The organism is Bacillota bacterium (assembly GCA_040755295.1).
GTDB lineage: Bacteria > Bacillota > Desulfotomaculia > Desulfotomaculales > Ammonificaceae > SURF-55.
Map to the genome: position 1 here is coordinate 1 of JBFMBK010000010.1, position 106,312 is coordinate 106,312.

The window sequence follows — 106,312 nt, forward strand, 5'->3', positions numbered from 1 at the left end:
TTCCCGTTCCCAAGACCCGATTCTCTTCAATAAAGGGCCTTCCTACTTCATACGTGTGTCTGGCTTTACTCTAAGAAATCTCGTGAGCCTTGCTCCTTCACTTACCACTGTTCAGTTTTCAAAGACCCGCTTCGGAGTTTAATCTTAGCATACGCCTTCAACCGTTGTCAAGCGCCTTTCGTATCCTTAAAAAGCCAGGTCGACGCCTGCCGGGGGGCCAGATTATATCGTTTTCGACGGATCAGATTTAAACGTCCAAAGGCCTTCCCACTATCTGTATTATTACAATAAAAACCTGTGGATAATGTGGATATATCTGTGCATAACTTGAGTTCTAAGGGGTTCGCCTGTGGAAATGATAAAATATTGTCTTTTCTTTTGTCGAACACGACCGGTAGCGACATGATTCGCCAAGCTTCTATTATGACTCCGGCCCCTTCCGGATTTACAGGCACCATCCGATATTACGTCCTTAAAGCTCACCATAAAAAGTCCGATAAGAAAATGGGGGGATACAAAATGGACAAGATCCTGAGCCATGAAAAACAGGCCGCAGAAAAGCTCGTAGAAGGGATGCTGCCTGCCGCGTCGGGCGTTCCCCATTTGGGCGACAATGTTGACCGGCACGCTTGAGACAAGAGGTTCCGACGGTTATAAAGAATCGGTCCGAAGCGACTCGTGCTGAAACCTCGCCACAGCGGCATCATCATAACTCTTACAGCGTTCCTCGGCCTGAACCTGCGCGCCTGGACACCCGCAAGTCTGTCATTTGTTGCTCAACGGTTCCCGCAAATTATCCAGACGGCCAGTCAAATATAGATATACCGCTATTCCCGAATGCACACCCAGAGAAACAAGGAAAGTCGCCGGCAAGGTCCAGTGATGGTAACCCAGCATGTTATTCTTAAGCATCAAGAAATGGGTCAGGGTCGACCCAAGCGGAAAAGCAAGCCCTACGACTCCCGCAGTCAGTACGCGCTCTACCGAGGTTATAGCGTGAAAACATTTCGATTGCCCGGCTGAAGGAGCAAGCCTAAAAAAGGGCGCACTTATCCCTTGGCGGAAAATGAAGCTTTTAGGCAGGTTGTAATGATATTGCTGAAATGTCTGAGGCTTGAATAATGCCCTGTGCGATCAACAGTTTAGCAGCCCGTTTTAAAGCCTTCTCCTTCTGCTTGTCGCGGAGTTCCTGCGGCATATCGATTTGATAAAGGTCACATGGATTGAAAATCTCGCCGGTAGAAAGCATGTGGTAAATGGCGGTAAGAATCATCCTTGCGATAGCGATAATGGCTCGTTTCTTTCCTCTTCTTTTGGCGATACGCTCAAACTTGATTCTGTAGTAAGGATTATCTTTCGATTTGACGGCAGCATGAGCGATCTGCACAAGAGCAGGTTTGAGGTAAACACCGGCTCTTGTGATGCGAACAGACTTTTTCTTGCCTGCAGATTCATTGCTGCCGGGCGTTAGTCCTCCCCAGCAGCAGAGTCGCTTTGAAGATGAGAAATGAGACATATCGGTACCAATCTCAGAGATGATCGTGATGGCGGAAGTGCGGTCAACTCCCGGAATGGTACAAAGAAGCAGAATGGCGCTCTCATAAGGAGCGGCAAGCACATTCAGCATTTCGTCCAGTTCCTTGATAGAGTTTTCAACAAACTCCAAATGGTTGCGGATCATAGCGGCACGGTATTTTTGCTCGGGGGCCATTTGGTATCCCTTGATAGACTGGATTACGGCATCAGCCTTCTTTTTGATAGAACCTCTGAGCAGGCTGATACAATGCTTGGGGTCAAAGGAATCGGATCTTACAAGGTAGTCCGTGATGGAAGCGGCGGATTTGCCAAACATGTCGGAAACGACAGCATCAAGGGCTACATTGCAGACGGTAAAAACATTTTGGAATCGATTCTTCTCGCTGGATTTGCAGGAAACAAGCTTAAAACGATAACGGGTATACTCCCGTAGGATTCGGATCGGTTTGCTGGGGATAAAACTGCCGGGAACAAGACCGAGGCGAAACAGGTCGCCGATCCATTTGGAATCTTTCGTATCATCCTTGTTGCCTTTTACTGCCTTAACCCACTTGGGATTGGCAATGGTGACGTTGATGGAATCCTCAAGCAAATTGAATAATGGTACCCAATATTTCCCGGTAGACTCCATGCAGACATCAAGGCAATTGTTGTCAAGCAGCCATTGCTTAAATTGCAGGATGGAATTGTTGAAGGTGGAAAACCGCTTCTTCTGGTAGCGGGGCGTAATTCCCTCAGAAGTAATAATTGTGGCGACGAGAAATTTCTTATGGACATCAACGCCGCAGCAAATGGGATAAACGACTTTCAAGCTACTGCCTCCTCGCAAGAAAATGATGAGGAGAAGACAGTGACTGAACCGCCACACATTCAACGAAGAGCTAAAACAATGATTAGCGTACGGTCTCGGGGAACCACTTATTTGTGCTTGAAGGGCAGTCCTTACACTGGTTTATATACTGTTTTAAGTTTAAGAAGAGCAGTCTACTACTCACCTCATCGTGCTTTGTAGTGTGTCTTCTCCTCAGACCGATTGTACTGCAATCCAAGGTGAGTGCGCATCCCGTTTTCATTACTATTTGTGTCGCCCGCACTGGCGGTGCGAGATGGAGGTTTATATGACAGAATATTATCACGATGGGCAACCATGCCGCCGATAGAAAGAGCGGTATCCCCGCGACTGAAAGGATGTCGACACGGTGGAAGACCCAATAACCCAAGGCATTCTGCATCAGAAAAACAAGCGCCAATGCAACGCCCAACCCGCCTGCAACCCCCACCGGGAAGAACACCTTAATCCGTTCCGGGGGAACATTCAAAATCATTATCGCTGACGCTCCGAGGAAAATAACCGGTCCGGCTGATTCTTCGATCATACAACCACCTTTTAAGGAAAGTGTTGCAAAACAAATTGACCAGTAGAAAGACAACCCAAAGGTTTTCGGAACTCAATCCTAGAAAAGGCCCCGGCGGCCGGAAACGGATGTAGGATGCAGATGTCAGAGTTCTAAACCTTGTAAAAATTCGCTGCGCGAATTTGCTTTAAATTTTCGAACTTCCGACTTCCGGCGTCTAACATCTAAGATAGCCAGGCGCAGTTTTTTGCATTGGCCTCTTAGGTAGTCTTCCCCGGATACAAAAAAAGTCGCCTTGCAAAGCAAAGGATTCCCGCTGTGAGTGCGATAACCTTTATACAAGAAAGGCCGTTTCTAACGGGTAAAGAGGTTTCTTGGAGCGGTCCGGGCGAACCGTATAACGGCTTATTACTTAGGGAACGTCCTCCCTGATCCGAGAACCAACCCGAAAACCTGTTTAACACCGCCTTCCAGAAGCGTTTCCGCCGCCGATGATAGGGTGGATCCGGTAGTGAAAACATCATCGACCACAACGACGGTTTTGCCCCGTACCACAGGGTTATCTATCAATCGGAATGACTTCTTTATGTTCCGCCGTCTCGCATCCCGGTCAAGTTGGGCCTGCGCCGGCGTATCGGCTTTTTTTTGGAGTGCCGTTACCAGTTCGACGCCGCAGTTCTCAGCCACCACCCCGGCCAGCAGTTCGGCCTGGTTAAAGCCGCGCTCCTCAAGACGGGCCGGACTCAGGGGAACCGGCACAACCATCCCCGCCTTCCGGTACGCAGATTCCCGGTTAAAGACATCTGCCATCAACCCCCCCAAGAAGTCAACCGCGGCCTGTCTCTTGCCGAACTTCAGGCGGTGAACCGCCGACCGGAGAGATCCCTCGTACGGAAGTGCTGCGCGGGAAAAGACAAAAGGCCATTCCCGGGAAGAACACTCCAGGCATAATCCGGCTGCGGGTTCACTGAAGAATCGGCCGCAAATTCGGCAGAAAGGCTCCGCGGAAGAACGGTAAATGAAAAGACCGCACCGCTGACACGGACCTACCGGTCCTTTGGCACCGCAAAGCGGGCAGCCGCGCTGCGGGAAAAGGAGTTCCAGAAGGCTCTTGTAAAGGCGCTTCATTTAGTAATATACCTTTGTGCCGCATAATACCTTAACCGGTGGACGATACGACTGCTTTCGGCGGTATTTTAAAAAGGCCCCGGAGGCCGGAAACGGATATCGGATGCAAGATGTCAGAGGCAAGAATTTCTGTAAGAACTCGCTACGCTAATTTCTCTTGGATTTTCTGATTTCTGACATCCTGCATCTGACTTCTGAAACAGCCGGGCGAAGTTATAAGAGCGTTCCCCTAAGGTATCCTCGTCGGGAAAAGCACCACATCCATCGCCTTTCAATGGAAATATTCCACGTCCCTTACCCCCGCCGCGGTGGCGACGGTATTCCCTCCTTGAATGCGCGCCAATTTTAGCGCACGCCCGACCTTCTGCACAATGCCGGCCGGGGTGGCGGCATCGGAGGGGAAAACGGCCACCCCGAGACTGATTTTCACATTCAGCGGCCCAACAACACCCTCGACCCCGAAAATATGACGATCAAGCGCTCCTCTGAGCCGCTCCGCCGTTTCCTGGGCAACGGTTTCCGCAGCCCCCGGAAGAAGCATGATATACTCGTCGCCGCCGAAACGGGCCAGAAGGTCGTTGCCCCTTAAAACGTTGCGGATCACCCTGGCCACCTCTCGCAACGCAGCATCGCCCACCAGCGGCCCGTAAGTGTCGTTGAACTTGCTGAAATCGTCGATGTCTGCGATTATCACCGCAAGCGGCTCGTCGCGGTTTAACGCCCGCTCGCATTCGGCCTGAAAGCGCAGTAGAAAATAGCGGCGGTTAAGCACGCCCGTAATCGGGTCGGCTCGCGCCAACTCTTCTATCCGTGAAAAAAGACGTGTATTTCTAATGGCTACTGCAGCCTGCCCACCGATAATGGTCAGGATGGAAAGGCAACGTTCGTCGAAGGCGTAAGGCCGGCGCTCGCCAAGGATGAAAACCCCGAGCACCTCGTCTTCAGCCACCAGCGGAATCGCGACCAAGGAGCGTTCGGCGGTTATGAAACCCGCCTCGTTGGTAAACCGGGGCTCCTGTCTGGTGTCGTGTATAATTTCGGGCTCGCGGGTCTCAGCGACCCATCCGATAAACCCTTCTCCCGCCCCCACCACGCTGTCTTTAATGCTTTTTGCGTAGGGCCCGCTGACCGCTCCCGGAACAAAAGCCCGACGCGTATCCGACCAGATGAAGATGACCCCTGTGCGGTAAGAAACGACGCGTTTCACTGTTGTAAGAATAAAATCAAGTGTTTTATCCAAAGAAACGCTTTCACCAAGCCGGCGCGCAACGTGGTAGAGGGCGTTCAATTCCCGGTTGGTCAGGGTCAGCACCACATACAGCCGCAGCACAAACTGAAGGATCAGCACCGGAACAAAAATAAGAACGGCAGCCCAGAAGGCCGTCTCCTTCCAAAGAAACAGCATCACATAGCCCAGCGGGAGACCGAAAAGATAGGTCACCGTATCCCATTTGAGAGCTTCACGCCAAAGAACAAGAGGATGATACCGCCGCCGCGGCAGGAGGTATAAATAAACCAGCGTGTGATTTGCCACGACATAAGTCGCCGTAAAAACGAGGACCGACAGCGTATTATGAAGCGTCTCTTTCCCAACGACGAGGCCCCCGGATCGAAGGTACAGGTAATTTGCCAGCCAAAAAGCTAGTATGCACTGCCCGGCATTAAAAAGGGTTGTCCGCCACGGGTCTCCGCGGCCAAAAAGCCGCTGGCCGAGCAATGTAACAACCCCACCGGTCCAAACAAGCGCCGGGAAGCCATGGGTAAAAAAAAGCGTGAGCGCTACCGCCCACCCTGCTGACAACTGGCCCTGGGGTAAGGAAACGCTCAGCCCGTCTGCCGCCAGCCAAAGAGCGGCCATCACCAGCATCTCCCAGCTGACGTCAAGGTTGATTTCACCGGCGGTAGCCACCAGAATCAGGGTTCCGGCGACAATTACCATCCAGGTGAAAAGGATGTAAATAATGCCCCTTGGCCGCACCTTTAGTCCCTCCACGGTAATATTCGACAACTATCTCACTGTCCCTGCCGGGAAACCAAAAAAGCCGGTTGATGCCGGCTTTTGTAGAGGTCGGAATAAAGAAGTCAGATGTCAGAAGGACAAATCACCTGCCACTGCGGTTCACATGCCTGACCTGAGAACTCTACGTGTCCGCCCGCAGGGCGTCGACCTTATCGCTCCTTTCCCACGGAAGATCGATATCCGTCCGCCCGAAATGCCCGTACACCGCAGTTTGTTTGTAAATCGGGCGCCGGAGATCGAAGTTCGCTATTATCGCCGCCGGACGCAGGTCAAAGTGTCTCGTGATTAACTGTATCAATTTTTCTTCGGGGAGCTTCCCTGTGCCGAAGGTTTCCACGCTTATGGAAAGGGGCCGCGCTACCCCGATGGCGTATGAGACCTGAACCTCGCACCGCTTGGCCAAGCCTGCCGCAACCATGTTCTTGGCAACGTAACGGGCCGCGTAGCTGGCGGAGCGGTCAACCTTGGTCGGGTCTTTACCCGAGAAGCACCCGCCGCCGTGGCGGGCCATACCGCCGTATGTATCAACTATAATTTTGCGTCCCGTAAGCCCCGTATCTCCCTGCGGCCCGCCGATCACAAAACGCCCGGTGGGATTCACCAAAAAACGAGTTCCCCCGTCTAAAAAATTAGACGGTATAACAGGACGAACCACCTTGGTCAGGATGTCCTCACGGATCGTAGGGATTTCGACATCCGGGTGATGCTGGGCAGAAATAAGCACCGTGTGCACCCGCAAAGGCTGGTCGCCTTCGTATTCAATCGTTACCTGAGTTTTACCGTCGGGACGGAGATAAGGTATATCCCCGTTTCTCCGTACGGCCGCCAGGCGCCGGGCCAGCTTATGAGCCAGCACGATGGGAAGCGGCATAAGCTCCGGCGTTTCATCGGTTGCGTACCCGAACATGAGACCCTGATCGCCGGCCCCGACCAGGCTGTATGGATCACGCTCCTCGCCGGTTCTGGCTTCGAGCGCTTCGCCGACTCCGACCGCTATATCCGACGATTGTTCCTGTATGCTCGTAATAACGGCGCAAGTCTCGAAATCGAAGCCGAACTTCGCCCGGGTGTACCCGATTTCGCCGATCGTCTCTCGTACCACCGTAGGGATGTCCACATAACAGCGGGTCGTAATCTCCCCTGCGACAAACGCTAGCCCGGTGGTGACCAGTGTTTCACAGGCAACCCTTGCCTGGGGGTCCTGGGCCAGCATGGCGTCCAGGATCGCGTCCGATATCTGGTCCGCCATCTTGTCCGGGTGCCCCTCTGTTACAGATTCAGAAGTGAAAAGGCGTTTTGGCATACTGTTCTCTCCCGATGGTATATTTAATTCCTTAATCGTCAATTATCGCAATTCTTGAATATAAAAACCTTACTATTCCTAAGAAATATACGTCTAATTTTAGCAAGGGCGGCCAGGACTGTCAACAAAGGTACTCGGATTAAATAATGTTAAAATGAAGCCCTTTCTGAGCCTTCACTTCTTGAATATGTTTAACGGCAACTCCCTCAACCGATGTCTTCTCCGACCTCGACCAGCACGGCATGCACGCCTATCTTCTTAATCCGGGTCCAGGGTATGATAAGGTCACCGCCCAGCCGGAAAAGTCCCAGGTGCTTCTTTCCGTTTTGAATCACCAGCGCGGTAACCACGCCGCTCTCGTCAAGATGCATGTCCTTTACCGGCCCCAAACGCCGGCCGTCAACCACGTTAATAAAATCCAGCCTTGTCAACTCCGAAACCTTAAACAATCCACCACCCCCTGCCTTCCCCGCTATCGTATGCAGTCGGTGTCAAAACCGTCACGCCCTACCCTTAAATAAACCTCTTGGGATACTACCTTAAGAAAATCCTACCTCCCGGCAGACCGCTTCCTGAATGGCGACCGCCCGGTCACGCGCCGAAGCCTCTGTGTAGACGCGAAAGACGGGTTCGGTGCCCGACGCCCGCACCAGCACCCACGCCCCGCTTGAAAGCTCAATTTTTAATCCGTCTACGGTGGTACAGCGTTTTACCTCTTCACCGGCGATATTTGACGGCCGGAAGCTTTCCAAGTTTTCTATTATGTGTTTTTTATCGGCCGGTGTGGTCCTCAGATCAACCCGCACGCTTTCCACACGGCCGAAACGGTCTAAGATCCCGTCGAGAACCGCGGCCAGTGACTTCCCGTTTACGGCCGCCACCTCGCTTGCTAGAAGCCCGGCAAGAATCCCGTCCTTTTCAGGAACATGACCGCTGATCGAAAGGCCGCCGCTTTCCTCGCCGCCGCATATGCACCCGGATTCCCGGAGGCAGCGCCCGATGTATTTAAAGCCCACCGGCGTTTCACAAACCCCTGCGCCGTAACCGGCCGCGATGCGGTCCACCAGATGCGTGGTGGCCACCGTTCGCGCCACGTCGCCACGCAGGCCGCGCTTGTCAAGCAAATGGTGGTAGGCGAGGGAAAGCAGCTGGTTTGGCGATATATAGGCGCCGCTCGCATCGATAATTCCCAGACGATCGGCATCACCGTCAAGAGCGAGTCCGAGATGCGAACCGGTAGACAAAACGGAGTCCCGCAGATCACCGACCCGTGCTTCCGAGGGATCCGGCAGCCCGCCGCCGAAAAGCGGATCGCGGGTGTTGTGGATGGTGAACACCTCTACCCCCAACCGTTTTAAGAGGGTGTCCAGGTAACCGATGCCCGCGCCATGCATGGGATCCACGACGATTTTCAGCCCGGCCTTGCGGATTGCTTCCCCGTCAACCAGCGTTGAAACATGCCGGAAGTACTCCTCTTCGGGATCAAGCTCCCGCAAAGGCGCGGCCGCCCCTCCGGGCGCTTTGCGCGGTTCAGCTATCAACGACTCGATCTTACCGGTTACGTCAGGCAAGGCGGGACCGGCATACTCCGGAATAAACTTAATCCCGCAGTACTCGGGAGGGTTGTGGCTGGCGGTCAACACTATGGCGCCGCCCGTGGACAGGTTACGTATGGCAAAGGCCGCCACCGGGGTAGGGACGGGCCGTTTCGGAAAATAAGCCGTGACCCCCCAGCCCCGCAGCACCTCCGCCACCGCCGCCGCAAATCGGTCGGCCAGGAAACGGTTGTCGTAAGCGATTACAACGCCCCGGTCATCCAGTCCTTCATCCTTAAGATAAGCGGCCACGGCGGCAGCAACCAGTTCCACGTTCGCGAACGTGAACTCCCGGGCGATGATTCCCCGCCACCCGTCTGTGCCGAATTTAATCTCCTGCAAACAACTCCCTCCAATCGCTGACTAACAGCATTCGACGTAAGTATTCAAGTAAATAACGCAGGTGTTTCAAAGGAGCGCGGTCAGAAGCAAGCACGGAAACTCACCCTCATGGAAAAGGTTTTTGACAAGTAACGTTTTCCATCTTCCACACCATGGTCCAAAATCCTCCACGTGCGCCGCCAAAAACAGCGGGCTCGCTTTTCACGCAGGCTTTTCTGGTGCAACAGTATATCTGTCCCTACGACCCCGGTCTGTTTCGGAACAAGCGTTTTTACTGGCCCATTTTGCCTGAAAGCTTATCCGTAATATCGGTGATATGGTCCGAGGTATCAAGCTTCTTGTCCACATAAAGTTTTCCTTCGGTATCCAGACTGGCGTAAACCACGTCTTTAATCGAAAAAACTCCCTGTTTCTCGAGTTCTTTCAGCAGCCATTCCTCGGTAAGGTGATTCTGAACAAGGTTTTGCAAGATTACAACCCCGTCCACGATTAACTCCGAGGGTACTCCTTCGTACTTCGTCGGAACGCTCAGATCCTGTGGGGTCAACGGGCGTTTCTGGGTTTTAGGCAGCACGCTGAGTTCCCCGTTGGGTTCGGCGACGGCGAACTCCACGTCCGCAACGTTGAAGTACCCTTTTTCCCTTAACTGCATCGTTAAATCATCCACATTGTAACGCATCCGCGCCATGATTTTTTCCAGGATCATGCCGTTGTGAACCACCACCGTGGGTTCGTCGCCGAATATTTTTCTGGCGGGCCGGTATTTCAGGCCGGCATACTGCACCAGGATTGTAAGACCGGCAAAGACAATCAGCCCTAAAACGTAGTACCAGGGACTCTCCTTGACGTCCGTGGCCAACCCCGCTGCGATGGAGCCGATAACGATCCCGTTAACGTAGTCCGAAACCGTAAGCTGCCCCACCTGCGATTTTCCAATGAGCCGCGTGATAAAAATTACTCCGGCAAACGCAGCTACCGCCCGGATAAAAATCTCCAATAACGGGTTCATATTTACCCTCCCGGTTTCAAGATGGTCAATATCAATAAGATTTACGCATACATACACGCTTATGCGTTTGCAGGCAGTCTAAAACGAATGAATAACCCGGCACCCCATTTGGGAATAATTTGTTAAATGCTTTGGAGGTATACGATGCGCGGGAAAGAGATGCGGTTAAAAAAAAGGCTTCAAGTGGAAGAACACATGCTCCGGCAATACCTGGGGATGCTCAAGGGGAAAAAAACTAAACCGCAAAAGCGATTCAGGGTGGTCAGGGGAAAGACGCTGGTGAAGGCGCGGGGCTGAGATTGTCGTACCCACGACAACACGATGCGCCGGTGGTTACCGGCGCATCACGATGTATGTTTACGGGTTGAAACCTTCTTCGGAACGGTACGCTTTTATTTCCGTTCGGAAAGTAAAGTCTGCAGATATTCAAGAAAAGGCGGTCCAAGGTCGTCCCGCTCAAGGGCAAGTTCGACCGTCGCTCTAAGGTAACCCAGCTTATCTCCCGCATCGTAACGTTTTCCCTGGAAGGCGTAGCCGAAAACCTTCTCCTCCCTCGCCAGCACCTTTAACGCATCGGTAAGCTGTATCTCACCGCCGGTTCCCGGCGTCGTATTTTCAAGAATGCTGAAAACGCGGGGTGTAATGATGTACCTCCCCGTCACACCCCACCGCGATGGAGCTTCCTCGGGCTTCGGTTTTTCAACCAGGTCCCTTACCGCAAAAACCCTGGGTCTTATCTCTTCCCCGCTGATGATCCCGTACTTCGATACCTCCGTTAAGGGAACCTTTTGGACAGCAACCACAGTGGATTGAACCTCGGCGAACACTTCCAGCATCTGCGCCAGACAAAGTTTCTCACCGGTTACGATGTCGTCGCCCAGAAGCACTGCAAAAGGTTCATTACCGATAAAACTGCGGGCGCACATCACGGCATGTCCCAGCCCTCGGGGCTCGCGCTGTCTCACGTAGTGGATATTGGCCATGGTGGCAATCCGCCATATTTCTGCAAGCCACTCTTCTTTCTCTTTATCCCGCAGGTAGTATTCAAGTTCAAGACACCGGTCGAAGTGGTCCTCGATCGCCCGCTTTCCCCGTCCGGTAATTATCAGAATGTCTTCTATTCCTGAGTTTACCACCTCTTCTACGATGTATTGGATGATAGGACGGTCTATCAGCGGCAGCATTTCCTTTGGCTGCGCCTTTGTGGCAGGAAGAAAACGGGTGCCGAGCCCTGCGGCGGGAATAACGGCTTTAGTTACCTTCACGGAATCCCTCCCCTGTCAACCCCCACTATTGTTCTTTCTAAAATTAATATCGGTTAAGGTAATGACTACTTCGGCCTGGCACTAAAGACTGGCGCCCTGACTCTTGGCCTTATCCTCTACCACGGGCAACCGCTGACGCCAGCGGAATCCTATCACCCCGAATTTATTAGCGAGAATCAGCAGGCATGAAGCCACACAGAAAAGGAGTAAAACCGCCTGGGCGGTTGTAAGGCGGGTAAGAAAAACGGCACTGACCCCTAAAACAGCGCTGATTCCGTAAACCACCAGCACCGCCCCCCGGTGGCTGAGGCCGATGGCCAACAAGCGGTGGTGAAGGTGTCCGCGGTCGGCGCGGAAGATCCGGCGTCCGTTCTTATAACGCCTGAGGATGGCAAATAGGGTATCGAAGAGTGGAATCCCGAGAATAATCGCCGGCGTCACGAGGGTGACGGCCGTGGCGGTTTTTGCGACTCCGACCACGGCGCCGCACGCCAGGGTAAAACCGATAAGCATCGCCCCGCAGTCTCCGAGAAAAATCCGGGCCGGATGAAAGTTGTATGGAAGAAAAGCAAAAAGGGTTGCGGCCAGAACCATTGCCGGCAGAACGCCGAGCGGGTCACCGGCGAGGACCGCCACCGTCCCCAGGGTGACAGCCCCGATACAGCTTACCCCTGCGGCAAGGCCGTCAAGTCCGTCGATAAGGTTGACGGCGTTGGTAACCGCTACTATCCATAAAACGGTGACGGGAATACCCCAGAATCCTAGGTGTAAAAGGAGACCCTCCTTGAAAGGATGCGTAACAAAACTAATATTGACCCCGAAAGAAATAATGATCAGGGCCGCCACGATCTGCCCCAATAGTTTCATGCGCGGGCTCAACCCCATTATGTCGTCGAGCATCCCCACGCCGAAGATGAAGGTCCCCCCGGCCAGAAGGCCAAGGTATCCCCGCGGCAAACCGTCCAACAATGCCGCCACTAGAAAACCGCATAACAAACCTAAATATACCGACATCCCCCCGAGCCTGGGCATAGGCCGGTTATGAACCTTACGGGCGTCAGGCTCATCCATCGCACCGATCCGGCTGGCCAGCCGCATTGCCAAAGGCGCCGTGGTAAAGGTGACCAGTCCGGCTACTATAGGGGCAATTGTTGTGGAGGTCATCTTTTCCCCCCCTAAGAATGCGTTCTTCTTCGTTGTGCCGCAACGCGGTATGGGGCATTCCCCAAGGCTTCGCTTGGTTAGTTGATATTTGTTCGGACTCTACCTGTTAATCCTAAAGATCTTGGTTTCTCGGGATCCAAGAACCTGACCCCTTATCGTTCAGGTTGACTTCTCCCCCGCGGCAAAGACCAGTTCCGCTTCGGCAGCCGTTTCTTCACCGACCAAGGCCATGCACCGCGCTTTGCCGACCGACATCTTAAACTTCAGAATCTCAACCTCAAGCCGCAAAACATCCCCCGGGATTACCTGCCGCCGGAAACGCGCCTCGTTTATACCGGCAAAAAGCGGCACCTTCCCCCGGTAAGTTTCCAGGCTCAGTACCGCTATGGCAGCCACCTGGGCCAATGCCTCAATGATCAAAACCCCCGGCATCACAGGATTGTCCGGGTAGTGCCCAGGAAAGAAAAACTCATTGGCGGTGACATTTTTAATCCCTACGGCGCGCCGCCCGGGCTCCAACTCAAGAACCCGGTCGACCAGCAGGAACGGGTATCGGTGGGGAATAATACTTTTAATTTCTTTTTGACCTAACAACTATCCTTCTGCTCCTCCTCCGAAAATGCGTTTTTCTTCCGTCGGGCGCGGCGATGAGCTTCGTATTACTGCGTCAGGCTCACCCAGCACTCAGTTGCACCTTCAAGAGATGTCACTCCGCTTAAACCGCAATCTAAACGCTTTGCGTAACTACGTCTTCGATACCAGTCTGCATGCTGGGCTGCGCCTTCTTTATACTGCTCGCTCCTCGCTGCGTTCCGTTTATGTTACTCTTTCGCATCTAAGTAACCGGCTTACGGGTCGCTCCATTTTCATTCGTAGTTGTGCCGCAACGCGGCATGGGTCACTCCTTTTAAATATCGCTATAAACATCATCCGCAGTCCCTGAAGGCGGAGGCGTTGTTTCCGGCAGCTGTCCTCCGGGCGATATAATCGGAGGCAATTCACCCTGATCATTTCCCTGGTCCGCCGCGTCCGGCGGTTCCTGGATGGTGTCTCCTCCCGGCCAGACGTCTCCCGGGATAATCTCCACGTCCATCCCCGAGGGGGTTTCACTCCCGTACCCTTCGCCGGCAACTGTATCGTAACCGCTTTCTGAAACACTCGGCTCTTCGGGCTGGTCAATCTGCATAACGATAACGCCCGCCGGTGTGTCCTTTACCACCTGTTGTATCGACTCCCCGCTCAAGAGTTGGGCCACAGCCCGTCTTGCCTCATCCGGGTCTACGTGCCAGTAAGGGTCGCTGCCTAAATAACCGGGAAGAGTCCCGCTTACCATTTCAACATCCTGCATGGATTTAGCCAGCTTAGCCAGATCCATCATGTCCGCAAAAGGAAGATTAGTGTATATGCATTTCTTTATCTTTGGAAGGAGCACCGGGATTTTAATTATATTCGCGGGTTTGAGCATTTCTTCGGCCACCGCGCGCAGGAACTTTTGCTGCCGGTCAACCCTGTTGATATCCCCCAATGGATCGCCTCGGAAGCGGACGTACATCAGCGCTTTTTCCCCATCGAGCTCCTGCAGTCCCTTTGTCAGATTAATGCTGAAGCGGCCTCCTCTTTCCGGGTCGTAATGACGCATATTCTTATCCACATAAAGCGTTATTCCGCCGAGGGCGTCGACCAACTTAATAAACCCCTCGTAATTGGTAACCACGTAATAATCAATCTGCTGGTCGATAAGCTCGGAAACCACATCCACGGCCAGTTCAGGCCCGCCGTACGCCATCGCCGCGTTGATCCGTTCCCTGCCGTGGCCGGGGATACTAACCAGGGTATCCCGCGGTATGGACAGGAAGACCATCCGTTTATTATGCGTGTCCGCGCTGACAAACATCATGGAATCGCTACGGGACCATTCTTCACCATAGCGGGCGTCCGAGCCGAGGATCAGGAAATTGATCTTCTTGTCCTCCGCTGCCTGAGCTGTCGGTTCACCACCCGGCCTACCCGGAAAAACAGACTGTTTAAAGTAAAAATTCTGTACCGTCCCGTAGCCAATTCCTCCTACAAGGCAGATTAAAATACAAATTATCACAATCGACCGGGCTTTAAGCCGTTTCTTGGGACGCCGCTCATCCTCAGCCATTGTTTTATCCCCCCGTAGCGTCATTGACGGCTGCCTTTCTTTGCTTTAAATTATAAAGGACAAACGGTCGTAAGAGGAGGCTAATTTATGCGATTACTTGATGAAAAAGGTAGAATCCTAGGTTTAATCAATCTCATCGATTTCGTGATTATAGCAGTGGTGTTACTCCTTATTGCCGGTGCGTCCTATAAGTTTCTCCGCCCGGCGGCTGTTACACCGCCCACAACGGTCGTGTTTACCGTTCGCATACCTGCCGTGCCGCCTGAATCTGCTCAGGAGATTAAGGTCGGCGACCGGATGGTAGCCGGAGCAAGTTATGTCCCTATAACCGTGAAAAACGTATCTATTGAACCAGCGCTTACCACCGAAACCGACGCCGCCGGACACAAAGTACTGGCGCGCGACCCGTATTTTAAAGACGTTATCGTTACCCTTGAGGGTAAGGTCGCAATCCCGACCGCGCAGGTTAAAATCAGCACACAGGAGGTTCGCACCGGGCGTGAATATTTTGTTAAATCATTGACCTACGAATTCAAAGGTATTATCAATAAGGTAACACTAAATCCTTCCCTGGACAAGCCTGCTCGGTAAAATTTTTACGTTTTCCCCGGTTTCAGGAACTTCTTGTCGGTATACCGTTTGGGGCAATATTACAACTTACTACAATGAAGTAATGTGCAGCGCGGGGTATTTCATCTCGAAATCGCTGCACACGTTTTTTATATCAACAATAAAGGGAGCAGACGGGTCAAGGAACCGCACAAAAGGCTCAGGGGTTTGGAAATCTAATCCCTTTTGTTTTACCAGAATGACTGCTCCATGCGCGCCGTCCAGCGCTTTTTCCAGTGTTTCAACCTGAAACGGATACGTACGCGGTATCACCGGGTCGAAAGCCCTCACCGTCAGACCGGCTTCTTGGAGGTGCCCTACCACCCTGACCGCCGGGCTCTGGCGGCTGTCGCTGGAATAATCCTTCATCGCCAGACCCAAGACGGCCACCTTCGCCTCGCGGGGCGGTACAGGCAAAAGCCGCAGCACCATATCTGCCACCGTTCGCGGCATTTCGTCGTTAACCTGCCGGGCTGCCGGCATCAACCGCAGATCAATCCCGGCCTCCCGCGCCAACGGCGCCAGGTAATGGAACGCGTTAGGCAGGCAGTAACCTCCGACCCCGGCACCGGGTTGAAGCAGCTTTACTCGCTTATGCGTGTTTGCCAGCCGTACCACCTCGAAGGTATTAACCCCGAGAGCGCGGGTAACATTACTCAACTCGTTTACCAGCGCGATGTTCACGTCGCGGGAGATGTTTTCCACGAGCTTTTCGATCTCCGCCGCCTCGAAGAAGGATGCGGGGATCACCTCCGCCCGCGTAACCACCCGAAGGAGTTCAGCCGCTTCCTCCCGGCTCGCCTCGTCGATACCGCTTACCACTACAGGCATCGTTACAAACTCCTCGAAAGCCCGCCCTTCGGCGATCCGCTCAGGGGCATACCCGAGGTAAAAGTCCTCCCCGGCTTTGAGACCGCTTTCCTCCAGCAGCGGTTTAACCAGACGGCGCATCATTCCCGGCACCAGTGTGCTTCGTATAAGTACCAGGTCTCCGGGCTTGAGACCGTCGGCGATGCTTTTCAGGCACCCGGTCAACGGCCCGGGATCGGGCATCCCCTCTGCCACCGGCAGCCCAACGGTTACAATAATGTCCTGTGACCGGCTTAATGCCTCCCGTGGATCGGTGGTCGCTTTGAAAGAACCCCGGTCCAGTTCCTGCCGCAGAATATCCTGTATGGGAAAACCGCGGTACTGTTCCTGGTGGTAGGTCACACCGCTGTTGATTTCTTCTACCAGCCCGGCGTTTGCATCGACCCCGATCACCTTGCAGTTGGCAAGTGTGAAACACAGGGACAGAGGCAGCCCCACGAATCCCAGGCCGAAAACCGCCACCTCGTTATAATAACGCTCCGCCACTACAAATCTACTCCTTTTCCTGCAACGCAAATGCGATTTTTTCTTCAATGAAGCCCACGCGCGCTTCCCATGAATGCTCCCTGGCCCTGGCAAGCCTCTTCTCCTGCCGCGCGGGATTCTCCCCGGCAAGCGCCCGTTCCACCGCCCCAATAAAACCCGCCTGGTCCCGGGCAACTTCAACCACATCCGAGAATTCACGTACGGCCGGCATGTCCGTACTTACCACCGGCCGTCCGGAAGCAAGGTATTCGTAAAACTTCAGGGGGCTGACATCCTCCGTCAAAGCACTGGCACGAAACGTGTTCAGGCAAACGTCACACCCTTTGAGGTAATCGGGCAGTACCTCCTTGGGCTTTCTACCCAAAAAAAATACATTCGGCATGCCTTCGAGGCCGTTGAGATCAACGCCCGGCGCCACCGGCCCTATAAGCACAATCGACCACTCGGGTCGACTGCGCGCAAGGTAGGCGAGAAGCTCCGTGTCCACCCACTCCTGGATCACGCCGACGAAACAGAGACGGGGGCGGGAAAGCCGGCCCATCTCTTCCGGGACCTCCGTCAACGGGTCGCAAGCCTTGCCGAAATGCGCCACGTCCGCGGCGTTTGGAAGAAGAAATATCCGCCGGGCGTGCTCCTTGCGGCGTTTGTACAGCCCCGGTGCGGTGACAAAGGTGATATCGGTCCGCGCCAGCAGTTCCCGCTCCATTTCCCATACGGCCTTATGGCTTACCAATCCTTTGTAAGCGCCGTGCTCATCCACACAATCATAGACCAAAAGCTGGTGTCCTATAAGCCGGGCAATAACCGCCGTCGCCGGAAGGTAGGTCCAGAGGATAGGATGTTTCATCCCAAGCTTTTTAAGCGCCCAGCGCACCCAGAGGGCCAGCCAGTACTGGTTCAACCTTCCGATAATCGGGCGGAGGTTGCCGAACGGAATCACGAACGGCGGCTGGAATACATAAACGTTAGTCTGAGGCCGGCTTATCCACCGTCCCCACGGGCGCCACTTGCGCCAGAACGAAGGATCCTTTAAAGGGGAGAGAAGCGTCGCAGGCGGTTCAACGTATAGTATTCGGTTGGAGGAGTGGAGCCTGGACAACACCTGCTGTTTTCGTGTCCAGATCGGTTCCCAGTCGATTGAGGAGATACAGATGATATCCTGGTTCCTTAACTCAGACATTAATTTCTCCTAGTCCTAACCCGGCCAAGCCGGGACCAAAATATTTCACTACAGAGTCACAGAGTTCACAGAGATAGAGAAATTATGAAGACTTTAAAAAAAGAATACCTATTTTCGTGTTCTCCCCTTCGTGTGCTCTGTGCCTCTGTGGTTATTTTTTCTTGCCATTTTGCGTAGAACTGGCCCGTATGGCGGACTTCTATACCATGCCAAGAACCTTCCGGTAAACCTCCAGTGTCCCAGTCGTCATACGGCCGGCGGAAAAATTATGCGCTACAAAATCTCTGCCCAACGCCGCCATCTCTGAGGCTTCCTCCGGTTTCTCCAGCACCCGGATGACCGCATCCGCCAGGGCGGCGGCGTCCGCCGGGGGGACCAGGAGTCCGGTTCTTCCATCCTGCACCACTTCCGGCAGCCCCCCCACCCTGGTGGCGACAACCGCAGTCCCGCACGCCAGCGCTTCAAGAACCGTAAGTGGAAGTCCTTCCGAAAGAGAGGATAGAACCAGCACCTTGAACAGATGGTAGTATTGTTCAACTTCTTTTATAAATCCTGTAAACAAGACCCTTCCCCCAAGTCCCTGTCGTGCGACAAGACCTTCCAGGTACGCCCTTTCCGGCCCGGAGCCTATTATCAGAAAACGCGCTTCCGGGTGCCGCTCAAGGACAAGGGCGGCCGCCTCAATAAAATACTGGTGTCCCTTTACCCGGTGGAGCCTCCCAACGGTTGCCACCAGCGGAGTGTCCTCAGTCAAGCCCAAACGTTCATACAACGCCGCCGCCGCCCGTCCCGAAACCTCCCGGTCCATCCCGTTATGAACCACCGAAATCTTTCTACGGGCCACACCTTCTTCAACCAATGCGGTTGCCAGATAATTTGAAACCGCAATAAAGTGTGTGGTTAGCCCCTTGGTCAGACGTTCGCACAATATATTGAGCACCCGGCTCAGGGGATGCGGGTAGTCCTTAAGCATTAAGCTGTGAACGGTGGTAACTACCGGCAGGCCGGTTCCCAGCGCCGCCAAACGCCCCAATAGGTTGGCCCGTACGCCGTGTGTATGCACAAGATCGTAGTTGTTTATCCTCAAAAGGTGCCGCAAACGGAAAATAACCCCGAGGTTAAGCTTGTTACCCATCGGTAAGACCGCCACCCGCATCCCCGCCTCCTCGGCAAGAGGGGCAAACGGGGCCTTAAAAAGAGCAGCCGCTTCCAAAACCGCATTCCCTGGGTTCATTGAGCGGAAAAGGGTCAGAATGTGACGTTCCGCACCGCCGAATTCACCGCCCCCGATAACATGGAGCACCTTTATGCGCCGCAATACTTCCCGCCTCCTGGGAGACCATGTAAAACCGCGCCTCATCCAAAAGAAGTGAAACATTTTCATGGAATCAGCAATGGCAAACTACCCTGACTTTCTCACTTCTCAATGGCCTCCGGGCTCTTTTCTAACTTTTAATTTAATGAGGTCCGTCCTTTTCAATACCCTTCTGGCATCAATAACCCTATAGCTTTAAACCTTCACAAACCTTATAATATCACTGAACAAATTAAAGCTGGAGGTTTTATTTCTGCCAGGACTGACAGAAACAAGCAGTACAAGTTGTTTCGGCCGTTCGCTTACAGCCGTCTACCGGGTATTTACGCGCCGCTTTTTTCCCCGGCTGACTGAACTAAGTGCAGGCAGCCTTTTAAACAAATTTATCCACTTAATCCGGCGTGCCTGGATTTACTGCGCTCTCTGCAATTGGCTCTGTAGAAAACCTTTCTGGCTGAAAGACCGCTCCGCCCTAGTTCAAAAGGTTACGGGGGTGTTCCCGACACCGAAACCACTGCGAAATGAACTCCGTATTGACCCCTTCGGCTCAAGTCATTTGCTTCGCACCTTGACCGGCGGCGCCTGGCTGCTTTTGCTGCCGCTCAGCGCTTATCCCCTGATAGATTACGTCCTTCGCCTGGGGAAAACCCCCGGGGGCCTTGCAGGCACCTGGGACGATTTGCTCCTTCTCGGCGGTCTTGTCCTGGTCGCCGCCCGCATCGCTTACCGCGGACTGGATGCCTACCGGAAGACTGACCTTCATCTGCCGCTTTTAGTCTATTTCGGGGTCTTCCTTTTTTTGCTTTTGGTGCGCTCGCCGGAAACCTCCGTCGGTATTGAAGGTTTGCGGGTCTACCTGGAATATGCCCTTTGGTTCTTCGTGGGTCTCAACCTTCCGGACAACCCACGACAGGTCAAAACGTTAATGGCCTTTTTTATCTTCTTTTGCACGGTTGCGGCCGTCCACGGAATCGGCCAGTACATCGCCGGTGTTCCGGTCCCCGCAAGCTGGGTGGATCAGGCGGAAGCGGGGGTTCGCTGCCGCGCCTTCTCCGTCGTCGGAAGTCCGAACGTCTTGGGCAGCTTGATGGCGTTGGCAATCCCCGTGGGCATCGCGGGGTGTTTTTCCGCGGCCGCTATTCGTCCGCGTGCCGCCTACGCCCTTGCCACGGTACTAATGGCGATTTGTCTGTTTCTAACGTTTTCCCGCGGCGCCTGGTTTGCCGCCTTTGTCGGACTAATCATCTTCAGCCTTATGCGCAGTCCCCGCCTGCTTCTGGCTGTGGCCGTCATAAGCATCGGCGCGCCGATCGTTTCGCCGGGCGTCGCCGGCCGGATCCTCTACCTTTTTTCCTCTGGTTATGCAGCGTCCAGCCAACGCGACGGTAGGATTTCCCGTTGGCAGGCGGCCTTTGAAAAAGTACACCAGCATCCCTTTGTCGGCGAAGGGTTCGGGCGCTTCGGCGGCGCCGTAGCCACCCGCGCCATTCCCGGCAATTTTTACGTGGACAACTTCTATCTTAAAACGGCTGCCGAAAGCGGGCTTATCGGCCTGGCAACGCTTGCTTTCATCGTCGTTTCCGTCTGGCGCGCCGGTTACCGGGCGTTTTCCGCGCTGTCACGCCCCGTTGAGAAAACCCTTGCGGCTGCGCTCTTGAGCGGTCTCTCCGCCGTATTGATGCATAACCTCGTGGAGAATATTTTTGAAACCCCGCTCATGAGCACTCTCTTCTGGTTATTCATTGGCCTTCTGTTGTGTCTCCCGCGGATCGAAGCCGGTCCCCCGCCCGAGTAGCCCCCTAGAATGCCCGCTGCGAAACGGCGCCTGTCTGTTTAAGAAGTCGAATGCAGGATGTCGGAAGTCAGAGTCCTTAAAGGAATTCGCTGTTGCGAATTCCTATCTTAAATTTGGAAGGAGGGCTGCAACCAGATCGGCGTTTTCCTCGGCTCGCGCCTTCAGTTTCATCATCCGTTCATTAAGCATTTTTCTTGCCGGCTCCTTGTTTAACAGCAGCCCGCCGGCAACACGCATCAAGGCCTCCGCTGTAACTTCACCCACCGCGACCGCCGGCATCCCGACCTGTTCCATAAAGCGCGTCACCTTCGGGTCATAACTCAAACCGACCGAAGGAACGCCGAACAGCGCCGCAAAGATCAGAAAGTGCAGACGCATTCCCACGCAAAAGTCCAGATGGGTCATAACCGCCATCAAGTCCCGGAAGCCTTTAATATTGTCCATGATTATGGCAGGGTGCCGCATCTTTTCCCTCGCCGTGTTGAGAACGGAAACGTCGCTTGGCTGAAGAGGAACGAATACCACCTTCCACCCTTCGGCGGCAAGACTGTCCGCCAGATGTGCCGCGCTTTCCAAGGACTCTCCCAGGTCCGGCCACCGGCGGAGGGAAATCCCGATTACAGGAGGCCTCTGCCCTACCACGCCTTCCGGCTCTCTCTGATCGGGTGGCGCGCCCTCGTTCACGCCGTACACCCCGGCGGCATCAAGGAGTGCCCGGCCTCGTTCCGAATCCCCGAGTTCCGTCCCCAGGCCGAATACCGGATCCGCCATAACGTGGGCCGGCCTGGAGACCCCCAGCGCCGCAAGCTCCTTGAGTGAACGTTCGTCACGCAAGGTGATGACGTTCGCCAGCCTTAACACCCACCCGACCAGGCAGCGGCTGGCCCGGTGGTTAAGGGGGCCTATCCCCTGGCCGTATACACAAATCTTTATTCCGAGCATCCTGGCAAGCAACACTATGGCGGCGTAATAAAAGACGCTCCTGACACTGGTCACGTCCTGGAAAAGGTTGCCGCCGCCGCTTAAAAGCAGGTCGGCGTCTTTCATCTCACGGATGATAAGACGAACATCCCGGCGCGGCACCGCCTGCACCCCAAATTCCCTGGCAGTGTCCCGCGGCCGTTGGGACAGCACCGCCACCCTCAGGTCCGGTATCCGCCTCCTAAGCAGGGTAATAATGGCGAAAAGCATCGCCTCATCCCCGCAATTACCAAAGCCGTAGTACCCCGAAATGACCACTTTGGCCAACGCTCTACTCCTTATGTAACTATTCAGGTGCTCCCGAGGGGCGCGGCAATAAGCGGCGCATAACTTCGTCAGGCTCGCCGGCACTTTAGAGGTGGGATGTGGAAGGCTGGAGGTGCGATGCTTGTGGGAATTCGCCTATGAGCGAATTCCTGAATCTGACTTCCCATTTCCCACGTCTAACTTCCCAATTGGCTGCGCCTTCCTCGTTCTACTTGCTTCTCGCCGTCCCGCACTCAACCCCATTGTTAACACTTCTTTATAAGCACTCCATTTTTCTATCTATTCAGACTGTAGCTTAATCTCTTGGTTGAGTGCTGGATAAGTGTTATAGGTGACGGCTGAATAGTTACCTCTTTATTGCGTTCCGTCACGCTTCTCGAAGCCCTCGTTTCCGGCCATGCCTGGCCTGGTGCGCAGTACCAGCAGCGCAAAACGGGGAAGGACCAGCATCCGTCGCCAGCGACGCGGTTCCCGGACCAGCCTTCCCAGCCATTCCAGCCCCAGACGCCGCATCCAGACAGGCGCCCTCCGCGCCCGGCCGCTTAACACGTCAAAACTGCCTCCCACACCCATGGCCAGCGGAACGTCCAGCGCCTGGAGGTTTGTATGAATCCACCGTTCCTGTTTCGGCGCGCCCGTCCCCACAAAAAGGATCTCCGGGTGGGCCGCCTTAATTCTTTGGAGCGGCTCATGTTCATCCGCCGCGCTAAAGTACCCATGATAGGCGCCGGCAACCTGAAGCCCTTTTATTTCCTTGTTGAGACGCGCAGCCGCCTCCTCGGCCACGCCCGGCTTCCCGCCGAGAAGAAAAACCCGCCATCCGGCCTTGGCCGCCTTACGGCAGATTTCCAACATTAAATCGATACCGGTTACCCGTTCCGGGAGACTGAACCCGTGCACCCGCGCGGCCCAGACGATACCGACCCCGTCGGCGGTAACCAGCGCCGCGTTCCGGACTATTTCCAAAAGGTCTTTTTCCTTCCGGGCGCGGAAAAGATACTCGGGGTTCAGGGTAACAATCTGGTGCGGTCCGCCACGGGCTATAAGTTCCGCTGCCCGCGCTGCCGCGCCTTCTATTGTTACCGCATCGATTTCTACTCCTAACAAGTTTATCCGCTTCATCATTTTCTATTTTGACAAAAAAACCGGCTTTCCTTTCTCCGCCGGCCCAAGTTCTTTTATCAGGATCGCCGCTCAGCTTAGAAAAAACCGTCCGACTCCTCCGCAACCGCTTGGCAGACCTCGGGTTCTAAGGTTTAACGCATATTCCTCCCGTCTCTACCGAAGCACCTTCGGCGATTATAAACGTAAAATGTCTTGTATCTCAACACAATCCCCGGTGAGACTGCTGCAAAACTGCGCCTAGCAATTGGGAAGTGCGAGGTAGGAAGTTAGAGGTGAGAGAACTTGAAGAATTCGCTTCGCGAATTCCATGTCTTACAACCAACATCTCGCATCCCACCTCTCATTTCGTGGTCCCTGGGACCTTTACTAAGTTTGACTGCCGAAAGACGTTAGGTTATTTTTCTACCGATTAAGTTCGTTTTGCAACGCTCCCGGGGCTTTCATCCCCCGCGAGGCCTTGAAGATTTCCTCCTGCCTGCGATGCTCGGCCTCAACCCTTTTTTTAGTCAACCACGACGCGAGCGGCAACGCTATTAGTATAAGCACGGTGGCCACCAAAAAAATATCTCCTACCGCCAAAACCTGGGCCTGTTTCATTACCACTCCGTTCAGCAGTCCGGGAGTCGCCGATTTAGCAGCAGCCGATCCTACAAGTGCGGCCACTTTGGACTCTATCTCGCTGTAGTTAAAATACCCAAGCGGCGTCAATACACTCACGTTTTCCGTAAGACGTTCCGCATGGAAAGCCATACGGTTGACTAAAACGTAAGTCACCAGCGAGACGCCGAAAGAGGCTGACACCTGCCGGATTACGCTCATCATTGCCGAAGCCTGCCCCGTTTTGGGCCGCGGAATGGTGTTCATCCCGGCGGTCATCAGCGGCATCATCGCAAGTCCTAAACCGGCACTCCTTATGCAGAGAAGAAGCTGAAGGTGGTGTACCGGCATATCGGCGGTTATATGTCTTAAATGGTAAGTGACTAAGCCTATTATCACCAATCCCAACACACTTGGAAACGCAGCTCCCATCTTGTCGAAGAGTTTTCCCGCCACCGGCATGAATACACCTGTAATCAGCGCAGCAGGCATAAGGATGAGCCCGGTCTGCATCGGCGAATACCCCTGAACATTTTGCGTGAAAATGGGAATCACAAAAACCCCGGTAAACAAAGCGATAAACACCAGACTCGATCCGATTGAGGCCAGGACGTAGGTTTTGTTCTTCAAAAGTCTAACGTCCAAGACCGGCTGCGGCGTTTGTAACTCCCAAAAGAAAAAAAGCAACAACCCAAACAAAGAGAAAACCAGGAGCGTAACCGTACTTTGGGCCGTCCAACCCCACTCTTGTCCTTTACTCAAGGCGAGAAGAAGTGCAAAGCAGGAACCGCTTATTAGCCCTAGTCCTACGAAATCCAACTTCAGCCTTGAAAGACGCGGTGTTTCCTCTAAGAACAGCAAGCCCAAAAGAACGGTGAATACCCCCACCGGAAGGTTGATATAGAAAATCAGCCGCCACGAGAAGGTATCTACAAGATACCCGCCGAGGGTCGGACCGATAGCAGGCGCCAGGGTCATTGTCAACCCCCATACTCCCATAGCCATGCCGATCTTATCTTTAGGCCATATACGGTATAACATAGCCATGCTCAGCGGCTGCATCATGCCGCCGCCGACGGCCTGAAGCGCCCGGGCGGTGACGATGGAGGACGTGTTCCAGGAAAACCCGCAAAGCATGGATGTTACTGTAAAAAATGCGATACTGCCGAGGAAAATCGTTTTATATCCGAACCTGTCTCCCAGGTACCCAGTAGCGGGTATTACCATTCCGCCCACGAGGAGATAAACTGTTAAGACCCACTGAATTTGGTCGGTGGAAGCGTTGAAAATCGCCATCATCCGCGGCAGGGCGACGTTTACAATGCTCCCGTCCAGCACCGCCATAAAGGTGCTCAGAATAAGGACAAAGAGAGCGCCCCAAGGCAAATGCGCCGAATGAGCTGATTCTGTTCCAGGCTGGCGCGGCATTAATTACCCTACCCCCAACACAACAGTCGTCGGTAGTCGGCCGTCAGTCCGGATTGCCGCATAAGCCGCTGCGTTAATTTCCTTTTTCCCGACGCGCAACTTCCGACTGATGATTTACATGAAATTACTTTTATTTCTCTTAATTAACGCAACCCAAGATCGTTTTCTACCCCATTGCGGCGCCGGACCTCCCCGCCATCCCTAATCTTTCCCGGCGCTTGCGCCATTTCTCCTCCTCGTGCCGCGGTGACCGCCGCAAGAACAGCAGCCATTAGGAAGGCCGGTACCAAAGCAACCGGCAGCAATATCAGTCCCGTCTGCATAGGGGAGTAAATTTGTATCGTCGGGGTAAACACGGCGGAGGTGTTAAAGACCGCCATCAACCGTGGAATGGCTACGTTTACCGCGCTGGCCTGGAGAATGACCATAAAACCCCCGAAAACCAGAACGCTTAAAGACAGCCAAGGGATGTGATCGTCTTCGTGATGTCTCATTCCCGCTAACCCCGGAGATGGATGCGTACTGCGGCACTCTGATTAAGCCTCAGCGGAACGTCCCCCGGGTCTTCGATGAGCACCTTCACGGGCACCCGCTGGATTACCTTTACAAAACTTCCGCTGGTGCTTCGCGTCGGTAAAAGCGAATAAGTAGAAGCCATCGCTTCCTGGATTTCAGAAACACGCCCGTTAAATACCCGTGAGGGAATGCCGTCGACCGTAAAGGTTACCTTCTCGCCGAGTCTGACACGGTTAATTTTCCCTTCCTCCACATTCACTGTGAGGAAGACGTTCCGCATATCCGCCAGCATTATAACCGGTTGACTGGGTGCTATAACCTCGCCCGGGCGGTTCAGGACCTTCAGCACCACCCCCGTCACCGGCGCTTTTACCAGGGTAAGATCAACATTACCACCGGGGGGCAGGGAGGCGTCATCAACCCGTGCCAGAACCTCTCCGGCTTCCACCGTACACCCCTCGGAGGTGCGCACCTCCAGAAGCCTTCCCCCCAGTTGGGGTCCGGCTTTATAAATGATCCCGTCGATATAAGCGTCTTCGGTTTTGATATAACGGGAATTATTATACCAATAATAGAAGGTTACTGCGGCCAGACTGGCAATCATCACAACCAGAACCGCTAAAACAACCCTTTTGGACGCGGCCACAAATTTTCCCCCCGTTTTAGTTCATTCATACTCATTACTGAAACTCATCGGAATCAGACATTTTCGCCCGGTCGAGCCAAAGGTTACGCGGTCATAAAAGCAGCTGCTTCACAATTCTCCAGGTAATCCCGGCGCCGGAGGTAGTCCCGCTATGTTTTTGGGACCAACCGCAAACGAGGGTCCATAGAGAAAACTTCTTTGCCGTAACTTCGGTCCACAAATAGGAATCGACATACGGCGGCCTCCCGTTTAATCTTGTTTTATCACCGATACCCCGGTGCCGTCGTCCAGCCTTTCCTGCCCTAAAATCACCACCTGCTCGCCGTTTGACAGACCTTTTATCACAACGATATTTCGTCCGTCGGATTCACCGGTATCAACCCTTCGCAGGACGGCTTTATTCCCGCGCACGACAAAGACCGCCGTGGTGTTGTTACGTATGACCACCGCGTTACGCGGCACAAGCACCGCCGCAGCCGAAACACCCAGGTCGGTCTCGGCAAACATGCCGGGTTTAAGCAGATGCCCGGGGTTGGAAACCTTTACTTTTACCATATAGGTCTTGGTCTTTGGGTCCGCTGCCGGGCTTATGGCGCTGATTTCTCCCGTAAAAGGCTCATCCCTGACCGCGCCGACAAACACCTTCACTTCCTGACCGGCTTTCAGCTTGTTCACCTGCTGCTCCGACGCCCCGCACTCCAGCGTCAGCTCGTTGATGTTGACGATTGTAAGCGCCGGCGTCGCCATAGAAGACAGCTCGCCCGGGTCTATGTTCCGGGCGGATACAACGCCGCTGATCGGAGCCTTCAGCACCGCGTTGGCGGCGTTTATCTCGGCCGTGGCCAGAAGCGCCTGACTGGCGCTTAGCTGAGCGGGCTTAAGATGCTCTTTATCGTCGACCGCCTGCTTGTATGCAGTTTCCGCCTGACTCAGACCGGCCTTGGCATTGACATTAGGCTGCTCGTACCGTGTTTCAAAATCAGCCTGCGAGATCGCCTCCTGCTCAAGAAGGAGTTTGCCCCGTTGGTAGGTGGCCTCGCTCAGCCGATAGTTTTCTTGCGCCTGTTCCTGCGCCGCCTTGGCCTTTTCTACACCGAGCCGGGCCTGCTCAATACCCGCTTCGGCCAGCCTTAATCCTGCTTCCGCCGAACGTACCGCCGCTTCCAGCTCCGGCGCATCCAGTGTCAGCACCACCTGTCCGGCCTTGACTTCCTGGCCGACCTCAACCGGGACTGTTCCCACCCTGCCGGGTATCTTCGGGCTCAGGTTTACCTCTTCCGCAGCCATCACCCTGCCGGTCAAGATGTCCCCGCGGTTCAGCCGGCCCAGCGCGGCTTTGGCTATGGTTACAGGAACCACTTGTCCCACTGATTTTCCGCCCTTCGCCGCACGGCTGGCGCATCCCGTCACGGCCGGTACGAGCACAATACATAAAAGTAATACCCACAGCGCCGCCACCGGCAACCGGCGGTCGCTCCGCCATTTCCACAGTCCCATAGCCGTCTCCCTTTCCTACTCCCTCTAAAATAAGCGTTCTTTCGCAGAGCGCGGTGATAAGCTGCGTATAGCTAATCCGGAAGTGAGAGACAAGATGTTAGAGGTTAGAATTCTTGAAGGAATTCGCTCACGAATTCCTTCTATTTTTCCGACTTCCAACCTCCAACCTCTAATACTGTACGCTCCGGCCTGTCCCTTCCAGGCTTTCGCGCTCTACTTGCTTCTCTCCGCGCTCCACATTCCGCTACGTTCGTAAACTGCCATTTTACCATTTTCATTCTTCAGATGGAGCCGCCCCCGACCGCATGGTGAACTCTTCTTCCTGAAGTTTTGTCAACACCGCTTCCATAATTCGGTCCAACGCCTTTATATCCTCCGCCGTCAACCCGGTAAAATAGCGCAAAAACATATCCTTCCGAGCAGTCTGCGCCTGTGCCAGCACCTCCCCCCCTTCCCGGGTAAGCTCCATCCGGACTACCCGGCGGTCTCGCTCATCACGGCGGCGTTCAATCCAATTCGAACTCACCAGCTTGTTTGCCAGCACCGTCACCGCGGCTAGTGTCACCCCGAGTTCCGCGGCAACCTCCGATACCGTAGACCGGCCTTTTTCTCCAAGGATCCGTAAAAAATAATACGGGCCTCCGCCTACCGCTGCAAAAAGAGGAAGTTCTTCGTGGCGGCCTTGCCCGGTGGATTCTTCCCCGTGTCCGGCCCCTTCAACCACTGTTTTTTTCAGACGGGCGGAAAAGAGCCTCATCACTTCTTCTACCTTTGCCAGGCAAGACTCCACCTCATTCATACATACTTAAACCTCCAAATAGTTTAATTGATTAATTATTTTATAAGAATACTTCCCTGCGGGACCTCAGTCAAGTAAATTTTTACTGCTTATAAAAGCTCTGGAGGGAGTGAATGCTCCCTCCTTACATATACGTCCCGAAAAGTCAAGAAAAACCGTAAGTAATTATTCAGGCACCACGTTGGGCGTGTCGATAGGCTGAATAGTAACAACCGGCAAGACATGGTTCAGACCTCTGACATCCTGCATCTTACATCCGTTTTCGACCTCCGGGGCCTTTTTAAGATTGAGTTCCGAAAACCGTTGGGTTGTCTTTTTTCTGAAAATTAGTTTTGTAACATTCTCCGAGGCTTCCGTCTCCTTTCAGGCTCTGAGAAAAATCGACGGATTTCGGTCATCTCCGGGTTTTTCACACCCGAGCCGGTAACCCGGCTGTCCCCGCACAAATACAAACGGTACCTCCGGAAGCTGTCCGCAACCGAAGATACCGCCGACAATGTTATACGTTATAAAGCTTAGCCCTAAGTGTTACCGTATACAAGAATCAAGAAGCATCCCGAGGAAAAGCAGGAAAAGGTACGGGCTCGAAAACTTGAAAAGCCGCCAGGCGTTTACCGGGGCAGGCCGCCTGCAGATATAACCGCTTAAAACGACCGCCACGGCGCCCAAAGGCAATGCGGTGGCCCAGTAAATAACACCCCAGTTGCCGACATAACCTATCCACAGCGACAGTGCCACCATCAACAGCACAGTCAAGGCAAGACAGTGCAAGGCTTTCTTAATATTTGTCACCACCGGAAGCATGGGCACCTGAACCCGGGCGTATTCCTCGCGGTAAAAAATCGCCAGGCTCCAGATGTGATTAGGGATCCACAGGACCACCAGACCCGCTATCAGAACAGGTAAAAGGTCGATCCTCCCCGTTACGGCCGTCCAGCCGAAGAGCGCCGGCAAGCCTCCGGAAAAGCCTCCGAGGATTATGTTCCAGGCACTCCTGCGTTTAAGCCACAGGCTGTAAATCCCCACATATCCCAGCATGCCGCCGCAAAGACAAACGCATGCCACCACGTTGAGCAACCAACCAAAAAGAAGCGCCGCGCCAAAAAGAATAAAACCCCAGTACAGCGCCCTCACCGGCGGGTTAATGCGCCCTGAAGGGATGGGGCGGTGGCAAGTCCGTCCCATCGCCGCGTCCAGGTCCCGGTCAACGTAACAGCTTACGGCGTTCGCCCCGGCGCACGCCAGGGTTACCGCCAACAGCGCCACCGCAGCCTGTTCCCAGGAAAACGCGGTCGTTTTCGCCGCCGCCACCATCGGCGCCACTGCTGTAAAAACCAAAAGCACCACCGAACGGGGCTTGGTCAATTCTATAAAAGCCTTAAAGATTTCCCAACGGCTAAGCGCCCGTTGTTCGGTTAAACACACCGTTCCTTCCGGCATGACCCCTCACCCTTCCTCCGTTACATTCTCTATCTAGAGTCACTGTCTTAAGATTTCGCATGGCTCCGGACGCTTATAATTATGTTCCGCTGTTCAATGCCTCTTCTTTACATACCGCCTTATTCACGCTCTCCGTATTACGGGCGCGACACGCACAGCCGGGTTCTTCTTGCGATTCATCCCCCGCCTGTGTTACAGAAGGAAGGAGAGCCCCCGCGATACAAGAAGAACCCCGGGCCGGTCCGCAACCGGCCAGCCACAACTTTAACCGCCCGCCGAAAAGCTGCCCGAAAAAGTAAGTGCCTAAGAGAATAGGGTACGAAAACCAAACAAACCCGATGCCGGAATGCACCCTGAGCATCACAATCGCGGGTATCGGCAAGTGAATCGCAAGAAACCAGCAGGTAGACCGTCGCGGTACATTTGCCCGCCAGTAACCAAAAGGGATGTTTATAAAAAAGACCGCCGCCGCGACAACGTCAAGGTGCACTGGCCATCCTCCTTATGGTTTAAATTATAACCAGCGAATGGAACGTTCGCAATAGTTAAGCCGAGCCCAAATACGAAAAAGCCGTGCCGACCTTGAACGCACGGCTTCCTCTTATTCCGAATGCCGGAGGATATTACTCTGTCTAAGATTTAACTCGGACGTAATCCGCCATAAGTTACTTTCTACATGGCAAGGATACCATCAGGTGATGTAAAAAGCTGGAGCACCTGTGCCTCCTCCCCGTTGGCGGCGTCGATGTATATAAGGAAGGTGTTCGCTCCCAAGGTGCTCTTGAATTCGTAGGTGAGCTTTTCATTTCCGCCGTCTGTAGGAATTACCGCCAGCCGCGAGTTTTCAACCTTCAGGTTCGGACTCAAAAAAGCGCGGGCCTGCTCCATGCTTATTTTAGGCTGAAGGGCTCCCCTGGCATGATGGGCCATAAGATAGCCGGAGGCCTCCATGCCGGTCACCCGCCCGTTGTCCAGAGCCACCGACACCTTTACCAGATCCGGATAAATAACAGTCCCCTGCTCTTCGCCCGCAAACGTGAAAGTGGCGATTCCGTTTTGCCTTATCCCGTACGTAAGGCGCATTTTCCCCAGACCGATTTTCGTCAGGTAGCCTTCGGCACGTCTTTGCGCCTCGGCTATGCCGACTTTCGGGGCGCCAATCTTTCTCCCTGTTACCAGCATCACCGGGTGCCCGCCTTTTTTACTTATCAGGAATGTCGCCCTATCAACCGCTTCGGCTCTGCGCCCGCTGACCTGAACCTGGAAAGACTGTATCCGCCCGCGTACCAGCCCCGTAACCTTTGCGGTGTACGTCGTACCTGGAGACCGGTCGATCCAAGCCAGCGCCCGGTCACGCGCGGTCGCGGCCGAAATCACCGGCCCGGTCAATCCCAGGGGGTTCCTGCGTTCCATGTGATCGGAAAAAGGCCCGTCGTAAACCAGCGTCGGGTAGGTCTGCATCTCCCTGTTCATCGCCCGGAAATCAGCGTGCTGGGGCGGACCCATCTCCCCCTTGCTTCCGGATGCCATTGCCCGCGGGATTTCCCAGAAGTCCGCCCCCCCTTTTGCAACACGCGCCTCTACCTGATGGAGTTCGCGGTTTAAAATTGTGGCCTGGTTATAAAGGCTTTTTACCCTTTGCCATTCTTCCTTGGTCACCGGCGCCCCGGTACCCGCGCGCCGGACAAGGGTGTTCGCGTAATCCCCCACCTGGGAAAGAAATTTTGCCGTGCGTCCCGTGAGCTGTGGCGACACGGGGATTTGTCCTAGATCCTCCTGGGCCATCATCGACTGCTGCCAGACCGAGGCAAAGATGGCGCTCGACTGTTCGCGCCCATTGACAACCAACCCTTTTCCCAGGAGAACTTCAACGTTCTGAGTTTTTGTAAGCAAATCATAGAAAGCGCGCTGATAGCGGTTGTTTAAACTTACCTCCATGCTCCGACGCGCTGTATACTGGTTATAGCCCCAGGCCGCAAAAGCGACGGCGATCAATCCTGTAAAGAAAAGCGAAAGGGCACCGAAGCGCATTCTTTTTACCTCCATTCTTTAGGAGGCCGCTGCAAAACTACGCCTGGCTGTTTCAGAAGTCGGATGCAGGGTGCAGGATGTCAGAAGTCAGATATCCCATAAAGCGTGAGATTCTTGGCTAACTCCCATAACCTTTTCAAACATCCGACTTCTTGCTTCCGACCTCTGTTTCCGCCATGCTTGTTTTTCCCGACCTCCGGGAACTTCTTCTAATTTTGATAACCGAAAGCTCATAGGTTATTTTCTACTGATTTATTTGTTTTACGCCACTCTCTTTGGATTACCTTATAAAGCAAAAACATGGTTGCCGATCTGCGAGATTATCTGGCGGGACCAGATCCACGCGCTTACAGGCTTGGCGGGATTCCAAAAAAACAGCGCCCCGCCTGACGGGTCCCAACCCGATACCGCCGATTCCGCCGCCCGGACGGCCTCTGTTGAAAGCTCCCGCCACACCTGGCCGTTTTCAACAGACTCAAACTCTCCGGGTTGAAAAATTACCCCGGCGATGGTGTGGGGGAAAGAAGCGTTCTGCGTCCTATTGAGGATGACCGCCCCTACCGCGACCTTCCCCTCAAAAGGTTCGTCCGCCGCCTCCCCCATTATCAATCTGGCAAGGAGCGTCACCGAATCGCGGTCCGAGACAGCGCCGCGGGAAACGGCAGGCGCTTCCTGTGCGGCGGCGGTCTGGATCCCCAAAGCCTCCCGTGTCTCCGGGCCTACCAACCCGTCCACGGCAATGCCGTTTTTCCACTGGAAGGTACGTACGGCATCAGCGGTTGCGTTTCCAAACACCCCGTCAACAGGCCCGTCGTAGTACCCCCAGGAAGCCAGACGTTGCTGTACCTGCGCGACTTCACCCCCGCTGACACCCCAGTGTAGGAGAAGATTCTGGGCTCGGGCGCTTAAGCCGAAGGAAAGGAGAATAAGCAAAACTAAGGTTACCAGAATGAATCGTACCACCCGCAGTGAGGTCATTTTGCACAAACCTCCTAGTAAATCACTTTATTAATGAAGGATACGCGTGAATTTATAAGCCTTATCAAAGTCAAGCTTTTTATCGCCTCCCCGTGGTTAACAAGTTTAATAACATCAGTGGCTGTTAATACCCAACATTGCAGCCATCGATACCAAGAACGGCACCGGCATCTATGTAATTACCGTAATTACTGTAATTACCATTACGTACACTTCATAAAAAGGTTGGAATAATGAGGGTTCGCACCTATTCATCACGAGAAATAATCTCTTCAAGGCTTAGTTTTACCGATTACGGGAGGAATATATAAAGTCGGTTAAAAAAATAAAAGGGCTTTCGCCCGTGGGGTTTAAAGACATGAAAGTCTACCGGTTTGCCGGCGTCTGTATACCTGCAATTCCACTTTCAGTCTAATAAACAATTATTATTAAAGGAATCAAAGATACCGTGAAGGATCGTAAACATCTTCAATTCATTGAAGAATGCAAAGCCATTAAGACGCGGCGGGTTACCGCGGTCAACGACCGACATCACATACCCATTCTATGAAGTCGGCATTGCCGCCGATAACAGGCACAACAATAATCGCCGGTACCGAATAACTATGTTGACCAAGTACGGCCTTTGTTACCGCCTCGACTTTTTCTTCTGCGGTTTTGGCCACCATTACGACCTCTTCTGCCTGTTCAAGATTTCCTTCCCAGAGAAAGAACGATTCTATGCCGGGGAAAATGTTAACGCAGGCCGCGAGACGCTCAAGTACCAACAGCTTACCGATACGCCGGGCTTCATCAAGATCCTTGAAGGTTATGTACACAAGCACCATTTTCAAATTATCCCGCCTTCATACTTTTCTCAAACGGGAGACCCCCCACAAATCCCAACCGGTGATTTCACGGATGTATCCCGACTGACCCTTTGTTGACACTCCTATATGCCAGAGCTTTTGCCACTAAGGACGGGGCCCACTGCGGAACGGCAAGGGCGTGAAAGTGACAGTACGATGCCAGGGTGTTTTTATAAACAATCCCGTCGGCCATACCGTTCACACCGTAGCCTCTCTGCACCGAAAAACCGAAGGTTACCGTCTCAGGAAGGTTGGCCACCGCGGAATGATGAAACTCGTGCCCGCGAAGCTCTTGTCCTTCCTGGAAGTAAGGGTTGTTCGCCAAGGACCGCAAACGCATATATCCGTGACCCCGCGGCTCGGTACCCATTATCACGTCAAAGGGAAAAGCATCGACCATCATGCTCCTCTTCCCGTTATAAGTAAGGCTCCGCGACAGATACATCAGGCCCCCGCATTCAGCATAAACCGGTAATCCGTTCTCTATCCCCTTCTTAATCGCCCGGCGTAAGGAAACGTTTGACTCCAGCCCTTCGGCGAAAACCTCCGGGAACCCGCCTCCGATATAGAGGGCGTCCACCGCGGGAAGACGTTCGTGTAAGGCGTCGATCAGGACAAGACTTGCACCAGCGTCTTCCAGCGCCTCAAGGTTTTCAGGGTAATAAAAGCTAAAAGCGCGGTCGCGAAGAACTCCCACGCGCACCTGTCCCTTTTGAACAGAACCGCCGGAGGGAGCCGTCACCGGAAATGCCGGGGCGGCCTCGGCAATTCGCAATACCTCCTGAATGTCAATGTACTTTTCGGCGCCGACACGCGCCTCTTCAACCGCTTCAAAAAGCTTTTCGTCTTCACCGACCGGCACCAACCCGAGATGGCGGTCCGGGATTTCCCACGCCTTGTTCTTCGGCAGTGCGCCCACCACCGGCAGGCCGCAAAAGCTCTCCACGGCGGCACGCAACATCCCCTCGTGCCGGGGCCGCGCATTGATATTATTAAGAATCACGCCGCGGATGTCCACTTCCGGGTCAAAATGTTGACACCCCATTACGATAGCGGCAACGCTTCTTGTCATCCTCACCGCATTTACAACCAGGATCACCGGACTCGCCAGGGCTTTCGCAATCTCGGCGGTGCTGCCGCTGCCTGCCAGGTCCACCCCGTCGAAAAGTCCCATGGCGCCTTCGATAACGGCAACGTCCGAGCCCAAAGCCCCCTTCGCCAGGCTCGCACGCAGCGTTTCTCTGCTCATGAAAAAAGCGTCCAAGTTTCGGCAGGGACGCCCCGCCACTTTGCCGAGCCAGCCCGGGTCGATGAAATCGGGGCCTTTCTTGAACGGCTGAACGCCCAAGCCTCTCGCCGTAAATGCGGCAATGAGCCCCAGTGTTACGGTTGTTTTGCCGGAACGGCCCTGGGGAGCGGCGATAACAATCCGGGGAACGTTAAAAGACGTCTTCAAGTTTAAAACCACGCTTCCATTACTTTTCAGGCATCTGCCGTAATTATATCTGATAGCGTGACATTAAAACGAGAGCTTATCAGGCAAATTCCCAAATTAGCCCCCTAAAAATTCCTTAACCCGGGGAGGCCTCCCCGGGTTAAGGGTATCTTGCCCAGAAAATATCTCAGTTACACACAGCCTGTGGGTTTCGGCAGACCCGCGATTTTACACGCGCCCTTGGCCGGACCCGTCGGGAAAAGCTCGTAAATCTGTTTTAGCGTGAAACCGCTGTTCTTGCAAAGCATGCGGATCATCGGCGCCACGCCGGTCCGCAGGTAGTATTCACGAATGTAGCGAACAACCTTCCAGTGGTCGTCGGTCAACTCGTTGACCTCTTCCAGCGGCGCTATCCCTTTTGCAAGTTCCTCATCCCAAATGTTCGGGTCGGTGATGAACCCATCTTCGTCAACCTCAACCTGTTTCCCCGCAATGTTTATCATTGCCATGCTCGAAAACACCTCCGTAAAATAATTGGTTTATCCCCCAAAATTCCTCTCCGCAAAATGAACTACCTTTTATATAACAGGTAGGCTACCGCCCTTAAGCGTGATCCTGTCGCGTAATCACCCCCTAAATCTGCCTGTGGCCTTTGAACACTAACCCTGCTCCGACAAAGTCGATCAGCCCTTGTATCGGGGTATCCAGGTGATGGTACTCATGAAGTACCCCATAGAACTGTGCCTTGCAGATAGAGCACGGTGCACAGAGAATATCCGCTCCGGTGGCCTTAATCTGCTCGACCTTTTTCAAAGAGAACTTGCCCCGGAGTTCATACATTTCAGGGTCGTCGTATAGAACCGCGGAGCCGCCGCCGCAACAGAAGTTCTTCTCCCGGTTCGGGTACATCTCCCGAACCTCCGGCACCGAAGCGTAAAGATTAATCCGAAGATTGTCTATCAGATTGCACGCCCGGGAGTAGTTACACGGATCGTGCAGCGTGACGGATGTGCCGACCGGGGCGAGACGGTTGTTCCGCGGGTCCAGTTTCAGTTTTCCGGCTTTAATATACGCCGCCACCTCATCGTGAAGGTGAACGATAGGTACCCCCTTGTGGTAGTCGTACCCGGCTCCGGCGATGGCAAAGTCCGAAAGCGTCGGCGTGTACATCTTCCATGCGCGCCAGCCGTGTCCGCACTCGCCCATTACCACCTTCTTGATACCAAGTTCATAGACCGTCCACCACAACCGTTTCACCAGTTCCCGCTGGACTGAATGCTGATCCGTCAAGAGGCCGAAGTTACCTGCTTCCGTCATATGCGAAGAAATAGTCCAGTTAGCCCCCACATATTCAAAGAACTGGGCGGCACCTTTCAGAGTCTCCGGGTTGAGCAGATAATCCGCCGAAGACGGTACGTAAAGGATGTCCGAATTCGGCTTATCAACCGGGAACTCGATCCTGAAGCCGCGTTCCTCTTCAATTTCGTCGGAAAGGAAGTCGTGCGTTTCTATCTCGCCCTGCTTGGTCATGGCGCCCTGGTTGCCGCGCTCAAAAACCGCTGCGGACGCCGCACCCTGCAGATCGGGAACCATCCCGATACCCCACAGGATCTCACGTCCGGCCATGGTGACTTCACAGGTGTCTATGCCGAACGGGCATACATGACCGCACCTGCGGCACTCAGTACACTGGTAGTAGTAGCTGAACCATTCCTCGAGGGTACCCATGGAAATGTCTTCCGCGCCGACCAGGCTGCCGAAAAGTTTCCCCTGAACGGTAAAGTACCGCTTGTATACCTTCCGCATCAGGTCCGCCCGTCCGGTCGGGATGTTATTGGGGTCCTTGGTGCCGAGGTAGGCATGGCATTCGTTCGCGCACACGCCGCACTTCACACAGGACTCCATAGCCATTACAAACGATCGCCGGTCCTTCCGGTAATGGTCGAGCCACTTAATCGCCTCTGCCGGTTTTTGGGCGTCAGGAACATCACGGACATGTATCCGCTTAAGAACCCGATCGGTAGCCCGGGCAGGCTGGCTTAATTCTTTGCCTTTAACTATTTTTTTAGGCACCTTATCTCACCTCCCTCCTATAGCTTCAACGTCGCACCAGGAAGGCCCACGGGCGGTTCCTGGAACGGGCGGTTCATAATCCAGCGGGACCAGAGTATCCCGAATGGGTGCATCAACTTCGAGAAGGGGAAGATGATAAGCATGATCTGCACCGCCAGGAAATGAATAAAGAAATAAACATTAAGCTGCCCTGTCTCTTCCACCACCGGCATCGGCCCCGGGTGGAAGGTAAAAAGACCAACCATATAATCCTGGGCCGCTTGGTACTCTACCGCTACAGCATGTACGAGCCGCATATAATCGCCGACACCTACGATAACAAGGAGCAGCAAGAGATGCAGGTAGTCGCTCGGCATGGAAATAACCCGTACCTTTTCGATTGCGAAACGCCGGTACAGCAGGTAAAGCAACATGACGAAAAAGATGATGCCGAACATTGTTCCCAGGAAGTTGGATGCATTATGGCTTTGCGTTTCTGTGACTATCCATGGAAGCAGCATATGGAACTGGTTCCCGAGGGTAGCGATACCCAGTATGTGCCCTCCGCCAATAGCTGCGAGCGATACGTGCATCAGCCACGCACCGACCCACAACGGCTTGTCGAACTTGAAAATGTTCCAAAAACTAACGATCTGCCATAGGATCCAGGCAACAGCCGCTCCCCAGGAAGAAGGAAAAGGCGAAAGCGTGATATTATGCACGATTCGACCGATCATCCAGCGCCAGATTCGCCAAGTAATCCCCCCTAAAAGGATCGCCACCGCGAAATAGGGGAGTATCTTCCCTACAAAAACCTCCAACCGCACGCACCTCCTTCTAAAGACTTGTCTTTCAGGTAATCAACAACTTGGGCACAAAAAAGGAGGCTAAACCTCCTCAATGGTAATCGCACCGGTTGGGCAAACCGTTACACAAGTTTCACAACCAAGACAGGCCGTCTCGTCCGTGATTATCACTTTACCTTCTTCCAAAACAAGAATTCCAGCCGGGCAAGCCTCGACGCACTCGCCGCAACCTTCGCACTTGTTTTCGTCACGTTGAACCCTGTACACAGCCCCAAAAACCTCCCGCTAAGCTTAAAGAACCCTCTTGAAAGGAGACCTTAAACACCTCCTTTTTCAGATTCGTCACCCGCGTGAACACATGCTTCCCGATCGCAGGTAAGGATGGCATTTCCGGTTCCTTATTTGGATCGCACTATAATAAAGCCCGTATTACCTTTCCTCTATCGACACCGCACCGTTAGGGCATACGGAAACGCAGGTTTCACAACCCTCGCAAGCCGTCTCGTCCGTAATCCTTACCTTCCCGTCTTCCATAACAAGTATCCCGGCGGGACAACTCTCGACGCACTCGCCACAAGCGTCACACTTGGACTCATCACGCGAAACTATAAACATTTTGAAACCTCCTCAAATTGTTTGAAAATAGAATTGTTTTAACCGGTTGACCAGGGAATTCCTACTTCTTTGCCGTGTCTCAGAAATTGCATCCGGGATTTATTTCACCGTAATAAATCAGCTTAACATCGTCGTGCGCAATATATTCTGGATGGATACAGGTCCCTTATTATCCCCGGCCGCCATATGACCCGTGCTGTCTCCCGGACTTCAGAGGAACATCAGAAAGGTGCTGCTCAGGATCGTCCACCGCTTCCTTAATCTGTTTTGGCACCAGGAATGCCAGACCCCGTCTATCACATCAATGGTATCTCTTACCGAACGCTCCCTTTCTGAAGCCCCAGAAACACGTAAAAGAAAATTCTGCTTCCCTGCCGCCGCCATCCCGTATAAAGGCCAAGCCCGGACCAGCGGCACACTTACGTAAACCCAACCTCCCGACTGACGGATACACATTAATTCTCCCGGCCGGCTTACCTTCGAAAGCGGTGATGTATTACCATTCTATTACCATAAGGCTTAAGCGTAATTCCCCACCCTTTCTTTGCCGCCCGCTGACAAACGGTGCGGCACTGAAGGATCCTGACCGCTTTTCATTTCACCCCCCCGCGTGCTTATAAAACGATGGACATTCACAAAATAGTTAGTAAAAGAAAAAAATATGCCACTGGTTATGCCGGAATCCCGCGAACGTAGATCCCGGTAACATCTCAACCAGCTAAAACCTCATAGGCTAAAACCATTACTGAAGCTAATGTTCTTATTCGAGGCGCGTCGTAATATTCCTTCTCTCAGTGTCACTTTTTTCTCTAAATACCAAATCCGTACCAGCTTGATTCACCCTTCTGACATCTGCTCCCAAGCCGTTAAGCCTTTCTTCAAAATCCTTATAACCGCGGTAAACCAGTTCCGCCCCGCTGACCTCGGTTTCGCCCTCGGCGATTAACCCGGCAACCACCAGGGCAGCCCCTGCCCTTAAATCCGTAGCCTTTACTTGAGCTCCGAAGAGTCTGGGCATTCCATCCACTATCGCAGCCCGGCCTTCCACCTTGACCCGGGCTCCCAACCGGCGGAACTCCTGCGCCACCTGAAAGCGGTTTTCATAAATATTTTCCACGATTACGCTGGTGCCGGGGGCAACGCTTAGCAGCGCCATTACCTGGGACTGCATGTCTGTGGGGAAACCCGGATACGGCATCGTTTTTATATTCGCCGGCCGCAAATCCCTCAACCGTTTCACGAAAAGAGCGTCTTCCCCTTCGACTATCTCCGCGCCTATCTCTCTCAACTTTGCCGTAAGCGGCTGGATATGTTTGGGGATAACGCCTTCTATCCTGACCTCTCCGCCGGTTGCCACAGCAGCCACCATGAAGGTCCCGGTTTCGATACGGTCCGGGATCACGGTATAATGCATCCTGCGTCCAAGCTCTTTAACTCCGTCAATGCGGATTATGTCCGTTCCGGCGCCGAAAATCCGCGCGCCGAGCCCGTTGAGAAAATTAGCAAGATCTACTACCTCCGGTTCCTTGGCCGCGTTTTCAATAAGGGTTTGTCCTTCGGCAAGACAAGCCGCCATCATGAGGTTCTCGGTAGCCCCGACACTTGGAAAATCAAGATACACCCGGGCGCCCCGCAAGCGTGTCGCCCGCGCCCAGACATAGCCTTTTTCCAAGCTTAGTTGAGCCCCCAAGGCGCTGAGCCCTTTAAAATGGAGGTCCATCGGCCGTGCGCCGATATTGCATCCTCCGGGTAAGGGTATGCGCACCTCGCCGCACCGCGCGAGAATCGGACCGAGAAGCAGGTTTGAGGCCCTCAATTTCTTGACCAGCTCGTAAGGCGCTTCCCGCACCTGAAGCGAGGGAACGCCGATCGATAGAGTATCCCCCTTTTTCCAGGAAGCCTGCACACCAAGGTAAGTGATTACCTGGAGAATGTTTTGAACATCACTGATGTTTGGAACATTGTCGAGAACGATGTTTTCCTCGGCGAGGATCACGCCGCATAATATGGCTAAAGCAGCGTTCTTCGCACCGTTTATCCGCACCCGCCCTCTTAGCGGTCTACCGCCGCGAACAACTATTTTGGGGGCCAACGAACATCCTCCGTTCAGTTCAAAATCCCACCCTGCATAGCCGGCTGCCTTGTTCCAGATGCCGCACTTATAATCTTTTTCTAACTTCCGGTTTCTCGTTTTTCAAACCGCGAGCCCGGATGCTCCCTATCCGCCCATTCCCGCCACTGAATCTCAAACTTCGAAAGATTGCAGTCCGTATTCTTGCTGACCGCCTCCGCAAACGTAGAACCTTGTCCAAGATCATTCAGCAGGTCTAACACGCCGGCGTCACCGTTATACAGGAAAATATACTGTACCATTAACAGGGACTGATAATATGCCAAGCGCTGATCGGGCAGATAATCGAACATTTCCAGGTCTTTAAAAGAATACCAGTCAGAAACACTTACCGGTGGGTCGAAGGTGAACCCGGTCAACCGTCGTTCCGTTTCTTGCGCAAGTCCTTCCGTCAACCAGCGCGGATAATTGCCTCCGGTCCGGTAGTCGACCATCAGGTGAGCCGCCTCATGTACCATCGGCCCCGTGTCGAAAAAGACCTTCCGCTCCGAATCGGCGGTTGCTTTCCCTATCCAGGAAGAAGGGCTTAAAACCCTAACGGTTCCCGCCCAGTAAACCCCCATTGTGCCTTCGTCGGCAGGCCACCCAAAAAAGCGGTTTAATTCCCCCTGCTCTTTGTAAATCACCACCGGAACCCTTCGTTTCAAACGCAGCCCGAATTCCGCCGCCACCTTAGGGAAATACTGCTCGGCCGCCGCCTGAACAAGCCTCGCCGCCCTCTCATTCCCGTTAGGATAGTAGACAACACTATAATCACCGTAGAGCCGCTTTAAACCGAAATACTGAACCGGTACCAAGACCCTATTAATCTCCCGCGCAAACTCGTTAATATGTATTCTGGCAACGGAGGGAAGCCTTAACAGGAAACACCCGGCAAGCATCACCCCTAAAACCAGTATCTTTTGCGGTCGAAGCCGGATTTCCCTTACGATTTCCAACACCAAGTCAGCCTTCTCCCCTCGTTAATTAATTATAAAAAAGGCTGACTGGTATTAATAGTGGTAATAATGAGCAATAAGGCGTTCATTAACAGTATCTCTACAACGGCATACAAACCGGCGGCATATTCTGCAACCGGACTGCCCCGTTCCGGTAACTATGGCTTTACAGCGCCTTTTTCCTGCTTGGCGGCCCATTCCGCAATTAAACCTTGGGCCTGTTCCACCTCCCGGCCGGTCTTAGCCAGGGCGATAAAGCGTTGCAGGTCTTCTACGGCACCGGCGTAATCCTTGTCGCCGTAACCACGGATAAGCCCGCGATAAAACAGCGCCATCTGGTGGTTGGGCGACTTTTGAAGAATCATTTGCACTTGCGTGGACGCACTCTTATAATCGCCCTGGATAAAATACAACTCTACCAGACTCATCCTTGCAGCGGTGTTGTCCGGCGAAATCTTTAAAATCTTCCGGTAAGTTTCCTCCGCACGTTTAGTATCCCCGCCTTCAACAAGCCGGCCGGCGATCGAAAGAAGCGTAGCCACATCCTTGTTGGCTTCGGCGCCGGCAATCTCGGAGTCGACGGAGTCGTTTCGGCTCCCTGATACCTCGGGTGCCTGTTCCTTCGGTAAAGAAGTCCATATGACGGATGACCCGACAAGGCCGGCCCCGAGGGCGACAACCAAAGCCCAGAAAACGGCCTTAATAAACCTCTTTCTGCTTCTAAATGACAGGAACAATTAAATTTTACCCCCCATGTAAGTGTTGCTAACCCCACACATCCTGCGTCTGACTCCCAAGACAGCCCCGCAATAAGTATACCATAATCGATTAATCGGTGTCGTTGGGTATAAAAATAAAAATCCGGCCTCAAGGCCGGATTTTTTTTAACATTATACACCCGTCGCTTCTAAAGGTGGTTCATCGGGTTACGCGGCGCGCCGTTGATAATAACCTCGAAATGGAGGTGCGGACCGTATGCGCGTCCCGAAGATCCCGCCTTTCCCACCATCTGTCCGCGCCCGACAACCTCACCGACGCCGACGTCTATTTCCGAAAGGTGGGCGTATCTGGTCACCACGCCGTTACCGTGGTCGATATCCACCACACGTCCATAACCGCCATACCATCCCGCCTGGATTACCGTACCACTTCCGGCGGCGTCCACAGCTTGGCCGTACCCCGCCCCGATGTCGATTCCGGTGTGCATCCTGCCCCACCGCATCCCGTAACCGGAAAGTATCGATCCCGAAACCGGCCATCCAAGGCTGGCACGTCCATCACCGCGCGAAGCCAATATGTACGTGCTTCCCCGTTGCTCGATCTGCTTTTCCGGCGCCGACAGTTGAACTGTCTTGGTAACCTCACGGCTCACTTCCACGCCGTTTTGAACCGTTACCCTGTAAGTGACTTCCTTTTTACCGGTCCGGCCCTCCTTGACCACCTTCACCTGGCCCCGGCTGAGGCTCCGGTCATACCTTATGTCTTTTGAAAAAGGAATTGTCTCGATCTTCGTGGATTCGAAGGTCTGTTCCACCGTAATAATGGGCGTTTCCCTGCGCAGTCTGACGATCTGCCCGATCGAAAGACGATCGGGATTCAGCCCCGGATTCGCGGCTATGATATCCTCCACGCTTACTTTTTGAGCCGCCGCTATGTCCCAGAGCGTATCCCCGTCTTCAACCGCATAACGCCACCGTTCCTCTATCCCTTTACGAACAGCCGCCACGGCCTCCTCGATGCCGGTAACATTACAGGCGGGTACGTTCCGGGACACCAGTTCAACGTCTTCATTGAAAACGGCTTCTCGATCCTGCTTCACGGTATATAATTTTTTTACGGTTTCCAGGAACCTATCCGCCGTCGCTTTGTCTTTAAAGAAAAACCGTTCCCGTCCGCCGATAAGCACCGCGGTCGCGTGTGTGTACAGGTGAAGCTTTCCGTTGAGTACCGCCCTGAGTTCTTCAGCCGTGAGCACCTTGCTCCGGGCCACCCGGACCCGCCGGTAGGCTACCCGCTCTTCCGACTTGACCGGCTGACCCAGTGCAACCTCTTGATCTCTTAATATCTCCTTCACAACTTTTTCTACGGTCGCCTTTTTTCCGACAACCCCCACCGGTTTTCCATCCACCGTAACGACCCACCGGCTTGAAGCCGTCAGAATTATGGTCACCGCAGCTATAACGACCCCAACGATAAGAACCTGTTCTTTAAATTCACGCACCCATAAGCCTTCTTTTTTATTAGACAACCACTTGAAGCAGTTTTTTATATCTCTACCCAAAAAATCCACCTCTCTTGCCTTGTGCGTCCCGCGCTCTCCGTCATTCGTCCCATATACCGGTCAGATGAAGAACGTTCACGTGCGAACCCGAAAAGACGTGCAATGATATTCTATCATTTTCCCAGTCGCCGGCAAGGCGGAAAATTACCTGTAATCGCTCGCATTCTTCTTATATCTTTTGATTTGCCGGCCAAACACTATCATTCGCCCAAATCAGGCAAATTTTTCAGCTTAATCCACCGTCGATCCCGCCGTTTCGGAAAGTACGTAAAGAGCGCACTCAATCCGTCTGCGTATAAGGCTGCACGCAGACGGAGACGGCTGGAATATCGTACCGTTCGCGGCGTGAGCGGCCGCGTGGCATCCGCCGCCGCAGTAAAAGCGAGCCCAGCAGGATGCGCATGGCTTGTTATAGACATGCGCACGACGAAAAGCCTCGATAATATCGGGCTTTTGTACGCCCGCCCTCAGATCCCCGATGCAGAACTCTTCCTTGCCGACAAACTGGTGGCAGGGGTAAAGCCGCCCGTCCGCCGAAACCGCCAGGTAGGAGAAACCCGCTCCGCAACCGGTGACGCGTTTTGTCAGGCAGGGCCCGCCGGCAGGATCAAGCTCGAAATGGAAAAACCTGACCTGTTTTTTCTTACGACGGAAGCCGAGATAACATTCGGCGAGCCTTTCATATTCCGCCGCCACTGCTGTCAGGTCGGCACCACCGCAGATGGAATAAGGCTCATCGGCTCCCGTCACCACCGGTTCGAGCGATATGTCTTTAAACCCCAGCCCCGCAAGGTGGCAAAAGTCGGCGGCAAAATCCGGGTTCATCCTGGTATACGTTCCCCGAAGGTAACAGTAGGAGGATCGCGGGGAAGCGGACCAGCGCCGATAAAAAGCTTTTACGCCGTCTAAAACCCGGTCGTAAGACCCCATCCCGTCGGGAAATCGGCGGAAGCGGTCGTGGACCTTTTCCCGTCCGTCGATGCTGAGGACCACATTTACCCCCGTTTCCAACAAATAATCTGTTTTCGCCTGATCGAGAAGAAGAGCGTTCGTGGTGACAGTAAAGGAAATGTTTTTACCACAGGCCGCGGCCTTTTCTTTCGCATATTCCACGACTGCAACAATTACCGAAAAATTTAAAAGAGGTTCCCCACCGAAAAAATCAACCTCTACCGTCCGGGACGAGCCCGACTCACGGAAAAGAAAATCGACCGCGCCAAGCGCTGTCTTCTCCGTCATAAGGCCGCTCCCGCCGTAGGTGCCCTCCCCCGCAAAACAGTAATCGCACCGCAGGTTGCAGGCCTGGGCGACCATAAGGCATAACGCCTTGGGCGTAAAACCGGGCGGAGAGAACAACTCCCTGCCGGGGTCCGGAGTGAAAAGCTGGTCCGATGCCTTAAGCTCCCTGATTTCTGCAAGCACCTCGCGAAACTCTGACTCCGGACAATGCGCCAAGTCTTTCCCTTCCGCCAGGGAGTTAATCAACTCGTACGCCTTATCGTCTACCTCGTGCAGGGCTCCGCTTACAGGATCATACACAAGCTTCTTCCCGCCGATTGTAAAACAGTGAACCACTTACCCCGCTCCCTCGAAAATAGTACTTCTTTCGGTGGGCGCGGCGAGAAGCAACGCGCTTACGGGTCTTACATTTTCATCCTTCGTGCTGCCGCTGAATACGGAATGTGGGACTCACTCAGAATTAGCGTTCTTTTACTGGACGCCGCGATATGCTGCGTACAGCTAATTTGGCGGTGAGAGGCAAGATGTCAGAGGTGAGATGCTTGTGGGAATTCGCTTATAAGCGAATCCCTTCGAGAATCCCACTCCCAACTTCCAACGTCCCACTTCCCAATTGTCCGGCCCGTCCCTACCAAGCTTTCGTGCTCTATGCTTCTCCCCGCGCTCCGTATTACGCACGTTTGTGAGTTGCCATTCTCCCATTTTCATTCTTCATTTGGAGCGGCCCCCGGCCGCATGGCGAACTCCTCTCAAAATGTGTTCTTCTTCCTCGCCGCGTTCCGTTTATATAATATTCTCTGAATCTCAGCCACCGGCTTACAGGTCGCCCCATTTCCATTCTTCGTTGCGCCGCAGCGCAGCATGGGCGACTCCCCTGCAACAGGTCTCCTTTTAATGCCGATCATTCAGATTCGAATGTCCGCGTAATACACGAAGCCGCACGCGGGTCTTGAATAAAATGTAACCGAGTCTCCATGGCGGCACAAAAAAGAGGCGTTCCCGCACAAAGCCGCCCCTTTTAATCGGCAAGACAGTTGTTAGACTTTTTGCTTACAAGACTGGTTTCCGACGGTGCAGGACGTTTTGCATGCCGATTGGCAGGACGCCTGGCACTCGCCGCAACCACCCTTACGCGGTTTTCTCCCTTTTACCGTTGTCTTAATGTGCTTGCCCATGCCTTCCCTCCTAACCCATGGATATCACTTTGTAGCCCATTTTCTCAATATCCGTCCTCAGATCCCGTGCGTCCGGGACCCCCAACCGGAAAGTCAGGTGGTAAACCCCGGGCTCGCGCTCAAAGGTCGCCAGACTGCGGATGTTAATCCCTCTTGCCTTACACAATTCAGAAATCTCATTCAGCACGCCGATCCTGTCAACGGCCTCTATCACAATCCGCGAACCGGCTGTACGCAACCCGAAAAGCCTGACCAGGGTCTCAACCATATCTGTTTGGGTGATGATTCCCACCAGCTTGTTCCCCTCCACCACCGGCAGGCACCCCACCTTGCGCTCACGCATCAAGAGCGCGGCTTCTTCTATCGGCAGATCGGGGGCGACGACAATGGGGTTCTTGATTAAAGCCTCGGCAACCGTTATCTTGGTGAGGATGTAGTTTAGTTCGTATACGCTGAGGGTGGTCGCCGGCGAAGGAGAAACCCGGAGCAGCCCCCTTTCGGTAACCAGACCGATGAGTTTTCCGTCCTTAACGACCGGAAGATGGCGTATATTCTGGTTGCGAACAATCTCGAGCGCCTGGAAAATTTGTGTGTCCTTCGAGATGGTAATCGGGTTCGCTGTCATACAGTCGCGAACGAACAAGGCTTCTCCTCCTTTAGACGGTGTTGGAAGAAATGAACGCCAAACCCATCGCACGCCTTAACACGCAGACTGAACTTAAATGAAAGCCCTCAAGGAAATTATAGTCGATTCAGCCAATAGAAAACAACCATTCTTCGCATAGTGCGCAATGTATAATCGCCGGTAACCATCCCATCAACTAAAAAACAGCTTAGAAAAACAAGCTCCGGCTGTTTAAGGCCGGAGCTTCCGTAATTTCACCATGGCTTCCGCGCGTGAGGCCGGGCCGGCCTTGACGGAATATAATCATAAAGTGCTGTTTTCCGGTTTTGATTGGGGGAGAAAATAAAAAAAGCCCTTAGGAATTAGAAAGGCTTACAGCGTTCTTCGCCACTCCCTGAAACCCTTTATAGAAACTGGAGCGGGCGACGGGGCTCGAACCCGCAACCCCCAGCTTGGGAAGCTGGTGCTCTACCATTGAGCTACACCCGCAAATCGGCTATCGGATACAAGAGGTCAGATGTCTGAATCTCCTATTCTGACTTCCGACCTCTTGCCTCTGACTTCTGAAATGGTGACCCCACCGGGATTCGAACCCGGGTTACCGGCGTGAAAGGCCGGTGTCTTAGTCCACTTGACCATGGGGCCGTATAAGATCCACGAGCTTTATTGTACCTAACGCCCAAAGCCCTGTCAACACTAAAAGGCACCGGTCCGCACCGCTTTAGACCCAAGAAAGGCTGTTTACAACTGCGAGACCATTCGTACCGAGCGTCTCCACCCTTTTGTGCATACACTTCTTGTTAATAACATCGAACACCGTATTCCAAAACTTAAATGTCGCCTTACTCCATACACCTATATTAAAACAATTCCTTGCAGACGATCGTCTGCTCCCGGCGCGTGCCGACACCCACCATAGCGATAGGCACCCCGCTGAGCGCCGAAAGCCTTTCAAGGTAGTTGCAGGCTTCCACCGGCAGGTCGCTTAAACTTTTTGCCCCTCCCAGATCCTCTTCCCAACCGGGCAACTCCTCGTAGACCGGATCGTATTCGCTTAAGAGGTTGAGGCTGGCGGGAAATTCGTTTATCTCTCTTCCCTTATGGCTGTACCCACGGCAGATCTTAAGCGTCGGAATGCCGGTAAGGACATCCAGCTTCGTGATACAGAGATAATCGAGTCCGTTGATACGGGCCGCATAGCGTGAAATAACCGCGTCGAACCAGCCGCAGCGTCTCGGCCTTCCGGTGGTGGTACCGAATTCCCGGCCCTTCTGCCGTATTTCTTCGCCGAGGTCGTCGCTGAGCTCGGTCGGGAACGGGCCTTCGCCCACCCGTGTCGTATAAGCCTTCACTATCCCGATGACCGTGTTTATCGCCCGGGGGCCGATCCCGGAACCGGAACAGGCCCCTCCGGCCGTGGGGTTCGAGGAGGTGACAAACGGATAGGTGCCGTGGTCTATGTCCAGGAGGGTACCTTGCGCTCCCTCAAACAAAACGTTTTTACCCGCAGAGATTGTCCGGTGTATCATCAAGGCCGTGTCGGCGACATATTTGCCGAGAATTGCCGCGTATTCATCGAATGCAGCCAGTATATCCGTGAAAGACATGCCTTGTGCCTTGTACACCTGTTCGAAGAAAGCGTTTTTATGCTCTATATTCTTCTTCAATAATGCGATAAATGCATCGCGTTCAATGAGGTCCGCCATACGAATACCGGTCCGCGCAGCCTTATCCATGTACGCAGGCCCTATCCCTCGGCCGGTGGTCCCGATCCGCGACTTCCCTTTGCGTTCCTCTTCAACCGCGTCCCAGCGCCGGTGGTATGGAAAGATAAGGTGGGCGCGCTCGCTGATATAAAGGTGGGCCATCCTGACCCCCCGCTGCTCAAGTGCCTTGATCTCCCCGACCAGCACGGCCGGATCAATCACCACGCCGTTTCCGATGATGCAGGTTTTATCCGGGTAAAGAATCCCGGAGGGAACAAGGTGCAGTTTAAACTCCTCTTCCCCGACAACCACGGTATGGCCGGCGTTATTGCCTCCTTGATACCGGACGATGAGATCCGCCTGAGCCGCGAGAAAATCGGTCACTTTTCCCTTACCCTCGTCACCCCACTGAGCGCCGACCAACAAAACCGTTGCCACTTTTATTTACCCCCAAGTCGCCTTATAATTTCCTGCGCCACAACCACCCCGGAAGCCGAGGCCTGAACCAGCCCCCTGGTCACTCCCACGCCATCGCCGGCTGCAAAAAGGTTCCGGACCTCGCTCTCCAGAACGGCATTCAGCTTGAGGCGCGATGAATAAAACTTTACCTCTGCGCCGTATAACAACGTATGCCGTGAGCATATCCCCGGGGCCACCTTATCCAAAGCCTGCAGCATCTCGACGATGCCCACGAGGTGCCGGTAAGGGAAAACCAGGCTTAAATCCCCGGGCGTAGCCTCGGCCAGGGTAGGCTGTACCAAGCCCCGGGCAAGCCGGTCTACATTCGAGCGGTGCCCGGCCATAAGGTCCCCGAGACGCTGCACGATTACGCCGTTGCTGAGCAGGTTGGCCAGACTGGCGATATGCCGCCCGTACGCTATAGGTTCCCGGAAGGGTTCGGTGAACGTCTTGCTGACCAGCACCGCGAAGTTAGTGTTGCCGGTCTTCCTGTAAGCATGGGTGTGCCCGTTGACCGTAATCACCCCGTCGCTGTTTTCCATTACCACTTCGCCTGCGGGGTTCATACAGAAGGTGCGCACCTTGTCTTCGAATGTCTTGGAATAATAGATGGATTTGAACTCGTAGAAGAGCGACGTTATAGACTCCAGCACCGCCGCCGGAACCTCCACCCTGACGCCTATATCCACAGGGTTAACCGCCATCTCCAACCGGAGGCGTTTGGCCTCCCGCCGCAACCAGCCCGCGCCCTCGCGTCCCGGGGCGACAACAACGTATTTACCGGAAAAAACCTCGCCGCCGGAGGTTTTGACACCCCGGACCCGGTCTTTGGCCGTAATGATGGTGGTTACCGGAAGTTCCATCCGGATCTCAATCCGCGGCGCCAGGAATTCTTTCATTTGCGCCAGGATTTCCGCGCACCGTCCCGTGCCGAGGTGTCTTATCGGCACGGGAATCACCCTTAATCCCGCCAGAACAGCCTTCCGCAGTACTTCTTCGTATTCCTCTTCCCTGCCGGTTCCGTATACCTCGGGAGGCGCGCCGAACTCCTTATAAACGCCGTCAACGTAGTTAATCAATTCCTTAAGGTAGTCCGGGCTGATGTACTCCCCGAGGGTCCCTCCCACCTCGGGGGAAAGAGTCAGCTTCCCGTCGCTGAAAGCGCCGGCGCCCCCCCAGCCGCAAACGGTGGCGCAGGGCGCGCAGTGCCGGCAGAGACCGCCGTTCTCCTTGGAAAGGCAAAGACGCTCCTTGATATCCCGGCCTTTATCCAGTATCAACACCTTAAGTCCCGGTGCGTGCCTGACGATTTCGAGCGCCGTAAAGATCCCGGCCGGGCCGGCCCCCACGATGATTACGTCGTATGGATTTTCGGCCAAAGCTTACCCCTCTATTGATTCCAAAAATCTAAATAATTGCCGTGTTCTCTTAGCCTACAGGAAAGCGCTTTGCGGGATCGCGAAGCAGCTTCCGGACAGCGGTGCAGATGCCGTCAAGCCCCACAGAGTATAATAAAAAACCCGGATGATGTCAACCACAGCCGGTTTCAAAGGGTTCCCCGCCTAATTAACCGGCAGACTTCTAAAACTCCCACGCAAGATTGACAAAACAGGCGAAATCTTTTAAAAACGCAAGTTCGACGGAGCCAACCGGCCCGTTTCTTTGCTTGGCGACGATAACCTCGGCGATTCCCTTCTTCTCGGTGTCCTTGTGATAATACTCCTCACGGTAGATAAACATGATTACGTCGGCATCCTGTTCAAGAGAGTTATGTACAACGATATCTCCTGCTATAAAGTTGTGGTAGAGTGGAACTTCAATATCATAGACTTCTTCTACGCCTTCAGGCTCAATACTTACTACCGGATCCCAGACAACATCGCTTTCACTAAGCAGCGTCAGTTCCCGACTTTGCACCGCTTTCCCGACCTTGGAAGCACGCTTACGGCTAAGATTACTTTTATACAATGTAGAACCGCAATAGCTGGTGTCCATAGCCGCTTGCAGTTGACGTTGGGTTAGCCCAACAGCTTTTCGGGCCGGTTCCACGAATAAGTGCCATGCCGCCCCTGGAATCACGTCCTTGTTCGGATTGTGCCCTCGGCATTGACAATACTCCCAAATCGCATCTACCCGATCTTTTTGGGGTTCCATTACTCCTATGTATTTTAAAAAGGCTGTGACATTCGGTTGCGAAGTTATAGTAACATGCCATTGGTTACGCCCTTTACCTGGCTGGGGCACTTTACTTATCCGCGATATAATGCCCAGACGCAAAAGCAAATGCGAAACGTCAAACGCCATTTCACTGCTACTTGTAGCATAATAAACAACGGGGCGTGGCTTCTGCCTACCAACCACTCCCAACGTACCATCGGTTGACCATAGATGCCGAAGAAACTTGCCTATGCGCTCCGGTGGTTGTTCGAAAATTCTCAGCGGAGCCCGCTTTTCGTGGGCTCTGTACCCCCAAACTCCCAAATCATCCATCCACCTGGCTATAGGGTTTCTCTTTCCGTGAGTTAAATGAGCAGTGGAACTTAAAAAAACCTGCCACCATCTTTGTTGTCTCTCTACCCGAGGGGCTATGGCGTCGCCAAAAACCTCTGTCGCAAGCGCTGCCACAATATCCGCAAGCTCCCTATCGCCTGTGGTATACTGTACCGCGTGTCGAGGCAATATACACCCGTCTCCAAGCAGATGACCGATGAGCGCCACTTCCGCCTCAGTCAGGCTCGCATTGCTGGTTTTCAGGCCTTCCCATGTGCGAGGCAATGCCAAGTGATCCCCTATCTCTAACTGATCAAGTGACTTCCACCCATATATGGTGCGAAACTTATGGTTTGCCGTAGCGCGTATCTCCCGGCCCAACCCGGTACGAAGACGATATACCGGTTTCGAACCGGAACACCAAACTTTTCGCGCCAGTGTCGGCTCTAACTTCCACGTCTCTTCGTTGAGCGCCATAATTCTTACCGGTAGGTCTTCTTGTGCCAGTTCCCTGATCGCCACCCTCCGTCCGTTAGCCAACTGCACCATTGTCTCCCCGGTTAGACAACCGCTTTCCCGCAGGTCGGACATTATGGGCCTCTTCTCCTGACGCTGCTCCACCGCCCGGCTCAACTGGGAAAGCGCCAGCACCGGAACGTCAAGCTCCTTGGCAAGGCCCTTGAGGGACCTGGATATTTCCGCGATCTCCTGCTGCCTGTTTTCCGTCCGTCTTGAGGACTGCATCAGTTGAAGATAGTCAATCACGATCAGACCAAGCCCCCGTTCGGCTTTTAAACGTTTTGCCCGGGCGCGTATCTCCCGCGTGCCCAACGCCGGCGTGTCGTCAATGAAGACGGGGGTCGTAGAAATCCTCTCGGCCGCCTCGGTCAGTTTCTGCCAGTCTTCATCCTCCAGTTGGGCCGTTCTGAGCCGCTTGTGGTCGACCTTGGCTTCAGCCGCAAGCAGTCTTTGTACGAGTTGTTCCTTCGACATCTCCATGCTGAAAAAACCCACCGGGGTCTCGCTCTTAGCCACGTTAAGGGCGATGGAAAGCGCCAGGGAGGTTTTCCCCATGCTGGGCCTGGAGGCCAGTATTATCAGGTCTTGGGGCCACAGGCCGCTGAGCAGCCTGTCGAGTTCGGTGAATTTAGTGGACTGGCCGAGCATTTGCCCCTGCGCCTTGAAAACGTCTTCTATATGCGCGAGCGCCGTCTCAAGAATGCTTTTGATAGAGGCGAAGGAAGCCGTCCCTTTGGCTTGCGCCAAGTCAAGAATCAGCCGCTCCGCCTCGTTGAGCAGGTGATTGGGGTCCGCCTCGGCCTCATAACCCAGATCACGTATACGCGTAGACACCTGAATTAGTGTACGCAAAAGAGCCTTTTCCGCTACAAGACGGGCATAGTGCTCCGTATGCGCGGTTGTGGGAACCACGTCCGCCAGGGCCGCGATGTAGCTCGCGCCCCCCGCCCGCTCCAGGTGTCCGTTCTGTCTTAAACCTTCCACGAGCGTAATCATATCTATCGGTGTGCCCGTATCCTCCAGGGCCAACATCGTTTCGTAGATAAGCCGGTGCGACTCCTGATAAAACTCTTCAGGACGTACCAGGTCCACTACCTGGTGTATCACTTCAGGATCAAGAATCACCGCCCCGAGGACCGCCTGCTCGGCATCGATGTTTTGAGGTGTTTGCCGCGCCAGCGTTTCCGTCGCAAGACTCACGGTCACCCCTCCTGTTCCGGAACGACTGCAACCTTAAACTCCGCCGTTATACCGGGCGCGATCCTTGCCGTAATGTTATATGAACCGGTTTCCTTGAGCGGCGCCTCAAGGACGATTTGTTTCTTATCAAGTTTTATCTCTAAAGCGCGTTCCAAAACGGCGGCGATATCCTTGGCCGTCACCGCCCCGAAGAGCCGCCCCCCTCCCCCGACTTTTACGGGAATTGAAACGGTTTGCCCCCTAAGGCGCGACGCTGTTTGCTCCGCACGATTGGCCATGACCACGGCCTTCTTTTCGCGCTGCTGACGAATCCGCCCTAACTCCGCAAGCTTTTTTTCCGATGCCGGTTCGGCCAGCAGACGCGGAATCAGATAGTTGCGCGCATACCCCTCCGCCACCGTAACCAGATCGCCTGCTTTCCCCAGGGACACAACATCCTTCAACAGAATAACCCGCATCAAACCCCTCCTAACCCGGACAAACGGGAATTCCCCAGCACTCAACGGTACGTTAAAACCACTTTGCATCGTTTTATATACAAGGCGACTTAGAACGCTGCGTCTTAAGATCAACAAGTTGAGTGATGGGCTACCACAGAGGCAGATCATCAAGTCCGAAGTCCTATGTCCTGCGTCCTAAGTCCAGGAACAGGGACTGGGGACTTTCGACTGAGGATTTAATTTATTACTCGCGACTTTATATCAGTTCCCCTCTGTGTGCTCTGTGTCTCTGTGGTTACCCGGCACTCCGCGCATTGACCGGAAGATTCTCGTTTTTCCCCGCCTGAAAAGATTCTAACATGAAAACCGCTGTATTATAATTTTCGCCAAAATCGACAACGATTCCTGCCCTAATGATATGTAAAACTCCAGGTACGTGAGAAATAAGACCGGCCGGCAGTCATCCCCATGCGAGATCGCAGTAAACTTTACATTCCGAAAAACCGATGCCGGAAACCGGTCCCCTTAAAATAAACAGAGCCCGGCATTTCCGTAAGGCACAGCCGGGCCCAAACAGTCATCTATCGAAGCCCTGTTAATCGGTCACAAACGGCAGCAACGCCATTACCCTGGCACGCTTTATCGCCAGGGTCAGGGTCCGCTGATGGCGGGCGCAATTTCCGGAAATGCGGCGGGGTAATACCTTCCCCCGCTCGGTCACATATTTTTTCAGACGCGTGATGTCTTTATAGTCTGCTTCCGCAATTTTTTCAACGCAGAAGCTGCAAATCTTTTTCTTACGCCGGCCGCGGTTGCGTTCGCGTTTCAATTCGCAACCTCCTTTCCCAAAATGCTCTTGGTTTTTCTATCGTTTTTAAAAGGGCACGTCGTCCTCAGAAAAGTCCACGGCTTGCCCGAACGGTTCCTGGTAATCGTCATCCGTTTTACCGCGGGGTTCCGTATCAGGGGGTCGTTCCCCTTCACGCGGGCGGTCGAGGAAACGCACCGCGTCCGCCACCACCTCGGCGGCTTTGCGCCGGACGCCCTGGCTGTCGGCATAAGAACGTACTTGAAGCCGTCCTTCGACCGCGACCAGTCGCCCCTTCGTCAGGTTGCGGTGGCAAATCTCAGCCTGCTTCTGCCACACGACGATGTCGATAAAATCAGTCTGCTTCTCGCCCTGTTTCCCCAGAAAAGGGCGATCCACAGCGATCGTAAAACTTGCCACCGCCGCCCCGCCGGGTGTATAACGCAGTTCCGGGTCACGCACCAAGCGTCCGATTAAAATTATACGGTTAAGCATACCCGCCTCCCTAATCTCTCCGAATGATGATGTGGCGGAGCACATCCCCCGAGATCTTAAACATCCGTTCGAGTTCTTTAACCGCCGGGGCTTCAGATTTCAACTGCATCAACACGTACTGGCCTTCCCGTTCCTTATCGATTTCATATGCAAGCCGGCGCTTCCCCCACCGGTCGATACGGTCAACGGCGCCGCCCTGTTCCTCGATCACCGTCTTAAACCGCTCCACCATCTCGTTCAAAGTTTCTTCTTCCGGCCCGGGACGCAGGATGTACATAACCTCATACTGTCGCATCAACTAACACCTCCCTTCGGTCTTAAGCGGCCCCGTTGAACGGGGCAGGGAGAAACACCGGGCTCTGAGCGCAACGGCCCGGTATGCCACACGCGAAAGAGCGTTTTTGATTTAAAAAGCGGAGTTATTTTACCATAACAGAAAGGCTGTGGCAAGCGTCTTTTGCATAAGTATCCGGCTTATTACCGCCTTTTCCGAATCAGACCTTTTTACCCCGGACCCTTTTTAAGAGCTTGTCTCTGGGAACCAGAAGCACACGACCGCACCCGCGGCATTTGACCCGGACGTCCACCCCGGTCTTCAGCACTTCCCATTCCTCGCTGCCGCACGGGTGAGGTTTTCTTAAACGTAACAAATCGCCGACCTGTAACTTTATAAACATTCCACTCTGCACCGTAACTTTTTAATCCACATACTAACCGGAGGCTGTCGGCTTTCCCGTGTCGGAAGCCGGACTCAAGTCTGCATTATGTCCCCGATGCCATTGTAGGCAAATAAGCCGCCCACCATCCGCAGCATACCTTCATAGAATGGGGTCAGGACGGATGTGCCGAGTGCCTGTACGATAAAGTTCTCTTGTCCCATCATGATTGCGCTCAGTCTCGCCGCATAATGCAAAACCAGGACCAGCACCATCCCAAGAACGAATCCCCAGCCGGCGCCCAGGGCTACGCCCCCGAGGCGGTCGAACGGCCGGAAGGGAAGCCATTTGCGAAAGAAGGTGATCTGTTCGCCGACAAAAAACCAGAGCCGTTCGATTATCCCAAAGAGGACCAGAAATATACCGGCGTTGATAACCTTTCGGGCGAGGATGAACACCGGGTCGCTCCCCGGCAGGCCGGGCTTCCCGGCGGCGGCCAGCGTCAGAGCGGATTGTTGCGCGGAAATAATACCGCCGCTGTCCGGCGGAATTTTATAGACGTGCGAGAGCCATGCGGACAGGATGTCGGCAAAGTGCCATTGTCGCTCTACGATGTCCCCGATTACGGAATAGTATCGCGATGTCAGCACAAACGCCACAACTACCCCGACAAGCCGGATACAACTGAGGATAAGGCCTGTCTTCGCCCCTCTGTAAACCCCGATTACGAGAATCACTGTCAAAACCGCGTCCAGCCAGTTCAATCAGTCAACCCCCAAAACCGTTCTTAGATTTTAGATCGATCCGCGGAGGCCGCTGCAAAACGGCGCCTGTCCATTCCAGAAACCAGGCGCAGGATGTCAGAAGTCAGATGTGCCAAAACAGCGTGAGATTCTCAGCTTTACTTCTGTAATCCATTCAGATATCCGACTTCTTGCATCCGACCTCTATTTTTGAAATGCTTGTTTTTCGCAGACTCCGGAACTTTGTCCAAGTTTGTTCATTGAAAGTCGTCAGGTTTTTTTGACACTATTTGTTCTTCAACACTCTCCTAGTTTCGCGAAAGCGAGGAAGATATCCTTCTTTTCTTCTCCCGCAGGTAAAACCGGGAATAAATACACCATGCTCTGGCAATAAATATATTAGCCCGGCGGGAGTATAGGACTTTCTTATCCACGGGGTAACGTCATCACAACTCTTGCCGCGATACATCCTTGATCGGGCCTATTGGTCCGATAGCCGCTTATAAGCTTCACCCTAATATGATTCTCAGGGGGTGATTTGATGGAAGAATATCCGGCGATTACTTACGCTCCGGCAGAGACCGTCCCCTCTCGTTTTCACGTGCATTACGAGGAACAGGATGCCGCCGGGCGTATTGCGAATGAAATCCGGGATCGCGCCGGATTGCATACAACCGGCAGACCCTGGGTGCTTCTGTGCATCGGTACCGACCGTTCCACCGGCGATTCCCTCGGTCCGCTGGTCGGCAGTAAGGTCGCGGCCGCGAAGGCCAACCCGTACAACGTTTACGGAACTCTAGGGGAACCGGTGCATGCGCGGAACCTTAAAGGGAAGCTCCAGGAAGTCACCCGGCTCCACCGCAACGCCTTTATCATCGCCGTAGACGCATCCCTCGGATATCCGGAGAACGTAGGCGCCATAAACGTGGGAGTGGGTCCGCTTCTTCCCGGGGCCGGCGTAAACAAGTCGCTGCCGCCCGTGGGGCACCTGCACATTACAGCGGTCGTTAACATCGGCGGCTTCATGGAGTATGTCGTCCTTCAGAATACAAGGTTGAGCGTGGTAATGCAGCAGGCCGAGGTGATTGCCGACGCCCTGCTGAAGGCGGCGCCGCACCAAAACGGAATGACCGCATCCCTCAAGGTGGCGCAGGGACCTCAAAAATAAGGCCCGGCTTTTAAGGTGCCCGGGACCTTATTTTTATTTGCGAGATTATATTTCCAGTAATTAGGCGGTGGCGTCTTTTGGTTTGACTACCTTTTTCCCAGTCGATCCTTCAATGAGCTCAAAACCTCTTGCGGGGTCATCCCCCGGGCGTCTACCACCGGAACAGCTTCCGTAATATCCTCGATGCCTAGCAGGTTTTCCTGCATCCCGCTGATCACAAAAGCCGACGCACCCGACGACTCCGCCGGCGGGACCACCTCGAACCCCTCCTGAGTCAAAAGGCTTCTCACATTTGACAAGTTCTCGTCAACCGCTATTTTAGTCAATATTTCACCTCCTAACGGGCTTAGTATAACACCTTACCCGGGGAGGTTATGTCCGAGAAGAGTGTTGCAAAAAACCCTAGCCGTAGAAAGACAACGTTGGCGGCTTTCGGCAATTAAACTCAGAAAGAGTTCCTGAGGCTGCGAAATGAGAGACGAGATGTGACTCGCACATCCAACCTCACACTTCGCACTTCCCAAAGGCCGGAACGGAGCGTACTGATTTAGAGGTTGGAGGTCGAAAGTCGGAAAATGAAAGGAATTCGTAAGCGAATTCCTAATCCGGACAAGCCGGAACCAAAATATTTCACCACAGAGGCACAGAGTTCACAGAGAATAGAAATATCAAGACTAAATAATAAAAATTTATACCCATATTTCTGTCTTTTACCCTCCGTGTGCTCTGTGTCTCTGTGGTTAGTTTTTCTTGCCACGTCTCGTAGATTTTCGCGTCAAAGGCCGTAAAAGAATTCTAACCTTTAACATCTCGCCTCTAAACTAGACAGACGCCGTTTTGCGGCAGTCTCCGAGGAGTAAATTTCTTGGCGCTCAATCAGCGGTAATTCTTCCGGAGAAGATCAATGACTTCCGCGTCGGTGGTCTGCTTGAAGTTGAGATAAAACTGGCCTACTGCCATAAAATCATACGGCATAGACAAACAGACCATCTCGTCCACGTCGGGAAGCAGAGTCTCGATTGTCTCCTCCGGGGCGACGGGGACCGCGAGGATGATTCTTTCAGGTCCGGATTTCCTGATAGAGCGCAGGGCTGCAAGAACCGTATATCCGGTGGCAATCCCGTCGTCGGTCAGAATTATTTCCCGGCCGGCTAAAGAAACAGGGGGCCTGTCACCCCTATAAAGACACATGCGCCTGTTAATCTCCGCTACCGTACCGGCGACCAGCTTCTCTTTATCTTCCTCGGCAAGTCCGACCTGCGCAACAAGCCGGTCGTTAAAAATCGCGGTGCCGTCCTGGGTAACCGCACCTATAGCAAGTTCCGGATTAAACGGAGCCCCGATTTTCCGGGGTATTATAATATCGAGCGGCAGCCGGAGCGCTGCCGCAAGCTCTGCGCCAACCTCCACCCCACCGCGCGGTATGGAAACAACCAGGGCGTCATGAAACTCCCTGCCCGCCAACCGCAAAGCCAGTTGTCGACCGGCGTCGGCACGGTTGGTATACATATCTCTCTCCTCTCGTCTGTGACAGTGACGTCCTAACAGTCGGTATTCCACGCTACTTTAAACCCGCGAGCTTGCCTCCTGCAGCACCTGTTCCTCCTCGGGGGAAAGACGGCTTGAGGAAGAACCCCGGGCGATCTTCTTGGCGTAAGAACGCGATTCCTCACGACCGTAAAGGCTGGTAAAAACAAATCCGTTCCTTTCCCCGTCCAGCATCGCCAGACTAAAACTGAGGTCGCTTCCTACGTCGTCGAAAGCGTTAAAGCGTACAACCGAAGGCGTCCTGACACAATTGCGGAGCGTAAGAGAAAACCGCTCCTGTTCAGTTGTCAGGGCATCAAGCCGCTCTTTTAAGGCGTCCATCATCGTTATCGATTTTTCCAGATTTTTTACGAATTCCTGATTCTGCGCCAACCGCACCAGGTTACGGTAGCGGCGGGCAAGACGATTGTGCCTTACCAACAGCGTCACCGAAAAAACGATTGCCATACAGGAAAGCAGCCCCGCAGCGCCTAAGAGAAAAAAGCCGTATTCCAAGAAAAACGCCTCGATTGCATTCACCCTCTTTACAGGTATACACTGTTTACTATTCCAACCGGTATTCTTCCCTCATTTTCTGAAGGCGCACGAAGGTCGGCGGATCGATTTGTTCCAAAAGAGGAAAGTCTATTCGCCCGAGAAGTTGCTTTAGTGCGATGCCGCGGACCATCCATTGATAGTAATGACGACCACCATGATGGTATGGGCCGTAAAGTCTTGACCCCGGAACAACCTCCAGTAACCATAAAAACAGCGACTCATGCCGCGCATGCATCCGGATAGTAACCTGGGCCTGCCGGCCGTCGCCGCCGAAATGCCCCTCCCCGATCAACAATCCGAGCAACACTCCGCCGACAAAACCGTCCCTGCCGTCGTCCGTTTCACGGTTATGTTTCACGTGGAGCATACTGTTTCACCGTCATGTTTCACGTGAAGCATTCTTTTTCAGTGTAAACCTTTTTGCAAACGCCATTATTTCTTCGCGGCTCCGGAAGTATATTTCCACCCGCCACCGCCGGCGCGAAGGCCTTACCGCCACCTTCGTTCCGAGCGTCGATGAAATTTTCTCTGTCGCTTCGGCAAGTCCCTCGTCGGTCACCGCGGTCTCTTTTGCCGGACTTTTATCATCCTTGGCTTTGCCCCAGCGTCTGACGACCGCCTCTACGTCCCGAACCGATAATTGTTGTGCCGCAGCCCTGACGGCGATTTCCTCCTGAATCGCGGGCTCGGAAACGGCCAGCAGCGCCCTTGCGTGACCCGCTGACAGATCGCCCTTCCTCAGCATCTGCAAAACCCGCGGGGGGAGGCTTAAAAGCCTCAGGGCATTCCCCACCGCAGCGCGGCTTCTTCCTACCCGCCTGGCGGCCTCCTCATGTGTCAGCCTAAACTCTTCTATCAACCTTTGATAGGCGATCGCCTCCTCCAGCGGATTGAGGTCTTCGCGCTGAATGTTTTCAACCAATATCGCGCAGGCGGTCTTTTCGTCGTCGTATTCGCGGATCAGCGCGGGAACCGTCTCCCACCCCAGCAACCGGCATGCCCTCCATCGCCTTTCTCCGGCTACCAGTTCATAGCCTTCCCCTGCCGGCCTAACAACTATCGGCTGCAGAAGCCCATGTTCTTTTATCGAAGCCGCCAGTTCCTGAATCCCCGCTTCCTCCCAGGTTTCACGCGGCTGCCGGGCGTTCGGTCGTATCAATTTTATCTTGATCCGCCGAAGTTCTTCGCCTCCCTCCGGCAGTACCGGAATCAGCGCGTCCAGCCCCCGCCCGAGTCCTCTTGTTTTAGCCATGACCTGCCACTTCCTTTGCAAGTTCGCTGTAAACCTCAGCACCCCGGCTTTTAGGGTCATACACGACGACCGGTTTCCCGTGACTTGGAGCTTCGCTCAGCCTGACATTACGCGGAATGATCGTTCGATACACCTTCTGGCGAAAGTGTTTCTTTACCTCCTCAACCACCTGGATGGACAGGTTTGTTCGTCCGTCAAACATCGTTAGTAGTACTCCTTCAATCTCCAGGCTTGAGTTCAGTCGCTTTTGAACTAACTGAATAGTATTTGAAAGGTGCCCCAGCCCTTCCAGCGCATAATACTCACACTGGATCGGGATAAGAACGGTGTCGGCGGCGGTCAATGCGTTCAGGGTTAACAGCCCTAAAGAAGGCGGACAGTCGATCAGCGTAAAGTCATACTCTTCCCGAATACCCGCCAGACTTCGTCGCAGTACTGTTTCCCGGCCCTGGACGCTTACCAGTTCCACCTCTGCGCCGGCCAAACTAAGCGTTGCCGGCACCACGTCGAGCCCTTTTACGGAAGGGCAAGGCGCCATCACCGCTTTTATGGAACGATTGTGTATCAGCACGTCGTACAGCGATTTCGCTTCAGCCGCCTCAACCCCCAACCCGCTGGTGGCATTTGCCTGGGGGTCCGCGTCTATTATCAGAACCCTTAACCCCGCAATCGCCAGACAGGCGCCAAGGTTAACCACGGTAGTGGTCTTTGCCACCCCTCCCTTTTGGTTGGCGATAGCAATTACCTTGCCCAATCCTTTTTGTCCGCCTTTCTTTTCTCCCTTTTGTCGCCAAACTTTCATGTATTATTCCACAACCCCGACGCAAAATCCTGCCATTTCTTAAATAGGCTTTTTGTGGGGAATCCCTGCCCGGCGCGGATACCCGTCAGGCGTGTTTACGGTTTTTCTGATAATAATTAAAAGTCGCTTTTCCCCGCAAATCGGCAGCACGTATTCAATTTGGGTCTCTAATACTCCCCCGAGGGTTTCTATTGCCTTCCTGGATTCTTCTATTTCCTCTTTTGCTTTCGGCCCCTTGTACGCAATAACCGCTCCCCCTACACCGGCAAAGGGAACGGTGCACTCGGACAATATCCTCAGCGGCGCTACCGCTCTCGCCGTCACCAGATCAAACCCTTCCCGGTAACCCTCCCGGCGCCCGAGTTCTTCCGCCCTGCCCCAGATTACGGTGCAGTTTTTAAGATGCAGGCCTTCCACCACTTCCCGCATATACTCCGTCTTTTTCCTGACCGCCTCGAGCAAGACAACTTGCAATCCGGGATTTGCAATACCGAGAGGAATCCCCGGGAAGCCGGCGCCGCTGCCGACATCAATTAACCGTTTGCCACCGTTGAAATCAACCCAGCGCATCACCGCAACCGCGTCCACAAAGTGCTTCACGGCTACATCCACCGGGTCTTTAAGCCCGGTAAGGTTGACTCTTTCCGCCGCGGCTTTCAATTTCCCGTAGCAGGCGCAAAAAAGCGCCTCCTCTTCCGGCCGGAGCGCGATGCCAATGCCTTTCACACCCTTTTGGAGCGCTTCCTCGAAATCCATTTGCTCTCCTCAGAAAATAGTACTTCTCTCGTGAGGCGCGGCGCCTGAAATAGTTTTTAATGGGGAATCTTGTCCCTTTTAAGATGTTTCAGATAAACAACCAGGACCGCGATATCCCCGCTGGAAATACCGCTGATTCTTGCCGCCTGACCCACCGACGCCGGCTGCACTCGCTTCAGCTTCTCTCTTCCCTCGTTGGAAAGTCCCCTGACATCGCCGTAATCGATTCCGGGAGGCAGCCGTTTGCTCTCCATCTTGCGGAAACGCTCCACTTCGGCCGTCTGCTGTTTTATATACCCTTCGTATTTTATCCGGTTCTCTACTTCGCACGATACGTCTGCCGGCACATTCTCCGGCGGGTCTCCTTCCCGAGCAACATCTGCGTAACTTATCTCGGGGCGCCGCAACAATTCCATCGGCGTACGCGGTCTGTTCGGCGCTTCAATTCCTTTTCTTTCGAAAATCCGTGCCACCGCTTCCACCGGCAGGATCATCGTCTTCAACCTGGCGATTTCCTTCTCGATCGCCTCTTGCCGCTGCAGGAAGGACGCGTAACGTTTGTCGCCTACAAGCCCTACGCGCCGACCCTTTTCCGTCAGCCGCAGGTCGGCGTTGTCCTGCCTTAAGAGAAGCCGGTATTCCGCCCTCGCCGTCAGCAGACGGTACGGCTCTTCCGCGCCTTTGGTGACCAGGTCGTCGATTAATACTCCCGTATAGCCTTCGTCCCTGCCGATGAAGAACGGCTCTTCGTTCTTCAGGTACAGGACCGCGTTGATGCCCGCCATTACCCCTTGCGCCGCCGCCTCTTCATACCCGGATGTCCCGTTGATCTGCCCGGCGAGGAAAAGTCCCGCAATTCCCTTTACCGCCAGGGCCGGTGTCAGCTGCGTGGGTAGAACGTAGTCGTATTCAATCGCGTAGCCCGCCCGTGTAATCACCGCGGTTTCCAGTCCCGGAACCGTGCGCAGCATCGCCGCCTGGACGTCTTCCGGAAGGCTGGTACTCATCCCCTGGATGTACATCTCTATGGACCCCCTGCCTTCCGGCTCCACAAAAACCTGATGGCGATCCCGGTTAAACCGCACGACCTTGTCCTCTATCGATGGACAGTATCGCGGGCCCCTGCCCTCAATCACCCCTAAAAACAGCGGTGACCGGTCAAGGTTCTCCCGTATAATCCTGTGTGTTTCCTCTGTCGTGTACGTAAGCCAGCACGGTTCCTGGTCCTCAATCCGGCACTCCCTGAGGAAGGAAAGCGAGGGGGGATCGGCATCACCGTGCTGGGGCGCCATTTTCCCAAAATCAATCGTCCGCCGGTCAATCCGCGCCGGGGTCCCGGTTTTAAAACGCCCTACGGCCAGCCCTAAATCCCTCAGGCTCAGGGCTAATCCGACCGCCGGAAGCTGTCCGTTTGGCGCTCCGTCATACGCCACGTCCCCCACCACGATCCGGGAGCGGAGGTACGTCCCCGTGGTAACCACCAGGGCACGCGCCGAAAAGAACGCTCCCGTTTCGATTTCCACCCCCCGGATGCCGTCGCCTTCTGTTATTATGCGCTCCACACGCGCCTGCCGAAGATGAAGGTTGGGTTCCAGCTCCAGAACCCGCCGCATCTCCAACTGGTACTTCTGTTTGTCGGTTTGCGCCCGCAAAGCTCGCACCGCCGGCCCTTTGCCGGTGTTCAGGAGACGCACCTGAATCGCCGCCCGGTCGGTATTCAGAGCCATCTCTCCCCCGAGGGCGTCCACCTCTCTCACCAGATGCCCCTTTGCAGGCCCGCCGATGGCGGGATTGCACGGCATAAGCGCCACATAATCCATGTTCAGCGTCAACAGGAGCGTGCTCATCCCCATCCGGGCGGCCGCGAGGGCTGCCTCACACCCTGCATGTCCCGCTCCCACCACTATAACGTCATACCTTCCCGCTGGATACACCCTACCATTTACCCCTTTTCCCGGCGATTGGATGCAGGAAGTTAGAGGTTAGAACCAAGGAAGAATTCGCTATGCGAATTCTATCAACGATTCCAACTTCCAACCTCCGGCCTCCAACTTCCAAGTTACTTACCCACGCAAAAATCTCTGAAGATTGCTTCTATAACGTCTTCCGTAACGTTTTCGCCGGTGATTTCGCCCAGGGCGGTAATCCCCGCCCGCAGGTCGAGGCTGATCAGGTCCTCCGGAAACCCTGATTTTAACCCCGACGCGGCCGCCTCCACCCCGTCTACAAAACCGCCGATCGCTTCGGCGTGTCTTATCCGGCTTACCACCACTTCTTCCGGCCTCAAAACGGCTCCCTGAAAAACCTTTTCGCACACTGCCCGCCGTAGTTGGTCAAGTCCGTGACCCGTAAGCGCCGAGATGAATACCGCCGGAGAGTCCCCCGCCAGTGATTTAATCTCTCCCCGGTTGACATTAATCTGTCCGACGTCTGTTTTGTTCACCACCACTATCCGCTGCCGGTCCCTGCTGGCGGAAAACACCGCTTCGTCCTCTTTGGTGACGCCGGTTACGGCATCGAGCACCACAAGAACCAGTTGCGCGCCGGCGAGAGCCTCCCTCGCGCGGGCAACACCCATCCTCTCCACCTCTTCGACGGCCTCCCGTATCCCGGCCGTGTCCACCACCCGCAGAGGTATTCCTTCGACATTAATGATTTCTTCGATCACGTCTCTTGTGGTCCCGGGTACGTCCGTGACAATCGCCTTCTCCTTGCCGGTCAGCGCGTTTAAAATTGACGATTTCCCTACATTCGCTTTCCCCGCGAGCACCGTTGTGATGCCGTCGCGGTAAACGGCCCCGGCTTCCGCGTTTTCTAGAAGCGTCTTTCCCTTTAATAGTAAACTTTCAAGCCCTGATACCAGTTCTTCGGCGTCCGGGCCCGGGACATCCTCGGGAAAATCAATGCCCGCTTCCACCGCGCTTAAAAGCGCTACCGCTTCCCGCCTTAATTCCCGCACCTTTTCGGTCAGCCTTCCTTGAAGCTGTGACTGAGCCACCCGGAGCCCTTCCTCCGTTACCGCCCTTATAACGTCCAGCACCGCTTCGGCCTGGCACAGATCAATCCTTCCGCCTAAAAATGCGCGCATTGAAAACTCACCGGGGCCGGCCAGTCTTGCACCGGCGCTCATCAAAGCCTCAAGAACCTTCCGCACGGCTACGATACCGCCGTGACAGTTGAACTCAACCACATCCTCGGTGGTATAACTGTAAGGCGAGCGCATTAAAGAAAGAAGGACCTCATCGATTATCGTCCCGTCCCGGGGGTCAACAGCGATCCCGTAAACAAGGCGATACCCGGGTCCTTTCGCCCATCCCCGGTTTTTCTTCGGCCTAAAAACCTTTTCTGCCAGTGGGACCGCTTCCGGCCCACTTAACCTGACTATTCCTATTCCTCCCTCTCCGAGAGGGGTTGAAATGGCGACGATAGTGTCTTCTTCCACCGTACCACCCGCCTAATTTTGGAGGTGAGATGTAAGAAGCACCTCTCACTTCCCAATTGCTTGTTTCTATCCGCGCTCCGTCAAAACATCAACGTGGTTTACAGAACATTTTCCCGCAACGTGCCATAGATTTTATTTTCCTGTGAAAAAAAAAGACGCCGACGGCTTCTTTTTTGCATCACTACCCGGCGTCGCCGCTCTGCAACAAACTTTTGTTCACTTCCGCGGAGAGATAACTATCTTTCTGTAAGGCTCTTCCCCTTCGCTAAACGTATAGATATCCTCCCGCTCCTTGAGCGCCATATGTATTACACGCCGTTCCTGCGGGTTCATCGGCTCCAGCACAACGTTTCTCCCGCGGCGTTTAGCCTTCTCGGCCAGCTTGTGCGCCAGCTCCTGCAGGGTTTCCTCCCGTTTTTTTCTATATCCCCCTACGTCTATCTGCACTCTCTTCTTGTCCTCGTCGCCGCGGTTGATGGACAGGCTCACCAGGTATTGCAGCGCGTTCAACGTTTCTCCTCTTCTCCCTATAAGCACACCCAGCTTTTCACCGTTGATCTCAATGTTGACACACCCGTCATCTTCCTGATAGGTGACGTCGCCTTCCAGCTCCATCGCATCGATTACTTGTTTTAAAAGGCCCGCCGCTTTCATGCCCGATGATTCTTTCATCATTACCCTGACAACGGCTGGTTTCGCCCCTAAGAAGCCAAAGATCCCTTTGGCGGGCTCACTGACAACCTCAACCGTCACACAATCTATCTCTGTCTTTAGTTCGGTAAGCGCGGCTCTTACCGCCTCGTCAACGGTTTTACCGCTTTTCACCACTTCCTTCACCCTCAAGGGCCTCCTTCCCAACGGCAAACAGTCGCTTGTTAATGATATACTGCTGTCCCACCCCCAGAACGTTAAAAACCACCCAGTAGAGCGCAAGCCCGGCCGGGAGCGTCGAACTTATCCACACGAACATTACAGGCATCATTAAAGTCATCATCTGCTGCATCTGTTCCTGCCCGCTGCTCTGCGGCGTTACTTTCATCTGCCACCAGGTTGTCAAACCCGCCAGGATGGGAAGGATTAAGGTTTCCGGTCTTTCGAAACTACTCTTTTCCGCCAAGTGTATGAAGCCCAAAAACTTAAGATGCGCAACCTCAGGCGTTTTAAACAGGTCCAAGAGCGCCCTGTACAGAGCAAAAAGGATCGGCAACTGAATTAGCAACGGCAAGCAGCCGGCCATCGGATTTACGCCGTGCTCCTTATAAAGCTCCATCATCTTTTGCTGCATTTTTTGCGGATCTTTCTTATGCTTTTGCTGGAGTTCCTTGATTTTCGGTTGCAGCCGTTGCATAGCAGCCATGGAATGCATCTGCTTGTAATTAAGCGGATAGAGCACACCTTTTACAATAACCGTCAGCAGTATTATGGCCAGGCCATAACTCGGCAACCCAACGGCTGCCGTGCCGTTGTACAACATCATTAAAACCCAGGTCATCCCGGCTACCAACCCACCAAACAACTCGCTCAATATTTAGCCTCCTTCGCGTCCATCTCGGCATTTCAAGTGTTAACCCGATCCGTCACGGACAAGTTTAACCTCATTTTCGGCTTTAAAACCATTATTTTGGAATCTGCGTCTTTCCTTTACCCGGGCTTAAAAAGCAACCTTTATAATACCTGCGCGGTCAAGGCACCGGATCATACCCTCCGGGATTGAACGGGTGGCAACGCAACAGCCGCCGGACAGCCAGCAGGCCTCCGCGGAAGCTCCCGTAACGTGTAATTGCCTCCTCCGCGTATTTTGAACAGGTTGGTTGAAACCGGCACCGGGGTATAAGCCAGGGGGAAACCACCAGTTGGTAGAGCCTTATGAGGTTGATCAGTAGCCGCTTCATTCAATCTTCACCTGTGGGTATCTTCAGGGCTTGTCTAATTACTTTCTGGATCGTTTGGTATTTTTCTTCGCCCGCCGATACCCTGCCGAGCACTACATAGTCGTATCCTTGAATGAACCACCCCGGATTAAGGCGACACACCTCTCTCAACAGTCTACGCACTCTGTTCCGCTTTACAGCTTTCCCAACTTTTCGGCTGACCGCAAAACCAAGCCTGTACACCGGGAGGTGATTCCTCAACTTGTACACAACGATACATCCGGACGATGAAGAGCGCCCCTGTTTAAAAATACGTTCAAAATCCCTTTTCCTTATGGTGCGCCTTGCCGTCCCTGAACCTTCCTTTATGCGGAAAGTTTCTTTCTTCCTCTTTGTCTTCTCCGACGGATTACGTTCTGCCCTCCGTGTGTGCGCATCCTTTTCATAAAGCCGTGCACCCGTTTCCGCCGCCTCACCTTCGGTTGATAAGTCCGCTTCAAAAATTCTCACCTCGCTGCATTCTTGCCAGATTCAGAAAAATTATATCTTACACCCACCGGGCGGTCAAGAAAAAAGCCGGGCCTTACATTTTCTGGAGCCTGAAATCGGCTGTTGATAATCGTTTCCTTATCTGCTACGATTATTAAAACCGCTGTTCTTCTCTATCCACAGCCTGTGAAAAAGACTGTGGATAGAGTTGTGAATCATTGAAAATTTCCTAAGGGGGACATAAGGTGCTAAGCGCTGAAATAAGCCAGGTTTGGGGTGAAATTTTATCTGATTTGGAAAACGTGGTGGCGAAACACTCCTTTGAAAACTGGCTGAAACCGTTGCGGCCAGTGGCTTACAGCGATAAAACGGTTTATATCGCCGCGCCGAACAATTTTTCGCGCGACTGGCTTACTCAAAGCTATGCACCTCTTCTTAAACAGGCTTTTTCACGCGCTCTCGGTACCGAACTTGCGGTCCGTTTTATACTTGCGGACGAGGTTCCTTTTTACACTTCTCCCCAGCCGGTAAATGATTTCAACTCATCCCCGGCTTTAAACCCGAAATATACTTTCGACAGTTTTGTAATCGGCAACGCCAACCGTTTTGCCCATGCCGCCGCCCTTGCGGTGGCTGAGGCGCCGGCCAGGGCGTATAACCCGCTTTTTATTTACGGTGGAGTCGGCCTCGGAAAGACACACCTGATGCACGCAATCGGGCAGCATATTATCTCCAAAGGTAACCTTCTCCGTGTTTCTTACGTTACCACCGAGAAGTTCACCAACGAGTTGATCGATGCGTTGAAAATGAATGCGACCATAAAATTCAGGGAAAAATATAGGAGTATGGACGTTCTTTTAATAGACGACATCCAGTTCCTCGCCGGCAAAGAGCGTACCCAGGAGGAGTTTTTCCACACTTTCAACACCCTTTACGAAGCGTCGCATCAGATTGTTATTTCCAGCGACCGTCCTCCAAAAGAAATACCGACATTAGAAGAACGGCTCCGTTCCCGTTTCGAGTGGGGATTAATCTCGGATATCCAACCACCGGATCTTGAAACGCGGGTGGCCATTTTAAGACAAAAAGCCCAGAGCGAAAACATCATCGTGCCCGACGAAACACTTATCCATATCGCCGATAAGATACGCACAAACATCCGCGAGCTGGAAGGCGCGTTCATTCGTGTCGTTGCCTTTGCGGCCTTAACCAACAACCCTGTAACACCTGAAACGGCTTCCACGGTGCTTAAAGACGCTTTCAACATTTCCCGGCCTAAAGATATTTCTGTGGATATGATTCAAGACGCTGTTGCGTCTTACTATAACCTCAAGCATGAAGATTTCAAAACAAAGAAAAGAACAAGATCCGTTTCATACCCCCGCCAAATAGCGATGTATCTGACCCGCGAGCTCACCGACCTTTCACTGCCGAAGATAGGGGAGTGTTTCGGCGGGAGGGACCACACCACCGTGCTGCACGCGTGTGAAAAAATAACGGTAGAGCTTCAGGGGGACCTGACGCTTCAGGGTATTATTACCGACATTACCAACAAGATAAAAAAGCTTTGTTAACACCTTAGCTAACATACAAACTTCTTGCGGTTCCTCCGGCAGGAGTTCATATTAACATAGTCACAGGACCTACTGCGGTTATTACGACTGTTTTTAATTATTAATAATACTTAAAAGGGGGCTTATAAGTTGCATTTACTCCTTGAAAGGAACAATATCTTAAGCGCCATGAGCACGGCGCTTCGAATCGTACCGTCCCGAAGCCCTCTTTTAATAACGACAGGCATTCTTTTAAAGGCGAAAGAAAACAGACTTGAAATAACGAGCACCGATCTTGAGGTTACCATCCGCTGTTTCACGCCGGTTCTCGAAATATACCGGGAAGGATCCCTGGTAATACCGGCGCGCCAAGCGTTCGAAATAGTCCGCCGTCTTGCAGACGGAAAGATAGAAATAGAGGGGCAGGATAATAATGTTTCCATGGTATACTCCGGCGGAGAACTGAAAATAAACGGCTTTCCGGTAGACGAGTTTCCGATTGTCGCTACCGCTTTTGAAGAACGAGCAGGATTTCGTATAAACGAAGGCATGAAAACCGCTCTTAGAAGCGTTCTTTATGCGGCGGGAAAAGACGAGCTTAGACCCGTTTTTACCGGCATACAGTTTGAGCTAAGAGAGGGGACACTTACCATGGCGGCGACAGACGCTCACCGTCTGGCGGTTTTTGAAATGCCTACCGATCTGGAAGAGTCCTACCTGAGTATCATCCCGGCCAAAGCGCTCAGAGAAGTGGAAAGAGCCCTCGGACAGGGCGAGGAATCGGTAAATGTGGTTCTACAGCAGAATCACGCCGCCTTTATGATTGATGCGGTGGAGATAGGTACACGTCTTATAGAAGGGCGGTTCCCCGACTGGCGGGCTGCAATTCCTCAGGGTCCTCCAAAAACACTTATAAAAGGTGAAACAGCCGGCCTGATAGCCGCCATTGAGCGGGCTCAGGTGCTGGCTACAGGCGAGGCTTCAACCGTGGTTGTTCACGTACAGGAAGGCGGTTTTACCGTTAGCTCGCAGTCAGAAAGCGGCGGACTCAAAGAAAGGGTCCCGCTTCAAGTGGAGGGCGAAGACGTTGAAATAGCCTTTAACGCTGTTTATCTTTTAGATGCCCTCCGTGTTGCTCCCCAGGATACCTTCGAATTAGAATTAAACGGAAGTTTAGGACCTGCTTTACTTAAAACCAGCGAGAACAAGGGCTTTCTCGCCCTTGTTCTTCCTTTACGCATGCTATAAAAAAGAGGTAGCAGTGGTTCTAAGAAAGATCCTTTTAATTAATTTCAGAAATTACGCACAGGCGGAGTTCGTGCCCGGACACGGAATAAACTTACTGACGGGCGAAAACGCCGCAGGAAAAACCAACATAATTGAGGCCGTATATTTCAGTTTATGCGGACGTTCGTTTCGAACAAACAGGGAAGAAGAGATTGTCTATTCCGGCAGCGATGAAGCCATAGTACGCTCCGAGGTTACAAAGGACGGCCTGGATATCGAAACAGCCGTCGAGTTAGGCAGGAACGGCAAAAGACTTTTTATAAACGGCAAACAAGAAGCACAGCGAGGTTTTCCGGGAAATCGCTGCATCCTGCTTTTTCGTCCTGAAGATATGGAAATGGTTTCGGGAAATCCGGTCGAAAGACGGAGGTTTTTTGACCGGTTTTTTTCGGGTGTTTTTCCCGGATATCATAATTCCCTGCGCAAATATCTGCGTTTCCTTGAGCAGCGCAACAGCCTTTTAAGAAACTCAACAGGCGCAGATTCCGAGTACGAAATATGGACCGAATCCCTGGTCCGGAGCGGGAGCGAATTATGCTATAACAGACTGAAAGCGATGGCGGCTGTTGCTCCTCTTGCAAGTGGTTTTTACCGGGAAATAACCGGCCAAAAGTTGGCACTGAGGTATTTGAGCGCACTTGGCGCCGGCGAAAGCAAGGAGTACATAACAGGCCGCTTTCATGAAATAATTTCTTCACTATACGAAAAGGAATGGCGCTACCGGCAGACGCTGACCGGTCCGCACCGGGACGATTTCACTTTCGTGGTCAAGGGTAAAGACCTTCGCACGTATGGTTCGCGAGGCGAACAACGAACGGTGGTGCTCGCGTTAAAGCTTGCCGAAGCACATATGATGAAGGACAAAACCGGGGAGCAGGTTATATACCTGCTCGACGATGTTTTTTCCGAGCTTGACGGCGCGCGCCGGGCAGCGCTTCTAGAAACCGTATCTCATGGACAGTCTTTTTTAACAACGGTCGAGCCTGTCGGTATTGATGGAGCGCGGCGCTACCGGGTAAGTGCGGGCGTTATCGAAGAAGCGGTTGACTAATCTCTTTTAAACGTCTTTAATTAAGAAAAGAAAAAAGAAACAAAAATTTCTTACGTATTTATTATTTTTTTGATAGGGGGGAAGGGACATGCTGCTGCACATTGGAAGCGAAGTTGCCATTCCAAAGAAAGATATCGTGGCTATTTTTGCCTACAACACTCATATCGCGGTCGCAACAAAGAACTATCTAAGATCCGTAAAGGATGAAGAAAGACTGGTTTATCTTTCGGAAGACGGGAAGGAACGTTCGATAGTAATAACCACCGATAAGGTTTTCGTAACCTCCATATCATGCCACACACTCAAGCGTAGGGCCGAGAACATCTTTAGCATGGACGAAAACAGGGAATAAAGATACTTAGGAAGCGCTTCAAAGTTTAACGGAACGTTGGCTGTCAAAACAGGCACGATCGGTTTTGCACGGCCTTTGGTCATGAGTTTGTGGTATAATAAATATTACAGGAGATATAAAATATGGTCCTTGGGAAAGGGGAGGAATTATTGCTTCAGGGGAATGATCCACTGGCGTATGACGCAACCCAGATACAGGTACTGGAAGGACTGGAGGCCGTTCGAAAGCGGCCCGGCATGTATATCGGCAGTACGGGGTCGCGTGGACTACACCACCTTGTCTTCGAGGTTGTCGATAACAGCATCGATGAGGCTTTGGCAGGTTATTGCAGCGAGATCCGCGTAAGCATCACCAGGGAAAACAGTATAATCGTAGAAGACAACGGTCGAGGAATTCCGGTAGACCTGCAGCCGCAGGTCGGCCGACCGGCGGTGGAGGTCGTGCTGACGATGCTTCATGCCGGCGGCAAGTTCGGCAGCGGGGGTTACAAGGTCTCCGGCGGGCTGCACGGGGTAGGCGTGTCGGTGGTGAATGCTCTTTCGGAGTGGCTTGAGGTTGAGGTGCGCCGTGACGCAAAGGTATGGCATCAGCGTTTTGAAAGAGGCATTCCCGTTACGGAGCTTGCAGTCATCGGCGCCTCGATTGAAACCGGAACAACCGTTAGATTCAAGCCCGACCCGGCCATTTTCGAAGAAACCGAATTTGTGCAGGAAAACCTTGCTCAACGCCTGCGCGAACTCTCCTTTTTAACCCCGGAAGTGAGCATTTCACTTTCTGATATAAGAACCGGCTCGGAACAGAGCTTCTTTCACAGCGGCGGAATAAAGGATTTCGTTCAGTACCTTAATAAGAGCCGCGAGGTAATCAACCCGGACCCCATATTCGTAACACGTCAACAGGGCGGGGTATGGGTAGAGGCCGCCCTGCAGTACCACGACGGCTACCTGGAAAATATTTTTTCGTATGCAAACACCATCAGAACCGTCGACGGAGGAACACACGAAGCCGGTTTCAAAACCGCCCTTACACGGGTTATAAACGAGTACGCAAGAAAATACGGGCTCTTGAAGAACGGCCTTGCTTTGGCTGGCGAGGACATCCGTGAAGGATTGACCGCCGTTATAAGCGTAAAGGTTCCGGAACCGCAATTCGAAGGACAGACCAAGACCAAGCTCGGAAATACCGAAGTTCGTGGCATAACCGACGCCGTGATGTCAGAGAGCCTTACGATCTTTTTTGAAGAAAATCCCGCTCTGGGCAAAAGGATAATAGAGAAAACCATATCGGCGGCGAGAGCGAGGGAGGCTGCACGGAAGGCGCGGGAACTTACCAGACGTAAGAGTCTTCTGGAAAGCGCCGCCCTGCCGGGGAAGCTCGCCGACTGCTCTGAAAGAGATCCGTCGATGACGGAGCTGTATATCGTTGAGGGCGATTCGGCGGGTGGCTCGGCGAAGCAGGGGAGGGACAGACGTTTTCAGGCTATCCTGCCTTTGCGCGGAAAGATTATAAACGTTGAAAAAGCAAGGTTTGACAAGATACTGGCCAACGCCGAAATCCGCGCACTTATCACAGCGCTGGGCACGGGTATCGGCGATGACTTTGATCTGGCGAAGGCGCGTTATCACAGACTTTTGATTATGACCGACGCCGACGTTGACGGCGCCCATATCCGCACGCTCTTGCTCACCTTCTTTTACCGGTACATGCGACAGCTTATCGAAGCCGGTTATGTGTATATCGCCCAACCGCCTCTTTACAGGGTTAAAAAGGGTAAGGAAATGGTGTACGCGTATAACGACGCCGAACTGAGCCGGCTGTTGGAAGAAATGGGGCGACAGGTCGGGATTCAGCGGTATAAAGGTCTTGGTGAGATGAATCCGGAGCAGTTGTGGGAAACGACAATGAACCCCGAAAACCGGGTGATTCTTCAGGTAGACCTTGCGGATGCGGTTGCCGCAGACGAACTGTTCAGCACACTTATGGGAGATAACGTAGAACCCAGGCGTGTATTTATTCAGACCAACGCCCGGTACGTGCGGAATCTTGATGTATAAAGCAGACAATCCGGCACGGAAGGCGCCGAAGGGCAAATCAGGGACTTAAACCAAAGATCAAAATGGTAAAAGATCACCACGGAGGCACAGAGAGCACTGAGAAGGAACTGAACACCATGAAATCATTTCGTTTCCTCCGTGTTCTCTGTGATTCTGTAGTAAAAATATTTGGTTCCGGCTCATCCGGGTTAAGAAAGGAGCCTTAATTATTGTTAGGTAAGGTCGTACCGATAGACATAAGGGAGGAGATGCGGCAGTCCTACCTGGACTACGCGATGAGCGTCATCGTAGGCCGCGCGCTGCCCGACGTTCGCGACGGACTGAAGCCGGTTCACCGCCGGATTCTTTACGCCATGCACGACATCGGGATGTCTCCTGACAAGCCCCACCGGAAATCGGCTTATATCGTCGGTGAAGTACTTGCGCGGTATCATCCGCACGGCGACACTGCAGTTTATGATGCCCTGGTGCGGCTGGCGCAGGATTTTGCCTGCAGGTATCCTTTAGTTGACGGGCACGGAAACTTCGGCTCGATTGACGGTGACGCAGCCGCCGCCATGCGGTATACGGAAGCGCGGCTGGCGCGCCTGGCGACCGAGATGCTCCGGGATATCGGCAAGGAAACTGTTGATTTTATTCCAAACTATGACGGTACCTCAAAGGAACCGTTGGTGCTGCCGGCCCGCGTGCCGAACCTTTTAATCAACGGTTCCTCCGGTATAGCGGTAGGCATGGCCACAAACATTCCGCCGCACAACTTGGGCGAGGCGATAGACGGTGTAACCGCGCTGATTGACAACCCTTTTATTGAGGAAGAAGAACTTATCAACATCATTCCCGGGCCGGACTTTCCGACGGGAGGGATAATACTCGGCAGGGGAGGGATACGCTCCGCATATACGACCGGGCGGGGGAGTATTACCGTTCGCGCCCGGGCGATTACGGAACTCCAGGGGACAAAAAACCGAATTATAGTTTCCGAAATCCCATATCAGGTAAATAAATCCCGTTTGCTCGAAAATATCGCCGAACTGGTAAGGGATCGGCGGATAGACGGAATAACCGACCTTAGAGACGAATCGGACCGCCGTGGGATGCGCATCGTAGTCGACCTGCGCCGGGACGTTGAGCCCCAGGTGGTTTTAAACCAGTTGTATAAACACACGCAGTTGGAGGACCATTTTGGAGTAAACCTGATTGCTCTTGTCGGCGGCCAACCCGAGACCTTAACCCTCAAACGGGTTCTGGAGCACTATCTCGACCATCAGAAGGAGGTCGTCACCCGGCGCTGTCAGTTCGAACTTCGGGAGGCGCGAACCCGTCGTGAAATAGTAGAAGGCCTGAACATCGCGCTGGCGAATATCGACGCGGTGGTGGCGCTCATCAAGGCGGCGGCGGATACCGACGAAGCGCGGCAGGGCCTCATGGAACGGTTCCAGCTTACCGAGCGCCAGGCGCAGGCCATTTTGGACATGAGGCTGCAGCGCCTGACCGGGCTGGAAAGAGAAAAGCTATTGGAAGAACTCAAAGCCCTGCAGGAAAAAATAAATTATCTTGAAGCGGTTCTTGCCGACGAAGCAAGGATACTGGACATCATTCGTGAAGAGCTTGTCGCGGTAAAACAGCGTTTCGGAGACCGCCGGCGCACCGAAATAAGTGAAGAGGAAGCAGAGTTTCGTCCGGAAGACCTGATACCCGACGAACAGGTGCTGGTCACCGTCACCTACCAGGGGTATATCAAGCGCCGGAGCCAGGCTAATTACAGGAGCCAGCACCGCGGCGGACGGGGGTCCACCGGGGTGGAACCGCGCAAGGAAGATTTTGTACGGCATTTGTTCGTTGCGGGTACCCATGATTACTTGTTGTTCTTCACCAACGCCGGGAAGGCGTACCGGCTCAAGGTCTACGAAATACCGGAAGCCGGGCGGCAGGCCCGCGGCACAGCCATCGTGAACCTGCTGCGCATCGGAACGGATGAGCGTGTAACGGCGGTGCTGTCCGTTAAAGAGTTTCTTCCCGACAGGTATGTTTTTCTGGTCACGAAGAACGGCGTGGTTAAAAAAGTGAACCTGAGCGCCTTTGCTTCCGTACGGCGCGACGGCATCACCGCCATAAACCTGAAGGAAGAAGACGACCTTGTCGCTGCGGCGATGACGAACGGCACGGATGAGGTCCTACTTGTTTCCCGCCAGGGGATGAGCATCCGTTTTGGCGAGGAAGAGGTTCGCGCGATGGGCAGAACGGCCCGCGGCGTTCGCGGAATAAGGCTGCGGCCGGGAGATTCAGTTGCCGGGATGATTGTTGTGGGCACCGCATCCGAAATCCTCCTGATAACGACCCGCGGATTCGGCAAGCGCACCCGTATAAAGAAGTTCCGCCGGCAGGCCCGCGGCGGGATAGGCTTGATCGCAACAAAACTGACCAAAACAAGCGGCGAGGTGTCGGGCGTCGAGGCCGTGAACCAGGACGAAGAGGTGATGGTGGTCAGCGCCGGCGGTACGGTGATCCGTCTGAAGGTGGGGGAGATCCCGATTTCCGGACGCCAGGCGAGAGGTGTGACCGCGATGAGGTTGGACCCGAAGGAGACGGTGGCGGCCCTGACCAAAGTCACCGAGGAAGAATAAGCTGCAGAACGGTTCTTTCGGCAAAAGAAGCACAGATCGTTTTCAGCGTTAAATCTCAGAGGAGTTCACCATGCAGGCGGCGGCCGCTCCAAATGAAGAATAACGCATTTTCTGAAGAGACCGAGGGCGTTTAGAAATGAGCTGTGAGAAGTCGGAGAGACGCAAGATACTTTTAGCTACGGACGGGTCAGAAACCTCGAAGAAAGCGGCGGCTTTTGCCGCCGGCCTGATCGAAGGTGTTTCCGACCTCGTTATAACCGTTATTACTGTTATAACAGTGCCCAAAAGTTATTACAGCAGGCGGTTATACTGGGCCGCAAAGGAAAGGCCATCGGAAGCGGAAGAGATTAAGAAGCTTTTCTTGGAGGAAGCGCAGCGCATCCTCCAAGAAACAACGGGTATACTGAGCCGTCGCGGAATAAAGACGAATACCGTCGTCAGAGAGGGAGACCCGGCGGAGGAGATTGTGAAGTGCGCTCAGGAAATCGGCGCCAACCATATCGTTATGGGGACGAGGGGTATGGGAAACGTTATGGAGTTCTTTCTGGGAAGCGTGGCGCGGAAGGTCGTGCACCTTTCAGCGGTACCGGTTTCCCTGGTGAAATAATTCACTTTTATGTTGCTTTTTAAGGAATTACGGATATAAAATTACCGTGTGGAAAAAGTCATACGTAGAATTTTTCACGGAGCGACAATGGGGGAAGCGTCGATACGTGTAGATGTGGTATAAGGGTCCGGTTTATTTGGGGAGGAAAGAGTCGTGGAAAAGGGAACCTGGGTGGTAAAAAAAGGGCTGGCCGAGATGCTCAAGGGCGGCGTGATTATGGACGTAACCACACCGGAACAGGCCAAGATTGCAGAAGAAGCCGGCGCCTGTGCGGTAATGGCTCTGGAGCGCGTTCCGGCGGACATCCGGGCGGCCGGCGGAGTCGCCAGGATGGCCGAGCCGACGGTAATACTTAAGATAATGGAGTCCGTTTCCATCCCGGTAATGGCCAAGGTGCGTATCGGTCATTTTGTGGAGGCCCAGATAATTGAGGCGCTGGGCGTTGATTATATCGACGAGAGCGAGGTGCTCACCCCGGCCGACGAGAATCACCACGTCGACAAGCACGCTTTTAAGGTGCCGTTTGTCTGCGGGGCGCGCAATCTCGGCGAGGCGTTACGGCGTATAGCCGAGGGCGCCGCGATGATTAGGACCAAGGGTGAGCCGGGCACCGGTAACGTAGTGGAGGCCGTCCGCCATATCAGGATGGTGATGGGCGAGATCCGGCACCTCCGGGGAGTGCCCCGGGACGAACTGATGAAGGAAGCAAAAGATAAAGGAGCGCCGTACGAGCTTATGCTCGAAGTTGCCGAATCGGGACGCCTACCGGTTGTAAACTTTGCAGCGGGGGGGATAGCCACCCCGGCGGATGCGGCCATGATGATACAGCTTGGCGCGGACGGCATCTTTGTCGGGTCGGGTATTTTTAAATCCAAGGATCCGGTGGCAAGAGCCCGCGCCATTGTCGCCGCTACCACGTATTACAACGACCCCAAGATGCTGGCCGAGGTGTCCAAGGATCTCGGCGAGGCGATGCCCGGTCTGGAGATTTCAACGATTCTTGCGCATGAGCGTATGCAGGATCGCGGCTGGTAACGGATGAAGGTCGGGATACTTGCGCTGCAGGGGGCTTTCCGGGAGCACAAGTGGGCGCTCGAAGCACTCGGGGTGGACACGTGTCTGGTTGTAAAACCGGACGATATCCAGGCATGCGAAGCCCTTGTTATTCCCGGAGGGGAAAGTACGACCATCGGGCGGCTTCTTGATGTTTTCGGCCTGAAGGAGCCGTTGCTTCAAAGAACGCAGGCCGGGATGCCGTTGTTAGGGACGTGCGCCGGGATGATCCTCCTGGCGAAGGAGATCGAGGGTTCTGCGCAAACCAGGCTGGGGCTCCTTGACGTTACCGTCCGCCGCAATGCTTTCGGCCGTCAAGTCGAAAGTTTCGAGGCCGACCTTGATATTCCCGTACTCGGGGAGGATTCATTCCCGGGGGTGTTTATAAGGGCGCCTTATATAACAAGGATTGGGCCGGAAGCAGAGGTACTTTGTCGATGGGAAAATAAAGTGGTGCTTGTTCGGCAGGGAAGGGTCCTGGCGGCGGCGTTCCACCCCGAATTGACCGGGGACCGGCGGCTGCACGAATTCTTTCTTACCCTGGCCGGAGAATAGTTCAACCGCCAAGACGCCAAGAAAACTATGATAAAAAGGTTAAGACTTTAGCCCAGGTTGATATATTTAAGGCCCGTCGCTTGTATTAGGGGTTTTTGACGTTAAGATCTGCTTAAGATGGTACAAAAAAATAACAACAGAGACATATAGCACACGGAGGGGGAGAACCAAAATCAAAATAGGGGTGTTCAAATTTATTTAGCCTTGATATTTTTAATTCCCTGTGAACCTGTGCCTCTGTGTTGAAATATTTTGGGTTCCGGCTTGTCCGGGTTAGGGAACGACGACGTCCCTTCTAAGGGACGCTTTTATTATTCTTTTCAAAAATTAATACTGAAATTTAACGTGAAATGGTAATTTAACTGTTTTCAAATATTCATTTTCTTGCCATGGCGTTCTTGGCGTCTTGGCGGTTCAATTATTTTTAGGGAGGTTTGACAATAAACAAATGGCCCAGAAGACACGACTTTTTATCCCCGGCCCAACCCCGATTCCTCAGGCGGTCACCGAGGCGATGGCCCGGCCCCTTATTGGGCACCGGACAAAGGACTTCGCCGATCTATACGCACGGCTGGAAAAGAATCTGCAGCAGATTTTCCGCACGGAAAACGAGGTATACATCCTTACATCTTCAGGCTCCGGAGGAATGGAAGCGGCGGTAGCGAATGTTGTAAACCCCGGAGACAGGGTTTTGGCGCTCGTAACAGGAAAGTTCGGGGAGCGTTTTGCAGAGCTTGCCCAGGCCTACGGCGCGAAGGTGGATGCGCTGGAGTTCGGCTGGGGAAACCCGGTGGATCTCGGCCAGGTGGAGAAAAACCTGAGGGCGGAAAGATATAAGGCGGTATTGGCGACGCATAACGAGACCTCAACCACGGTGACAAACGATATTAAAGGCATCGGAGATTTAACACGCCGGTACGGGGCGCTGCTGCTGGTGGACGCCGTGTCAAGCCTGGGCGGGATGGAAATATGCGCCGACGAGTGGGGTATAGACATGCTGGTGACCGCTTCCCAGAAGGCGTTGATGGTCCCGCCGGGACTGGCGATGGTGAGTGTCAGCCGCCGGGCCTGGGAGATGATAAAGGAAACACGGTCGCCGCGGTTCTATTTCAGTCTGCCGGCCGCAAAGAAATCCCTGGAGAAATACAACACGCCGTACACGCCCGCGGTACCGTTTTTTGTCGGCCTGGACGTGGCGCTTGACATGATTCTGTCCGAAGGGTTGTCCGTTGTTTATAATCGCCATCGCACTTTTGCCGCGGCGGTGCGGGAAGCGGTAAAGGCCATGGGGCTCAAGCTCCTTGCTCCGGAAGCGTGTGCCTCGTCGGTTGTAACGGGTGTATGGGCGCCCGAGGGTATGAACGCCGATGATTTCCGGAAAGGCCTAATGAACGATTTCGGGATTCTGCTTGCCGGGGGACAGTCCCAGTTGAAAGGGCGGATCTTCAGGATATCCCACATGGGATATATCGATGCGGTGGATATTTTGGGAGCCATTGCAGCGATAGAGATAGCGCTGCAACGCTCCGGTCTTCCAGTAACGCTGGGCAGCGGTGTTGCTGCGGCCCAGGCGGTTTTCGCGGGAGGGGACAAGATTGTATAAGGTACTGGTTACAGACGGGGTTGCCCCCGAAGGACTTGCGGTGCTTGAGGGGGCGCAGGACGTGGAGGTGGAGATCAGGCCGAAGATTTCTCCGGAGGAACTCTTTGAAATAATCCCGGAATACGACGCCCTGATTGTCCGCAGTGCGACGAAGGTTACGGCAACGGTCCTGGATAAGGCGAAAAGACTTAAGATCATCGGGCGGGCCGGCGTAGGGGTCGATAACATCGATGTCCGGTCGGCCACCGCGCGGGGGATCATCGTAGCCAACGCCCCCGGCGGAAACACCATCGCCGCCGCGGAACACACCGTAGGGATGATGCTTTCTCTTGCCCGAAACATCCCCGAAGCAAGCACCCGCATGAAGACCGGGGAATGGGACAAAAAGTCGTTCGTGGGCGTAGAGCTCCGCAACAAAACTCTAGGGGTGATCGGGATCGGCCGCATCGGGTCGGAAGTCGCAAAAAGGGCGCAGGCGATGGAAATGGAAATAATGGCATACGACCCGTACATCACCGAGGAACGGGCCAAAGACCTGGGCGTGCGCGTGGTGCCCCTCGAGGTCCTTTTACGCGAGGCAGATTTTATAACCGTGCATATGCCTATGAGCAAGGAAAGCTACCACTTGCTTGATAAAAAGGCGTTTGACTTAATGAAACCCGGTGTGCGCATAATCAACTGCGCCCGGGGCGGAATCATAGACGAAAACGCGCTTTACGAGGCGCTTAAATCCGGAAAAGTGGCCGGGGCGGCCCTGGACGTTTTTGAAAAGGAACCCCTTACCGAGAGCCCGCTTTTTGCCCTGCCGAACGTGGTGGTAACCCCGCATCTGGGTGCGTCAACGATTGAAGCACAGCTTGGCGTCGCGGAGGTTATCGCCGAGGAAATCCTGGTGGCCCTGCGCGGCGGTTTTGCCCGCAACGCGGTGAACGTACCGTTTGTCAGGCCGGAGGTGCTTGCGGAAATCGGGCCGTTCTTCGGCTTGGCGGAGAAGCTCGGCAGTTTTGCGGCGCAGTTGACCAGCGGAAGGATTAACCTCGTTGAAACCCGGTTCAGCGGGGAAATCGCCCGGCATGATGTCAGTTTGCTTACCACCGCGGTACTCAAGGGTGTTTTGAGCACTGCCCTGCAGGAGGCGGTTAACTTTGTCAGCGCGAGCGATGTGGCCAAAAAACGGGGGATACGGGTGACCGAAACCCGGCAGGAAGAAGAAGAGGACTACGTCAGCCTGATAAATGTGCGGGTTACGGCGCCGGAGGGCGATCACACGCTTTCAGGCACGCTTTTGCGCGGGAAGGAACCCCGGCTGGTTTCCGTCGACGGATACCGCGTGGATGCCATACCGGAGGGATACATGCTGTTTATTCCCCACATGGACAGACCCAGGATCATCGGGCGGGTAGGGAACCTTATCGGGGCGCACGACATCAATATCGCGTCGATGCAGGTCGGGCGAAAGGTGATTGGGGGTCCGGCGGTGATGCTGCTGGGAGTAGACAGCCCGGTACCTGCGGAAACGCTGAAGGAAATCGCCAAGGACGACGGAATTATGGAAGTAAAATTGATCAGTCTTTAGAAACCGTAGGCAGTAGATAGTAGTCAGTAGGCAGAATGGAGAAGTAAAAACAAAGGGAAAGAGCAATTTTTCTATTTCTTGATTCTTGGCGTTTTGGCGGTGGATCCTTTTTTCGGAGGGGGAAATAAATGCTCGACCTTAAATTCATCCGCCGAAATCCGGAAATCGTGCGCGAATCGCTTAAAAGGCGCGGGTACGATGAAAGGGTGGTCGAAGAAATTCTTCAGGCGGACGGCGCATGGAGGGGAAAGCTCGCGTCGCTTGAACAGCTTAAGAACCGGCGAAATACCGTATCCGAAGAAGTCGGCCGTCTGAAGAAAGCCGGGCAGGATGCGGAGGCGCTGGTGGCCGAGATGCGGGTCACGGGCGAGCAGATAAAGAAACTGGAGACCCTGGTGCGTGAACTGGAAGGCGGCATCAGGGACACCGTCCTCAGCGTTCCGAACATCCCGCACCCGGCGGTTCCCTTCGGGCGGGACGAGAGCGAAAACCCGGAGATCAGCCGCTGGGGAACTTACCGCGATTTTAATTTCACCCCGCGGCCGCATTGGGAGATCGGGGAAATCAACGGCATCCTCGATTTTGAACGGGGCAGCAAGGTATCAAGCGCGCGTTTCACCTTCTACCGGGGCCTGGGCTCGGCGCTCGAGCGCGCATTGATTAATTTCATGCTCGACCTTCACACCCGGGAGCACGGATACACAGAAATCTTTCCCCCTTTCCTGGTTAATTCCGCAAGCATGACGGGCACGGGTCAGCTTCCGAAGTTCGCCGAGGAGATGTTCAAGGTTGAAGGTAGGGACTATTATTTAATTCCCACGGCTGAAGTGCCGGTCACCAACCTGCACCGGGACGAGATATTGAACGGCGGGGACCTGCCGCGGAAGTACGCGGCGTACAGCGCCTGTTTCAGGGCGGAGGCGGGAGCGGCGGGGAAGGATACAAGGGGGCTTATCAGACAGCACCAGTTCAACAAGGTGGAGCTGGTTAAGTTTTGCCGCCCGGAGCAATCCGACGAAGAGCTGGAAAAACTGCTGCGTGACGCCGAAGAGGTCCTGAGACGCCTGGAACTGCCTTACCGGGTAATAACGTTGTGCACCGGGGACCTGGGATTTGCGGCCGCGAAAACATATGACATCGAGGTCTGGCTGCCGAGTTTTGCCCTATACAGGGAAATCTCCTCCTGCTCAACCTTTACAGACTACCAGGCGCGGCGGGCAAACATCCGCTACCGGCCCGCCCCGCGGGCGAAGGCCGAGTTCGTGCATACCTTAAACGGTTCCGGTCTGGCTGTGGGACGTACGCTTGCAGCGGTGCTCGAAAATTACCAGGAAGAAGACGGATCGGTGATTGTCCCGAATGTCCTCAGGCCCTACCTCGGTGGGTTGGAACGCATAAAAACCCTCTGATAATAACTTTTTCCGGCCCTCCGCCTTTATAAAAAAGATGGCTCACTTCCAAAAGACTTGCTCATCTATAAGTGTTCTCCCAACATTTAATCCCGAATTGTAAGCCGATTGTAATCCCTTTTTATTCCCGGAATCGTTATAATGGAACAAGGATCGCGGTACAAGTTTTAACTTTTTTCTTTTGGGGAGATGACGAATAAATGACCCTTAAACACCTGTGCATGAAAGGGATATACATTCTGTTTCTATGTGCTGTAACGGCTGTTGCAGGGTGCGGCCGCCAGACGTCGGTGAAACCGGAAAACGGGACCGCACCGGACGAGAACCGGCAGACGCAACAAATTCAGCCGTTGCCGGAAAAAAGGAACGAGGTAGCCGGGGTTGAGGTCATATCCGGAGGGGGAACGATCAGGGAAGGCATGCGCACCCTGGCATCGTTTACCGTCAAAGACGGGACGTTCGGTTACTCGCGGGGTCGGCTGATTTCTCCGGACGGATGCTGGATCGCCTTTGAAGCGACAAAAGAAGGCCGCACACAAGGATTGTGGGTGGCGGCGCTGGACGGTTCCGCAGGAAGACTGCTTTGCCGGGTAGGGGAGAAGGAGCACGCGGACGGGACGCTGCTGATACAAATGTTGGGATGGACAGAAGACGGCCGGGTCGTATTCACCCGCCAGGGTACGCAACCGGACGGGGAACACAAGGGACAACGCGGCATATCCTTGCGCGCGGCTTCACCGGGCGGGGGAGAAGCGCAGGAAGCGGGCTGGCTTCCCGTGGCTCACGGCACGGTCCGGCAGGTGGAGTTTTTGCCGGAAAGGGACGGCGTATTTGTCCATGTTTCCGGGCCGGGTTCCTTGTGGCGTCTTGACGTCAACAGCGGGCAGAGGACGCTTTTGGCAGATGAGCTGCCCTCTTATGACGGTCTTTTTCTCCCGCGGTTATCTCCCGCCGGGGACTGCTTTTTATACGAATTGTACGAACAGGATAAAAAAGGCATATTCCGGCTGGGCATCGACGGCAGCGGCGAAAAAGGTGAAGAAAGACCCTTCGCGCCGAGCGGCGATAGCTGGAATTTCTACCCGCGGTTTTCTCCTGACGGCCGCCACGTCGTGTATTACGCGGCACCGCGTAAAACCGGCGCAACGGGCCTGAACGCGGGAGATTACGACCTTTCGCCGATGGAGGACGGTCCGGCGCCCGTTGCCGCCGCGGCGCATCTTGCCGATTCCGGCGGGAGGGTTATCGCCAGCCTGACCGTACCGGACGCAAAGCTCGGTAATATCGCCTGGGCGGAGGACGGCAGGCACCTCGCCTATGTCGCCGGAAGAACCGGGAGCGATAATAATTCGGAAGTGGTACCGGGCATACCGGTAATGGAGGATCAGTCGATCTGGCTTGCCGACCTGCGGGGGAAGGCCGGGAAGGTTGCCGATGTGCCCGAAGGCGGAGAAATATACATCGTCAAGATTACCGCCGATACGGTGTATTACCATGTTACGAACGGGGACAAGAGCACGCTGTGGGCAGCCCGCGAAGACATCCGGCCGACCGAGATTACCCCGGCCGGAAGGTGGGAGTTTATTAGCCCCACGCCCTCCCTTGGCGACCGGTTCTTTCTCTGCCGGCGTACCGCAGGCGGTAAGCAGGATGTTTATCTGGTGGACGGTGACGATGCGGGCCGGATAACAGTGGACGGCAGCCCGAAAGCGGAACTCAGGACGGAGAACAAGCGGCTTATATATGTGGCCGCACAAGACGGTGCTCAAGGCGAAAGGCTTGTGGTGTCGGAACTCGCCGTGGAGTAGAAACCGGAAATGCCGGGAAAGCGAGCCGCGTCCCGGGCCGCGTTCCCTTTGAGAATCAAGAGGGGGAATGACGAAGAGGAAGGAGCTGGAACCCTTCCTCTTCGCACGTTTATAGGCAGTTTAACGTCGTGCCGGGGACCGTCTTTGACAGCCTTCCTTGCAATGTGCCACAGCCCGGAGCATATAGCGTTTCCTCAGCACCGCCATCCCTCCCGTTTCACATCGTGTAACTATTTAGCCGCTTAGCGTTTCTCTGACGGAACGCGACGACCGACCTGAATAGTTACCACATCGTTGTACCGCTATTAATAATATAGGCGCTTTGACGCCTATGATAAAGTATTTCCTTCAGGGAATATTTGTCACAAGATTTAGACTCCTTTTTATTTGAGGCTAAAGCAGCACCCGCCAAGGGTATGCGGCTTTGTGGCCGAAAAAATGCTTCTTGAACCCGCCGAGAAGGCTTGTTATAATTGTTATAACAGTTAATACGTAAAGCGGGTGGACCATGGAAATACGCAAGATTTTTCGCGCCGGGAACAGCTTTGTAATATCTCTTCCACAAAAAATTTTGCAGGAAATGAAGCTAGAGGAAGGCAGTCAGGTTGCTCTTACCGTAAACGCCGGGAAAAGGGAAATCGTTATAAAGCCTGTCGTTAACACTGCGATGACGCAGATTACCGGTGACTTTGCCAGACAGGTCGAAGCGTTCCTGGACGAGTATGCCGGGGTGTTAAAGGACTTAAAAAATGAAACCCCTGACCGTTGAAAAGGTACTGTACCTGCACCATCGCATTATTTCAAGAACCGGAGGTCAGCACGGCGTGCGCATTCCGGCCTTCCTGGACAGGGCGGTCGGCCGTCCGTTCACCCAGGTGCGCGGGAGGGACGTTTATCCTTCCGACGTTGACAAGGCGGGAATACTCCTTTGCGGTCTCATTGCGGGCAGGTGCTTCCGCAACGGTAACAAACAGACCGCCGTGGCCGCGGCGCTGTTGTTTTTGGATAGTTCCGGGCTGCGCCTGAAAGACGCCGCGGGCCTGGATGTCTTGGTTTCCGAAGTCGCGAAAGGCCGCCGCGGTTGGCGCGATGTCGCGGAATGGCTGCGGGAGCGCGCGGAGGAAAAGACAAAACCTGCCGCCGAGGAAAGTTAAGGGTTGCATGCGGCTAAGAGGGGCCGTAAGGCGCCGCGGCACTCAAAAAATTGGCTGCGGCCTTTACGAGGAGCGCATTGACACCGTACAACGCCCTATGCTATATTTATGGTTGCACGGAGGGGTGTCCGAGCGGTTGAAGGAGACGGTCTTGAAAATCGTTGAACCCTTCGTGGTTCCGTGGGTTCGAATCCCACCCCCTCCGCCATTTGCGAAGTTAGAGGCCAGAGGTTGGAGGTTGGACGGCAGAGGCTGGAATTCGCGCCGCGAATTCCCTTACACGATAGGTTTAAGCGGAGAGATGGCCGAGCAGGTCGAAGGCGGTCGCCTGCTAAGCGACTATAGGGAGCAATAAACTCTCTATCGCGGGTTCGAATCCCGCTCTCTCCGCCATTAATTCGGAAGCAAGAGGCAGGAAGTCGGAATAGAGGAAGAGACCGGCGCGGCCGGTTGTTACGAAATGATTCTTGTATCCGATGTCTTGCCTCTGACATCTGAAACGCGCCCGTGGCTCAATGGATAGAGCGACAGACTACGGATCTGTAGGTTGGGGGTTCGACTCCCTCCGGGCGCGCCATAAATTTCGGAAGCAAGAGGCAGGAAGTCGGAGGTCGGAATAACGGATGGAACCGGTGTGGCCGGTTCCTACGAAATAATTCTTGCATCCGACATCTTGCCTCTGATATCTGAAATGCGCCCGTAGCTCAGGAGGATAGAGCAGCGGTTTCCTAAACCGCGTGCCGGGGGTTCGAGTCCCTCCGGGCGCACCATTTGAGAAGCTGGAAGTGAGAGGTTAGAGGTGGGAGTGTCTAAGGCAGGAATTCGCATAATGCGGATTCCTTTTTAAAGACGGCAGCCGCTCACGCGGCACTGACCGGGAAGGTATGAACTTGGGTGATGGGCCGGGGTTAGAATTACACGAGGCTTTTATGCGCGAAGCCTTGAAGGAGGCCGAAAAGGCTTACGCCCTCGGAGAGGTGCCCGTAGGGGCCGTGGTGGTGGCCGACGGCGCAATTATCGCCGAGGGGCATAACCTGCGCGAAAGCGTCAACGACGCCGCGGCGCACGCCGAGATCCTCGCGATGCGGGAAGCGGCGCAAAAACGCGGTGACTGGCGGCTCGAAGACGCCACCGTTTACACCACGGTGGAGCCCTGCCCGATGTGCGCCGGCGCGCTGGTTCAGTTCCGCGTCAAGACCGTTGTATACGGTGCGGTGGACCCTAAGGCGGGGGCCGCAGGCTCGATTGTAAACCTTCTTCAAGAGCCGCGGTTCAACCACCAGGTGGAAGTGATCCCGGGGGTACTGGAAACCCAGTGCCGGGAAATCATGCAGCGGTTCTTCCAGAACCTGCGCAAGAAAGAGTAGTATAATTTTTAAAGCAGATTAACCACAGAGATACAGAGCACACGGAGGCGGAAAGCCCGAAAAGGGGTATTCATTTTATTTAATCTTGTAATTTCTGTTCTCTGTGAACTCTGAGCCTCGGTGGTGAAATTACGACCATAAACCGGAGAGATGGCTGAGTGGTTGAAGGCGCTCGACTCGAAATCGAGTAGGCGGCCTAACAGCTGCCTCGTGGGTTCAAATCCCACTCTCTCCGCCAGATCAATAATAACAAGACAAGGGGTTTCGCGGTTTTGGAAGCGAAGCCTTTATTTTTAAGCTATTGGTTTACAATTTGTAAAGTATATGTTACAATTATTAAGGCAATAATGTAACATAGGTGAGGGAAGTTGGCTATTATTGATAAAGACAGGTTGCTCAAGGTTTTATTTTCTTTCAACCCCTGGTGGATTACAGGAACCGTACCCAAAGAATCGACCAGGCCGGTCAAGCGGTTTGCTTACTCTGAGGCGTACAAGATCCTTACCCATCCGACAATTCGTCGTTCCGTTGTTCTATCTGGTGCGAGGCGGGTGGGGAAGACCACCATATTGTATCAGCTTATTGAGGAAATGTTGAATCAGGGTATCCATGCCAAGCGCGTTTTATATGTCTCTTTTGACCACCCGGTATTAAAATTTTGCACTTTCGAAGAAATCCTTAACGCCTATGAACAAAACGTCTCCGGCAGCAACGAAAACCTGTATTTATTCTTTGATGAAGTTCACTACGCCGGACAGTGGGATCTTTGGATTAAGTATCTTTATGACCATCATAAAAGCTGCAAGGTTATTGCCACCGGCTCTGCCAGCCCCATCCTGGCTGCTCATACGGCTGAAAGCGGGGTAGGCAGATGGACGATAATTAAGATTCCGACCCTGTCGTTTTACGAGTACTGTGAACTTGTAGGAGTAAAAGATCTGCCCGAGCTGCCGAAGAAGTTAAAACCGAGCCAATTAGCGATTCTTCCTGCAAATAAATTGGCAGAACTTATGCATTCACTCATGATGCTACAAAAACATTTCCACAGGTATCTTTTATTAGGCGGTTTTCCTGAAATCGCGTTATCCGACGATGTTCCTTTTGCGCAAAGAGTTCTCAGGGAAGACGTTGTTGACAAGGTGTTGAAGAGGGATTTAACCGTTTTATTCAACGTCCGAAACATAGCCGAACTTGAAAAAGTGTTTTTGTATTTATGTATTCATTCCGGCGGGCTTATTACCATTGATACCATTGCCAAAGAAATCGGCGGTGTGGCAAGGCAGACGGTCTCAAACTATTTGAATCTATTGGCGGCCGCTAACTTGATCTATATCAGCAATCCGGTCGAGATAGGCGGCAAGAAGGTATTGAAATCAAAACCTAAAGTGTATATCGCGGATGCGGCTATCCGGAATGCGGTTCTAATGCTGGAGGATGTTCTTTCCGACCCTGAAGAAATGGGCGTTATGGTGGAAACCGCGGTATACAAACATGTTGCTTCCTTCTACTACCGGCAGCAGACACGGGTCGGCTATTACAAGCAGACGGGGAAACGCGAAAAGGAAATTGATATAGTTGTGGATTACCCGATGCTCGGAAGGCTTCTAATCGAAGTAAAATACAGGGAAGACCTTAGAATAGGCCCAAGAGAAGCAATTGTAGAATTGTCGAACGACATGAATACCGCTGCTGCCATGGTGATTACAAAACGAGCGGAAGACTATGGTTTACTCGGTGCAGAAACCAGGGTTCCCATTGTTAAGATCCCCGCATTTGCATTTCTTTATATGCTTGGGCATGCCGAGAAACAGGGATATCTGCTTCCAAATTCATCTCGCAAACATTAAAACCACAAAATTTACACGAACGGGCATAAATTGCCGTCTCTTAAGTAACTGCTGAAAACCAAGACCCGTGATAAAATCTAAGATGGATTTATAAAAATGATACGGGGGCGCGCACGCTCTGGATAGAGAACGCGGACGGCACCGGCGCCTATCCCGTCAAATCCGCCGGTAAAGGCGTATACCGCCCGGCATGGTCGAAGGACGGAGAACATATCCTATACGTACGGGATAACGCGCTGTGGGTAGTCGGGACTGACGGCGGGAGGCCGGAAAGGGTAGTGGGTCCGTTTCCCGAAGAGAAGGATCTGTTTGGTTACTACGGCTTCGTTTCGTACGACGATTTCGATTGGTTCCAGCCGTAACGTGTCGGAGGTGGAAGACTCTGTGTAAAAAGCGGATGTGCCGGAAAGCGAGCTCTTAACGAAAATCATGTTTCCCTTGAAGTAAAAAAAGCAACTTTTCCACAGGTCAGCACCACATTTATCCACAACAAGGCAAAAACGTAATTTGCTGTACGATAAAAAACGGGGGATTCCTACACGGAATCTCTTTTGCTTGGGTGGCCTGCGAGGTATGCCCGAGTAAGTTATAAAAAAATAAAAAATCAGGCTTTCGCCCGAGCATCCTTTTGGTGTATAATTAATATTTGAGCACAATTACCCTAATTTTACACGAGGCTTATATAAGCATGTTATCACAGCAGGAATCAAATGTCAATAGGTATTTCAAATTTTTTGGCGGGAGGGTCGTTGATGGGTGATTTTCATGAAAACATGCGGGTGGAAACCGCGTACCTGGATAAAACGCTGGCCGTCATCAGACGGGAAGTGGAGATGGAAGCCGCGGCGCTGGCGGAAAGAAAGAGCGAACTGATCGCTCTAAGAAAAGAAATGTATGAGAACACGGTTCATTTTACGAATGATTTTACGAGGCTGACGGAGATCAACCAGTACCTCTCCGAAGCCAATTATAAGGCTGCGAGTTACAGCATCAGACTGAAACGTGCGGAAATATACCGGTCAATGATAAGCTCGCCTTACTTCGGAAGGTTCGATTTCGCGGTAGACGGGACAACCACAAGGGAAAAGGTTTATGTCGGTCTCCATAATGTTATCGACCCCAAAGAAGGCGCCATCCTGGTGTACGATTGGCGGGCGCCGATTTCCGGCGTGTTTTACCGTTATGAACCCGGCAGGGCGTCGTACACCGCTCCTGCCGGCGAGATCCCGGGCGAGGTCCTGCTGAAAAGGCAGTACAAGATTAAAGACTCCAGACTGAAATACTTTTTTGACTGCAGCATCCGGATTAACGATGAAATCCTGCAGCAGGTATTGAGCGGCCACGCGTCGGCGAAGATGCGGAACATCGTTGAGACCATCCAGAGGGAACAGGATGCGGTCATCAGGGACACCGAAAACGAGCTTCTGATTGTGCAGGGTGTGGCGGGAAGCGGCAAGACCTCCGTCGCCCTGCACCGGGTCGCCTTCCTGCTCTATGAAGGCCTGAATTCAAAGCTCGGATCCAACAACGTCATCGTTATTTCTCCCAATGCGGTTTTCAGCAGGTATATTTCCGGCGTCCTGCCCGAGCTCGGCGAGGAGAACATAGAGCGGACGACCTTTGAAGATATCGCAGGCAGGGTTTTGGGAGGCCGGATAGCGGCGGAAACCAGGAACGAGCAGCTCGAGTGTTTGATCGGTTCCCGAAACAGCGGGGAAGGGGTTATTAGGAGACAAAGCATTGAATTTAAAGGGTCGAGGACGTTTACTCAGATTCTCGAGAGGTTGATACGGCATTTTAAACGGCACATGGTTCCCTTCAAAGATGTTTACTTTGATGGAAAAACGCTTTTTACCGGGCAGCAACTGAAAAACCTTTTCCTGAACGATAGAACAGGCGCGCCCGCGGTAAAACTTCTTAAGCGAATTGAGAAGAAGATACTGGAGGCGGTCCGGCCGTTACAGAAGCAAAGGCTTGAAAAGATCGAGCAAATAGTGAAAAAAAACCCCGAGCATCAATTGGAAATAAAGTCTTTCAGCAGGCTTCTTGCGATGAAGGAAAACAGAAGGTTTGCGGAACGGCTGCACAGGTTTACCGAGATCGACTATCTGGACCTGTATAAACTGCTTTTTAACGACCGGGAGCTTTTAAACGGGCTCGCCCGGGGTCTGGAACTGCCCGGGGCCGTGGAAGAGATAATCTCGCGGACAAGGGACTGCCTTGAGAAGGGCAGGGTGGAGTATGAGGACTGCGCCCCTGTCCTGTACCTCAAGCTGAGGCTTGAGGGAAGCGGTGGGTATCCGGAAATCAGGCAGGTGGTCGTAGACGAGGCGCAGGATTATTACCCGCTGCAGTACGAGGTTTTCAACCTGCTGTTCGGGGATGCGCGGTATACCGTATTGGGCGATGTCCACCAGGCTGTTGAAAAGGATGAGGACCCCTCGCTGTACAACGTTGTGAGCGACATTTTCCGCAAGAGCCGGACGGTAAAGATATTTTTGAATAAGAGTTACAGGGCCTCTTTCGAAATCAACGCCTTCACAAACAAGCTGCTGGACAATAAGCCGGACCTCGTCCCATTTGAGAGGCACGAGGCCGAGCCGGTGGTGGTGTCTGCGGTGACGCCCGAGGCGCTCGATGCGGCTGTTGAGCGTGACATCGCCTTTTGTCTGGAAGAGGGCTGCGAGTCCGTCGCTGTGATATGCAAGACCCGGAAAGAGGCGGAGCAGCTGTATGAGAAGCTAAGTAAATCAATGGATATTACCCTCATCGGCGGCAATGAAGACGAAATCGGCGGGGGCGCTTTGGTTATCCCTGTCTACTTGGCCAAAGGTCTTGAATTTGACGCGGTCCTTGTATACGGCGTTTCCAGGGATAATTATGCGGGCGAGCTCGACCGGAGGCTGCTGTATGTAGCCTGTACGAGGGCGCTCCACCGGCTGACGCTTTATTATACCGGTGAAATCAGCCCGTTTATCGCCGCAGCCGTTGACGCTTGCACCAATCCCGTTCCGGCAAAATATTATGTTGATAATTGAAATTGTAAAGGTGAGATTTCTATGCCGGTAGCCCTTGAAGATGTTCAACACGATCTGTTATTAATTATTACTTTGGCGCTTGTAATTTTTTTTGCCGTTGGGCTTTCAGAAATACACCCAATTTTCGGGCCGATAATTATTGGATAATAGTGAAGAAACCGAGGGGGAGTCCCCGCAATGTCGCCAGACCAGCTAAACGCCTTAATAGAAAAAGTCATGGAACAGCTGGGGCCGGGGGGCGGCGGAAATAAAGACAGCCCTAAAACAAATAAAAATTTGGTCTTGACGCCGACACACATTTTAGTAATAGCGGCTATTTTAGGGGGGGTATTGAAGGTTCATTCGATTTTGTTAGACGATACCCAATCGGTGCAAATACTTCTTACGGGCTCATTGAAACGGAAGACCGCGTTAGATAAGATGCTGGATCAGATTGGGCCCATGTCGTTTGACCAAGTGGCGAGGGCCTTATTAGATCACTACGGGGTTTAAAAGCCCGGTATGATTAGCGACAACGATAAGAGCGGGTTTCGCGATGGGTGCGGAACCCGTTCCTTTTTTTACTAATGCTTCGGCATCAGGCTGTTTGTTGTATAATTAAGCATAAACACCATTGAGCCATGTTTTTGCTGAATGCTTTTTTCAGGTCATATCTTTTTTACCGACAGGCTTTTCCGTCCGGAGTCTCATCGCGTCCGATAAAACAGTTGTGCCCCGGACAATTCCGTTATAAAATACCAGAGTTGCAGCGTTTTACAAGTGAACCGGCGTCCCGAGCCTATTCCGGCGGACAGCCGGCGATGGAAAGGGTTATCATGCCACGGGATAAGAATATGATTCGAAACCTGGCCATCATCGCCCACGTCGACCATGGGAAGACCACCCTGGTCGACGGGATGCTGAAACAAAGCGGCGTTTTCCACGAAAAGCAGGTGGTGGCGGACCGGGTGCTCGACCGCATCGACCTGGAGCGCGAGCGCGGCATCACGATCATGGCCAAGAACACCGCGGTTTTCTACGGGGCGTACAAGCTTAATATCGTCGACACTCCCGGCCACGCCGATTTCGGCGGGGAGGTGGAGCGGATCGTCCAGATGGTTGACGGGGTGCTCCTCCTTGTCGACGCGTTCGAAGGTCCGATGCCGCAGACACGTTTTGTGCTGCGGAAGGCGCTTGCGGCGGGGCTCGCCCCCATCGTGGTTATCAACAAGATCGACCGGCCCGGCGCCAGGCCGCGCGAAGCGATGGACGAGGTGCTTGACCTGTTCATTGAGCTGGGCGCCAGCGAGGAGCAGCTCGACTTTCCGGTGGTTTACGCCAACGCCCGCACCGGAACGGCCTCTTTGGACCCCGCCGCGACCGGGCAAAACCTCAAACCGCTTTTCGAAATGATTGTGGACAAGATCCCCGCGCCCGAGGGGGCTCAGGACGAACCCCTTCAGCTCGGGGTAACGATGATCGATTACGACCCTTACGTCGGGCGGCAGGCGGTGGGGCGCATTCAGCGGGGGACGATGAGGGCCAAACAGGACGTCGTGGTCATCGGTCCCGGCGGGGTGTCGCAGCGCCAGCGGCCTACCGGGCTCTATGTCTTTGAAGGTCTGAAGAAAGTGCAGGCGGACGAAGCGGCGGCAGGGGAAATCGTCGTGGTCGCCGGGCTGGAAATCAACGTGGGCGATACCGTCGCCGATCCGGAGCAGCCTGATGCCTTGAGCTTTACGCCCATCGACGAGCCTACCGTCGCCGTGGCCGTGCGCGTCAACAAGAGCGCGTTCGCCGGACAGGAAGGCGAGTACGTAACCTCGCGCAAGCTCAGGGAAAGGCTGATGCGCGAACTGGAATCGGACGTCAGCCTACGCGTCGAAGAAACCGGCTCGCCGGATACCTTTCTCGTGTCTGGGCGGGGGGAACTGCACCTTACGATCCTGATCGAGACCATGCGCCGCGAAGGGTACGAGTTCGAGGTTTCCCGGCCGCAGGTCATCGAGCGGCGGATCAAAGGGGAAAGGTGCGAACCGGTGGACCTGGTCGTCGTCGAAGTCCCCGAGGCGCACGTGGGAGTTGTCATGGAGCGCATGGGGTTCCGCAAGGGCGAGCTTGCGGACATGTTCAACCGGGGAGACGGCAGCGTCCACCTGGAGTTTCACGTCCCGACGCGGGGACTGTTCGGTTTCCGCTCCGAGTTCTTGACGGACACGCGCGGCCTCGGCATCATGTACCACTGCTTCGACCATTACGCGCCCCATCGCGGCGATATTCCGGCCCGGGTGAGGGGGTCGCTGGTGGCCTTTGAAACGGGAGAAACCACGGCCTACGGCCTGGAAAACGCCCAGGAGAGGGGCGAGTTGTTTGTGGGCCCGGGAGTCCCGGTTTACCGGGGGATGATCGTCGGCGAGCATTCCCGTCCGGGGGATCTCCGGGTGAATGTGTGCAAGAAGAAACAGCTGACGAATGTGCGCAGTTCCACCTCCGACATCGCGGCCAAAATAACACCGCCCCGGCTGATGAGCATGGAACAGTGCCTCGAATTCATAGCGGACGACGAGCTGATGGAAGTGACGCCGAAGTCTGTCCGGATGCGCAAGGAGTCTTTGACGCGCTGAGCGCTGAAAAAATTTTTTTACGGGATTTTACAGGTGCCGCAGGCGTTATAGCGCTGCGGGCAACCTTTTTTTAAAAGGAATATGATTAAAATGCTTTACCTTCGGGCATAAAAGGGTAAAATAGTATTAGCTCAAGTAATCGGTCTAGTAGGGCTGGTTCGATGATCCTTCTCCTCGTGTTCAGGTTTGGTAGGGGGAGGCAGAGATAACAAATCCCCTAAACCAATTTGAGCAAAGAAAAAATCCAGAGGAGGATCTATCGTGACCCAAGACAAAACTCTTACCTGTCGTGACTGCGGCGCTTCGTTCATTTTCTCGGCTTCGGAGCAGGACTTTTACACGGAAAAGGGGTTCACCAACGAACCCGGACGCTGTCCCGAGTGCCGCGCAGCCCGCAAGGCGCAGAGAGGCGGCTTCGGCGGCGGCGGGCGCGACCGCGGCCCGCGGGAGATGCATTCCGCGATTTGCGCGGCGTGCGGCGTTGAAACCGAAGTGCCTTTCAGGCCTTCCGGTGATCGGCCGGTGTACTGCCGCGACTGCTTCAGCAGACAGAGAAGCAGCAGCCGGTACTAAAACAAAGCTGGAAGAGGAAAAGGGTTCCGCGTTAACGCGGGACCTTTTTTAATTGTGGGCAGGTGTATTCCTGCGGGGCGGGCAAGGCCCGCCTTTTCCGTTACCGTATTGCCGGGGGGACGCTTTTGGAAGTAATATAAAACGTGGATAAGACTTCAAACGCACAATACCGTAAGCCGGTTTATAACGGCCTTTTTCGAAAAGATCTGCAAGATGGCAAGAAATAATAACCACAGAGACACAGAGCACACGGAGGGGTTCATTCAGTTCGAGTTTCGAGTTGCGGGTTGAGGGTTGCGAGCGGTTCCGGATTCTATTCTACATTCTATATTCTTTGTTCTACCGTTCTCTGTGAACTCCGTGACTCTGTGGTGAAATATTTTTAGTCCCTTTGGGGAGGAAATTATCTGCATGAAAACGCTTGTTCTTGCGGAAAAACCCAGCGTGGCCCGTGAAATCGCCAGGGTTTTAAAATGTAATGGTAAAAACAAAGGGTACATCGAAGGCCCGCAGTACGTCGTTACCTGGGCGCTCGGACACCTGGTCACCCTGGCGGAACCGCACGACTACGACCAGCGGTACAAGGAATGGCGTCTGGAGGACCTGCCCATGCTCCCGCCCAGCATGAAGCTGAAGGTGATCAGACAGTCCTCCCACCAGTTCCAGGTGGTCAGGAGCCTGATGCAGCGGTCGGACATCGGCGAGCTGGTTATCGCCACCGACGCCGGCAGGGAAGGGGAGCTGGTGGCGCGCTGGATCATGGTCCTCGCCAACTGGAAGAAGCCGTTCAGGCGCCTGTGGATTTCCTCGCAGACCGACGCGGCCATCCGGGAGGGCTTTGCGAACCTGAAGCCGGGAAGGGCGTACGACAACCTCTATGCCGCCGCCGTCTGCCGGGCGGAGGCGGACTGGCTGATCGGGCTGAACGTGACCAGGGCTCTGACGTGCAAGTTCAACGCGCAGCTTACCGCCGGCAGGGTGCAGACGCCGACCCTGGCGATGATCGTCCGGCGGGAAAACGATATCAAGCAGTTCGTCCCGGTGGACTTCTGGACCGTCCGTGCGGACTTCGGCGATTACTTCGGGGACTGGCGGAACAAGTCCGGCAACGGCAGGATGTTCAACCTCGCCGAGGCGGAAGCGTTGATCGCAAGGATTAAAGGCCGCCCGGGCGTGGTCAGGGACGTGCGCACGGAAGGAAAGAGCGAGCCCCCGCCCCTGGCCTACGACCTGACCGAGCTGCAGCGCGACGCCAACAAGCGCTACGGGTTTCCGGCGCAGAAGACCCTGTCGGTGCTGCAGGACCTTTACGAGCAGCGCAAGCTGGTGACTTACCCGCGGACCGATTCCCGGTACATCACCACCGACATCGTACCCACCCTGCCGGGCAGGCTGAAGAGCATCGCCGCGGGGCCTTACGCCGAACTGGTGAAACCCCTCCTGCAGAAGCCGTTGAGCACGACAAAACGCTTCGTCGACGACAGCAAGGTCTCCGACCACCACGCGATCATCCCCACCGGGGAGTTCCTGCAGCTGTCGACGCTCGGCGCGGACGAACTGAAACTATACGACCTCATCGCTAGGCGCTTCATCGCGGTCCTGTACCCGCCCTACCGCTACGACCAGACCACCCTGATAACGGAGGTCAACGGCGAGAGCTTTTACGCGCGGGGCAAGGTGGTGAGGGACAAGGGCTGGCGCGCGGTGACCGCCAAAGCGGAGGAAAAGGAAGACGCAAAGGACGAAGCGCTGCCCGAGCAGACGCTGAGCATGTGCAAGAAAGGCGACGTAAAGCAGGTCAGGGAACTCAAGATCAATAAAGGGAAGACCAAGCCGCCCGCCCGCTACACCGAGGCGACCCTGCTGACGGCGATGGAGAGCCCGGGGAAATTCATCGAGGACGAGGAACTGCGCGAGTCGATAAAGCAGGGCGGCCTGGGCACGCCGGCGACGCGCGCCGAGATCATCGAAAAGCTGCTTTACAACAACTACATCGAGCGCAACGGCAAGGAACTCGTCCCGACCTCCAAGGGGATACAGCTCATCGATCTCGTTTCCCCGGAGCTGAAGAGCCCGGAACTCACCGCCCAGTGGGAACAGCGCCTTTCCAACATCGCCAGGGGCAAGGACAGCAGGACGGACTTCATCGAAGGCATACGCGCCAGCGCCCTGCAGCTCGTTAAAAGCGTGGCCGCGGACAACGCCGTCTACAGGCCCGACAACGTATCCAGGACCAAATGCCCGGCCTGCGGCAAGTTCTTGCTGCTCGTCAAAGGCAAGCGGGGGAGGATGCTGGTCTGCCAGGACCGCGCCTGCGGCCACCGGCAGCCGGAAAAAGAGGACGAATCCGGCGGCTTCAGAAGCTCCAAAAAGGCCAGCGCCGTTAACCAGAAACTCATTTCGCAATACAGCGACAAGGGCCCCATCGGGCAGAGCCTCGGCGACCTTTTAAAGGCCGCGCTGGAGGGGAAGGAAACTGGGGAAGGGGAGTAAGGAGCTTTAATTCACCACGGAGGCACAGAGACATTAAAAAAAGCCCTTCCCGGTTAAGGGAAGAGCATCTGTTACGTTGCCGGCATTTACTAATAATTCGGCCCCGTTTCCCCCCGTTCGCGATGCGTGTGCGGCGGCCTTCCCGCCTTCGTGGTTTTTCCGTCGTAGCCGTGAATATGTCTGCCGGGCCCTAAGGGGATGCCCGGTCCAGTGAAGAAAAAGTACAGGTGGTCATGGCCTTCGTCGAAGGCGGTAACCCCTTTCATCAGGTGTACATGATACAATCCGATTCCGATGTTTATTGTTGTCGTCCCGCTGTAACCATGGACATGTCCTTCATCGTAACTTGTGACGCCGGAATAATCGTGGACGTGAAACGGCATATAATACCCCCCCCGAGGATCTTTATGGTACGATATGCCACACGCCCTTGAAACGTTCTAAAGCGCCTGTGACCAGAGGACACGGAGATAATTGCGGATACCGTTTTAACCTTTTGGTTGAAGCTGTTTCGTTTCCTCCGTGCTCTCTGTGTCTCTGTGGTTATAACTGGGTCCGGCCTGTCCGGGTTAGGAGAGAAAAATGAAATACACCCAAGCCAAGTACGGAAGGGTTTTTATCCTGCGGCTGGAGCACGGCGACCGCCTGCCGGACGTGATCGAAAAGTTCGCAAAGAGTCACGCGATTGAATCGGCGGCGGTGCTTTTTATCGCGGGCGCCGAGCGGGGCAGCAAGGTGGTCGTCGGCCCCGAGGACGGGACGGCGGCCAAGCCGGTCCCCTCGGTGGCAAGCCTGCCGGGGGTGAGCGAAGCGGCGGGCGTCGGGACGATCTTCGCCAACGAGGCGGGGGCCCCGAAGCTTCACCTGCACGCCGCTTTCGGGCGGAAAGACAACACGGTCACCGGGTGTACCAGGGAAGGGGTCACGATCTGGCACATCGGCGAGGTGGTCATCCTGGAACTCACAGGCGCTTCGGCGAAGCGAAAGATCGACCCGAACACCGGGTTCGAGCTACTGGAAGTCGGGGAGTGACGAAGGTTTTATCACCAAAACAATGCAAAGCTTCCCCCTCCGGTTAACCCCGGCTTACCGGGAAAAATAAAAACTCTTGCCTATAAGGGGGAAACAAGGGATGAGTCTGTACCTTTGTCACCTGTGTGCTATAAGGAAGGGTTATGTCAACAGTTTTTCACAGGACAGACTGCTTGGAACCACTTACCAAATGGATAAGTTTGCGAAGCATACACATGCCTCTACAAATTACCAAGTAAATTCAGTTTTCACTGACCCAAGCACTGAAGCATATGGCCAGTATATTATTAGTGCTTCATGCTCCGGATCGTACGAAATCGACGATAAAGGTCGTCAAAATATAATTTGGTTTGCCGGTAAACAAATAGGGGCTAGATATTTCAACGGATGTTTCGAGCTTCCCAACGATGCCGTTAAGGTCGTTTTATCCTCAGATCCTTATCGTATACACGCCTTCCCAGTAAGCTCTACCATATTATCTACCGCGTACTGTGAAGAATGCGGTAGCCCAATCCTTATTTAAGGGTCTTATTTGTCCGCGGAATACCTGTAACCCCCAATCCTAAGCCTTATCGCTGCCGTTAGTCCGCCGGCGACACTGTGCTCCGAGCCGACGCGACATCGGCTTGCCGCGGAGCGAACCACGGCGCACGTATAGGCCTGACGCCGGCCTTTTCTTGTTGCCTGGTGGGGAACAAGCATTCTCTTATCTATTTTACATAACGCCTTCCTTTAATTCGGCACGATGTGTGCGCCTGTTCGCTTAGCCGCGTCTTCACCGTGTCGGCGTAAGCGGCTCTACGGCTGAGGCCGCCTTGCGGAGCAAACGGCAGCGGGCCAAGTTTTATAATGCAAGGATTTTAGTTGGAAACAGCCACAATACCTTTGTTAAAAGGGATAAAATTTATATTATCCTTTGGAATAAACTGGTTTGCACATTGATTCCTCTCGATGTACAATATAACCAAATTTAGCTATCCGTGTAACATATTTTACTAAATGGCTTAAATATCAAAGGACAAATTGCTTATACAAAGTACAATGGATAAAAATAGTCCGGAAGAAAAGACCCCTTTACTAAAATGGCCTGGTGGTAAACGAGGCATTCTTAAATGGCTTCTCCCTCTAATTCCTGATATTTTCGAGTCATATTATGAGCCATTTCTTGGTGGTGGTGCACTTTTTTTTGCGATATCACCATCCAAGGGAGTAGTTGCGGATAATAATCCTGACCTTGTTAACTGCTATGTCCAAGTTCGCAATCACCCAGATGAAGTGATAGATTGCTTAACTAAACTTAAAAATACTAAGGAAGACTACTACACAGCTAGAAAAGAGGTTCCTTTAGACGATATTGCAAAAGCGGCCAGAGTCATATATCTTATGTCCTTGTCATTTAACGGTATTTACAGGTTAAACCTAAAGGGTGAATTTAATGTACCTTATGGACATAAAACCCATTTACAACCTTGTAATCCAGAGAGAATACGCGCTGTTAGCGCGACCCTTATGAACGTTGACATTATATGTGCTGATTTTGCTGAATCCGTTGCAAATGCAAAAAAGGGAGATTTGGTGTATCTTGATCCGCCATATACAGTTGCACATAGTAATAACGGATTTCTTAAATACAATTCAAAGATCTTTTCATGGAAGGATCAAGAGCGCTTAGCGACTGTTGCATCTAACCTTGCGGAGCGAGGATGCAAGGTCATCATTAGTAATGCAAACCATTCATCAATATACCGACTCTACCCAGGTTTTAAAAAACAATTGGTCGAGCGGCCATCGGTAATTGCGGCTTCTAGTGAATTCCGTAAAAGAATTACCGAGTGTATTTTTTATAATGAGGTGTAATTGAGATGCTATTTGGTATTCAGCCGGTTGCAGAATTACGTGGCCTTGCCCGTGTTAGAGCGCGCGATTACGAGACGAAAACGGTTCATCCGTTGTTGTCGGAGGAATATCAGGCAAAAGGTTGGGATACGGTGACAAAAGGTAAGTCTGTCCGTTTGAAACGGGTGAAAGCCCATAACGTTCGGCTTGAGGATCGTGTTTGGATGCTCTTATATAAAATGGGTTTCTCCGACCTTTCTGGACAAAACGGTGCTAGTTTATTAGTTAATCCAAAGGAACCTGACGGTCCAAAATCCCAAATAGACGTAGTTGGAATTGACAATGAGATTGCCCTGGCTATCGAATGTAAATCTGCAGAAAAGTACAGCAAGAGGCCCCAGTTTCAGGAAGAGATTGGGAAGCATTCTCTAATTCGAAATAATTTCTCAAACGCAGTGAATTCCCAGTTTCCTTGTGAGTACAAGAGGCAAGTTGTATTAGCGATGTTTTTGGCTAATATTTCTTTGTCAGATAACAATAGAGATAGGGCCAGGGATGCAAACATAATCCTTTTTGACGAACAAGATCTAACTTACTATGAGAGGCTTATATCCCAGGTGGGTCCTGCTGCAAAATTCCAGTTCTTTTCTGATATGCTTCCAGATAAACCGATTCAAGGGTTGCGGATTAGGGTTCCAGCCGTTAGAACCAAAATGGGTGGATTTAATTGCTACAGTTTTTGTATTTCACCGGAATATCTTTTGAAGATCTCCTTTGTTTCCCATCGTGCTAAAGGAAAAGCATCTGATGTAAACACTTATCAGAGAATGATGAAAAAGTCCAGACTAAAGACTATAGGGGAATATATTACAAATGATGGTATTTTTCCAACCAACATTGTAGTAAACATTGATAAAAAACGCCTACAATTCGAAAGGATTCATCAAGAAGGAGATCAATTTACCGATACAAACAGTGGTGTTTTGGGTTGGTTGGAAATACGCCCCACTTACAAATCTGCATGGATCATTGATGGTCAACACCGTCTTTTCGCCTACTCAGGTCACCCACGAGCTACAAGAAGTCTTCTCAGTGTTCTTGCGTTTGAGGGTCTATTATCAAGCAAGCAGGCTGAGTTATTTATAGATATTAATGCGAAGCAGAAGCGCGTTAAGCAGTCTTTGCTCCAAGAGCTTTACGCAGAACTTCATTGGGATGCTGAGGAATCAAAGATTAGAGTTCGGGCTATTGTTTCAAAAGCAATTCAGGATCTAGATCGCGATCCGGAGTCTCCGTTCTTTCACCGGATACAAACGGCCGATGATGAGAAAAGTTACACTCGCTGTATTACCCTGAATAGTATGTACAGTGCTATTGAAAAGAGAGGTTTTCATATAGCGAAAGAGAAGCATGGGCATGTGATTGATTATGGACCACTTTGGGCTGGTGATAATTATGCGACGTTACGACGCACCACGAATACACTTAAAAACTGGTTTAACTTTATCCGATATGAAGCAGAAGATTGGTGGGACAAGGGGTCGGGTGAAGGTGGTGGCCTAGCTATGAATGATGCCATTATTGCCTGTATAGACGTTCTAAGGAGTGTCTTCCAACACCTCGAAGGAACAGGACATAAACTTGTTCACTTAGATAATGATGATCTTATAGAATGCATTAGGTCTTATGGAGAAGTTCTGGGGCGATACTTGGGTTCATTGACCGAGCTGGAAAGGAGTCAATTTAGAAGCCTTAGAGGTATTCAAGGACAAACAACAAGAAAAAGACGGGCTGAGCAAGCGATAAGGAGCACTTTCCCAGAATTTAATCCACCTGGTCTTGACGATTTCTTGGCATCAGAGAAAGCTCAAACAAATTCAAAAGCTAAGGATATCGTTTCCAGAATAGAAATAATCCTTCAGAACTTGATAATGGAAGAACTCCGTCGTGAATATGGAGCAGATGAGGCACAGTGGTGGGTAATGGGAGTACCTAAATCTGTTCGTCTGAAAGTTACCGAGAAATATGAGAAAGACGATGGTAAACGCGGGGGCAAGGAATATTATTTTGACCTAATTGATTATAAGAAAATAGCTGTGGAGAACTGGGATATATTTGAGCCACTTCTTGCTAACGGCAAAAAAGGCAGTAAGGACAAGAGAACTGAATGGCTAGATTTTCTTAACGAGAAGCGCAACATTTTGTTTCACTCATCATCTGGTATTTCGATTTCTCTTGATGCGCTCAACCAATTACAAGAGTATGAAAAGTGGCTGAACAGACAAATCAATACCAGTAATAACATGACCGATTCTTATAACTCTGCTTCTTCTAGCCAGTTTCGTTTCTTAGGCTAACCGATGGTTCTTTATGTAAATCAAAAATGCTTTATATTCTTAAAAGCTTGGCAAAGTGGCAATCCCTTAAGCTTTATACTGTAGTTCAGTGGTTACAACTACGACCGGCTGGAGGCTAATCTGCTGTGGTTTTTGATTTTAGACAGATTATAGGTTCTGAAGATTCTAAACACGAAAATTTCTCTTGCCTTTGTAATCGCTTACTTTTAAAACTGTTTCATGATGCAAGGCCGGTCGAAGGAAAAGGTGGCGATGAGGGTGTTGACACGTTTATTGGTGAGTTTAATGGAGAATGTGAAGTCTTTCATCACAAGTATTTTATTGATAGAGTTGGTCCGACACAGCGCAAACAAATTGAAAAATCGCTTAAGACGGCTATCAACCATCATAAGATAACAAAATGGACCCTAATGCTTCCTGTGAATCTTAATCCTTCAGAACTACGATGGTTTCGAAAACTCCAGTTAAAATATGCTTCACTCCAACTAGAGTGGTGGGGTAAGACCAAAATTCAAGAACTTATTGCTAGGTTCCCAGATCTCCTACGAGATTTCCAGCCAGGGCCATTGGTAGTTTTCATTCCTATAACTAATACTTCTATAGACGAGATAAAAGCATCTTTGGATGAAGCTCTTGGTGGTTCAAAGCCGCCACCACAGGACGTTCTTGCGACGGTTACTCAGGATTTGCTGCAGCGTGCTTGTCTAAAAGTCTTAATTTGGGGACCTGGACCTTCTAGCGGAGAGTTATATAGAAAGCGTTGTGAACTCAGGGATCGTTTAAAAAACCTTGGACACCAAGCAGATTTTTCAGAAGATGTATGGAAACCCGACTTACTATCCCGCAGCGGTCTTAATTTATTCATAGCTGAGTTCCTTCAAGCCAAATCTTACGACTATGTTGTATGCCTTATGGCCAGTCCCGGTTCTATCGCTGAGGTCCATGATTTTGCAAGAGACAAGAGATTAGCTTGCAAAATGATGATCTGCGTCGATAGCATCCATAAAAGCGGCTATAGTGCTAAAGGGACTCTTAGGATCTTTGAAGGATTTAATGGTAAAATAGATTGGTTTAAGAGCGCTGATATTCAAAACTGCCACCTCTCAACCCGTGTATTAGAACAACTTCAGAAGGTGGCTGAGGCAAAACAATCAGAGCTTATTAAGGGGATAAGTTAAATGAGTTCAACGGCGATGCTCAAAGACGCCAATAGGTTAGTGTCTGAAAGAGAAAATGTCTTGAGTGCGTTCACCGATCCATTAAGCCTTGTAATTCTGCATTTTCTATATAATCGAGACAACAAAAACTCTGTTGAGATTGCCGATGAACTTGGCTTGCCAATATATAAGGTAGAACAGGTTTTAGCAAAACTACAAAACCACGGATTGGTGCATTGTACAAAAGGTGTCAACAGCGCTTGAAAATTGACCCCTTTTGGCACTCGAAATTTGACCCCCAAGGTATACTTAAGGTACCTATGGATTGTTAGCCGACAGATCACTTCCTTCCAGAGGAATTACGTCCAACGCCT

General features: G+C 53.2%; 97 protein-coding genes and 7 tRNA genes. 37 read left to right on the forward strand and 67 right to left on the reverse strand.

Annotated features, from left to right (window positions below; translation table 11 throughout):
* Positions 1-519: 519 nt before the first annotated feature.
* Positions 520-633, forward strand: coding sequence for a YjfB family protein (locus AB1500_08550; protein ID MEW6183211.1), 114 nt, complete (start codon positions 520-522; stop codon positions 631-633).
* 442 nt (positions 634-1,075) lie between these two features.
* Here AB1500_08550 and AB1500_08555 read toward each other — a convergent pair whose 3' ends face one another.
* From AB1500_08555 to AB1500_08590, 8 genes are all read right to left on the reverse strand, one after another.
* Entirely contained in the window at positions 1,076-2,347 is a 1,272-nt protein-coding gene (locus tag AB1500_08555) for an IS110 family transposase (GenBank protein MEW6183212.1), read from the reverse strand.
* 82 nt (positions 2,348-2,429) lie between these two features.
* Positions 2,430-2,912 (reverse strand): hypothetical protein, encoded by a 483-nt coding sequence (locus tag AB1500_08560; GenBank protein MEW6183213.1) that lies wholly within the window; start codon positions 2,910-2,912, stop codon positions 2,430-2,432.
* 387 nt (positions 2,913-3,299) lie between these two features.
* Positions 3,300-4,019, reverse strand: coding sequence for a phosphoribosyltransferase family protein (locus AB1500_08565; protein MEW6183214.1), 720 nt, complete (start codon positions 4,017-4,019; stop codon positions 3,300-3,302).
* 271 nt (positions 4,020-4,290) lie between these two features.
* Positions 4,291-5,997 (reverse strand): sensor domain-containing diguanylate cyclase, encoded by a 1,707-nt coding sequence (locus AB1500_08570; protein MEW6183215.1) that lies wholly within the window; start codon positions 5,995-5,997, stop codon positions 4,291-4,293.
* A gap of 163 nt (positions 5,998-6,160) precedes the next feature.
* Positions 6,161-7,342 carry a methionine adenosyltransferase gene (metK, locus tag AB1500_08575; GenBank protein MEW6183216.1) on the reverse strand — a complete coding sequence of 394 codons (1,182 nt, stop codon included), beginning with the start codon at positions 7,340-7,342 and terminating at the stop codon, positions 6,161-6,163.
* A gap of 206 nt (positions 7,343-7,548) precedes the next feature.
* On the reverse strand, positions 7,549-7,791 hold the full coding sequence (locus tag AB1500_08580) for a YlmC/YmxH family sporulation protein (GenBank protein MEW6183217.1): 243 nt from the start codon (positions 7,789-7,791) through the stop codon (positions 7,549-7,551).
* Between the two features lie 90 nt (positions 7,792-7,881).
* Entirely contained in the window at positions 7,882-9,279 is a 1,398-nt protein-coding gene (locus AB1500_08585; protein MEW6183218.1) for a phosphoglucomutase/phosphomannomutase family protein, read from the reverse strand.
* Positions 9,280-9,550: 271 nt separating this feature from the next.
* A complete protein-coding gene (locus AB1500_08590) occupies positions 9,551-10,288 on the reverse strand; it encodes a DUF421 domain-containing protein (GenBank protein ID MEW6183219.1) in 738 nt (245 codons plus the stop codon).
* Between the two features lie 144 nt (positions 10,289-10,432).
* Here AB1500_08590 and AB1500_08595 point away from each other — a divergent pair, with 144 nt between their 5' ends.
* Complete coding sequence (locus AB1500_08595; protein MEW6183220.1) at positions 10,433-10,585, forward strand: hypothetical protein; 153 nt, start codon at positions 10,433-10,435, stop codon at positions 10,583-10,585.
* A 95-nt stretch (positions 10,586-10,680) separates the two neighbouring features.
* Here the strand turns inward: AB1500_08595 and galU are convergent, their stop codons facing one another.
* The 4 genes from galU to AB1500_08615 form a co-directional block, all read right to left on the reverse strand.
* Entirely contained in the window at positions 10,681-11,553 is an 873-nt protein-coding gene (gene galU / locus AB1500_08600) for a UTP--glucose-1-phosphate uridylyltransferase GalU (GenBank protein ID MEW6183221.1), read from the reverse strand.
* Positions 11,554-11,634: 81 nt separating this feature from the next.
* Entirely contained in the window at positions 11,635-12,717 is a 1,083-nt protein-coding gene (locus tag AB1500_08605) for an MraY family glycosyltransferase (protein ID MEW6183222.1), read from the reverse strand.
* A gap of 159 nt (positions 12,718-12,876) precedes the next feature.
* Positions 12,877-13,311 carry a 3-hydroxyacyl-ACP dehydratase FabZ gene (gene fabZ, locus AB1500_08610; protein ID MEW6183223.1) on the reverse strand — a complete coding sequence of 145 codons (435 nt, stop codon included), beginning with the start codon at positions 13,309-13,311 and terminating at the stop codon, positions 12,877-12,879.
* Between the two features lie 313 nt (positions 13,312-13,624).
* Positions 13,625-14,863 (reverse strand): LCP family protein, encoded by a 1,239-nt coding sequence (locus AB1500_08615; protein ID MEW6183224.1) that lies wholly within the window; start codon positions 14,861-14,863, stop codon positions 13,625-13,627.
* Positions 14,864-14,950: 87 nt separating this feature from the next.
* On the opposite strand from AB1500_08615, the gene AB1500_08620 reads away from it, so the two are divergent.
* Positions 14,951-15,454, forward strand: a complete 504-nt coding sequence (locus AB1500_08620; protein ID MEW6183225.1) for a DUF4330 domain-containing protein — start codon at positions 14,951-14,953, stop codon at positions 15,452-15,454.
* Positions 15,455-15,523: 69 nt separating this feature from the next.
* On the opposite strand, the gene AB1500_08625 is transcribed toward AB1500_08620, so the two are convergent.
* The 3 genes from AB1500_08625 to AB1500_08635 all read right to left on the reverse strand — a co-directional run bounded on the left by AB1500_08625 (position 15,524) and on the right by AB1500_08635 (position 19,326).
* Entirely contained in the window at positions 15,524-16,828 is a 1,305-nt protein-coding gene (locus AB1500_08625) for a nucleotide sugar dehydrogenase (protein MEW6183226.1), read from the reverse strand.
* A gap of 7 nt (positions 16,829-16,835) precedes the next feature.
* Positions 16,836-18,008 (reverse strand): glycosyltransferase, encoded by a 1,173-nt coding sequence (locus AB1500_08630; GenBank protein ID MEW6183227.1) that lies wholly within the window; start codon positions 18,006-18,008, stop codon positions 16,836-16,838.
* 199 nt (positions 18,009-18,207) lie between these two features.
* A complete protein-coding gene (locus AB1500_08635) occupies positions 18,208-19,326 on the reverse strand; it encodes a glycosyltransferase (GenBank protein MEW6183228.1) in 1,119 nt (372 codons plus the stop codon).
* Between the two features lie 490 nt (positions 19,327-19,816).
* On the opposite strand from AB1500_08635, the gene AB1500_08640 reads away from it, so the two are divergent.
* Positions 19,817-21,118, forward strand: coding sequence for an O-antigen ligase family protein (locus AB1500_08640; GenBank protein MEW6183229.1), 1,302 nt, complete (start codon positions 19,817-19,819; stop codon positions 21,116-21,118).
* A gap of 102 nt (positions 21,119-21,220) precedes the next feature.
* Here the strand turns inward: AB1500_08640 and csaB are convergent, their stop codons facing one another.
* From csaB to AB1500_08825, 37 genes are all read right to left on the reverse strand, one after another.
* Positions 21,221-22,357 carry a polysaccharide pyruvyl transferase CsaB gene (csaB, locus tag AB1500_08645; GenBank protein ID MEW6183230.1) on the reverse strand — a complete coding sequence of 379 codons (1,137 nt, stop codon included), beginning with the start codon at positions 22,355-22,357 and terminating at the stop codon, positions 21,221-21,223.
* Between the two features lie 363 nt (positions 22,358-22,720).
* The gene (locus AB1500_08650; GenBank protein ID MEW6183231.1) at positions 22,721-23,473 is read right to left on the reverse strand and encodes a WecB/TagA/CpsF family glycosyltransferase; all 753 of its coding nucleotides are present in this window, start codon (positions 23,471-23,473) and stop codon (positions 22,721-22,723) included.
* 420 nt (positions 23,474-23,893) lie between these two features.
* On the reverse strand, positions 23,894-25,516 hold the full coding sequence (locus AB1500_08655; GenBank protein ID MEW6183232.1) for a DHA2 family efflux MFS transporter permease subunit: 1,623 nt from the start codon (positions 25,514-25,516) through the stop codon (positions 23,894-23,896).
* Between the two features lie 143 nt (positions 25,517-25,659).
* On the reverse strand, positions 25,660-26,010 hold the full coding sequence (locus tag AB1500_08660) for a hypothetical protein (GenBank protein ID MEW6183233.1): 351 nt from the start codon (positions 26,008-26,010) through the stop codon (positions 25,660-25,662).
* A gap of 5 nt (positions 26,011-26,015) precedes the next feature.
* Positions 26,016-26,678, reverse strand: a complete 663-nt coding sequence (locus tag AB1500_08665) for an efflux RND transporter periplasmic adaptor subunit (protein MEW6183234.1) — start codon at positions 26,676-26,678, stop codon at positions 26,016-26,018.
* A gap of 249 nt (positions 26,679-26,927) precedes the next feature.
* Positions 26,928-28,175 (reverse strand): efflux RND transporter periplasmic adaptor subunit, encoded by a 1,248-nt coding sequence (locus AB1500_08670; GenBank protein MEW6183235.1) that lies wholly within the window; start codon positions 28,173-28,175, stop codon positions 26,928-26,930.
* 274 nt (positions 28,176-28,449) lie between these two features.
* A complete protein-coding gene (locus tag AB1500_08675; GenBank protein MEW6183236.1) occupies positions 28,450-28,974 on the reverse strand; it encodes a MarR family transcriptional regulator in 525 nt (174 codons plus the stop codon).
* A gap of 528 nt (positions 28,975-29,502) precedes the next feature.
* Complete coding sequence (locus tag AB1500_08680) at positions 29,503-30,414, reverse strand: heme o synthase (protein MEW6183237.1); 912 nt, start codon at positions 30,412-30,414, stop codon at positions 29,503-29,505.
* Positions 30,415-30,493: 79 nt separating this feature from the next.
* Positions 30,494-30,904 (reverse strand): hypothetical protein, encoded by a 411-nt coding sequence (locus AB1500_08685; protein ID MEW6183238.1) that lies wholly within the window; start codon positions 30,902-30,904, stop codon positions 30,494-30,496.
* Positions 30,905-31,086: 182 nt separating this feature from the next.
* Positions 31,087-32,445 (reverse strand): germination protein YpeB, encoded by a 1,359-nt coding sequence (gene ypeB / locus AB1500_08690; protein MEW6183239.1) that lies wholly within the window; start codon positions 32,443-32,445, stop codon positions 31,087-31,089.
* 285 nt (positions 32,446-32,730) lie between these two features.
* On the reverse strand, positions 32,731-33,423 hold the full coding sequence (gene sleB, locus AB1500_08695) for a spore cortex-lytic enzyme (protein ID MEW6183240.1): 693 nt from the start codon (positions 33,421-33,423) through the stop codon (positions 32,731-32,733).
* A gap of 518 nt (positions 33,424-33,941) precedes the next feature.
* Complete coding sequence (gene cutA, locus AB1500_08700; GenBank protein MEW6183241.1) at positions 33,942-34,250, reverse strand: divalent-cation tolerance protein CutA; 309 nt, start codon at positions 34,248-34,250, stop codon at positions 33,942-33,944.
* A gap of 67 nt (positions 34,251-34,317) precedes the next feature.
* Positions 34,318-35,727, reverse strand: a complete 1,410-nt coding sequence (locus AB1500_08705) for a cobyrinate a,c-diamide synthase (GenBank protein ID MEW6183242.1) — start codon at positions 35,725-35,727, stop codon at positions 34,318-34,320.
* A gap of 170 nt (positions 35,728-35,897) precedes the next feature.
* Positions 35,898-36,215 (reverse strand): TusE/DsrC/DsvC family sulfur relay protein, encoded by a 318-nt coding sequence (locus AB1500_08710; protein MEW6183243.1) that lies wholly within the window; start codon positions 36,213-36,215, stop codon positions 35,898-35,900.
* A gap of 124 nt (positions 36,216-36,339) precedes the next feature.
* Positions 36,340-37,779, reverse strand: a complete 1,440-nt coding sequence (locus AB1500_08715) for a (Fe-S)-binding protein (GenBank protein ID MEW6183244.1) — start codon at positions 37,777-37,779, stop codon at positions 36,340-36,342.
* 17 nt (positions 37,780-37,796) lie between these two features.
* A complete protein-coding gene (locus tag AB1500_08720) occupies positions 37,797-38,585 on the reverse strand; it encodes a respiratory nitrate reductase subunit gamma (GenBank protein MEW6183245.1) in 789 nt (262 codons plus the stop codon).
* Positions 38,586-38,645: 60 nt separating this feature from the next.
* Positions 38,646-38,831, reverse strand: coding sequence for a 4Fe-4S binding protein (locus AB1500_08725; GenBank protein MEW6183246.1), 186 nt, complete (start codon positions 38,829-38,831; stop codon positions 38,646-38,648).
* Between the two features lie 162 nt (positions 38,832-38,993).
* Positions 38,994-39,179, reverse strand: a complete 186-nt coding sequence (locus AB1500_08730; GenBank protein MEW6183247.1) for a 4Fe-4S binding protein — start codon at positions 39,177-39,179, stop codon at positions 38,994-38,996.
* 210 nt (positions 39,180-39,389) lie between these two features.
* Complete coding sequence (locus AB1500_08735; GenBank protein ID MEW6183248.1) at positions 39,390-39,635, reverse strand: hypothetical protein; 246 nt, start codon at positions 39,633-39,635, stop codon at positions 39,390-39,392.
* A 304-nt stretch (positions 39,636-39,939) separates the two neighbouring features.
* A complete protein-coding gene (gene murA, locus AB1500_08740) occupies positions 39,940-41,271 on the reverse strand; it encodes a UDP-N-acetylglucosamine 1-carboxyvinyltransferase (protein ID MEW6183249.1) in 1,332 nt (443 codons plus the stop codon).
* Between the two features lie 80 nt (positions 41,272-41,351).
* Positions 41,352-42,251, reverse strand: coding sequence for a hypothetical protein (locus AB1500_08745; protein ID MEW6183250.1), 900 nt, complete (start codon positions 42,249-42,251; stop codon positions 41,352-41,354).
* Between the two features lie 155 nt (positions 42,252-42,406).
* On the reverse strand, positions 42,407-42,985 hold the full coding sequence (locus tag AB1500_08750) for a tetratricopeptide repeat protein (GenBank protein MEW6183251.1): 579 nt from the start codon (positions 42,983-42,985) through the stop codon (positions 42,407-42,409).
* Between the two features lie 170 nt (positions 42,986-43,155).
* Positions 43,156-44,469: a peptidoglycan DD-metalloendopeptidase family protein gene (locus AB1500_08755; protein ID MEW6183252.1), complete on the reverse strand. Its 1,314-nt coding sequence runs from the start codon at positions 44,467-44,469 to the stop codon at positions 43,156-43,158.
* Between the two features lie 291 nt (positions 44,470-44,760).
* Positions 44,761-46,104: a thioether cross-link-forming SCIFF peptide maturase gene (gene scfB / locus AB1500_08760; protein MEW6183253.1), complete on the reverse strand. Its 1,344-nt coding sequence runs from the start codon at positions 46,102-46,104 to the stop codon at positions 44,761-44,763.
* 701 nt (positions 46,105-46,805) lie between these two features.
* Positions 46,806-46,943: a six-cysteine ranthipeptide SCIFF gene (scfA, locus tag AB1500_08765; GenBank protein MEW6183254.1), complete on the reverse strand. Its 138-nt coding sequence runs from the start codon at positions 46,941-46,943 to the stop codon at positions 46,806-46,808.
* 10 nt (positions 46,944-46,953) lie between these two features.
* Complete coding sequence (locus AB1500_08770) at positions 46,954-47,586, reverse strand: CBS and ACT domain-containing protein (protein MEW6183255.1); 633 nt, start codon at positions 47,584-47,586, stop codon at positions 46,954-46,956.
* A 396-nt stretch (positions 47,587-47,982) separates the two neighbouring features.
* Positions 47,983-48,057: transfer RNA gene (locus tag AB1500_08775), tRNA-Gly, on the reverse strand.
* 80 nt (positions 48,058-48,137) lie between these two features.
* Positions 48,138-48,213 (reverse strand) — tRNA-Glu (locus tag AB1500_08780).
* A 215-nt stretch (positions 48,214-48,428) separates the two neighbouring features.
* On the reverse strand, positions 48,429-49,712 hold the full coding sequence (locus tag AB1500_08785) for an adenylosuccinate synthase (protein MEW6183256.1): 1,284 nt from the start codon (positions 49,710-49,712) through the stop codon (positions 48,429-48,431).
* Positions 49,713-49,714: 2 nt separating this feature from the next.
* Complete coding sequence (locus tag AB1500_08790; protein ID MEW6183257.1) at positions 49,715-51,112, reverse strand: FAD-dependent protein; 1,398 nt, start codon at positions 51,110-51,112, stop codon at positions 49,715-49,717.
* A 202-nt stretch (positions 51,113-51,314) separates the two neighbouring features.
* Positions 51,315-53,942 carry a replicative DNA helicase gene (locus AB1500_08795; GenBank protein ID MEW6183258.1) on the reverse strand — a complete coding sequence of 876 codons (2,628 nt, stop codon included), beginning with the start codon at positions 53,940-53,942 and terminating at the stop codon, positions 51,315-51,317.
* 2 nt (positions 53,943-53,944) lie between these two features.
* Complete coding sequence (gene rplI, locus AB1500_08800) at positions 53,945-54,400, reverse strand: 50S ribosomal protein L9 (GenBank protein ID MEW6183259.1); 456 nt, start codon at positions 54,398-54,400, stop codon at positions 53,945-53,947.
* Positions 54,401-54,977: 577 nt separating this feature from the next.
* A complete protein-coding gene (gene rpsR, locus AB1500_08805; GenBank protein MEW6183260.1) occupies positions 54,978-55,211 on the reverse strand; it encodes a 30S ribosomal protein S18 in 234 nt (77 codons plus the stop codon).
* Between the two features lie 45 nt (positions 55,212-55,256).
* Complete coding sequence (gene ssb / locus AB1500_08810) at positions 55,257-55,685, reverse strand: single-stranded DNA-binding protein (GenBank protein MEW6183261.1); 429 nt, start codon at positions 55,683-55,685, stop codon at positions 55,257-55,259.
* Between the two features lie 10 nt (positions 55,686-55,695).
* Positions 55,696-55,980: a 30S ribosomal protein S6 gene (gene rpsF, locus AB1500_08815; protein MEW6183262.1), complete on the reverse strand. Its 285-nt coding sequence runs from the start codon at positions 55,978-55,980 to the stop codon at positions 55,696-55,698.
* A gap of 199 nt (positions 55,981-56,179) precedes the next feature.
* A complete protein-coding gene (locus AB1500_08820; protein MEW6183263.1) occupies positions 56,180-56,362 on the reverse strand; it encodes a DUF951 domain-containing protein in 183 nt (60 codons plus the stop codon).
* 74 nt (positions 56,363-56,436) lie between these two features.
* A complete protein-coding gene (locus AB1500_08825; protein ID MEW6183264.1) occupies positions 56,437-57,105 on the reverse strand; it encodes a CvpA family protein in 669 nt (222 codons plus the stop codon).
* 520 nt (positions 57,106-57,625) lie between these two features.
* Here AB1500_08825 and yyaC point away from each other — a divergent pair.
* A complete protein-coding gene (yyaC, locus tag AB1500_08830) occupies positions 57,626-58,252 on the forward strand; it encodes a spore protease YyaC (GenBank protein MEW6183265.1) in 627 nt (208 codons plus the stop codon).
* Positions 58,253-58,338: 86 nt separating this feature from the next.
* On the opposite strand, the gene AB1500_08835 is transcribed toward yyaC, so the two are convergent.
* The 14 genes from AB1500_08835 to rpmH all read right to left on the reverse strand — a co-directional run bounded on the left by AB1500_08835 (position 58,339) and on the right by rpmH (position 68,960).
* On the reverse strand, positions 58,339-58,578 hold the full coding sequence (locus tag AB1500_08835; GenBank protein ID MEW6183266.1) for a YkuS family protein: 240 nt from the start codon (positions 58,576-58,578) through the stop codon (positions 58,339-58,341).
* Positions 58,579-59,128: 550 nt separating this feature from the next.
* The gene (locus tag AB1500_08840; GenBank protein MEW6183267.1) at positions 59,129-59,761 is read right to left on the reverse strand and encodes a phosphoribosyltransferase; all 633 of its coding nucleotides are present in this window, start codon (positions 59,759-59,761) and stop codon (positions 59,129-59,131) included.
* A gap of 57 nt (positions 59,762-59,818) precedes the next feature.
* Positions 59,819-60,319: a DUF4446 family protein gene (locus AB1500_08845; protein ID MEW6183268.1), complete on the reverse strand. Its 501-nt coding sequence runs from the start codon at positions 60,317-60,319 to the stop codon at positions 59,819-59,821.
* A gap of 25 nt (positions 60,320-60,344) precedes the next feature.
* Positions 60,345-60,704 (reverse strand): hypothetical protein, encoded by a 360-nt coding sequence (locus tag AB1500_08850; GenBank protein MEW6183269.1) that lies wholly within the window; start codon positions 60,702-60,704, stop codon positions 60,345-60,347.
* Positions 60,705-60,716: 12 nt separating this feature from the next.
* A complete protein-coding gene (locus AB1500_08855) occupies positions 60,717-61,589 on the reverse strand; it encodes a ParB/RepB/Spo0J family partition protein (protein MEW6183270.1) in 873 nt (290 codons plus the stop codon).
* Positions 61,582-62,343 carry a ParA family protein gene (locus tag AB1500_08860; protein ID MEW6183271.1) on the reverse strand — a complete coding sequence of 254 codons (762 nt, stop codon included), beginning with the start codon at positions 62,341-62,343 and terminating at the stop codon, positions 61,582-61,584. The genes AB1500_08855 and AB1500_08860 overlap by 8 nt, the downstream gene beginning before the upstream one ends.
* A gap of 87 nt (positions 62,344-62,430) precedes the next feature.
* Positions 62,431-63,147 carry a 16S rRNA (guanine(527)-N(7))-methyltransferase RsmG gene (rsmG, locus tag AB1500_08865; protein MEW6183272.1) on the reverse strand — a complete coding sequence of 239 codons (717 nt, stop codon included), beginning with the start codon at positions 63,145-63,147 and terminating at the stop codon, positions 62,431-62,433.
* A 56-nt stretch (positions 63,148-63,203) separates the two neighbouring features.
* Complete coding sequence (gene mnmG, locus AB1500_08870) at positions 63,204-65,081, reverse strand: tRNA uridine-5-carboxymethylaminomethyl(34) synthesis enzyme MnmG (GenBank protein ID MEW6183273.1); 1,878 nt, start codon at positions 65,079-65,081, stop codon at positions 63,204-63,206.
* A 125-nt stretch (positions 65,082-65,206) separates the two neighbouring features.
* Entirely contained in the window at positions 65,207-66,589 is a 1,383-nt protein-coding gene (mnmE, locus tag AB1500_08875; protein ID MEW6183274.1) for a tRNA uridine-5-carboxymethylaminomethyl(34) synthesis GTPase MnmE, read from the reverse strand.
* Positions 66,590-66,805: 216 nt separating this feature from the next.
* The gene (gene jag / locus AB1500_08880; GenBank protein MEW6183275.1) at positions 66,806-67,426 is read right to left on the reverse strand and encodes an RNA-binding cell elongation regulator Jag/EloR; all 621 of its coding nucleotides are present in this window, start codon (positions 67,424-67,426) and stop codon (positions 66,806-66,808) included.
* Positions 67,401-68,114, reverse strand: coding sequence for a YidC/Oxa1 family membrane protein insertase (locus AB1500_08885; GenBank protein MEW6183276.1), 714 nt, complete (start codon positions 68,112-68,114; stop codon positions 67,401-67,403). The genes jag and AB1500_08885 overlap by 26 nt, the downstream gene beginning before the upstream one ends.
* A 157-nt stretch (positions 68,115-68,271) precedes the next feature.
* Positions 68,272-68,481, reverse strand: a complete 210-nt coding sequence (gene yidD / locus AB1500_08890; protein MEW6183277.1) for a membrane protein insertion efficiency factor YidD — start codon at positions 68,479-68,481, stop codon at positions 68,272-68,274.
* Positions 68,482-68,829 carry a ribonuclease P protein component gene (gene rnpA, locus AB1500_08895; protein MEW6183278.1) on the reverse strand — a complete coding sequence of 116 codons (348 nt, stop codon included), beginning with the start codon at positions 68,827-68,829 and terminating at the stop codon, positions 68,482-68,484. It lies immediately after the preceding gene.
* Positions 68,826-68,960, reverse strand: coding sequence for a 50S ribosomal protein L34 (gene rpmH, locus AB1500_08900; protein MEW6183279.1), 135 nt, complete (start codon positions 68,958-68,960; stop codon positions 68,826-68,828). The genes rnpA and rpmH overlap by 4 nt, the downstream gene beginning before the upstream one ends.
* A gap of 234 nt (positions 68,961-69,194) precedes the next feature.
* Between rpmH and dnaA the strand changes: the two genes are divergently transcribed.
* The 27 genes from dnaA to AB1500_09035 all read left to right on the forward strand — a co-directional run bounded on the left by dnaA (position 69,195) and on the right by AB1500_09035 (position 99,556).
* Positions 69,195-70,523 carry a chromosomal replication initiator protein DnaA gene (dnaA, locus tag AB1500_08905; GenBank protein ID MEW6183280.1) on the forward strand — a complete coding sequence of 443 codons (1,329 nt, stop codon included), beginning with the start codon at positions 69,195-69,197 and terminating at the stop codon, positions 70,521-70,523.
* 129 nt (positions 70,524-70,652) lie between these two features.
* The gene (dnaN, locus tag AB1500_08910; GenBank protein ID MEW6183281.1) at positions 70,653-71,750 is read left to right on the forward strand and encodes a DNA polymerase III subunit beta; all 1,098 of its coding nucleotides are present in this window, start codon (positions 70,653-70,655) and stop codon (positions 71,748-71,750) included.
* A 13-nt stretch (positions 71,751-71,763) separates the two neighbouring features.
* Positions 71,764-72,840: a DNA replication and repair protein RecF gene (recF, locus tag AB1500_08915; protein MEW6183282.1), complete on the forward strand. Its 1,077-nt coding sequence runs from the start codon at positions 71,764-71,766 to the stop codon at positions 72,838-72,840.
* An 88-nt stretch (positions 72,841-72,928) separates the two neighbouring features.
* Positions 72,929-73,192: an extracellular matrix regulator RemB gene (gene remB, locus AB1500_08920; protein MEW6183283.1), complete on the forward strand. Its 264-nt coding sequence runs from the start codon at positions 72,929-72,931 to the stop codon at positions 73,190-73,192.
* 122 nt (positions 73,193-73,314) lie between these two features.
* Positions 73,315-75,246, forward strand: coding sequence for a DNA topoisomerase (ATP-hydrolyzing) subunit B (gyrB, locus tag AB1500_08925; protein ID MEW6183284.1), 1,932 nt, complete (start codon positions 73,315-73,317; stop codon positions 75,244-75,246).
* A 209-nt stretch (positions 75,247-75,455) separates the two neighbouring features.
* Entirely contained in the window at positions 75,456-77,870 is a 2,415-nt protein-coding gene (gene gyrA, locus AB1500_08930; GenBank protein ID MEW6183285.1) for a DNA gyrase subunit A, read from the forward strand.
* A gap of 136 nt (positions 77,871-78,006) precedes the next feature.
* Positions 78,007-78,477 carry a universal stress protein gene (locus tag AB1500_08935; GenBank protein MEW6183286.1) on the forward strand — a complete coding sequence of 157 codons (471 nt, stop codon included), beginning with the start codon at positions 78,007-78,009 and terminating at the stop codon, positions 78,475-78,477.
* A gap of 153 nt (positions 78,478-78,630) precedes the next feature.
* The gene (gene pdxS, locus AB1500_08940) at positions 78,631-79,512 is read left to right on the forward strand and encodes a pyridoxal 5'-phosphate synthase lyase subunit PdxS (protein MEW6183287.1); all 882 of its coding nucleotides are present in this window, start codon (positions 78,631-78,633) and stop codon (positions 79,510-79,512) included.
* Between the two features lie 3 nt (positions 79,513-79,515).
* The gene (pdxT, locus tag AB1500_08945) at positions 79,516-80,085 is read left to right on the forward strand and encodes a pyridoxal 5'-phosphate synthase glutaminase subunit PdxT (protein MEW6183288.1); all 570 of its coding nucleotides are present in this window, start codon (positions 79,516-79,518) and stop codon (positions 80,083-80,085) included.
* 448 nt (positions 80,086-80,533) lie between these two features.
* Positions 80,534-81,688: an alanine--glyoxylate aminotransferase family protein gene (locus tag AB1500_08950; GenBank protein MEW6183289.1), complete on the forward strand. Its 1,155-nt coding sequence runs from the start codon at positions 80,534-80,536 to the stop codon at positions 81,686-81,688.
* Entirely contained in the window at positions 81,681-83,264 is a 1,584-nt protein-coding gene (gene serA / locus AB1500_08955; protein ID MEW6183290.1) for a phosphoglycerate dehydrogenase, read from the forward strand. The genes AB1500_08950 and serA overlap by 8 nt, the downstream gene beginning before the upstream one ends.
* Positions 83,265-83,392: 128 nt before the next feature.
* Positions 83,393-84,673, forward strand: coding sequence for a serine--tRNA ligase (gene serS, locus AB1500_08960; GenBank protein MEW6183291.1), 1,281 nt, complete (start codon positions 83,393-83,395; stop codon positions 84,671-84,673).
* A gap of 200 nt (positions 84,674-84,873) precedes the next feature.
* Complete coding sequence (locus AB1500_08965) at positions 84,874-86,481, forward strand: hypothetical protein (protein ID MEW6183292.1); 1,608 nt, start codon at positions 84,874-84,876, stop codon at positions 86,479-86,481.
* A gap of 508 nt (positions 86,482-86,989) precedes the next feature.
* Positions 86,990-87,250, forward strand: coding sequence for an AbrB/MazE/SpoVT family DNA-binding domain-containing protein (locus AB1500_08970; protein MEW6183293.1), 261 nt, complete (start codon positions 86,990-86,992; stop codon positions 87,248-87,250).
* Positions 87,231-87,635: a Fic family protein gene (locus AB1500_08975; protein ID MEW6183294.1), complete on the forward strand. Its 405-nt coding sequence runs from the start codon at positions 87,231-87,233 to the stop codon at positions 87,633-87,635. The genes AB1500_08970 and AB1500_08975 overlap by 20 nt, the downstream gene beginning before the upstream one ends.
* A gap of 118 nt (positions 87,636-87,753) precedes the next feature.
* A tRNA-Ser gene (locus tag AB1500_08980) sits at positions 87,754-87,843 on the forward strand.
* A gap of 87 nt (positions 87,844-87,930) precedes the next feature.
* Positions 87,931-88,028 (forward strand) — tRNA-Ser (locus AB1500_08985).
* 108 nt (positions 88,029-88,136) lie between these two features.
* Positions 88,137-88,212: transfer RNA gene (locus tag AB1500_08990), tRNA-Arg, on the forward strand.
* A gap of 116 nt (positions 88,213-88,328) precedes the next feature.
* A tRNA-Arg gene (locus AB1500_08995) sits at positions 88,329-88,405 on the forward strand.
* 120 nt (positions 88,406-88,525) lie between these two features.
* On the forward strand, positions 88,526-89,002 hold the full coding sequence (tadA, locus tag AB1500_09000) for a tRNA adenosine(34) deaminase TadA (GenBank protein ID MEW6183295.1): 477 nt from the start codon (positions 88,526-88,528) through the stop codon (positions 89,000-89,002).
* A gap of 144 nt (positions 89,003-89,146) precedes the next feature.
* Positions 89,147-89,240: transfer RNA gene (locus AB1500_09005), tRNA-Ser, on the forward strand.
* A gap of 130 nt (positions 89,241-89,370) precedes the next feature.
* Entirely contained in the window at positions 89,371-90,849 is a 1,479-nt protein-coding gene (locus AB1500_09010; GenBank protein MEW6183296.1) for an ATP-binding protein, read from the forward strand.
* Between the two features lie 752 nt (positions 90,850-91,601).
* Entirely contained in the window at positions 91,602-93,887 is a 2,286-nt protein-coding gene (locus AB1500_09015) for a UvrD-helicase domain-containing protein (protein MEW6183297.1), read from the forward strand.
* 177 nt (positions 93,888-94,064) lie between these two features.
* Positions 94,065-94,379: a hypothetical protein gene (locus tag AB1500_09020; protein ID MEW6183298.1), complete on the forward strand. Its 315-nt coding sequence runs from the start codon at positions 94,065-94,067 to the stop codon at positions 94,377-94,379.
* 323 nt (positions 94,380-94,702) lie between these two features.
* Positions 94,703-96,490: a translational GTPase TypA gene (gene typA, locus AB1500_09025; GenBank protein MEW6183299.1), complete on the forward strand. Its 1,788-nt coding sequence runs from the start codon at positions 94,703-94,705 to the stop codon at positions 96,488-96,490.
* 261 nt (positions 96,491-96,751) lie between these two features.
* Positions 96,752-97,063, forward strand: a complete 312-nt coding sequence (locus AB1500_09030) for a zinc-ribbon domain containing protein (protein MEW6183300.1) — start codon at positions 96,752-96,754, stop codon at positions 97,061-97,063.
* 411 nt (positions 97,064-97,474) lie between these two features.
* The gene (locus AB1500_09035; GenBank protein MEW6183301.1) at positions 97,475-99,556 is read left to right on the forward strand and encodes a DNA topoisomerase III; all 2,082 of its coding nucleotides are present in this window, start codon (positions 97,475-97,477) and stop codon (positions 99,554-99,556) included.
* Between the two features lie 89 nt (positions 99,557-99,645).
* Here AB1500_09035 and AB1500_09040 read toward each other — a convergent pair whose 3' ends face one another.
* Positions 99,646-99,939, reverse strand: a complete 294-nt coding sequence (locus AB1500_09040) for a YmaF family protein (protein ID MEW6183302.1) — start codon at positions 99,937-99,939, stop codon at positions 99,646-99,648.
* Positions 99,940-100,138: 199 nt separating this feature from the next.
* Between AB1500_09040 and AB1500_09045 the strand changes: the two genes are divergently transcribed.
* From AB1500_09045 to AB1500_09065, 5 genes are all read left to right on the forward strand, one after another.
* Positions 100,139-100,588 (forward strand): PPC domain-containing DNA-binding protein, encoded by a 450-nt coding sequence (locus tag AB1500_09045; protein MEW6183303.1) that lies wholly within the window; start codon positions 100,139-100,141, stop codon positions 100,586-100,588.
* A 1,023-nt stretch (positions 100,589-101,611) separates the two neighbouring features.
* A complete protein-coding gene (locus tag AB1500_09050; protein ID MEW6183304.1) occupies positions 101,612-102,445 on the forward strand; it encodes a Dam family site-specific DNA-(adenine-N6)-methyltransferase in 834 nt (277 codons plus the stop codon).
* A 5-nt stretch (positions 102,446-102,450) separates the two neighbouring features.
* Positions 102,451-104,781, forward strand: coding sequence for a DGQHR domain-containing protein (locus AB1500_09055; GenBank protein ID MEW6183305.1), 2,331 nt, complete (start codon positions 102,451-102,453; stop codon positions 104,779-104,781).
* A gap of 125 nt (positions 104,782-104,906) precedes the next feature.
* A complete protein-coding gene (locus tag AB1500_09060; GenBank protein ID MEW6183306.1) occupies positions 104,907-105,959 on the forward strand; it encodes a hypothetical protein in 1,053 nt (350 codons plus the stop codon).
* Positions 105,960-106,202, forward strand: coding sequence for a helix-turn-helix domain-containing protein (locus AB1500_09065; GenBank protein MEW6183307.1), 243 nt, complete (start codon positions 105,960-105,962; stop codon positions 106,200-106,202). It abuts the gene before it with no gap.
* Positions 106,203-106,312: the final 110 nt, after the last annotated feature.

What these genes read in the sequence shown, in the direction of transcription:
- AB1500_08550 (MEW6183211.1), top strand. Translation starts at nt 520, where the DNA reads ATGGACAAGATCCTGAGCCATGAAAAACAGGCCGCAGAAAAGCTCGTA.
- AB1500_08560 (MEW6183213.1), bottom strand. Translation starts at nt 2,912, where the DNA reads ATGATCGAAGAATCAGCCGGACCGGTTATTTTCCTCGGAGCGTCAGCG.
- AB1500_08565 (MEW6183214.1), bottom strand. Translation starts at nt 4,019, where the DNA reads ATGAAGCGCCTTTACAAGAGCCTTCTGGAACTCCTTTTCCCGCAGCGC.
- metK (MEW6183216.1), bottom strand. Translation starts at nt 7,342, where the DNA reads ATGCCAAAACGCCTTTTCACTTCTGAATCTGTAACAGAGGGGCACCCG.
- AB1500_08590 (MEW6183219.1), bottom strand. Translation starts at nt 10,288, where the DNA reads ATGAACCCGTTATTGGAGATTTTTATCCGGGCGGTAGCTGCGTTTGCC.
- AB1500_08595 (MEW6183220.1), top strand. Translation starts at nt 10,433, where the DNA reads ATGCGCGGGAAAGAGATGCGGTTAAAAAAAAGGCTTCAAGTGGAAGAA.
- AB1500_08605 (MEW6183222.1), bottom strand. Translation starts at nt 12,717, where the DNA reads ATGACCTCCACAACAATTGCCCCTATAGTAGCCGGACTGGTCACCTTT.
- AB1500_08615 (MEW6183224.1), bottom strand. Translation starts at nt 14,863, where the DNA reads ATGGCTGAGGATGAGCGGCGTCCCAAGAAACGGCTTAAAGCCCGGTCG.
- AB1500_08620 (MEW6183225.1), top strand. Translation starts at nt 14,951, where the DNA reads ATGCGATTACTTGATGAAAAAGGTAGAATCCTAGGTTTAATCAATCTC.
- AB1500_08630 (MEW6183227.1), bottom strand. Translation starts at nt 18,008, where the DNA reads ATGTCTGAGTTAAGGAACCAGGATATCATCTGTATCTCCTCAATCGAC.
- AB1500_08655 (MEW6183232.1), bottom strand. Translation starts at nt 25,516, where the DNA reads ATGCCGCGCCAGCCTGGAACAGAATCAGCTCATTCGGCGCATTTGCCT.
- AB1500_08660 (MEW6183233.1), bottom strand. Translation starts at nt 26,010, where the DNA reads ATGAGACATCACGAAGACGATCACATCCCTTGGCTGTCTTTAAGCGTT.
- AB1500_08670 (MEW6183235.1), bottom strand. Translation starts at nt 28,175, where the DNA reads ATGGGACTGTGGAAATGGCGGAGCGACCGCCGGTTGCCGGTGGCGGCG.
- AB1500_08675 (MEW6183236.1), bottom strand. Translation starts at nt 28,974, where the DNA reads ATGAATGAGGTGGAGTCTTGCCTGGCAAAGGTAGAAGAAGTGATGAGG.
- AB1500_08680 (MEW6183237.1), bottom strand. Translation starts at nt 30,414, where the DNA reads ATGCCGGAAGGAACGGTGTGTTTAACCGAACAACGGGCGCTTAGCCGT.
- ypeB (MEW6183239.1), bottom strand. Translation starts at nt 32,445, where the DNA reads ATGCGCTTCGGTGCCCTTTCGCTTTTCTTTACAGGATTGATCGCCGTC.
- sleB (MEW6183240.1), bottom strand. Translation starts at nt 33,423, where the DNA reads ATGACCTCACTGCGGGTGGTACGATTCATTCTGGTAACCTTAGTTTTG.
- cutA (MEW6183241.1), bottom strand. Translation starts at nt 34,250, where the DNA reads ATGGTGCTTGTGTACATAACCTTCAAGGATCTTGATGAAGCCCGGCGT.
- AB1500_08710 (MEW6183243.1), bottom strand. Translation starts at nt 36,215, where the DNA reads ATGGCAATGATAAACATTGCGGGGAAACAGGTTGAGGTTGACGAAGAT.
- AB1500_08730 (MEW6183247.1), bottom strand. Translation starts at nt 39,179, where the DNA reads ATGTTTATAGTTTCGCGTGATGAGTCCAAGTGTGACGCTTGTGGCGAG.
- AB1500_08735 (MEW6183248.1), bottom strand. Translation starts at nt 39,635, where the DNA reads ATGTGTATCCGTCAGTCGGGAGGTTGGGTTTACGTAAGTGTGCCGCTG.
- scfA (MEW6183254.1), bottom strand. Translation starts at nt 46,943, where the DNA reads ATGGGCAAGCACATTAAGACAACGGTAAAAGGGAGAAAACCGCGTAAG.
- rplI (MEW6183259.1), bottom strand. Translation starts at nt 54,400, where the DNA reads ATGCGGGTTATTCTGTTGAAGGATGTTGTGTCCCTGGGGAAAGCAGGC.
- ssb (MEW6183261.1), bottom strand. Translation starts at nt 55,685, where the DNA reads ATGCTTAACCGTATAATTTTAATCGGACGCTTGGTGCGTGACCCGGAA.
- rpsF (MEW6183262.1), bottom strand. Translation starts at nt 55,980, where the DNA reads ATGCGACAGTATGAGGTTATGTACATCCTGCGTCCCGGGCCGGAAGAA.
- AB1500_08820 (MEW6183263.1), bottom strand. Translation starts at nt 56,362, where the DNA reads ATGTTTATAAAGTTACAGGTCGGCGATTTGTTACGTTTAAGAAAACCT.
- yyaC (MEW6183265.1), top strand. Translation starts at nt 57,626, where the DNA reads ATGGAAGAATATCCGGCGATTACTTACGCTCCGGCAGAGACCGTCCCC.
- AB1500_08840 (MEW6183267.1), bottom strand. Translation starts at nt 59,761, where the DNA reads ATGTATACCAACCGTGCCGACGCCGGTCGACAACTGGCTTTGCGGTTG.
- AB1500_08850 (MEW6183269.1), bottom strand. Translation starts at nt 60,704, where the DNA reads ATGCTCCACGTGAAACATAACCGTGAAACGGACGACGGCAGGGACGGT.
- AB1500_08855 (MEW6183270.1), bottom strand. Translation starts at nt 61,589, where the DNA reads ATGGCTAAAACAAGAGGACTCGGGCGGGGGCTGGACGCGCTGATTCCG.
- rsmG (MEW6183272.1), bottom strand. Translation starts at nt 63,147, where the DNA reads ATGGATTTCGAGGAAGCGCTCCAAAAGGGTGTGAAAGGCATTGGCATC.
- yidD (MEW6183277.1), bottom strand. Translation starts at nt 68,481, where the DNA reads ATGAAGCGGCTACTGATCAACCTCATAAGGCTCTACCAACTGGTGGTT.
- remB (MEW6183283.1), top strand. Translation starts at nt 72,929, where the DNA reads ATGCTGCTGCACATTGGAAGCGAAGTTGCCATTCCAAAGAAAGATATC.
- gyrB (MEW6183284.1), top strand. Translation starts at nt 73,315, where the DNA reads ATGGTCCTTGGGAAAGGGGAGGAATTATTGCTTCAGGGGAATGATCCA.
- AB1500_08935 (MEW6183286.1), top strand. Translation starts at nt 78,007, where the DNA reads ATGAGCTGTGAGAAGTCGGAGAGACGCAAGATACTTTTAGCTACGGAC.
- pdxT (MEW6183288.1), top strand. Translation starts at nt 79,516, where the DNA reads ATGAAGGTCGGGATACTTGCGCTGCAGGGGGCTTTCCGGGAGCACAAG.
- AB1500_08950 (MEW6183289.1), top strand. Translation starts at nt 80,534, where the DNA reads ATGGCCCAGAAGACACGACTTTTTATCCCCGGCCCAACCCCGATTCCT.
- serS (MEW6183291.1), top strand. Translation starts at nt 83,393, where the DNA reads ATGCTCGACCTTAAATTCATCCGCCGAAATCCGGAAATCGTGCGCGAA.
- AB1500_08965 (MEW6183292.1), top strand. Translation starts at nt 84,874, where the DNA reads ATGACCCTTAAACACCTGTGCATGAAAGGGATATACATTCTGTTTCTA.
- AB1500_08970 (MEW6183293.1), top strand. Translation starts at nt 86,990, where the DNA reads ATGGAAATACGCAAGATTTTTCGCGCCGGGAACAGCTTTGTAATATCT.
- AB1500_08975 (MEW6183294.1), top strand. Translation starts at nt 87,231, where the DNA reads ATGAAACCCCTGACCGTTGAAAAGGTACTGTACCTGCACCATCGCATT.
- AB1500_09015 (MEW6183297.1), top strand. Translation starts at nt 91,602, where the DNA reads ATGGGTGATTTTCATGAAAACATGCGGGTGGAAACCGCGTACCTGGAT.
- AB1500_09020 (MEW6183298.1), top strand. Translation starts at nt 94,065, where the DNA reads ATGTCGCCAGACCAGCTAAACGCCTTAATAGAAAAAGTCATGGAACAG.
- typA (MEW6183299.1), top strand. Translation starts at nt 94,703, where the DNA reads ATGCCACGGGATAAGAATATGATTCGAAACCTGGCCATCATCGCCCAC.
- AB1500_09035 (MEW6183301.1), top strand. Translation starts at nt 97,475, where the DNA reads ATGAAAACGCTTGTTCTTGCGGAAAAACCCAGCGTGGCCCGTGAAATC.
- AB1500_09040 (MEW6183302.1), bottom strand. Translation starts at nt 99,939, where the DNA reads ATGCCGTTTCACGTCCACGATTATTCCGGCGTCACAAGTTACGATGAA.
- AB1500_09045 (MEW6183303.1), top strand. Translation starts at nt 100,139, where the DNA reads ATGAAATACACCCAAGCCAAGTACGGAAGGGTTTTTATCCTGCGGCTG.
- AB1500_09055 (MEW6183305.1), top strand. Translation starts at nt 102,451, where the DNA reads ATGCTATTTGGTATTCAGCCGGTTGCAGAATTACGTGGCCTTGCCCGT.
- AB1500_09065 (MEW6183307.1), top strand. Translation starts at nt 105,960, where the DNA reads ATGAGTTCAACGGCGATGCTCAAAGACGCCAATAGGTTAGTGTCTGAA.